The sequence below is a fragment of the Actinoplanes utahensis genome, assembly GCF_016862455.1.
GTDB classification, from domain to species: domain Bacteria; phylum Actinomycetota; class Actinomycetes; order Mycobacteriales; family Micromonosporaceae; genus Actinoplanes; species Actinoplanes utahensis.
On sequence record NZ_BOMZ01000105.1, the window covers coordinates 1 to 103,770 of the forward strand.

General features: G+C 71.8%; 84 protein-coding genes and 1 pseudogene. 44 read left to right on the top strand and 41 right to left on the bottom strand.

The annotated features are described in order from the left end of the window. The 4 genes and pseudogenes from Aut01nite_RS36515 to Aut01nite_RS36535 all read left to right on the top strand — a co-directional run. A pseudogene (locus tag Aut01nite_RS36515) lies at window positions 1-266 on the top strand (hypothetical protein); the annotation flags it as partial. A 43-nt stretch (window positions 267-309) separates the two neighbouring features. Beyond that, the gene (locus Aut01nite_RS36520) at window positions 310-1,353 is read left to right on the top strand and encodes a carbohydrate kinase family protein (protein WP_043529579.1); all 1,044 of its coding nucleotides are present in this window, start codon (window positions 310-312) and stop codon (window positions 1,351-1,353) included. 742 nt (window positions 1,354-2,095) lie between these two features. Beyond that, window positions 2,096-4,114, top strand: a complete 2,019-nt coding sequence (locus tag Aut01nite_RS36530) for a family 4 glycosyl hydrolase (protein WP_268871727.1) — start codon at window positions 2,096-2,098, stop codon at window positions 4,112-4,114. A gap of 44 nt (window positions 4,115-4,158) precedes the next feature. Then, window positions 4,159-4,473: a putative quinol monooxygenase gene (locus tag Aut01nite_RS36535; protein WP_043529577.1), complete on the top strand. Its 315-nt coding sequence runs from the start codon at window positions 4,159-4,161 to the stop codon at window positions 4,471-4,473. Between the two features lie 58 nt (window positions 4,474-4,531). Here Aut01nite_RS36535 and Aut01nite_RS36540 read toward each other — a convergent pair whose 3' ends face one another. Next, on the bottom strand, window positions 4,532-5,710 hold the full coding sequence (locus Aut01nite_RS36540; protein ID WP_043529575.1) for a fatty acid desaturase family protein: 1,179 nt from the start codon (window positions 5,708-5,710) through the stop codon (window positions 4,532-4,534). Between the two features lie 84 nt (window positions 5,711-5,794). Beyond that, entirely contained in the window at window positions 5,795-6,907 is a 1,113-nt protein-coding gene (locus Aut01nite_RS36545; RefSeq protein WP_052164256.1) for a ferredoxin reductase, read from the bottom strand. Window positions 6,908-6,982: 75 nt separating this feature from the next. On the opposite strand from Aut01nite_RS36545, the gene Aut01nite_RS36550 reads away from it, so the two are divergent. From Aut01nite_RS36550 to Aut01nite_RS36590, 8 genes are all read left to right on the top strand, one after another. Further along, the gene (locus tag Aut01nite_RS36550) at window positions 6,983-8,194 is read left to right on the top strand and encodes a PucR family transcriptional regulator (RefSeq protein ID WP_043529570.1); all 1,212 of its coding nucleotides are present in this window, start codon (window positions 6,983-6,985) and stop codon (window positions 8,192-8,194) included. A 104-nt stretch (window positions 8,195-8,298) separates the two neighbouring features. Then, window positions 8,299-8,997, top strand: a complete 699-nt coding sequence (locus Aut01nite_RS36555) for a YqeB family protein (RefSeq protein ID WP_043529568.1) — start codon at window positions 8,299-8,301, stop codon at window positions 8,995-8,997. Further along, window positions 8,994-10,448, top strand: coding sequence for a sensor histidine kinase (locus Aut01nite_RS36560; RefSeq protein ID WP_236642997.1), 1,455 nt, complete (start codon window positions 8,994-8,996; stop codon window positions 10,446-10,448). Before Aut01nite_RS36555 ends, Aut01nite_RS36560 begins: the two co-directional genes overlap by 4 nt. Next, complete coding sequence (locus Aut01nite_RS43985; RefSeq protein ID WP_043529566.1) at window positions 10,424-11,224, top strand: response regulator transcription factor; 801 nt, start codon at window positions 10,424-10,426, stop codon at window positions 11,222-11,224. The genes Aut01nite_RS36560 and Aut01nite_RS43985 overlap by 25 nt, the downstream gene beginning before the upstream one ends. A gap of 136 nt (window positions 11,225-11,360) precedes the next feature. After that, entirely contained in the window at window positions 11,361-12,596 is a 1,236-nt protein-coding gene (locus Aut01nite_RS43990) for a methionine ABC transporter ATP-binding protein (RefSeq protein WP_083999623.1), read from the top strand. Continuing rightward, entirely contained in the window at window positions 12,593-13,249 is a 657-nt protein-coding gene (locus Aut01nite_RS36580) for a methionine ABC transporter permease (protein WP_043529564.1), read from the top strand. The genes Aut01nite_RS43990 and Aut01nite_RS36580 overlap by 4 nt, the downstream gene beginning before the upstream one ends. Window positions 13,250-13,324: 75 nt before the next feature. Continuing rightward, window positions 13,325-14,146: a MetQ/NlpA family ABC transporter substrate-binding protein gene (locus Aut01nite_RS36585; protein ID WP_043529562.1), complete on the top strand. Its 822-nt coding sequence runs from the start codon at window positions 13,325-13,327 to the stop codon at window positions 14,144-14,146. Between the two features lie 83 nt (window positions 14,147-14,229). Further along, window positions 14,230-14,415, top strand: coding sequence for a hypothetical protein (locus Aut01nite_RS36590; protein WP_043529559.1), 186 nt, complete (start codon window positions 14,230-14,232; stop codon window positions 14,413-14,415). A 6-nt stretch (window positions 14,416-14,421) separates the two neighbouring features. On the opposite strand, the gene ald is transcribed toward Aut01nite_RS36590, so the two are convergent. Beyond that, entirely contained in the window at window positions 14,422-15,537 is a 1,116-nt protein-coding gene (ald, locus tag Aut01nite_RS36595; RefSeq protein WP_043529558.1) for an alanine dehydrogenase, read from the bottom strand. 139 nt (window positions 15,538-15,676) lie between these two features. Between ald and Aut01nite_RS36600 the strand changes: the two genes are divergently transcribed. Both Aut01nite_RS36600 and Aut01nite_RS36605 read left to right on the top strand, forming a co-directional pair. Further along, on the top strand, window positions 15,677-16,144 hold the full coding sequence (locus Aut01nite_RS36600; protein WP_201775591.1) for an Lrp/AsnC family transcriptional regulator: 468 nt from the start codon (window positions 15,677-15,679) through the stop codon (window positions 16,142-16,144). A 41-nt stretch (window positions 16,145-16,185) separates the two neighbouring features. Further along, complete coding sequence (locus Aut01nite_RS36605; protein WP_152628951.1) at window positions 16,186-17,688, top strand: TolB-like translocation protein; 1,503 nt, start codon at window positions 16,186-16,188, stop codon at window positions 17,686-17,688. A gap of 639 nt (window positions 17,689-18,327) precedes the next feature. Here the strand turns inward: Aut01nite_RS36605 and Aut01nite_RS36610 are convergent. From Aut01nite_RS36610 to Aut01nite_RS36630, 5 genes are read right to left on the bottom strand one after another with little or no spacing between them, the layout of a single operon-like run. Further along, window positions 18,328-19,122, bottom strand: a complete 795-nt coding sequence (locus Aut01nite_RS36610; RefSeq protein WP_201775590.1) for a hypothetical protein — start codon at window positions 19,120-19,122, stop codon at window positions 18,328-18,330. Next, entirely contained in the window at window positions 19,119-19,955 is an 837-nt protein-coding gene (locus tag Aut01nite_RS36615) for a carbohydrate ABC transporter permease (protein ID WP_173476721.1), read from the bottom strand. Before Aut01nite_RS36615 ends, Aut01nite_RS36610 begins: the two co-directional genes overlap by 4 nt. Further along, window positions 19,955-20,932: a carbohydrate ABC transporter permease gene (locus tag Aut01nite_RS36620; protein ID WP_043529603.1), complete on the bottom strand. Its 978-nt coding sequence runs from the start codon at window positions 20,930-20,932 to the stop codon at window positions 19,955-19,957. Before Aut01nite_RS36620 ends, Aut01nite_RS36615 begins: the two co-directional genes overlap by 1 nt. Window positions 20,933-20,937: 5 nt before the next feature. Next, entirely contained in the window at window positions 20,938-22,242 is a 1,305-nt protein-coding gene (locus Aut01nite_RS36625) for an ABC transporter substrate-binding protein (RefSeq protein WP_052164254.1), read from the bottom strand. A gap of 8 nt (window positions 22,243-22,250) precedes the next feature. Continuing rightward, a complete protein-coding gene (locus tag Aut01nite_RS36630; protein WP_043529546.1) occupies window positions 22,251-23,276 on the bottom strand; it encodes a LacI family DNA-binding transcriptional regulator in 1,026 nt (341 codons plus the stop codon). A 216-nt stretch (window positions 23,277-23,492) separates the two neighbouring features. Between Aut01nite_RS36630 and Aut01nite_RS36635 the strand changes: the two genes are divergently transcribed. The 7 genes from Aut01nite_RS36635 (at window position 23,493) to Aut01nite_RS36665 (ending at window position 32,331) form a co-directional block, all read left to right on the top strand. Continuing rightward, entirely contained in the window at window positions 23,493-24,812 is a 1,320-nt protein-coding gene (locus Aut01nite_RS36635; RefSeq protein WP_043529544.1) for a Gfo/Idh/MocA family protein, read from the top strand. Further along, on the top strand, window positions 24,809-26,230 hold the full coding sequence (gene uxaC, locus Aut01nite_RS36640; protein WP_043529542.1) for a glucuronate isomerase: 1,422 nt from the start codon (window positions 24,809-24,811) through the stop codon (window positions 26,228-26,230). Before Aut01nite_RS36635 ends, uxaC begins: the two co-directional genes overlap by 4 nt. A gap of 64 nt (window positions 26,231-26,294) precedes the next feature. After that, window positions 26,295-27,755 carry a mannitol dehydrogenase family protein gene (locus Aut01nite_RS36645; RefSeq protein WP_043529540.1) on the top strand — a complete coding sequence of 487 codons (1,461 nt, stop codon included), beginning with the start codon at window positions 26,295-26,297 and terminating at the stop codon, window positions 27,753-27,755. Then, entirely contained in the window at window positions 27,752-28,873 is a 1,122-nt protein-coding gene (locus Aut01nite_RS36650; protein ID WP_043529539.1) for a Gfo/Idh/MocA family protein, read from the top strand. The genes Aut01nite_RS36645 and Aut01nite_RS36650 overlap by 4 nt, the downstream gene beginning before the upstream one ends. 99 nt (window positions 28,874-28,972) lie before the next feature. Continuing rightward, the gene (locus Aut01nite_RS36655; protein ID WP_043529536.1) at window positions 28,973-30,292 is read left to right on the top strand and encodes a pectate lyase family protein; all 1,320 of its coding nucleotides are present in this window, start codon (window positions 28,973-28,975) and stop codon (window positions 30,290-30,292) included. An 88-nt stretch (window positions 30,293-30,380) separates the two neighbouring features. After that, the gene (locus Aut01nite_RS36660; RefSeq protein ID WP_043529534.1) at window positions 30,381-30,971 is read left to right on the top strand and encodes a fascin domain-containing protein; all 591 of its coding nucleotides are present in this window, start codon (window positions 30,381-30,383) and stop codon (window positions 30,969-30,971) included. A 124-nt stretch (window positions 30,972-31,095) separates the two neighbouring features. Next, a complete protein-coding gene (locus Aut01nite_RS36665) occupies window positions 31,096-32,331 on the top strand; it encodes a hypothetical protein (RefSeq protein ID WP_052164253.1) in 1,236 nt (411 codons plus the stop codon). Between the two features lie 73 nt (window positions 32,332-32,404). Here the strand turns inward: Aut01nite_RS36665 and Aut01nite_RS36670 are convergent, their stop codons facing one another. Further along, window positions 32,405-33,010 carry a hypothetical protein gene (locus Aut01nite_RS36670; protein ID WP_043529533.1) on the bottom strand — a complete coding sequence of 202 codons (606 nt, stop codon included), beginning with the start codon at window positions 33,008-33,010 and terminating at the stop codon, window positions 32,405-32,407. Window positions 33,011-33,285: 275 nt separating this feature from the next. On the opposite strand from Aut01nite_RS36670, the gene Aut01nite_RS36675 reads away from it, so the two are divergent. Continuing rightward, window positions 33,286-35,514, top strand: a complete 2,229-nt coding sequence (locus Aut01nite_RS36675; RefSeq protein WP_204037879.1) for an MFS transporter — start codon at window positions 33,286-33,288, stop codon at window positions 35,512-35,514. Between the two features lie 269 nt (window positions 35,515-35,783). Here the strand turns inward: Aut01nite_RS36675 and Aut01nite_RS36680 are convergent, their stop codons facing one another. Then, window positions 35,784-36,740, bottom strand: coding sequence for a class I SAM-dependent methyltransferase (locus Aut01nite_RS36680; protein ID WP_204037881.1), 957 nt, complete (start codon window positions 36,738-36,740; stop codon window positions 35,784-35,786). Between the two features lie 47 nt (window positions 36,741-36,787). Between Aut01nite_RS36680 and Aut01nite_RS36685 the strand changes: the two genes are divergently transcribed. Then, window positions 36,788-37,354, top strand: coding sequence for a helix-turn-helix domain-containing protein (locus Aut01nite_RS36685; protein ID WP_043529028.1), 567 nt, complete (start codon window positions 36,788-36,790; stop codon window positions 37,352-37,354). Window positions 37,355-37,593: 239 nt separating this feature from the next. Here the strand turns inward: Aut01nite_RS36685 and Aut01nite_RS36690 are convergent, their stop codons facing one another. The 3 genes from Aut01nite_RS36690 to Aut01nite_RS36700 are packed head-to-tail and all read right to left on the bottom strand — an operon-like array spanning window position 37,594 to window position 40,589. After that, complete coding sequence (locus tag Aut01nite_RS36690) at window positions 37,594-38,613, bottom strand: LacI family DNA-binding transcriptional regulator (RefSeq protein WP_043529027.1); 1,020 nt, start codon at window positions 38,611-38,613, stop codon at window positions 37,594-37,596. A gap of 9 nt (window positions 38,614-38,622) precedes the next feature. After that, complete coding sequence (gene gap, locus Aut01nite_RS36695; RefSeq protein ID WP_043529026.1) at window positions 38,623-39,579, bottom strand: type I glyceraldehyde-3-phosphate dehydrogenase; 957 nt, start codon at window positions 39,577-39,579, stop codon at window positions 38,623-38,625. After that, on the bottom strand, window positions 39,576-40,589 hold the full coding sequence (locus Aut01nite_RS36700; protein WP_043529025.1) for a GlxA family transcriptional regulator: 1,014 nt from the start codon (window positions 40,587-40,589) through the stop codon (window positions 39,576-39,578). The genes gap and Aut01nite_RS36700 overlap by 4 nt, the downstream gene beginning before the upstream one ends. A gap of 78 nt (window positions 40,590-40,667) precedes the next feature. Here Aut01nite_RS36700 and Aut01nite_RS36705 point away from each other — a divergent pair, with 78 nt between their 5' ends. Then, complete coding sequence (locus Aut01nite_RS36705; protein ID WP_043529024.1) at window positions 40,668-41,678, top strand: LacI family DNA-binding transcriptional regulator; 1,011 nt, start codon at window positions 40,668-40,670, stop codon at window positions 41,676-41,678. Between the two features lie 125 nt (window positions 41,679-41,803). On the opposite strand, the gene Aut01nite_RS36710 is transcribed toward Aut01nite_RS36705, so the two are convergent. Beyond that, window positions 41,804-43,204, bottom strand: a complete 1,401-nt coding sequence (locus Aut01nite_RS36710; RefSeq protein WP_043529023.1) for a serine/threonine-protein kinase — start codon at window positions 43,202-43,204, stop codon at window positions 41,804-41,806. Window positions 43,205-43,377: 173 nt separating this feature from the next. On the opposite strand from Aut01nite_RS36710, the gene Aut01nite_RS36715 reads away from it, so the two are divergent. From Aut01nite_RS36715 to Aut01nite_RS36740, 6 genes are all read left to right on the top strand, one after another. After that, window positions 43,378-44,106 (top strand): hypothetical protein, encoded by a 729-nt coding sequence (locus Aut01nite_RS36715; protein WP_043529022.1) that lies wholly within the window; start codon window positions 43,378-43,380, stop codon window positions 44,104-44,106. 141 nt (window positions 44,107-44,247) lie between these two features. Then, window positions 44,248-46,086, top strand: coding sequence for a diguanylate cyclase domain-containing protein (locus Aut01nite_RS43995; RefSeq protein WP_043529021.1), 1,839 nt, complete (start codon window positions 44,248-44,250; stop codon window positions 46,084-46,086). Then, window positions 46,083-48,365, top strand: a complete 2,283-nt coding sequence (locus tag Aut01nite_RS36725; protein WP_043529020.1) for a putative bifunctional diguanylate cyclase/phosphodiesterase — start codon at window positions 46,083-46,085, stop codon at window positions 48,363-48,365. The genes Aut01nite_RS43995 and Aut01nite_RS36725 overlap by 4 nt, the downstream gene beginning before the upstream one ends. A gap of 21 nt (window positions 48,366-48,386) precedes the next feature. Further along, window positions 48,387-48,896 carry a hypothetical protein gene (locus Aut01nite_RS36730; protein ID WP_043529019.1) on the top strand — a complete coding sequence of 170 codons (510 nt, stop codon included), beginning with the start codon at window positions 48,387-48,389 and terminating at the stop codon, window positions 48,894-48,896. Beyond that, the gene (locus tag Aut01nite_RS36735; protein WP_236642943.1) at window positions 48,884-49,753 is read left to right on the top strand and encodes an SCO6745 family protein; all 870 of its coding nucleotides are present in this window, start codon (window positions 48,884-48,886) and stop codon (window positions 49,751-49,753) included. The genes Aut01nite_RS36730 and Aut01nite_RS36735 overlap by 13 nt, the downstream gene beginning before the upstream one ends. 66 nt (window positions 49,754-49,819) lie before the next feature. Further along, window positions 49,820-50,596: a hypothetical protein gene (locus Aut01nite_RS36740; RefSeq protein ID WP_043529018.1), complete on the top strand. Its 777-nt coding sequence runs from the start codon at window positions 49,820-49,822 to the stop codon at window positions 50,594-50,596. Window positions 50,597-50,719: 123 nt separating this feature from the next. Here Aut01nite_RS36740 and Aut01nite_RS36745 read toward each other — a convergent pair whose 3' ends face one another. From Aut01nite_RS36745 to Aut01nite_RS36775, 7 genes are read right to left on the bottom strand one after another with little or no spacing between them, the layout of a single operon-like run. After that, window positions 50,720-51,850 carry an ABC transporter substrate-binding protein gene (locus Aut01nite_RS36745; protein WP_052164193.1) on the bottom strand — a complete coding sequence of 377 codons (1,131 nt, stop codon included), beginning with the start codon at window positions 51,848-51,850 and terminating at the stop codon, window positions 50,720-50,722. 15 nt (window positions 51,851-51,865) lie between these two features. Continuing rightward, complete coding sequence (locus tag Aut01nite_RS36750) at window positions 51,866-52,621, bottom strand: ABC transporter permease (RefSeq protein ID WP_043529017.1); 756 nt, start codon at window positions 52,619-52,621, stop codon at window positions 51,866-51,868. Continuing rightward, window positions 52,618-53,433, bottom strand: coding sequence for an ABC transporter ATP-binding protein (locus Aut01nite_RS36755; RefSeq protein WP_236642941.1), 816 nt, complete (start codon window positions 53,431-53,433; stop codon window positions 52,618-52,620). Before Aut01nite_RS36755 ends, Aut01nite_RS36750 begins: the two co-directional genes overlap by 4 nt. Next, on the bottom strand, window positions 53,430-54,272 hold the full coding sequence (locus Aut01nite_RS36760; RefSeq protein WP_043529016.1) for an ABC transporter permease: 843 nt from the start codon (window positions 54,270-54,272) through the stop codon (window positions 53,430-53,432). Before Aut01nite_RS36760 ends, Aut01nite_RS36755 begins: the two co-directional genes overlap by 4 nt. Continuing rightward, on the bottom strand, window positions 54,269-55,267 hold the full coding sequence (locus Aut01nite_RS36765) for a TIGR03842 family LLM class F420-dependent oxidoreductase (RefSeq protein WP_043529015.1): 999 nt from the start codon (window positions 55,265-55,267) through the stop codon (window positions 54,269-54,271). Before Aut01nite_RS36765 ends, Aut01nite_RS36760 begins: the two co-directional genes overlap by 4 nt. Window positions 55,268-55,279: 12 nt before the next feature. Continuing rightward, on the bottom strand, window positions 55,280-56,683 hold the full coding sequence (gene hydA, locus Aut01nite_RS36770) for a dihydropyrimidinase (protein ID WP_043529014.1): 1,404 nt from the start codon (window positions 56,681-56,683) through the stop codon (window positions 55,280-55,282). Then, on the bottom strand, window positions 56,680-57,522 hold the full coding sequence (locus Aut01nite_RS36775; RefSeq protein WP_043529013.1) for a nitrilase-related carbon-nitrogen hydrolase: 843 nt from the start codon (window positions 57,520-57,522) through the stop codon (window positions 56,680-56,682). Before Aut01nite_RS36775 ends, hydA begins: the two co-directional genes overlap by 4 nt. Before the next feature lie 201 nt (window positions 57,523-57,723). On the opposite strand from Aut01nite_RS36775, the gene Aut01nite_RS36780 reads away from it, so the two are divergent. The 4 genes from Aut01nite_RS36780 to Aut01nite_RS36795 all read left to right on the top strand — a co-directional run bounded on the left by Aut01nite_RS36780 (window position 57,724) and on the right by Aut01nite_RS36795 (window position 62,119). Continuing rightward, on the top strand, window positions 57,724-59,070 hold the full coding sequence (locus Aut01nite_RS36780) for an aminotransferase class I/II-fold pyridoxal phosphate-dependent enzyme (RefSeq protein ID WP_043529011.1): 1,347 nt from the start codon (window positions 57,724-57,726) through the stop codon (window positions 59,068-59,070). Then, complete coding sequence (locus Aut01nite_RS36785; protein ID WP_043529010.1) at window positions 59,067-60,362, top strand: aspartate aminotransferase family protein; 1,296 nt, start codon at window positions 59,067-59,069, stop codon at window positions 60,360-60,362. The genes Aut01nite_RS36780 and Aut01nite_RS36785 overlap by 4 nt, the downstream gene beginning before the upstream one ends. Before the next feature lie 202 nt (window positions 60,363-60,564). Beyond that, complete coding sequence (locus Aut01nite_RS36790; protein WP_043529008.1) at window positions 60,565-61,797, top strand: inorganic phosphate transporter; 1,233 nt, start codon at window positions 60,565-60,567, stop codon at window positions 61,795-61,797. Between the two features lie 13 nt (window positions 61,798-61,810). Continuing rightward, window positions 61,811-62,119: a hypothetical protein gene (locus Aut01nite_RS36795; RefSeq protein WP_043529007.1), complete on the top strand. Its 309-nt coding sequence runs from the start codon at window positions 61,811-61,813 to the stop codon at window positions 62,117-62,119. Window positions 62,120-62,636: 517 nt separating this feature from the next. Here Aut01nite_RS36795 and Aut01nite_RS36800 read toward each other — a convergent pair. The 4 genes from Aut01nite_RS36800 to Aut01nite_RS36815 all read right to left on the bottom strand — a co-directional run bounded on the left by Aut01nite_RS36800 (window position 62,637) and on the right by Aut01nite_RS36815 (window position 72,763). Further along, window positions 62,637-63,734, bottom strand: a complete 1,098-nt coding sequence (locus Aut01nite_RS36800; RefSeq protein ID WP_043529034.1) for a glycerophosphodiester phosphodiesterase — start codon at window positions 63,732-63,734, stop codon at window positions 62,637-62,639. 360 nt (window positions 63,735-64,094) lie between these two features. Next, window positions 64,095-67,022 carry a DUF7824 domain-containing protein gene (locus Aut01nite_RS44525; protein ID WP_204037883.1) on the bottom strand — a complete coding sequence of 976 codons (2,928 nt, stop codon included), beginning with the start codon at window positions 67,020-67,022 and terminating at the stop codon, window positions 64,095-64,097. A gap of 9 nt (window positions 67,023-67,031) precedes the next feature. Next, window positions 67,032-69,770 (bottom strand): DUF6493 family protein, encoded by a 2,739-nt coding sequence (locus tag Aut01nite_RS36810; RefSeq protein WP_043529005.1) that lies wholly within the window; start codon window positions 69,768-69,770, stop codon window positions 67,032-67,034. Between the two features lie 32 nt (window positions 69,771-69,802). Beyond that, the gene (locus tag Aut01nite_RS36815) at window positions 69,803-72,763 is read right to left on the bottom strand and encodes a glycine--tRNA ligase (RefSeq protein WP_043529003.1); all 2,961 of its coding nucleotides are present in this window, start codon (window positions 72,761-72,763) and stop codon (window positions 69,803-69,805) included. A gap of 45 nt (window positions 72,764-72,808) precedes the next feature. Between Aut01nite_RS36815 and Aut01nite_RS36820 the strand changes: the two genes are divergently transcribed. Continuing rightward, complete coding sequence (locus Aut01nite_RS36820) at window positions 72,809-73,951, top strand: acyl-CoA dehydrogenase family protein (RefSeq protein WP_043529001.1); 1,143 nt, start codon at window positions 72,809-72,811, stop codon at window positions 73,949-73,951. Window positions 73,952-73,993: 42 nt separating this feature from the next. Here Aut01nite_RS36820 and Aut01nite_RS36825 read toward each other — a convergent pair whose 3' ends face one another. Together Aut01nite_RS36825 and Aut01nite_RS36830 are read right to left on the bottom strand one after the other, a co-directional pair. Continuing rightward, a complete protein-coding gene (locus Aut01nite_RS36825) occupies window positions 73,994-74,824 on the bottom strand; it encodes a hypothetical protein (protein WP_152628925.1) in 831 nt (276 codons plus the stop codon). A gap of 92 nt (window positions 74,825-74,916) precedes the next feature. Beyond that, window positions 74,917-76,449 carry a sensor domain-containing diguanylate cyclase gene (locus Aut01nite_RS36830; RefSeq protein ID WP_043528997.1) on the bottom strand — a complete coding sequence of 511 codons (1,533 nt, stop codon included), beginning with the start codon at window positions 76,447-76,449 and terminating at the stop codon, window positions 74,917-74,919. An 88-nt stretch (window positions 76,450-76,537) separates the two neighbouring features. Between Aut01nite_RS36830 and Aut01nite_RS36835 the strand changes: the two genes are divergently transcribed. Further along, a complete protein-coding gene (locus tag Aut01nite_RS36835; protein WP_043528995.1) occupies window positions 76,538-77,248 on the top strand; it encodes an HAD family hydrolase in 711 nt (236 codons plus the stop codon). Between the two features lie 649 nt (window positions 77,249-77,897). Then, window positions 77,898-79,664 carry a glycoside hydrolase family 6 protein gene (locus Aut01nite_RS36840; protein WP_043528993.1) on the top strand — a complete coding sequence of 589 codons (1,767 nt, stop codon included), beginning with the start codon at window positions 77,898-77,900 and terminating at the stop codon, window positions 79,662-79,664. Between the two features lie 249 nt (window positions 79,665-79,913). Here Aut01nite_RS36840 and Aut01nite_RS36845 read toward each other — a convergent pair whose 3' ends face one another. Continuing rightward, on the bottom strand, window positions 79,914-80,531 hold the full coding sequence (locus Aut01nite_RS36845) for a DUF3455 domain-containing protein (RefSeq protein WP_052164190.1): 618 nt from the start codon (window positions 80,529-80,531) through the stop codon (window positions 79,914-79,916). A gap of 100 nt (window positions 80,532-80,631) precedes the next feature. After that, window positions 80,632-81,435 carry a hypothetical protein gene (locus Aut01nite_RS36850; RefSeq protein ID WP_204037885.1) on the bottom strand — a complete coding sequence of 268 codons (804 nt, stop codon included), beginning with the start codon at window positions 81,433-81,435 and terminating at the stop codon, window positions 80,632-80,634. A gap of 379 nt (window positions 81,436-81,814) precedes the next feature. Here Aut01nite_RS36850 and Aut01nite_RS36855 point away from each other — a divergent pair, with 379 nt between their 5' ends. Genes Aut01nite_RS36855 through Aut01nite_RS36865 form a run of 3 tightly spaced genes read left to right on the top strand, consistent with a single transcriptional unit; the run spans window position 81,815 to window position 85,730 of the window. Next, a complete protein-coding gene (locus tag Aut01nite_RS36855) occupies window positions 81,815-83,674 on the top strand; it encodes a DNA translocase FtsK (protein ID WP_043528991.1) in 1,860 nt (619 codons plus the stop codon). After that, complete coding sequence (locus tag Aut01nite_RS36860) at window positions 83,671-85,146, top strand: NADH-quinone oxidoreductase subunit NuoF family protein (protein WP_043528989.1); 1,476 nt, start codon at window positions 83,671-83,673, stop codon at window positions 85,144-85,146. Before Aut01nite_RS36855 ends, Aut01nite_RS36860 begins: the two co-directional genes overlap by 4 nt. Further along, window positions 85,143-85,730: a TlpA family protein disulfide reductase gene (locus tag Aut01nite_RS36865; protein WP_043528988.1), complete on the top strand. Its 588-nt coding sequence runs from the start codon at window positions 85,143-85,145 to the stop codon at window positions 85,728-85,730. Before Aut01nite_RS36860 ends, Aut01nite_RS36865 begins: the two co-directional genes overlap by 4 nt. Here the strand turns inward: Aut01nite_RS36865 and Aut01nite_RS36870 are convergent. Then, window positions 85,712-86,401: a hypothetical protein gene (locus Aut01nite_RS36870; protein WP_043528986.1), complete on the bottom strand. Its 690-nt coding sequence runs from the start codon at window positions 86,399-86,401 to the stop codon at window positions 85,712-85,714. The two genes, Aut01nite_RS36865 and Aut01nite_RS36870, sit on opposite strands and share 19 nt — an antisense overlap. A 25-nt stretch (window positions 86,402-86,426) precedes the next feature. Next, window positions 86,427-86,666: a PspC domain-containing protein gene (locus Aut01nite_RS36875; protein WP_043528984.1), complete on the bottom strand. Its 240-nt coding sequence runs from the start codon at window positions 86,664-86,666 to the stop codon at window positions 86,427-86,429. Between the two features lie 179 nt (window positions 86,667-86,845). Between Aut01nite_RS36875 and Aut01nite_RS36880 the strand changes: the two genes are divergently transcribed. Then, window positions 86,846-88,630 (top strand): serine/threonine protein kinase, encoded by a 1,785-nt coding sequence (locus Aut01nite_RS36880; protein ID WP_043528982.1) that lies wholly within the window; start codon window positions 86,846-86,848, stop codon window positions 88,628-88,630. Between the two features lie 33 nt (window positions 88,631-88,663). Here Aut01nite_RS36880 and Aut01nite_RS36885 read toward each other — a convergent pair whose 3' ends face one another. Continuing rightward, window positions 88,664-91,048: a Tex family protein gene (locus tag Aut01nite_RS36885; protein WP_043528981.1), complete on the bottom strand. Its 2,385-nt coding sequence runs from the start codon at window positions 91,046-91,048 to the stop codon at window positions 88,664-88,666. 387 nt (window positions 91,049-91,435) lie between these two features. Here Aut01nite_RS36885 and Aut01nite_RS36890 point away from each other — a divergent pair, with 387 nt between their 5' ends. Then, complete coding sequence (locus tag Aut01nite_RS36890) at window positions 91,436-92,155, top strand: PP2C family protein-serine/threonine phosphatase (protein WP_043528980.1); 720 nt, start codon at window positions 91,436-91,438, stop codon at window positions 92,153-92,155. 53 nt (window positions 92,156-92,208) lie between these two features. On the opposite strand, the gene Aut01nite_RS36895 is transcribed toward Aut01nite_RS36890, so the two are convergent. The 3 genes from Aut01nite_RS36895 to Aut01nite_RS36905 form a co-directional block, all read right to left on the bottom strand. Then, entirely contained in the window at window positions 92,209-92,523 is a 315-nt protein-coding gene (locus tag Aut01nite_RS36895) for a type II toxin-antitoxin system PemK/MazF family toxin (RefSeq protein WP_161790700.1), read from the bottom strand. Next, window positions 92,520-92,690, bottom strand: coding sequence for a hypothetical protein (locus Aut01nite_RS36900; RefSeq protein ID WP_161790699.1), 171 nt, complete (start codon window positions 92,688-92,690; stop codon window positions 92,520-92,522). Before Aut01nite_RS36900 ends, Aut01nite_RS36895 begins: the two co-directional genes overlap by 4 nt. 83 nt (window positions 92,691-92,773) lie before the next feature. Then, on the bottom strand, window positions 92,774-93,139 hold the full coding sequence (locus Aut01nite_RS36905; RefSeq protein WP_043528977.1) for an MmcQ/YjbR family DNA-binding protein: 366 nt from the start codon (window positions 93,137-93,139) through the stop codon (window positions 92,774-92,776). A 41-nt stretch (window positions 93,140-93,180) separates the two neighbouring features. On the opposite strand from Aut01nite_RS36905, the gene Aut01nite_RS36910 reads away from it, so the two are divergent. After that, window positions 93,181-93,717 carry a GNAT family N-acetyltransferase gene (locus tag Aut01nite_RS36910; RefSeq protein ID WP_043528975.1) on the top strand — a complete coding sequence of 179 codons (537 nt, stop codon included), beginning with the start codon at window positions 93,181-93,183 and terminating at the stop codon, window positions 93,715-93,717. Window positions 93,718-93,784: 67 nt separating this feature from the next. Here the strand turns inward: Aut01nite_RS36910 and glgB are convergent, their stop codons facing one another. The 4 genes from glgB to Aut01nite_RS36930 are packed head-to-tail and all read right to left on the bottom strand — an operon-like array spanning window position 93,785 to window position 100,993. Continuing rightward, window positions 93,785-95,935 (bottom strand): 1,4-alpha-glucan branching protein GlgB, encoded by a 2,151-nt coding sequence (gene glgB, locus Aut01nite_RS36915; protein WP_236642935.1) that lies wholly within the window; start codon window positions 95,933-95,935, stop codon window positions 93,785-93,787. Window positions 95,936-95,958: 23 nt separating this feature from the next. Beyond that, the gene (locus tag Aut01nite_RS36920; protein WP_043528974.1) at window positions 95,959-97,263 is read right to left on the bottom strand and encodes a maltokinase N-terminal cap-like domain-containing protein; all 1,305 of its coding nucleotides are present in this window, start codon (window positions 97,261-97,263) and stop codon (window positions 95,959-95,961) included. Continuing rightward, window positions 97,260-99,017 (bottom strand): maltose alpha-D-glucosyltransferase, encoded by a 1,758-nt coding sequence (gene treS / locus Aut01nite_RS36925; RefSeq protein ID WP_043528972.1) that lies wholly within the window; start codon window positions 99,015-99,017, stop codon window positions 97,260-97,262. Before treS ends, Aut01nite_RS36920 begins: the two co-directional genes overlap by 4 nt. Window positions 99,018-99,028: 11 nt before the next feature. Next, the gene (locus Aut01nite_RS36930; RefSeq protein WP_043529030.1) at window positions 99,029-100,993 is read right to left on the bottom strand and encodes an alpha-1,4-glucan--maltose-1-phosphate maltosyltransferase; all 1,965 of its coding nucleotides are present in this window, start codon (window positions 100,991-100,993) and stop codon (window positions 99,029-99,031) included. Between the two features lie 385 nt (window positions 100,994-101,378). Here Aut01nite_RS36930 and Aut01nite_RS36935 point away from each other — a divergent pair, with 385 nt between their 5' ends. Next, the gene (locus Aut01nite_RS36935; RefSeq protein WP_043528970.1) at window positions 101,379-101,960 is read left to right on the top strand and encodes a hypothetical protein; all 582 of its coding nucleotides are present in this window, start codon (window positions 101,379-101,381) and stop codon (window positions 101,958-101,960) included. A 141-nt stretch (window positions 101,961-102,101) separates the two neighbouring features. Here the strand turns inward: Aut01nite_RS36935 and Aut01nite_RS36940 are convergent, their stop codons facing one another. Both Aut01nite_RS36940 and ppgK read right to left on the bottom strand, forming a co-directional pair. After that, window positions 102,102-102,563, bottom strand: coding sequence for a PPOX class F420-dependent oxidoreductase (locus tag Aut01nite_RS36940; protein ID WP_043528969.1), 462 nt, complete (start codon window positions 102,561-102,563; stop codon window positions 102,102-102,104). Window positions 102,564-102,575: 12 nt separating this feature from the next. Beyond that, complete coding sequence (gene ppgK / locus Aut01nite_RS36945; RefSeq protein ID WP_043528967.1) at window positions 102,576-103,379, bottom strand: polyphosphate--glucose phosphotransferase; 804 nt, start codon at window positions 103,377-103,379, stop codon at window positions 102,576-102,578. Window positions 103,380-103,770: the final 391 nt, after the last annotated feature.

Consider the following 103,770-nt stretch of genomic DNA (forward strand, 5'->3'; position numbering starts at 1 on the left):
CTCTTTCGCCCTCTCCGGCTTCCGCTCCTTCGCCGCCTCCGGCCTCCGTTCCGCAGCAGCCGTCCGCCGCGAGCGCCGAGGGGTGGATGCGGCGGATCGAGAAGGTGCGGGAGGACGTCCGCCGTCAGCACGCCCAGCGGATCGGCGAGCTGTCCCAGGCACTGGACGAGGCGTGGCAGCTGATCGACTCGATGCGGCCACCGGGCACCGAGCGGTCCGCGGACACGCTGCGTGCCAGCCATGCCGATCTCCGAAAGGCGCGGTGATCAATGACGACTTCGCCGATGGGAGCAGGGCTAAGATCGGACGATGGCTCGACAGCTCGACCTGTTCGTCCCGGGAGTCGTCTATCTTGACGTGATCTTCACCGGTCTGCGTGAGTTGCCCGGGCCCGGCACCGAGGTGTGGGCGTCCGGCATGGGCTCCTGTCCCGGTGGCGTCGCCAATCTGGCCGTGGCCGCGAGCCGCCTCGGCCTGCACACCGGCCTCGGCACGGCGCTGAGCTCGGACGCCTACGGCGAGTTCTGCCACCGGGTGCTGAGCCGGCAGGAGGGCATCGACCTGTCCTCGTCACGCCGCGTCGACGACTGGCACTCCCCGGTGACCGTCTCCCTGGCGTACGACCGCGACCGCAGCATGATCACCCACGGGCATCCGCTGCCGACCGACGCCGACGGCCTGGTCAACGGCCTGCCCGCGGCCCGCAGCGCCGCGGTCAGCCTGGCGCCCGAGGGGATGGGCTGGGTGCGGCGGGCCCGCGCGGCCGGCACCCTGGTGTTCGCCGACGTCGGCTGGGACGAGACCGACCAGTGGTCCTCCGACGTGCTCGGGGTGCTGTCCGACTGCCACGCCTTCCTGCCGAACTCGGTGGAGGCGATGCGCTACGCCCGGACCGACGATCCCCGGCAGGCCTTGGAGAAACTGTCCGGTCTGGTCCCGGTCGTGGTGGTGACCTGCGGCGCCGACGGCGCCCTGGCCGTCGACGGCACGACCGGCGAGGTCGCGTCGGTGCCCGGCGTCCCGGTGACGGCCCTCGACCCGACCGGCGCCGGCGACGTCTTCACCGCGGCCTTCATCACCGGCACCCTCGGCGGCTGGCCGCTCACCGACCGGGTCGCCTTCGCCACCCTGGTCGGCGCCCTGTCGGTGCAGCACTTCGGAGGATCGCTGTCCGCCCCGGGCTGGGGCGACATCGCCGACTGGTGGCAGGCCGTCCGCCTCGACGAGTCCCGCTCCGACCTGGCCGGGCGTTTCGGCTTCCTCAGCGACGTGATCCCCCCCGGCAGCCGCACCGCCGTCCACCGGGCGACCGCCACCATCGCCCGCCTCTCCGACGCCCAGGCCGAACACTGACCAGCCGTCACTTCGGCTTTCGCCCAGCCCTCGTTCCGGCCCCAGCCCTGCTCTGGCCCAGCGCCGTTTCGGTTCGGGCCCTCGTTCTGGCTGCAGCCTCGCTTTGGCTTGGGCTCTCGTTCCGGTCCCGGTCCCGTTCTGGTTCGGACCCCCGTTCTGGCTGCAGCCCCGCTTTGGCTCCGGCTCTCGTTCCGGCCCCAGCCCTGCTCTGGCCCAGCGCCGTTTCGGTTCGGGCCCTCGTTCTGGCTGCAGCCTCGCTTTGGCTTGGGCTCTCGTTCCGGTCCCGGTCCCGTTCTGGTTCGGACCCCCGTTCTGGCTGCAGCCCCGCTCTGGCTCCGGCCCTCGTTCTGGCTGCAGCCCCCGCTCTGGCCCCGGCTCTCGTTCCGGCCTCAGCCCCGCTCTGGCGGTGCACTTTTCGCAGGCTTCGCCGTCCGGCCCGGCTCCACCCGCGCGGCCCAGCCCGCCCGGTCGAGCCCGGACCGATCTGTTCACGTTCCGATGCCGACAGTGGGGGTGCCACGAATGCCACCGCCGCCAGCGGATACGGAGGTGTTGCCGCCCGGCGGACGAGGGCGAATCGTTCAAGATCGCGATGTGGGGAACGGCGGGCGGGTCGATCCACCGGAGTTTCGGCACCCATGGCGAGGAGGCTGGGTGGGAGGCTCCGGCGCACACTCGCAAGATCGACAGGGAAGCGGCGGCAGATCGCTGGTGGCTGAGGGTGACGAGGTAAGGGGATGGGATGCGACTGACGATTCTGGGTGGCGGCGGGTTCCGGGTTCCGCTGGTGCACCGGGCGCTGCTCGCCGACCGGCGGCGGACCGGCATCACCGAGCTGGTCCTCCATGATGTCGACAAGGACCGGCTGGACGCGATCGGCCGGGTGCTGGACGCCCAGGCCCGGGACGTACCGGACGCTCCCGCCCTCGTCACCACCACCGACCTGGATACGGCGGTGACCGGCGCGGACTTCGTGTTCTGCGCGATCCGGGTGGGCGGCCTGCACGGGCGCGTGGTCGACGAGCGGGTGGCGCTCGCGGCGGGCGTGCTGGGGCAGGAGACGGTCGGGGCGGGGGGTATCGCGTACGGCTTGCGGACCGTCCCCGAAGCCCGCCGCATCGCCGAACGTATCGCCCGGCTCGCCCCGGGCGCCTGGACGATCAACTTCACGAACCCGGCCGGTCTGGTCACCGAAGCGATGGCCGGAGTCCTCGGCGACCGCGTGATCGGCATCTGTGACTCGCCGTCCGGTCTGGTCGACCGGGTGGTGCGGGCTGTCGGCGCCGATCCCGCGTCGGTGCGTGTCGACTACGCCGGTCTCAACCACCTGGGCTGGCTCTACGGCATCCACCCCCTCACCACTGCGACCATCACCCCAACCGCCACCATCGGCCCAACCGCCACCACTGCAACCGCCACCGCCACCACCCCAACCGCCACCATCACCCCCACTTCCAGCCGCATATCCGCGCGCGGTCGCGCTTCCGCCAGCGTTGTTGATCTTGGGCGATTTGCCACCGAATCCGGTGGAGAATCGTCCAAGATCCGCGGTGTAGGTGGTGCAAGCGGTGCAGGTGCTGGCCGTGCCAGCGGTGTTCGCGGTGGCAGCGGGGCGGGTGCCAGCGGTGTCGGCGGTGCCAGCAGTGTCGGCGGTGCCAGCGGTGCGGATGCCAGCAGTGCCAGCGGTGCCAGCGGTGCCAGCGGTGCCAGCAGTGTCGGCGGTGCCAGCGGGGCGGATGCCGGCGGTGCCAGCGGTGGCACCGGGGCGGGTGCCAGCAGAATCGGCGGTGGCAGCGGTGCGGATGCCGGCGATGCCGGTGGCCCCGATGGTGTCGGCGGCGCCGCTGGTGCTGTCGGTGCGACTGATGCTCGCGGCACCGGTGGTACCAGTGGTGGTGTGAGTACTCCCGGTGTGGGTGGTGCTGTCAGCGCGGGTAGTGCGGTTGGTGTTGGTGCCGACCGTGTCGGTGGTGCGGTTGGTGTTGGTGCCGGTGGCGTTACCGGGGGTGCTGGTCGTGCCGGGTGGGGGGAGGCCGGAGGACTGCTCGGCGGGTTGCTGGCGGACGACGAGCGGGTGGAGTCGTTCGAGGAGGGGCGGCTCTTCGGGGCCGGGCTGCTTCGCGAGCTCGGAGCCGTACCCAATGAGTATCTGCACTACTACTACGATCCCGCCGGAACCCTCGCCGCCGTCCGGGACGCCGCGCGGACCCGCGGCGAGTTCCTGCTGGACCAGCAGAGTCACTGCTATGCCGAGATCCGTTCGCCGGCCCGCGATCCGCTCGACGCCTGGCTGGCGGCGTGGCGCGAGCGCGAGGCCACCTACATGGCCGAGAACCGGGAGCTCACGGGCGCCGGCGAGCGGGAGCACGACGAGTCCCGGCCGGCCGGTTACGAGGGTGTCGCGCTGGCGGTGATGCGCGCGCTCGCCCGTGACGAGCCGGCGACCCTGATCCTCAACGTCCGTAATCGGGGCACGATCGCCGTTCTGGACGACGATGCGGTGGTGGAGGTCCCCTGTCTGGTGGACGGCCGCGGCGCGGTCGCGCAGCGTGTCGCGCCGCTTCCGGCGCACGGCACCGGGCTGGTCACGGCGGTCAAGTCCGCCGAGCGGTGGGTGCTCCAAGCGGTCACCACCGGGTCGAGAGCCGCGGCGGTACGGGCGATGGCCGCCCATCCGCTCGTCGGTTCCGAGCCGGTCGCGCGCCGCCTGATCGACGCCTACCGTGCCGAGCTTCCGGGACTCGCCTACCTGCGCGGCTGAGAGTGTCGTACCTGGAGGGGTGTGAAGGAGAGAGGGGGACGGTCGTGAGATTCGGCTACTTCGGTTCCATGAAGGCCGAGCCGGGCCACCGCGACGAGGTGGTGCGGATCCTGCTGGCCGCCGCGGCGGGGGTGCGTGACGCCGGCTGTCATCTCTACGTGGTGGGTGTCGCCGACGACGACGATCAGACGATCTGGGTCACCGAGGTGTGGGACAGCAAGGAGCACCACGACGCCTCTCTGCGGCTGCCGGAGACGAGGGCCGCGATCGGCCGGGCGATGCCGTTGCTGACCGGCGAGTTCACCAGCCGGGAGTTCACCGTCCTGGGCGGTCTGGGCCTCCCGTCGGGGCCGGGCTGACAGCCGAACGCCCGCCGTGTGGGCACACGGCGGGCGGGGTTCGGTGCGGCGGGGTGGCTCAGGCGGCGACCTGGGCGGGCTGGCGCGGCGGGACCGAGTGGTCGATGTCGCGGGCCGGCTTGCGGTTCGGCAGGGCCAGGCGGAAGACCTTGGCCCATGCCGACGCGACCTGCACGACGAGCGGCCCGGTGACGTACTTGAGGTCGTACTTCTCGAAGAGGGCCCGGACCTTCGGCGCGATCTCGGCGTAACGGCTGGCCGGCAGATCGGGGAAGAGGTGGTGCTCGATCTGGTGCGACAGGTTGCCGGTCATGATGTGCATCAGCTTGCTGCCGGAGATGTTGGCGGAGCCGAGCATCTGCCGGAGGTACCACTCGCCGCGGGTCTCACCGGTGATCGACGTACGCTCGAAGGTCTCGACGCCCTTCGGGAAGTGGCCGCACATGATGACCGAGTGGCTCCACAGGTTGCGGACCACGTTGGCCACCGCGTTCGCCGCCATCGTGCCGAACAGCGCGCCGAACGGGTTGCCGAACGCGAGGCCGACCGGCACCGACAGAACCGGGTGCGCGACGTAATCCTTCAGCACCTGGCTGCGGATCTTGCGGCCGACCTGGCGCAGACGGGCCCGGAATTCGGGGTTGTTGCGCCGCTTCTTGGTGGCCAGGTTGCGGCCGAGCTCCAGGTCGTACGCGGCGATGCCGTACTCGAAGAGGCAGGCGTTGATGAAGTTGTAGAGCGGCTGGCCGAGGTGCGCGGGGGCCCACCGCTGCTGCTCGTCGACGCGCATGATGCCGTAACCGAGGTCGTTGTCCCGCCCGACCACGTTGGTGTACTTGTGGTGCAGCTCGTTGTGGGCGTGCTTCCACTGCTCGGCGGGGGAGGCGAAGTCCCACTCCCAGGTGGTGGAGTGGATCTTCGGGTCGCGCATGAAGTCGTACTGGCCGTGCAGGATGTTGTGGCCGATCTCCATGTTCTCCAGGATCTTGGCGATGGAGAGGCCGGCCGTGCCGAGGATCCAGGCGGGCGGGAAGATCGAGAACAGCAGCACGGCGCGGCTGCCGAGCTCGAGGCGCCGCTGGATCTTGATCATCCGGCGGATGTACTTCGCGTCCTTCTCGCCGCGGACCGCGAGGGTCTCGTCGCGGATCGCGTCGAGCTCGCGGCCGATCTGCTCGATGTCCTCGGCGGACAGGTGGGCGATCGGGTTGACTTCCTTGCGCTGCAGCGTCGTCACAGGTATTCCTCGTCTTTCCAGGTTTCCGGCCGGGCTGGCGAGGTTGCGGGCTCGCCAGGAGGGGACCGGGGTGGGGATATGTGGTCAGGCGTCCAGTCGGCACGGCCCGGCGGCGGCCGAGACACAGGTCTGGATCAGGACGTTGTCACCGTCGACCTCGGTCGCGGTGGTGATCGTGCCGTCGCGCATGTCGCGGACGATGCCCTCACGCATCGGCAGCACGCACTTGAAGCAGATGCCCATCCGGCAGCCGGACTTCATCAGCTGGCCGGCGGCCTCACCGGCGTCGAGGATCGACGTGCCGGCCGGCGCCTCGACGACCAGGCCCGACTTGGCGAAGGTGACCGTGCCGCCGTCTCCGGCGACCAGCACGGTGGGCCGGAAACGCTCGACGTGCAGGCGTTCGGCGGCGCCGGCGTCGGCCCAGTGCTGCTGCAGGTCGTCCAGCAGCTCGCCGGGGCCACAGGCCCAGGTCTCCCGCTCGAACAGGTCCGGCACCAGGTCGGCCAGCTTGGCGGGCTTGAGCCGCCCGTCGGCGCGGGTGTGCCGCTCGATCAGCCGGATCCGGCCGTCGGCGGCGAGGGCGCGCAGCTCGGCGCCGAAGACCACGTCGTCGGCGGTTCGCGCCGAGTGCACGACGACCACGTCGGACAGTTCGTGCAGGGCGCTGCGGAGCATGCCCATCACCGGGGTGATGCCGCTGCCCGCGGTCACGAACAGGGTCTTCGCCGGCCGCTGGGCGGGCAGGACGAAATCACCGGTGGGCAGGTCGAGATGGACGATCATGCCCTTGCGGGCCTGGGTCAGCAGGTACGAGCTGACCGCGCCACCCTCGACGGCGTTGACGGTGACGGTGAACCTGCCGTCGGGACGGCCGGCCCGGCTGCTCACCGAGTAGGCGCGCCACAGGCGTACCCCGTCGACGTCGACGCCGAGACGCACGTACTGGCCTGGCTCGTGTGACTGCCAGCCGCGTCCGGGACGCAACTCGAGGGTGACCGCCTTGGCGGTCTCGGGGCGTACCGCTTCGATCCGGGCACGCAGGACGGTCGGGTTGCGCAGGGGTGCGATCACGTCGAGGTAGTCGGCCGGCACCACCGGGGTGGTGAGCAGCTCGACCACACGCCACGCGCCGTCGCGCAATCTCTGTGTAGCAGGCACGTGACCAAGCCTGCCCGCTACCAGACGTAAAATCATGACCAGTAGAAGTGAATCCCGGACGGCTTTATTGTTCGTGACGAACAATGTTGGTCCGTTAAACGTGAGGTTCTCGTGAAACAGCCGCTCCGAGGTGTGAGATCGTACCGCCTACCGGTGGAGGTCGTCGATCCGCTGCGGCACGGTCTGGCGGACGTCTCCTCGCGGACCATCGCGGCGATCATCGAGGAGGTCCCGGCGTACGCGGAACCGTTCGCCGGAGCGCTCGGGCTCAAGATCGCGCGCGCGGTCCGGGCCGCGCTCGGCGCCTTCCTCGACCTCGTCTCCCAGGCGGGCGGCCGGACCGGCCCGGAGACCGGCGCCCATCCCGGCACCCCGATGGGGGCAGCGGTCGAGGCCGCGTACGCGCTCGGCCGCGGCGAGGCCCGCAACGGCCGGAGCCTGGACGCGCTGCTCGCCGCCTACCGGGTCGGCGCCCGGGTGGCGTGGCGGGAGCTGGCCGCGATCAGCGTGGCGGCCGGCCAGCCCTCCGCGACCATCGCCGACTTCGCCGAACTCGTCTTCGCCTACATCGACGAGCTGTCCGCGGCGAGTGTCGCGGGGCACGCCGACGAGCTCGCGGCCTCCGGCCGGATCCGGCAGCGCCGCCTGCAGGAACTGGCGCAGGCACTGGCGGCGGGCGAGCCGGCGCACGTGGTGCACGGTCTGGCGGAGCAGGCCGAGTGGACGCCGCCGACGACCCTGACGGCGCTGCTGCTGCCGGAGCGGGCGGCACGCTGGGTCATCGACCTGCTCGACCGGCGGACGCTTCAGCTCGCCGACGCCGTACCCGATCTGCCCGGGATGTCGGTCCTGCTCGTCCCCGACCCGCAGGGCGGCTCCCGCCCGACCCTCACCCGCCTGCTCACCGGTCACGGTGTGGTCATCGGCCCGGCCCGGCCCTGGGTCGAGGCGAACAGCTCGCTGGATCGGGCGATCCGGGTGCACCGGATCCATCCGCCGGCCGGGGGCGCCGTCGTCGACACCGAGGACCATCTGGCCGAGGTCGTGATCACCGCCGATCCGAGCGCGCTGGAGGATCTGCGGGCCTGGGCGCTCGCCCCGCTCGCCGGGGAGCGGGGCGCGGCCGCCGCCAAACTGGTCGAGACGCTGCGCAGCTGGCTGCTGCACCACGGCCGCCGCGAGGACGTCGCCGCCGAACTGTTCGTGCACCCGCAGACGGTCCGCTATCGGATGGCCCGGCTGCGCGAGCTCTACGGTGACCGTCTCCGCGACCCGCAGTGGGTCCTGGCCCTGACCATCGCCCTGGCCGTCCCCGGATCCTGAGGCATATACCAAAGTCGAGGGTCATCGACCTTGGAGAACTGGCCAGGGGTCCGCACGCGGCATAGCGTCAGCCGTGCATCAGCGGACACCTGGAGGCGAGCACGATGAGCGGCGGGACGACCGAGCGGACACCCACGGTGCTCACGTTCTCCCCAGCCGGCCGGGTGATCGTGCTGCTCGGCCCGGCCGCCCTCGGGATTCTGCTGGCCGTGCTGCTGCCGGTGCTGGCCCGCTGGCTGGTCGACAAGCGCTTCCCCGTCTTCGGCGTGGTGTGGAGACTGGCCTCCTCCGTCGACGCCTGGTGGGAGGTGGCCGTGCAGGCCGTCATCCTCGCTGTCCTGGGCGCGCTGGCCAGTGTCGAGATGGTGCGCCGGAGCGCCCGCGTGACGATCGCCCCCGGCGAGGTCCGCCTGCAGACCGGCGACGACGTGATCACCGTCCCGCGGACCCGGATCGACTTCGTCTTCCTGCACGGCGACCGGCTCGTGATCCTCGACCGGGAGTCACGGCACCTGTTCCACGGCGAGCCGCAGGCCGACGGCGGCCCGCTGGAGCAGACCTTCCGGGAGTACGGCTATCCCTGGCGGGACGGCGACCCCTTCACCGAGCTCTACCAGCCCTGGGTGCCGGGCACCGGCCTGCTGCCGGTGGCCGCCGAGGCGGTCCTGTCCGCCCGCGCCGTCGCCGTCCGTAAGAAAGCCGCCCGCGAGGCCGCCGAGCTCCGCGAGTCCCTGGAGAAACTGGGCTACTCGGTCCGTGACGAGGGCGACCGGCAGTTCTGGCGCCCCCTGGTCAGCTCGTGACCGCGCACCGGCTGCCGCGGGCGGCACCGGACGCCGAGCCGGGCCGGCGCGCGGGTTCCCCGACGGCCGCCGAGCCGGTCGAAGGGCTCTCCTCGGGCGCGGTGGTCGAGCCGGTCGAAGGGCTCTCCGCGGGCGCGGTGGTCGAGCCGGTCGAGGGGCCCTCCTCGGGCGCGGTGGCGTCTCCGGCGGCGGTCGAGCCGGTCGAAGTGCTTCCCGCGGGCGTGAAGGCGTCTCCGGCGGTGGGCACGCCTGCCCCGGTGCGGCGGGCGAGGCGAGGCCTGGGTGCCCGGATCCGGGGCCGCGCCTGGGACGCCACGGCGATCCTGGTGTCCTGGTTCGGTGGGCTGCTCCTGATCGGCGACGCCGCGTCGTTCCGGCACTTCTCCGACGAGGCGATGGCCCTGTTCTTCGCGCTCGGTTGCCTGTTCTCCCTGACGCTGTGGTGGCGGCGCCGCCATCCGACGCGCGTCGCGGTGTTCCTCGCGGTCGCGGCTCTGGCCACCGACGGGGCCGGCATCGCCGCGCTGATCGCGTACTACACGGTCGTCTCCCGCCGGCGCGGCCGGGATGTCGTCGTGGCCACCGTGGTCAACCTCGTGGGCGCGACCGCCTACCTGTTCCTGTTCCCGGATCCGTCCGTGCCGTGGCCCTTCGGTCTCCTGCTGGCAGTCGCGTTCATCGCCTCCACTCTGGCGGCCGGGATGGCCGCCCGCTCGCGGCGGGAGCTGATCGAGTCGTTGCGGGAGCGGGCCGCCCGCGCCGAGGAGGAGGCGCGGCTGCGCGCCGACCGGCTCCGCGCGCTGGAGCGGGAGCGGATCGCCCGGGAGATGCACGACGCGCTCGCCCACCGGATCTCCATGGTCAGCCTGCACGCCGGCGCGCTGCAGATCCGCCCCGATCTCACGCCCGGCGAGGTGGCCCGGGCCGCCACCACGATCCGTGACAGTGCCCATCACGCCCTCGAGGACCTGCGCGAGATCCTCGGCGTGCTGCGGGCCGGCCCGGGTGACGCGCTGCGTCCCCAGCCCGGCCTGGAGCACCTGGGTGAGCTGGTGGCGGAGGCCGAGCGGGCGGGTGTGCGGGTCGATCTCCGCGACCGTCTGGGCGACCGTCCGGTCAGCGGCTCGCTGGGCCGCACCGTCTACCGTCTCGTCCAGGAGGGCCTGACCAACGCCGGGAAGCACGCCGGCGGGGCCCTCGTGACGGTGCTGCTCGACCGGGCTCCCGACGGCGCGTTGCACGTCCTGGTCTCGAATCCGCTGTTGCCGGGGCCCCGCGCCGGCAGCGGGCGGACCGAGGTGCCCGGGGCGGGCAGCGGCCTCGTCGGGCTGGCCGAGCGGGTCGATCTGCTCGACGGGCGGATGCGGCACGGCGTCCGGGGGGACCCGCGGACCGGTCTCACCTTCGATCTGGAAGCCTGGTTGCCATGGCCGACACCGTCCGGGTCCTGATCGCCGACGACGACCCGCTGGTGCGGGTCGGTCTGTCGCTGGTGCTGGGGGCGGCTCCCGAGATCCGGATCGTCGGGGAGGCGGGTGACGGCGCGGAGGCGGTCGAGATGTGCCGCGGCCTGCAGCCGGACGTCGTGCTGATGGATGTGCGGATGCCGCGGATGGACGGGCTCGCCGCGACCGAGGCGCTACGGCGCGACGGCCCGGCGCCGGCGATCATCGTGCTGACCACTTTCGACACCGACGAGAACCTGCTCGGCGCGCTGCGGCTCGGTGCGAACGGCTTCCTGCTCAAGGACATCGCGCCCACCGAGATCCTGAACGCGGTCCGCCGTGCGGCCGCGGGCGAGTCGATCCTGGCGCCGGCCGTGGTGCCACGCCTGATCGACTACGCGGTCGGCCGCGGCGGCGACGGCGGCTCCGGTCGTGACGACGGCAGTGATCTCGGCGGCGGGGCCGCCCGGGTGGGCGGGGTCGGGGAGTCCGGCCGTGGCGCCGGCGCCGGTGGGACGGGCGCCGGTCGCGGTGACGCCGGTCGCGGTGACGGCGGGCGGGCCGCGGAGGCGAGGCGGAACGCGCGGGCGGCACTGGGGCGGCTGTCCGAGCGGGAGCGGGAGGTGGCCGAGGCGGTGGCGACCGGGCGGTCCAATGCCGAGATCAGTGGCGAACTGCACATGAGTGTCCCGACGGTGAAGGCGTATGTCTCGCGGATCCTGGACAAACTCGGGTGCGGCAACCGGGTGCAGATCGCGATTCTCATCCACGAGGCCCGATGAAAGTGACGGGGGTCGTGAGGGTCGTTACACGAGTTGGCTTCCGGGTGTGACACGGGCTAACCTGGGGCTCGCCGCAAAGCCCACTGATTAAGTATGTTTTGCGACGCTCGTCACAACTGCTGACCAGGGTGTTCACGTGATCGAAATAAGCGGTCTACGTAAAACGTACCGCTCGAAGAGGGGTTCCGTCGTCGCTGTCGACGGTGTCGACCTCAGCGTCGGCGAGGGCGAGGTCTTCGGTGTGCTGGGGCGCAGCGGAGCGGGCAAGAGCACCCTTCTCCGGTGCGTCAACATGCTGGAACGCCCGGACGCCGGCACCGTCACGGTCGGCGGGCTCGAGCTGACCGCGCTGGGCGGCAAGCAGCTGCGGATCGCCCGGCACGGCATCGGGATGATCCACCAGCACTTCGCGCTGCTGTCGTCGCGGACCGTCGCGGGAAACGTGGCGTTCGCCCTGGAGGTCATCGGCACCCCGCGGGCCGAGCGCAAGGCCCGCGTCGCCGAGTTGCTCGAGCTGGTGGGGCTGACCGATCGCGCCGAGGCGTACCCCGCTCAGCTCTCCGGTGGGCAGAAGCAGCGGGTCGGGATCGCCCGTGCGCTCGCCGCGCGGCCCCGGGTTCTGCTCTCGGATGAGGCGACCTCGGCGCTCGACCCGGAGACCACCGACTCGATCCTGCGGCTGCTGCTCGACCTCAACCGCCGGCTGGGGCTGACCATCCTGCTGATCACGCACGAGATGACCGTGGTGAAGCGGATCTGCACCTCGGCGGCGGTGATGCGGGACGGGCGGTTCGTCGAGTCCGGCACGATCGCCGATCTGCTCCGCCGGCCCGACTCCGAGCTGGCTCGCGACCTGTTCCCGCTGGACACCGCCACCACGGCGGTCCTCGGCTCCGCGCCGGTGCGTTCCGGACCGGCAGCGCCCCAAGGCGCGACGGCGAACGGCGTGACGGCGAACGCCGCGACGGCGAACGGCGTGACGGCGAACGCCGCGGCCACGACGGGCGCGGCGGCGGTCGGTGCGGCCACGACGGGCGCGGCGACGGTCGGTGCGGCCACGACGGGCCCGGCGACGGTCGGTGCGACGGCGGCTGGTGCGACGGCGGTCGGCGGGACGTCGGCCGGTGCGGGGGTCGCGGTGGCGGACGGTGAGGTCACGATCGTGGACATCACCGTCAGTGGGCCCGCGGCGGACGAGCCGATCATCGCCGAGCTGGCCCGGCGGTTCGACGTGGACGTGCGTATTCTCGGCGGGTCGGTGGAGACCCTCGCCACGACGCGGGCCGGGCGCTGGCGTCTGGCCCTGCCCGGCCGGGCGGACGACAACCGGGCCGCCCTCGAATACCTGCGTGAGCGCGGAGTCACCCGATGACCTGGTCCGAAGTCCTGGAACTGCTGAACCTGGGCGCCCAGGAGACCGGCTGGATGGTCGGCGTCTCGGCGCTGCTCACCGCGGTCGGCGGCCTGCTCGTCGGGGTGCTGCTGGTGCTCACCGCCCGGGGCGGGCTGCTCCCGGCGCCGCCGGTCAACGCGGTCCTCGGCCTGATCGTCAACGTGGGCCGGTCCCTGCCGTTCATCATCCTGCTGGTGGCGGTCATCCCGTTCACCCGGGCGGTGGTCGGCACCACGATCGGCACCGACGCGGCGATCGTCCCGTTGACCATCGGCGCCATCCCGTTCTTCGCCCGGATCGTCGAGTCGGCGTTGCGGGAGGTGCCGGCGGACGTGGTCGCCGCGGCCACCGCGATGGGCGCCACCCGGCGGCAGATCGTCGGCAAGGTGCTGCTCCGTGAGGCGCTGCCGGCTCTGGTGGCCGGTCTGACGATCACGGTGATCGCGCTGGTCGGCTATTCGGCGATGGCCGGTGTGGTCGGCGGCGGCGGTCTCGGCGACCTGGCGATCCGGTACGGCTACCAGCGCTTCGAGACCGAGGTCATGATCGCCACCGTGGTCGCCCTCGTGGTCTTCGTCCAGCTCGTTCAAATGGTGGGTGACCTGCTCGTCCGCAGGCTGTCCCACCGCTGATCCCGGATCCCGGCCTCGGCCGCTCCGGAGTCCGTCCCAATTCCTGCAAAACCCATCGATGTGAAAGGTTCACTCATGCGCCGCCGCTCCCTCGCCGCCGTCCTGGCCGCCGCCACCCTCACCCTGGGCCTGGCCGCCTGCGGCTCGTCCGACGACAGCGCGGCCACGTCGACCGACACCCTCACGGTCGGCGTCAGCCCGGTCCCGCACGGCGAGATCCTCAAATACGTCGCGGAGAACCTGGCCGCCAAAGAGGGCCTGAAGCTCGAGATCAAAGAGTTCAACGACTACATCCAGCCGAACGTGGCCCTGAGCGAGAAGCAGCTCGACGCCAACTACTTCCAGCACATCCCGTACCTGGAGGAGGAAGTCGCGGCTAAGGGCTACAAGTTCACCGCGCTCAAGCCGGTGCACATCGAGCCGCTCGGCGTCTACTCCAAGACCGTCAAGAGCATCGCCGAGGTGCCGTCCGGCGGCGTCGTCGGCATCCCGAACGACCCGTCGAACTCGGGCCGGGCCCTCAACCTGCTCGCCAAGAACGGCCTGCTCACGCTGAAGGACGGCGTCGGCGTCAAGGCGACCGAGAAGGACATCACCGCGAACCCGAAGAACCTCCAGTTCAAGGCCCTCGAGGCGGCCCAGCTGCCGCGCAGCCTGGAGGACACCGCGATCTCGGTGATCAACGGCAACTACGCGATCGAGACCGGCCTCAAGCCGGCCACCGACTCGCTCGCGCTGGAGACCGGCGAGAACAACCCGTACGCGAACCTGGTCGTGGTCCGCGCCGGTGAGGAGACCGACCCGCGGGTGGTCAAGCTGGAGAAGCTGCTGCACTCCGCCGAGGTCAAGAAGTTCATCGAGGACAAGTACCAGGGCTCCGTCCTCGCCGCGTTCTGATCCGTCCGGTACGCCGCCGCACCTGTCCACAGGTGCGGCGGCGTTTCCTTGCCGGGGGACGGCGCCGGGAGGATGATCGGTGCATGGCTGAGGAGAGCGGGCCCAGCGAGGCCGTCATCGCACGTGCGCGCAGCGAGCGCTTCGGCGCCCTGCCGCCGCGGATCCACCCCGGCGACCAGGTCGAGCTCGTCGAGACCCGCCGGCTGGACGCCCGTCCCGCCACCGCTCTCAGCCTGGAGCAGGAGCGCGCCCTGCACACGGCGGCCTGAGCCGGGTCAGGCCAGGACCGCGCTGATCTTCTCGGTGGGCAGCCCGAGGGCCGATCCGACCAGGTCGTTGGTGAGCGCGCCGGCGTGCACGTTGAGGCCGAGCGCGAGGGCCGGGTCGGCGCGCAGCGCCTCGCGCCAGCCCAGGTCGGCGAGGCGCAGGGCGTACGGCAGGGTGGCGTTGGTCAGGGCGTACGTCGAGGTGTTCGGCACCGCGCCGGGCATGTTGGCCACGCAGTAGAAGACCGAGTCGTGAACCCGGTACACCGGGTTCTGGTGGGTGGTCGGCCGAGAGTCCTCGAAGCAGCCGCCCTGGTCGATCGCGATGTCGACCAGCACCGAGCCGGGCTTCATCCGCTTGACCAGCTCGTTGCCGACCAGTTTCGGGGCCTTCGCGCCGGGCACCAGCACCGCGCCGATCACCATGTCGGCGGCGAGGACCGACTGCTCGATCGCGTACGAGCTGGACACCAGCGTCTTCACCCGCCCGCCGAACCGCGCGTCGATCTGCCGCAGCCGCGGGATGCTCAAGTCCAGCACGGTCACGTCAGCGCCGAGGCCGAGGGCGATGGTCGCCGCGTTCACCCCGGACACACCACCACCGATGATCGTGATGTTGGCGGGCGCCACCCCGGGCACCCCGCCCGGCAGCACGCCGCGACCGCCGCTGTTGCTCATCAAGCTGTACGCGCCGACCTGCGGAGCCAGCCGCCCGGCGACCTCGGACATCGGCGCGAGCAACGGCAGGGAACCGTCGGCGAGCTGCACGGTCTCGTACGCGATGGCGGTCGTCCCGCTGTTCAGCAGCGCTTTCGTCCCGTCCGGGTCGGCTGCCAGATGCAGATAGGTGAAGAGGATCTGACCGTCGCGCAGCCGGTGGTACTCCTCGGCGATCGGCTCCTTCACCTTGAGGATCATGTCGGCGGCGTCCCAAACCGCGTCCGCGCCGGGGAGGATGGCCGCGCCGGCCGCCACGTAGTCGTCGTCGGTGATCGCGGAACCCAGTCCGGCGCCGGTCTGCACCGACACCCGGTGCCCGTGCCGGACCGCTTCGACCACGCCGGCCGGGGTGATCGCCACCCGGTACTCGTGGTTCTTGACCTCCGCAGGCACGCCGATGTGCATGGGACTTCCTTCCGCCTTGGGTGCTGCCGTCGCTTCCGTTGGCGATAGAGTGAAACGATGTGCGGCGTACGGCAAGACGGTCGAAGATGATTCTGCCCGTGACGTCCGAGAAGCAGATGCTTCGATGGTGTGGCCCCCGGTGACCGATCTGCCGAAGGATGTTCGGGGTCTCGACCACATCGACCTGGAGTTGCTGAGTCTGCTGCGGGCCGACGGCCGGATGCCCAACAACGCCCTCGCCGAACGCGTCGGCATCGCCCCGTCCACCTGCCTCACCCGGATCCGGCGGCTGCGGGAGATCGGCGCGGTCCGCGGTTTCCACGCCGACGTCGACCCCGCCTGGATCGGCCGCCCGATCCAGGCGATGATCGCCGTCCGGATCCGGCCGGACGCCCGGGAGTCCATCGGCCGGTTCGCCGAGTCGCTGGCCGGCATCCCGGCCGTCCGGGACGTCTACTTCATCTCCGGCTCCTACGACTTCCTGCTGCACGTGGCCTGCGCCGACGTCGACGACCTGCGCGCCGTCATCACCGAACGGCTCAGCGGCACCGGCCTGATCGCCGGCACCGAGACGTACCTGATCTTCGAGCACCGCCGCGGCTCCTGACCGCCGCGGCCTCCCGCCGCGACGATCTCTATGATCTGCCGATGCGTGCGGGACGGGTGGCGGGCTGGGCGACCCTGGTCGCGGTGATGACCGCGGTCGCGACGTGGACGGCACTGCCCCTGCTGGTGCAATGGTTGCCGGTCGACGGTCCGGAGCGGCCGCCCGTCCAGCAGGCCGGGACGCTGCCGGCCAGGGTCGGCGCCCCGGCGATCTGGACCCCCGACCAGGAGCAGTCGCCGATCGGCGCGGCCTCGGTCTACTACACGTCCAACACCTGGTTCGACGACTCCCACCTCGCGGTCGGGCTGGTCGGCCGCGGCACGGACACGTACCGGGTGGGCCGGTTCACCGGCGCCGCCGGGATGACCGGCGCGATCTCGCCGGACGGCGCCCGCCTGGCCGTCGAGGACGGCCTCGTCGACCTGGCCACCGGCCGGCTCACCGGCTATCCCGAGCCCTGGGCCGGCCACTCCGTCCAGCCGCAGGCCTGGTCCCCGGACGGCGCCCGCCTCGCCGTCCTCGTCGGCGACCACGAAACCGAGAGCGACGGCGCCACCGGGACAGGCGACGCCGCCACCGGGACAGGCGACGCCGCCACCGGGACAGGCGACGGCGCCACCGGGACAGGCGACGGCGCCACCGGGACAGGCGACGCCGCCACCGGGGAGGACGACAGCACCGCCGGGGAACAAGACGACGGCGGTACGGGCGCCGACGAGGCGGAGAAGGCCCCGCTGACCCGCGTCCGGCTCGCGCTGCTGGAGCCGGCGAACGGCACGATCCGCGAGATCGCCCGGCTCAGCGACCGGGCCGCGCTGCCGGGCTGGACCGTCGCCTTCTCCCCGGACGGTTCCCGGCTGGCCTTCCCGTCGGAGGATCGGCTGCACGTCCGCACGCTGGCCGGCGGCACCACCATCGACCTTCCCCTTCCGGCCGACGCCCGGATCGCCGGAAAGGGCGCGTGGACCCGTGACGGCCGGAACCTGCTGGTGGTGTCCGGCGCCCGCTGCGACTGCGGCGATCACCCGGTCCGCTGGACGGTCACCACGATCTCCGCCACGGACGGTGCGGTCACCGGGACGGAGATCAGCCGCGAGGGCGTCTACGCGCTGCGGGTGATCGGCTGGTGGCCGTCCGGCACACCGGTCGCCGTCGAGTACACGGCGGTCTCCGGCGCCGATCCGTCGCTCTTCACCGACCCGGCCGGGCGCGACGGCCTGACCAGCCAGATCGACATCGAGGCCGCCCGTCTGATCGACCTCGGAACCGGCCGGACGCTGCTGACCGACGGCTCCACGATCGTTCCCGGCGCCATCGAGTCCCTCGACATCCCTGATCAGGTTCTCGCCGCCGGCGCCGTCCGCCCCGGCGATCCACCGCTCCTCGACCACGGGACGGTTCTGCTCATCCCGGCGTCGATCTTCGCGGTGTCACTGGTCGTCGTCATCGCCGCCACGGTCCTGCGCCTGGCCAGGAGAGAAGACCCTGGTGGTACGCCGCCCGCGGACCCGATCAGCCGGGACTCCTCCGCGCCCACCGGGTGAGAGCCCGCAACAACCGTCGCAGCAGCCGAGGGGCGCCGGTCCACCAGTGATCGAGCCGTCGGGCGGGGGCAGCCCCGGGATCCGGTGCGGCCGGCGCGGCGGTGTGGTGAGGTGACGCGGTGGGGGGCGGTCGCCGTGGCGGCGTTCGCGGGTCGGGCGGCGGGGCGGCGCGGTGAGGTGACGCGGCGTGGTACGGCCGGCGGGGCGGCGCGGGAGGGTGGGGCGGCGTGGTGCGCCCGGACGGGCAGTGCGGGGAGGCGGGGCGACGTGGTGGCGGTGGCGGGCGCCGGGGCGGCCGCGGTGGGCCGGGCCGGCGCAGTCGGGAAGCTGGGGAACGGTGCACTGATCTCTCGGGCGATCGTCGGAGCCGGTCGGCCTCAAGTTGCCGAACCGGCCCCCGACGTTGCCATGATGTGACCGGACTCACTGCGAGACCTGATCCCGGCGGCGGTCACCACGGCCGGAGGCGCCCGCCGCGGTCCATCCCGGGCAGCGGCGGGTCCGGAGACGGCACCGCTCTCGCGCTGCCGCCGGCCGGCGCCGGGCCGCACGATGGCGGCGCGATGGGGCGGTGCCGTGGCTGGCGCCGACCCGCGCGATGGGGCGGTGCCGTGGCTGGCGCCGGCCCGCACGGTGGTGTCAGGCGCCGGGGTGGTGGCCGCCGCGGGTCGCGGCGGGTGCCGTGGGCGGTGCGGCAGGGGCGAGCCGGTCGCTGATCACGTGGGCCGCGAACAGGTGGAAGCCGATGACCAGGGGGATCGTCGCGGGCATCGACAGCGCCAGGAAGAAGGCGAGGACACCGGCCAGCGCCGGGGCCAGTGCCGTCCACGGCCGGGTGATCGCCTGGTCCCCGGCCCAGCGCAGCGCCGCCCGCCACCGGATCCCGGGTTCCCGGCCGACGGCGACCAGGGTCAGCGTGGCCGCCCCGGCCAGCCAGGTCACCACGACCGCCGTGAGCACGAGGACGGGGGTGCCGCCGGGCACCCAGCCGCGGCTCACCGCGATCAGGTCGACCAGCAGCAGCAGTCCGATCAGGACGGCGGGCAGGCCGGGCAGCAGGGACCGGCCGTACTGGCGCAGCAGGGGCCGGAACGAGGGCAGCTTCCCGGTGACGTACCGGTGCCGGACGGCGGTGGAACCGGCGGCGAGCGCTGCCGGCAGGGTCAGCGCCGGCAGCGCCGCGACCGTCACCACGATGCCGATCAGGGCGAGATCGGCGCCGAGGGCGAACTTCTCCCGCCAGTCCGGGCGGTTCTCCGGCGTCTCGTCGGCGGGCCAGTTCATCCCGGCGGCGTCGGGCGCGCTCTTTCCCGTACCGGAGAAGGGTTTCGATCCGTGCGGCGCGGAGGCCGCGAGCGAGCCGGCAACGGGGGCGCCCGGCCCGCTCGCCGCGGAGGCGGCAAGCGGACCGGGAGCGGGTCCGGGGCGGGTCATCCCTTGAGTCCGGACGTGTTGATGCCTTCCACCAGCATGCGCTGGAAGGCCACGAAGAACAGGAAGACCGGCGCCAGCGACAGCACCGACATGGCGAACATCGGGCCGACCGACGACTGGCCGCTGGAGTCGATGAACAGTGTCAGAGCCACCGGGGCGGTGTACTTCTCCAGGTCGGACAGGTAGACCAGCTGCCGGAAGAAGTCGTTCCAGGTCCAGATGAACGAGAAGATCGCCGTGGAGACCAGCGCCGGCCGCGACAGCGGCAGGATGACGTGCCGGAACACGCCGTACGGAGTGCAGCCGTCGATCGTGGCGGCCTCGTCGAGCTCGCGCGGCACCCCTCGCATGAACTGGACCATCAGGAAGACGAAGAACGCCTCGGTGGCCAGCAGTTGCGGGACGATCAGCGGGGCGTACGGCCAGTCGCCGCCGACCCAGCCGAAGGTCTTGAACATCACGAACTGCGGAACGATGAGCACGTGACCGGGCAGCAGCAGCGTTCCGATCATGATGGCGAACCAGAAGCCCCGCAGCTTGAACTTCAGCCGGGCGAAGGCGTACGCGGCCAGCAGGCAGGAGATGCAGTTCGCGACCACGGTGAGGCCGGCGACCATCGCGCTGTTCAGGAAGAACCGGCCGAAGCTGACGTCGAAGTTCGACCAGCCGTCGGCGTAGTTCCCCGGCGTCCACTCGTTCGGCAGGATCGACATGTTGTTCAGCACCTCTTGGGGTGACTTGAACGAGCTGCCGAGCATCCACACCAGCGGGTACAGCACCACCGCCGAGAGCAGGACCAGCGTGAGAGGCCGGGCCAGGCGCTGGAGGGTCATCAGTCTTCTCCGTCCGAGTAGTGCACCCAGAACTTGCCGGTCCGGAAGACGACGGCGGTGACCAGGCCGATCGCGAGCAGGAACACCCAGGCCATCGCCGAGGCGTAGCCCATCTGGTACTCGTTCCAGCCCTTGATGTAGAGGTGCAGCGTGTACATGAGGGTCGAGTCGACCGGGCCGCCGGTGCCGTTGCTGAGCACGAACGCCGAGGTGAAGCCCTGGAACCCGTTGATCGTCTCGAGGACCAGGTTGAAGAAGATCACCGGCGAGAGCATCGGCAGGGTGATGCTGATGAACTTGCGGAACGGGCTCGCGCCGTCGACCGACGCGGCCTCGTAGAGCTCACCGGGCACCTGCTTGAGGCCGGCCAGGAAGATCACCATCGGGGCGCCGAACTGCCAGACCGCCAGCAGGATCAGCGTGCCGAGCGCGAAGTCCGGGTCGTTGACCCACGCCTTGCCCTCGATGCCGAACCAGCTCAGGAACGAGTTGAACGCCCCGTCCCGGTTGAACATGTTGACCCACACGATCGCCAGCGCCACGCTGCCGCCGAGCAGCGACGGCAGGTAGAACAGGCCCCGGAACAGGCCGGACGCCTTGAACGACCGGTTCAGCAGCACCGCCACGCCGAGCGCGGCGGCAAGTTTGAGCGGGGTCGCGATCAGCGCGAAGACCAGGGTCGTCTGCACCGCGTGCCAGAACGACGGGTCCTCGGTGAACATGTAGCGGTAGTTCTCCAGCCCCACCCACTCCATCGACTCCCAGTCCGAGAGCACGTCGTAGTTGGTGAAGCTGAGGTACAGCGACATCAGCATCGGGATGGCCGTGATGGTCAGCAGCCCGAGCAGCCAGGGGGAGAGGAAGACGTAACCGGCGATGCCGTCCGACTTCTGCTTGGCGGGACGGCCCCGCCGCTTGGTAGCGGCGGGGCCGGCCGTCGGCCGAGTCGGGGTCGGCTGGGCCGTCGTTGTTGCCACCGGACTCACCGCTTGATCGCGGCCTGGGCGGCGGTGAAGAACTGCTCGGCGGCCTTCTGCGGGGTGGCGCGCCCGTACTGGGCCTCCTCAGCGGCCTTGATCAGCTCGGAGCGCACGGTGCTGTGACCCTTCGGCGGAACCGTCGGCGCGGGGCCGAAGTTCTTGCCGAGCTCGGTGGTCACCTGGATGCTCTCCTTCATCGCCGCGTTGTCGGTGGTCGCGGCGACCTGGGTGCGGATGTCGAGGTTCGACGGCAGGCCACGGTCGGTGCCGAGGATCTTGCCGGCCTCCGGGTCGTTGGCGAGGAAGTTCAGCACGTCGGCCGCGACGTCCTTGTTCTTGCTGCCGCGGTAGACCGAGAAGTACATCGAGGCACGGGCCCACTGCTTCGAGGCGTCACCCGGGTACGCGATCACACCGAGGTCGTCCTTGGTGTTCTTCTGCAGCTCGGGCAGCTGGTTGGCCCACACCCACGAGGTGAGCGCCTTGTTGGTCACCACCAGCTGCTTGGTGACGTCGGTGGCGTTGCCCTCGTGGATCACGTCCGGGGACGGGGTGGCCTGGGTGTCCCGGGCGCCCTTCCACAGCTCGAACCACTTCTGCACGTCCTCCTGGGTGAAGCCGAGCTCCTTGCCGTTGTAGAACTCCTTGCCGTTCTGCCGCAGCCACACCCAGAACGCCTTGTAGTCGGCGCTCGGGTCCATGGTGCCGGCCAGCTTGGTCTTCACGGCGGCGTCCTTGGCCCAGGCGATGTGCTCCTCCCAGGTCTGGCCGGTCTTGGGCACGGCGACCCCGGCCGCGTCCAGCTTGGCCTTGTTGAAGACCAGGCCCTGGGTGTTCTCGCCCATCGCCAGGCCGGCCAGCTTGCCGTCGACGGTGCCGTACTCGACGAGGCCCTTCTGGAACTTGGACGTGTCGAGCTTGCCGGACTTGGTGTACTCGGACAGGTCGGCCGTGACGTTGCGGGTCGCGTACTCGGCCAGGTAGTTGTCGTCGATCTGGAAGATGTCCGGCGCGTCGTTGCCGGCCGTCAGGGTGGCCAGCTTGTCGAAGTAGCCCTGGTTGGCCTGCCACGTCTTCTTGAACGTGACGTTCGGGTGCTTCGACGTGTAGAGGGCGAGAGCCTGCTCGGTGAGCTGGGCGCGGGCCTCGCCGCCCCACCAGAAGAAGCTCAGCTCGACCTTGCCGTCGCCGGTGGCCTGCCCGCCGTCGTCGGTGCCACAGGCACCGAGGGCGAGGGGAAGCGCCAGCATGGCGGCCACGACGCCGCCGAGCACGCGGCGAAGGGGTTGGGGGTGGGATGCGGTCATGGGGTTCGTCACTCCTTGACGTGTGCGGCAACCTCAGCGTTGAGCGCTCCGGCCGGGACGTACGGCCCCGGGCCGGTGGAGTTGCGAATGATCAGGTCGGTCCGGAGGGTGACCTGCCCGGTCGGTCCGTCGTCGCCCTGCTGCAGCAGCATGTCGACGGCGGCACGGCCGGCGGCCCCGGTCGGGTTGGCCACGGTGGTCAGCCGGGGCCGGACCAGGCCGCTGTACGCGATGTCGTCGATCCCGACGACACTCACCTGCCCGGGGACCTCGACCCCGCGGTCCTGCAACGCCTGGAGCAGGCCGATCGCCATCAGGTCGTTGTAGGCCAGCACCGCGGAGGCGCCGGTCTTGAGCACGGCCTCGGCGGCCGCGGCGCCGGTCTCCTCGACCGGCTGGTTCGGGCCGAGGACGGTGAGGTCCGCGCCGGCCGTGCGGGCGGTCGCCCCGGCGGCCCGGCGGATCTCCCGGTTGGTCCATGAGCCACGTGGCCCGGCCAGATAGACCAGGTGGCGGTGACCCAGATCGAGCAGGTGCTGCACGGCGTCCCGCGCCCCCAGCCCCACGTCCATGACCACCGCGGGCAAGCCGGTGATCAGGCGGTTGATGACGACCAGCGGAACTTCCCTCTTCAGAAGCTCTATCTGGTCGTCGCTCATCCGGGGACTGCACAGGAGGATCCCGTCGACCTGCTTGGCCAGTGCCTGCACCAGGTCGAGCTCGACGATCGGATCCTCGTCGGTGTCGGCGACGAAGACGTGGTAGTCGCGCCGCCGGGCGTGGGTCTCGGCCGCCTTGATCAGAGGCGGGAAGAACGGGTTGGCGATATCGGCCACGATCAGGCCGATGTTGTGGGTGCGTCCGGTGATCAGTGCCCGGGCCGCCCGGTTCGGGCGGTAACCGAGCTGCTCCGCGGTGGCCAGCACCCGGGAGCGGGTCTCGGGGTTGACCAGATGCGGTGCGGAGAACGTGCGCGACACCGTGGAGATGTGCACTCCGGACGCTCTTGCGACGTCCCGGATGGTCACAGCCACGATGCCTCCTCGATGGCGATCCGGTGTGACCCGGATCTCTTGGTGAGAGCCATTAATGCAAACGGTTGCGGTGGTGTCAACGCCTCTCGATGTCGCTCCTGTTGCGTGATCATCACCGAGCATGGGCAAACCTGGACAAATCAGTGCGGTGCATTGACTTTGGTCGCAGTCCACTCCCTAATCTGTTGCAAACGTTTGCCGAATGGAGGCGACGGAATGCCCCCGTCCCCACGCCGCCGGTACGCCCTCGTGGGCGCCGGCGCACGGGCTGGAATGTTTCTCCGGGCGATCACCGGCGACCACGCTGACGTGGCCGAACTAGTCGCCATGGCGGACACCAACCCCGCACGGCCGGCCGCCCACAACAAGCGGCTCGGCACATCCGTCCCGGTCTACGACGCCGCCGACTTCACCGAGATGCTCAAGCGGGAACGTGTCGACGTCGTGCTGGTCGCCACCGTGGACCGCTACCACGACCACTACGTGGTGGCCGCGCTCGAAGCCGGCTGCGACGCCATCACCGAGAAGCCGATGACCGTCGACGCCGCCGGATGCCGCCGCATCCTCGACGCGCAGCGGCGCACCGGCCGCGACGTCCGCGTCACGTTCAACTACCGCTACAACCCGCTGCACGAGGCGGTGAAACGGGTCATCGCGTCCGGTGAGATCGGCGAGATCGGCTCGGTGCACTTCGAGTGGCTGCTCGACGTGCGGCACGGCGCCGACTACTTCCGCCGCTGGCACCGTGACAAGGCGAGCTCCGGCGGGCTGCTGGTGCACAAGGCCGGCCACCACTTCGACCTGGTCAACTGGTGGCTCGACGACAGCCCGGCCCAGGTCTTCGCGGCCGGGCGGCTGTTCTTCTACGGCGATCAGGGACGGCGGCACGGCTACGCCCGCGACTACGAGCGGGCGCACGGCGCCGCCGACGCCGAGGGCGACCCGTTCGCGCTGCGGCTGGCCGACGAGCCGGCCATGAAGGAGCTCTACCTCGACGCCGAGGGACATGACGGCTACCACCGCGACCGCAACGTGTTCGCGCCCGGCGTGACCATCGAGGACGACATGGCGGTGCTGGTCCGCTACGCCGGCGGGGCGTCGATGAGCTACCACCTCACCGCGTACGCCCCGTGGGAGGGCTACCGGATCATGTTCAACGGCAGCCGCGGCCGGCTCGAGCTGGAAGTGGTGGAGAGCGACCACGTCGCCCCGTCGGCCGCCGCCGGCGTGAAGGGCGAGCCGGGTGCCGAGTCCACCGCCGAACAAGGCTTCAAGCGCCTGCTGGTCCGGCCGTTCTGGGCGCCACCGCGGGAGATCGCGGTGGACGGCCTGTCCCGGCACGGCCACGGCGGCGCCGACGTGCGCATGCTCGCCGACCTCATCCGCCCCGGCGCCCCGGCCGACCCGCTCGGCCGGACCGCGAACGCCGTCGACGGCGCCCGTGCCCTGCTGACCGGTCTGGCCGCCAACGAATCCCTGGCCCAGGGCCAGGCCATCCGCGTGCAAGACCTCCTAGATCTTGAGGAGATCAGGTGACCGACGAGAACCATCTCTTTCCCTCCGAGCCGAACCAGCGGCAGATCGCGCGTGAGCTGTACCGGCACGCCAAGGACCTGCCGCTGATCAGCCCGCACGGCCACGTCGACCCGCTGCTGCTCGCCGACGACCAGCCGTTCGGCGACCCGGCCCGGCTGTTCGTGGTCCCCGACCACTACGTCACCCGGATGCTCGCCAGTCAGGGGATCCCGCCGGCGCGCCTCGGGGTGCCCAGTGTGGACGGCTCGGAGGTGGAGACCGACGGCCGGCGGATCTGGCGGCTGCTCGCCGAGAACTGGAGACTGTTCCGCGGCACCCCCTCCCGGCTCTGGACCGAGAAGGTGCTCGCCGACGTCTTCGGCATCGCGAAGACCTTGAGCGGGGGTACGGCCGACGAGATCTACGACGAGCTCTGCGCCCGCCTGGCCGAGCCGGAGTACCGGCCGCGCGCCCTGTTCACCCGGTTCAACATCGAGGTGCTCGCCACCACCGAGAGCCCCCTGGACGAGCTGCAGGCGCACGCCAAGCTGGCCGCCGACGGCTGGGGCGGCCCCGGAGGCCGGGTGATCACCACCTTCCGGCCGGACAACCTGGTCGACCCGGACTGGCCGGGCTGGGCCGAGCGGGTCGCCCAGTTGGGCGAGCTGACCGGTCTCGACGTCGGCACCTACCCCGGGTTCCTGGCCGCGCTGCGCAGCCGCCGCCAGGCGTTCATCGAGGCCGGCGCCACCAGCTCCGACCACGGCCACCTGACCGCCGCGACCCTGGAGCTGTCCGACGCCGACGCGGCGGCGCTCTACCGCAAGGCGCTGGGCGGCGGCGCGGACGCGGCCGACGCGGAGGCGTTCCGGGCGCACATGCTCGTCGAGTTCGCCCGCATGTCGCTCGACGACGGCCTGGTCATGCAGCTGCACCCCGGCTCGGTGCGCAACCACAACAAGGCGCTGTACGAGCGGCACGGGCGCGACACCGGCGGCGACATCCCGTCGGCCACCGACTACGTGCACGCGCTGCGGCCGCTGCTCGACGCGTACGGCACCGACCCGCGCCTGCGGATCGTGCTCTACACCCTGGACGAGACCACGTTCAGCCGCGAGCTCGCCCCGCTCGCCGGCGGCTACCCGTCGCTGTACCTCGGCGCGCCCTGGTGGTTCCTGGACAGCCCGGAGGGTCTGCGCCGGTTCCGGGAGACGGTCACCGAGACGGCCGGCTTCTACAACACGTCCGGGTTCGTCGACGACACCCGCGCGTTCTGCTCCATCCCGGCCCGGCACGACGTGGCCCGCCGGATCGACGCCGGATACCTCGCGAAGCTGGTCTCGCAGGGCACCCTGCCGCTCGACGAGGCCGCCGAGACCATCGCGGATCTGGCGTACCACCTGCCCAAGAAGGTCTTCCGCCTGGACGGGAAGGCATGAGGGAGCGAAGCGAGTTCATGCCTGACCATACTTGCGCTTCTGATTCCCGAGTGGGGGAAATGCCATGACGGTGACCTACCGCCTGGACCGGGGCGCCCTGACCTCGATCGCCGCCGCCAGCCGGCCGGCCGTCGCGCCCGGCTCGGTCCGGCCCGGGATCGTCCACCTCGGACTCGGCGCCTTCCACCGGGCCCACCAGGCCGTCTTCACCGAGTCCGCGGTCGCGGCGTCCGGCGGCGACTGGGGGATCATCGGGGTGGCCCCGCGCTCCCGGGAGATCCTCGACAGACTGCGTGCGCAGGACGGGCTCTACAGCGTCCTCACCGTCGGCGGGGGAGAGGACCGGGCCAAGGCGGTCGGCATCCTGGCCGGGTTCGGCCACGCGGCGGGTGATCCGTACGGGGTGGTCGCCGCGATCGCCGACCCCGGTGTGCGGATCGTGTCGATGACGGTGACCGAGAAGGCGTACCGGCTCGACCCGGCCGGCCGGTTACTGCTCGACGACGTGCTGCGGGCCGAGCTGACCGGGGAGGCGCCGCCGGTGTCCGTGCCGGCTCTGCTCGTGCGGGGTCTGCTGCGGCGGCAGGCCGCCGGCGCCGGGCCACTGACCGTGCTGTGCTGCGACAACCTGCAGGGCAACGGCCCGCGCATCCGCGGCCTGGTCGAGCAGGCCCTCGACGTGGCCGGCGCGCAACTGCCGGACGGGGTGTCGTTCCCGGCCACCATGGTCGACCGGATCGTGCCCGCCACCAGCGCCGACCATCTGCGGCGCACCGCTCTCGCGCTGGGCGCCGACGACGCCGCGCCGGTCGTGGCGGAGCCCTTCACCCAGTGGGTGATGCAGGACGACTTCCCCGGCGGGCGCCCGGACTGGGGCTCGGCGGGCGCGATCTTCACCGACGACGTCACGTCGTGGGAGAAGCTGAAGCTGCGGACCCTCAACTCGGTGCACTCGGCGTGCGCGTATCTCGGGGCGCTGGCGGGCCGCGAGCTGATCGCCGACTCCCTCGAACTGGCCGGGCTGCCCGCGCTGCTGCGCCGGTTCATCGCCGAGGACATCGCCCCGACCGTGCGGCCGCCGCAGGGCGTCACCGTGGAGGGTTACGGCGAGACCGTCCTGGAGCGTTTCGCCAACCGCGAGCTGGGCCACCGCAATCTGCAGGTGGCGATGGACGGCAGCCAGAAGCTTCCGCACCGGCTGCTGGGCACCATCGCCGACCGGCGGCGGGCGGGCGCGTTCCCCGGGTGGGCGGCCTTCGTCCTGGCCGCCTGGATGCGCTTCGCGCGGGGGTACGCCGACTCGGGCGCCGCCCTCACCCTGGACGACCCGATGGCCGACCGGATCCGCGCGGCGCTCGCCGCCGCCCCCGACACCCCGGCCGGCGTGGTCGGCGCGCTGCTCGCCCTGGACCAGATCTTCCCGCCCGCGCTGGCCGGCGACGACGAGCTGAAGCGCGAGCTGATCAAGTGGTACGGCGAACTGGAACGGCACGGCGCGGAGGCCACCGTCCGGAGTCTCGCATGACGACGCGGGTGGCGCTCATCGGTGCCGGAGGCCACGGCCTCTGGCACCGGCGGGTGCTGCAACGGCTCTGGGACGCGGGCGCGATCAACGTCGTCGGCCTCTGCGACCGGCAGCCGGTGGAGCCGCACCCGGACGCCCCCCTCGACGGGGTGCCGTTCTTCACCGATCACGGGGAACTGCTGTCCACCGTGTGGCCGGACGTGGTGGTGGTCTGCACACCCCCGCACACCCACCTGCCGATCGCCCTCGACGTCTTCGCCGCCGGCGCCGACCTGCTCCTGGAGAAGCCGCCGGTGATGTCGACGGCCGAGCACGAACGCCTGTCGTCGGCGGTCGCGTCCACCGGCCGGATCCTGCAGATCGGTTTCCAGGCTCTCGGGTCGGCGGCCCTGGCCGAGCTGTGCGTGGCCGCGCCGGCCGGCGACCTCGGGGTGTCCGGCGCCTGGTGGCGGCCGGACAGCTATTACCGGCGGACGCCGTGGGCGGGCCGGCGCAGCGTCGGCGGGCGGCCGGTGTTCGACGGTGCGCTGGTGAACCCGTTCGCGCACGCCCTCATGCAGGCGCTGGTGGTGGCCGGCTGCGCCGGGGCGGACTTCCGGCCGGAGCTGCTGGAGCTGGAACGGTACCGGTCCCGGGAGATCGAGACCGACGACTCCACGTTCCTGCGGATCACCGGTGCGGGCGGGCGGCGGATCACGGTCGCGGTGACGCTCGCCTCGAAGGTGTTCATCGCCGGGGAGATCAGTGTCGGCGACGCCGTCCTGGAGTACCCGACCGACCGGCTGCGGCTGCCCGGCGAGACCGATTTCACCCACGTGCCGGGCCGGGCGGGTCTGCTGGAGAACCTCCTCGAACACCGGAACGACCCGAAGGTCCCGCTGCTCGCGCCCCTGGACCGGACCGCCGGTTTCACGGCGGTGGCCGAGGCGATCGTGGCGGCGCCGGAGCCCGCGCGGATCCCGGACGGCTACCTGGAACCGCACCCGGACGGCGGCGGCTCCGTCGTGCCCGGTATCGACGAACTGGTCCGCGAGGTCGCCGGCACCGGACGGCTCCCGTCCGAGATCGGCGTCCCGTGGTCCACCCCACCCCAGCGGGTGGAGTTGCGGCGCATATAACGGCCGCACTCCACACGTGGAAGAAGCGGGGCGGGCGGCTTTTCACCGGGCGGCTCGTCCCGTACACGGAAAGGGTTTCGCTACTAACGAAAGGAACTGATGCATACCGTGCGAACCGCTCTCGCAGCGGCCATCGGCCTCGTCCTCACCGCCGGTGTCGCCGCCATTCCCGCCTCCGCGTCCGCGGGCATTCCGTCCGCGGCCCGGGACGTATTGCCGGCCAATGACGGATGGGCTGCCGCGACGACCGGGACCACCGGTGGCGCCGCAGCCGACGACGCGCACGTCTTCGTGGTGCGCAACCGCGCCGAACTGGCCGCCGCACTCGCCGGCGGAACCGATCCGACACCCCGGATCGTGCTGATCCAGGGCACCATCCGGGCCAATGAGGACGACGCCGGGAATCCGCTCTCGTGTGACGACTACGCGGATCCGGCCTATTCTCTGGACGCCTATCTGGCCGCCTACGACCCGGCGGTGTGGGGACGCGCCACCCGGCCGAGCGGGCCTCTCGAGGAGGCGCGGGTACGGTCGGCGCGCAACCAGGCGGCCCGGATCCAGTTCAAGGTCGGCGCGAACACGACGATCTACGGCCTGCCCAACGCCCGGCTGGTCGGGGCGAACCTGCTGGTCCAGAACGTCGACAACGTGATCGTGCGCAACGTGCGCTTCGAGGACGCGGCCGACTGCTTCCCGCTGTGGGATCCGACCGACGGATCGCAGGGCAACTGGAACTCCGCCTACGACCTGGTGACCCTCACCGGCGCCACGCACGTGTGGGCGGATCACAACACCTTCAGTGACGGCGAGAACGTCGACGCGAACCAGCCGCTCTATTTCGGACGGCCGTACCAGGTGCACGACGGGGCGCTCGACATCATCCGGGCGTCCGATTACGTCACCGCCTCCTGGAACGTCTTCTCCGAGCACGACAAGACGATGCTGATCGGTTCGACCAACACGGTCGGCGCGGATGTCGGAAAACTGCGGGTCACCCTGCACCACAACCGTTTCGCCAATGTCGGGCAGCGTGTCCCGCGGGTGCGTTTCGGGCAGGTCGACGTCTACAACAACTACTACTACCAGACCGATGAGGACACCTATTCGTACTCGTGGGGCGCGGGCGTCTACTCGGCCATCTACGCCGAGAACAACTTCCTGCTCCGCAGTGCGGATCTGGCTCTCGAGGACTTCGTCTACGACTGGGGTGGCACGGCGATCACCGAGATCGGCACGCTGACCCGGGTCGGTACCGGGCCGGTGCGGGCGGTCAGCCTGCTCGCCGAGTACAACGCCACCCACGATCCGGATCTGGGCACGGACGCCGGATGGACCCCCGTCCTGCGTGCCGGGCCGGTCACCCCGACGGCGCAGGTGCCGACGGTGGTCGGCAAGGGCGCCGGAGCCGGGCGGATCTGACCGGCGTATGGAGTTCGGCCGCTCTCCGCGGCCGAACTCCACTACGCTCCACTCATTCCCGACATTTCCATAATGCGGAGTGAGCCCCATGAATCATGCCGCCCGCCGTCTCGCGGCGCTGTCCGCAGCCACCCTCCTCCCCCTCGCCGGCCTCGCCGTCCCCGCCTCCGCCGCGGCGATCCGGGTCCCGCCCGGCGCCGGCTCCCCGGCTCTGGAGAAGATGCGCCGCGAGGTCGGCGCCGACGTCCCGTGCTGGCGCAACATCACCATCAGATCCACGGCCAACGGCCGGTACGTCACCACCGAGATCGGCTGGGACGGCGGTGACCACGGATCGTTGCGGGCCCGGTCGACGACCGCGGGCCCGTGGGAGAGGTTCACCGTCTGCCGCGATCCCGAGTCCGGCGTGACCCGGATCCGGGCACAGGCCAACGGTGACTTCGTCTCGGCCGAACTGGACAACGCCGGCGCCAGGTACGGACTGCTGCGTGCCCAGGCCGACAAGGTCGGTGGCTGGGAGCGGTACTACTCCAACAGCCCGCCCGGCGAGCCGTTCTCGTTCTACGCCCGGCACACCAGGCGCTGGGTGTCCGCCGAGGTCACGTTCACCGGCAACCAGTACGGGATCCTGCGTGCGCGGGCCACCAGTGTGGGCGCCGAGGAGACCTTCGTATGGTGAGCTTCCTTTAAAGATCCAGCCCTCGAACCTTAAGTTTCTCTTTATTTCGATCTAGGGTGATCCGGCGCTGGGAGCGTTCCCGTATGGACCGATCGAGAAGGTGGTCCAACAGGAAGGCACGCAGATGAAGCGCTACCGGAGCTACCGGAGCAACGCTGGGGGATCCGACATCCGGCGCTGGCGGGTCGCCGGTGTGGCGGGTGTCGCGGTGGCCCTGGTCGGTGTGGGACTGGGTGTCGCGGCCGCGGCCGACAGCCCCGTGCCCACGGTGAACTGCCCGGCGGTGGCCGGCAAGCTGGGCGCGGTCCCGGCATCGGCGCAGTCGGAGATCGCGCGCAACCTGCAGCTGCTGAACACGCAGATCCAGGAGGCCAACAACCGGATCCGCACCAGCCAGGGCCAAGGTGGCCCGAACTTCATCCAGAACGCGATCCTCGGCCCGCTGAAGGACAAGCGGTTCGCCACGATCAACCGGATGGAGACCGCGATCGGCCGCACCCTCGCCAAGCCGAACCTGAACGCCGAGGGCCTCTCCGGCTGCACCCTGAACGCCAACGGCGGCGGCAACGCCTCGCCGGAGCCGAACCAGGTGCCCGCCGCCTCCGTCTCCGCCGGCGCCGCCGCGGCCGGGAACGTCGGCACGATCGCCTGCCCGGACGTGGTCATCAACGTGGCGGTCCCGGCGCAGGCGAAGGCTGAGATCGACCGGAACCTGGCCCTGTTGCAGACCCAGATCAACGAGGCCGACGCCCGCCTCAAGAGCTCCGTCGGCCAGGGCGGCGCCAACTTCGTGCAGAACGCGATCCTCGGCCCGCTGAAGGACAAGCGCTTCGCGACCATCAACCGGATGGAGACGGCGATCGGCCGTAACGCCGCGAAGCCGAACCTGAACGCCGAGGGCCTGTCGACCTGCTCGGTCGACGCCGCCGGTGGCGGTGGCGCCGCGGCCCAGCCGACCGCGGCTCCGGCCACGCAGGCCCCGGCCGGCAACGGCGACGCCGGCAACAACGGCAACAACCAGGCCGCGGCCAGCCGGAACACCGGCAATGTCGGCATCAACGACGGCACCGCGCAGGTGGACTGCCCGAACGTCGCGATCAACGTGGCGGTCCCGGCGCAGGCGAAGGCCGAGATCGACCGGAACCTGGCTCTGCTGCAGACCCAGATCAACGAGGCCGACGCCCGGATCAAGAGCACGGCGTTCCAGGGTGGCGTGAACTTCATCAACAACGCGATTCTCGGCCCCCTGGCGGACAAGCGTTTCGCGACCATCAACCGGATGGAGACCGCGATCGGGCGCAACGCCGCCAAGCCCGACCTGAACGCCGAGGGCCTGTCCGCCTGCAACCTGAACAAGTGACCTGTCACGTCTGATCAACGCCACAGCCCGGCCGCACCAGCGGCCGGGCTGTCTCGTACCCCCGGCTTCGCGCCTAACGCTCGTCGTCGAAGAGTCTGTCCAAGGTCGGGCGGGCCGCCTCCTGCGCCTCCCAGGCGTCGAGGGCGTCCGACTCGGCGAGGTGCGCCTCCTCCACCAGCACCTCGGCGGCCACCGCGGCGACCCGGGCCTGCTCGCGGACCTGCACCGTCTCGGCGACCGCACGCTCGTACGCCCGGCGCGCATCCCGGACCCGCCCGTCGTCCAGCTGGTCCGCCGGCGGGCCGGCGTGATGCCAGATGCCGTTGAGCTGCTCCACCGACAGCTCACCCCGCCGGTACGCCGCCAAGGCGGCCCGCTGCACCAGCAGATGCGCCTCGTCCGCCGTGGCGACCCGGGCCTCCCAGCGGGCCTCCAGGAACCGGTCCTCCGCCTGATCGCGTGCCCCGGCGGCCTCCTCCGCCCGGCGGCGCGCCTCGTCCGCCTCGGCCGCCGCCCGATCCGCGGCGGCCCGGACCGCCCCCACGTCGGCCAGCAACTCCCGCACCTCGCCCTGCACCACCGGCGCCCGCTCCGGCCGCTGCCGGGCGGCCACCACCGCCACACACGCCAGGACGCCCGCGATCACCGCAGCCGCGACGGCCGCCAGCTCCCAGACCATCGCCCGCCGATCCCCCTCAGCACTCGGCCCCCATCGATCATCCGACCGTAGGATGGATGACCCGCCGCCCGCCACTCGGGCAGGCGCCGGCCGACCGTGAGCGCCGTCTCATCCCGCCGGCGTGCGTCGGGGTGAGGACGGACACCGGAGACGGCGATCGCATCGAGGATTCCGCTAGTCTTCCTCGTCGGTCGCGGGACTTCGTAGGCGTAACCCGGGCGTGGTAGAAAGCCAGCCGGCCGGCATGTGGCCGACCGCGATGAGAGGCGTCCGGAGTGAAGCAGTTCAACGACCTGATAGCGGACTTCTGGCAGGACTACGCCGCCCTGGTCCTGCTGGCAGCCGGCCTGCTCGGTGTGGTGCTGCTGATCGCCTTCGCGGTCTGGGCGAAACGCTCGAAGAAGCCCCTGCGGCCGCTCGCGCTGGCCTTCAGCATGAACCTGGCGCTGCTGCTCAACGCCGAAGGCATGTGGGTCATCGCGATCGACCAGCTCGACCTGCCGGCGATCTTCGCGGTGCTGGTCTTCGCGGTGTTCGAGATCTGCTTCCTGACGGCGACGTCGCTGGCGGCCGAGCAGTACCGGCGCACCTCCGTCTACGCGAGCGACGGCACCATCGTCACGCCCGGCCACCCCGGGGCGATGCTCTACATCGCGGCGCTCATCGCGGGACTGTCCGGTGTCATCGTGGCCAGCAACGCGGCCACCTTCACCGAGAAACTGCTGCGGCTGGCCGTACCCTGCATGATCTTCCTGATGTGGTGGGCGGCGCTCACCGCGGCGGGGCAGCGGGTGCGGCGAGGCCGTTTCGCCTACAGCCCGCGGCGGCTCGCCGAGCGGTGGGGCTGGCTCATCCCCGACGACGACCCCGATCTGGTACGGATGGGGGCCGAGCGCCAGGTCCGCCGGATGGTCGTGAACTACCACCGGGTCAGCGCCGGGCGGTTCCCCAAGGCGTGGTGGCGGTCGCGGCTGCTCAAGGACGCCCGGACCGCGGGGGAACCGGTGGTCGACGAGGTGATCGAACAGCTCGACCGGATCCAGCGGGTGATGGACCTCCTCGTCCCGGGCGCGCCGCGGATCAAGGTGCCGGTGCGGGATGTGACCGGAGTCGCGGGCCGGCCCGCCGAAGCGCTGACGGCGGCGACCACACCCGTGGCCGCGGATCCGGCGGCCGCCGAGCCGCCCGCCCCGGTGAGCCCGGCCGCCCCCGCGGACGTCACTCCGGCGCCGGGCGTTCCCGCGGTGACCGTCGCTCCGGTCTCTGCCACTCCCGCTCCCGCCGACTCCTCCGAGCCCGCCCCGGGCCCCGCCTCCGTCCCGGCCCCCGCCCTCGCCTCGGCTGAGCCGGGCGTCGCCCTCGCCTCTGCTGAGCCGGGCGCCGCCGAACGTCAGGGAAGTACGGTGGGGCAGGCGGTGCAGTTCGTGGAGCCGGTCCAGTTCGTTCAGCCGTCCCCGCCCGCCGTCGCCGGGGAGACCGTGCCGATGTCCGGGACCAACGGGGTGCCGGCGCAGCGGCCCGCGCCCACCGAGGCCGCACCGTCCCTCGCACCCGCCGGCTCCGCACCGTCCCTTCCGGCCACCAGCGCGGCGCCTGCCGTCCCGGCCTCCGGCGCGGCGCCCTCCCTCCCCGCCTCCGGCTCCGCGCTGTCCCTCCCGACGCCGTCCCGCCCGCAGGTCCCGGCTCCCGTGCCGCAAACCCCCGCCCCCGTCCAGGCGGTTCCGGCGGAGGTCCCCGTCGCGGGTCAGGCGGCTGCCGGCCCGGCGCCCGCCGTGCCCGCGTGGGCCTCGACGGTCACCGGGGCGCGACCGGCGGTGAGCATCGCCGGATCGCCGTGGTGGCGGCTCGCCGTCGACCGGCTCAGCAAGATGGTGGCGCAGGAGATCAGCGCCGAGGACCTGCCGGAGATGAACTACCTGCGGACCAACGAACTCGCCCGCAAACTCGCGCCCCGGGTGTCGGAGCTCGGTGAAGGTGTCGTCCGGACGTTCATCAACGAGTACGTCCGGGAACTCGACGGCGAGCACGTCGAGTCGGCGTACCCGTGGCGGGACTTCCTGCCCGCGCCGCTGCCTGCCCCGCCCGGATCGGAAGCGTGGCATGCCGCCCTGGCCGACCTGCGGGCCGCCCTGGAGGACGAACTCGGCGAAGGCCAGCCGATGGACCCCGAGGCGCTGGCCGGACTCCTCGCCCCCAGCGCGCCCCGCCTCGACGACCGGACGATCCGCGAGTTCATCAGCGACTACCTGCTCGCCCTGAACGGGATGAGCGTCACCGGCGGCCAGCCGTGGGCGGAACTGCTGCCCCGCCCACGGCCGGCCCGCCCGGCCAGCGACGAGGAACTGCTGGAGATGCACGGCGCCGAACTGTTCGAGCACCTGCGGACCACCGGGAGACTGACCCGGTACAAGGTGCAGGCCGTCACCGGGATCAAGAGCCGCGTCCAGGCCGACCGTCTCAAGGCGACCATCGAGGAACGCGCCGCCGAAACCGCCACCGCCTGACCCACCGGACACCCGTCGCCCTGGAACCGCCCAGTCCTGTCGATCGGCAGGACTGGGCGGTTCTGTACGTGACAGCCGTGCGGCGAATCCCCGTGCCGTCCCTGCGCGGCGGATCCTGCCCGGCTGGTCGTGAGTGCTGTCTCCGGTGGGTCGAGACAGCCGTGAGAGCCGGCCGGTTCTTTCCGGCTGGTCGTAGGGTGCTGTCCCGGAGCCGGCGAGACAGCCGTGACGGCCAGCCGGAAGGAACGGTGCTGGTGGGCGTGACGGGGTCAGGCCGGCGTGGAGATCCAGACGGAGCGGGTGCTGCGGACCGTCAGGTCGGTGCGGTGGCGGAGCGCGTGCGGGCCGTCGTCGGCGAGCAGGACGTCGAGAGTGGCGAGGTCGTCGGGGGAGATGCGGTCGGCGATACCGGCACGGAACCGGCGCAGCGTGGCCGGCGCGTAACGGATCGCCGCGTCGGGAAGCGGTGCCGGCAGGTCGACGGTCAGGTCACGGGACTCCAGGATCCGGAAGCCGGCGGCGGTCAGACGGGCCGGCCAGTCGGAACCCATGTGCGGAAGATGCTCGGCGCGGGCCTGATCGGCGGCGGCATGACAGCGGGCTTCCAGACCGGGAACGCCGATACCGAGGTCGTCGGGGAGGAAACGGGGCATCGCCTCCATCTCGATCATCGCGAAGAGGCCGCCGGGAGCGAGCGTGGCGCGAATGTCGGCCAGGACCCGGTCCGGGTCGGACAGGTGATGCATCGAGGAGGAGGCCCAGACCAGATCGGCCGGGCCGGTCAGTGGCCAACCGGAGTCGAGGTCGGCCTCGGTGGGGCGGATCCGGTCGGCGAGACCGTGGCGGCGGGCGCTGCCGGCGAGGTGGGCCAGCATCTCCGGGGAGGTGTCGACCGCGGTCACGGTGGCCTCGGGGAAGCGGCGGAGCAGGGCGAACGAGCCACTTCCGGTGCCGGCGCCGAGGTCGACGACGGTACGGACCGGGCGCTCGCCGGCGAACTCGGCGATCCGGCGGGTCAGTTCGGCCACCTGGCCGGCCACGACTTCGGCGTCCAGGTCGAGCATCTCCGCCAGTCCTTCACCCGGCGGAGCCCCGTCGTGCCCGTGCTCGCCGCCGTGCCCATGGCTGCCGTGTCCGTGCTCGCTGCCGCCGGCGCCGGGGCGGGTGCTGCCGGGGGTGAGCTGGTGAACGTTGGGGTGCGGGGCGGGATGGGGGTGCTGTGCCATGGCACGACTGTAGGCCGGGATTGCGGCTGGCGCATACAATCTTGCGTATGAGGCAAGACGCTGAGGTGGATGCGCTGGTTCGGGCGCGGATGCGGGGATTGCGGATCGCCAAAGGGTGGTCCCTCGACGAGCTGGCGGGGCGCTGCCATCTGAGTCCGTCGACGCTCAGCCGGATCGAGACGGGGCATCGGCGGATCGGGCTCGACCAGCTCACGGCCATCGCGCGGGCGCTCGGCGCCAGTCTCGATCAGCTCGTCGAGACCGAGGACGATGCGGTGGTCATCAAGCCGCACCACCATCCGGAGCGGGGGATCACCACCTGGCTGCTCAGCGGTGAGGAGGGTGGCACCGGGCTGACCGTGGCCCGGATCCGGCTCACCCGGCCGGCGTCGCGACGGCCGGAGGATCAGAAGGTGCATCCGGGGCGGGACTGGTTCACCGTCCTGTCCGGCACTGTCGAGTTGCGGCTCGGTGAGCGGGAGATCGTGATCGAGACGGGGGAGGCGGCATCGTTCTCGACCATGGTGCCGCACGTGTTCGGCGCGCGGGGCGGGCCGGCCGAGGTGATCGCGGTCCTCACGCCGGACGGGGAGCGGTTCCACAGCGAGTCGTGACGGTGTGGAAGGGCCGTGTGAGCCGCGGCGAATAGGCGAATCCTGAGGACGGGGAGGTCTGTCCGGGAGCGGTTCCAGGCTAGGTCGTGACGGTGGGGGAAGCGCGCGGGCAGCGAGGGCGGGGTGCGTTCGGTGGGCCGCGGGTCAGCGCCTCTTTCCGCGGGCGTGCATGTGTGGCCGTACCGAGAGATCCGATGTGAGCGGAAGCGGACCGCCTGCCGTAAGGCGAAGGGGGTGGCTCACAGGGCGGGGGGTGCGGTGCAGCTGGCGCGCCAGACCAGGGTGGCGTCGGCGTTCTCGGTGTGCGGCTGGGCGCCGTCGCCGAGGGCCAGGGCCATGGCGCGTTCGCCCATCTCGACCAGCGGGAGTTTGACCGTGGTGAGGCCGGGGGTGACGTCGCGGGCGATCGGCATGTCGTCGAAGCCGGTGACGGAGATGTCGTCGGGGACGCGGATGCCGCGTTCGCGGAGGGTGGCCATGGCGCCGACGGCCATCGAGTCGTTCAGGGTGATCAGGGCGGTCAGGTTGGGCTGGGCGTCCAGCAGCGACGCGGTGGCGGCGGCGCCACCGTCGCGGGTGAAGTCGGAGTAGATGATGCGGGAGGCGGGCAGCGGGATGCCGAGCTCGTCGAAGGCGCGGCGGAAGCCGGTGAGACGGTCGGTGGTGGTGGTGAGGTAGCGGGGGCCGGAGATCACGCCGACCTCGCGGTGACCGAGGCCGAGCACGCGCAGGCCGAGGGCGTGTGCGCCGGCCTCGTTGCCGGGCAGGACCGCGCTGCCGACCAGGCGGTGCCGGCCGATCACGGCGACCCGGCCGCCGGCCTGCTGGTACGCGTTCAGCTCCCCGTTGAGGCGTTCGGTGAACTCGTCGTCGTGGTAACCCGAACCGGCGAGGATGAGGGCGTGCACCTGCTGGGCGCGGAGCAGGCCCACATAGGCGAGCTCGCGTTCCGGCTCCCGGTAGCTGTTGCAGATGACCAGGAGCCGGTCGTGCGCGCCGGCCTGGCGTTGCAGACCGCGGGTGATCTCGGCGAAGTACGGGTCGGAGACGTCGTGCACGATCACGCCGACCGCGGACTTGCGGGGGCGGGCGACGCTCTGCGCGTGCGCGTTCGGCACGTAGTGCAACTCGCGGACGGCGGCCAGGACCCGCTCGCGGAGCTGCTCGTTGACCTTCTTCGCGCTGTCGTTGATGACGCGGGACACCGTGGCCGGGGACACCCCGGCGAGCCGTGCTACATCCGCCAGGGTGACCGCCATGCGCACAGGTTAACGGCCGAGCAGCGTCAATGTGTCGACGACCCGGTTGGCGAACCCCCATTCGTTGTCGTACCAGGCGACCGCCTTGACCAGGCGGCCGTTCGCGGCGGTCAGCAGCGAGTCGAAGATCGAGGATGCCGGATTGCCGGTGATGTCGGAGGAGACCAGCGGATCGGTGGCGAACTCCAGCACCCCGCGCAGCGGGCCGGTGGCGGCCGCCTCGAACGCGCTGTTGATCTCCGCGGCGGTGACCTCCCGGCTGACCAGCGCGTTCAGTTCGACCAGGGAACCGACCGGAACCGGCACCCGCACCGAGTAGCCGGTCAGCCTGCCGTCCAGGCGGGGCAGCACCGCGCCGATCGCGGTGGCCGCCCCGGTGGTGGTCGGCGCGATGTTGAGGGCGGCGGCGCGGGCCCGGCGCGGGTCGCGGTGCGGGCCGTCCTGCAGGTTCTGCTCCTGGGTGTACGCGTGGATCGTGGTCATCGACCCGGCCTCGATGCCGGCCAGATCGTCCAGCACCGACGCGACCGGGGCGAGGGCGTTGGTGGTGCACGACGCGTTGGAGACGACCCGGTGCCGGTCGGGGTCGTAGTCGCCGTGGTTGATCCCGTACGCGATGGTGATGTCCGCGTCCTTGGCCGGGGCGGTGACCAGGACCTTGCGGGCCCGGTGGGCGGCGGCGCCGGTGGTGAACCGGCCGGTCGACTCGACGGCGACGTCGATGTCGTCCCAGGGCAGCCGGGACGGGTCGGGCTCGGCGGTCACCGCGATCTTGTGGCCGTCGACGATCAGGTGGTCCTCGCCGGCCACGACGGTGCCGGGGAAGCGGCCCAGGGTGCTGTCGTAACGCAGCAGGTGAGCGAGGGTCCGGGCGTCGGTGAGGTCGTTGACGGCGACGATCGTGCCGGGGGCGGCCCGCAGGACGCTGCGGCCGATCCGCCCGAAACCGTTGATGGCGATTCTCATGCCCTCGACTCTGCTCGCGGCGCCCGGTCGGGGGCAGGTGGCGCAGCGACAGATCGCGCAAGCTTTCCGCCAAACGCGCGCCGGTAGTCGCTCGGCGTGGTCCCGAGGATCCGCTGGAAGTGCAGCCGCAGGTTGGCGCCGGTGCCCAGCCCGCAGCGGGCGGCGACCTGGTCGACACCGAGATCGGTGGTCTCCAGGACCTGCCGGGCCAGGTCGACGCGGGCGCGCAGGATCCACTGCATCGGGGTGTAGCCGGTGTCCTCGACGAACCGGCGGCCGAAGGTGCGCGTGGACACGCCCGCGTGCCGGGCCATCTCCGGCACGCCGATCGGCTCGCCGAGGTGGTGCAGCGCCCATTCGCGGGTGGCGGCGAAGACGTCGCCGAGGGATTCCGGCAGGCTGCGGGCGATCACCTGGGGCTGGCCGCCGCTGCGGTACGGCGCGGCGACGATGCTCCGGGCCACGTCGTTGGACGCGCGCACCCCGTGGTCGCGGCGGATCAGGTGCAGGCAGAGGTCGATCCCGGCGGCCTGGCCCGCGGAGGTGAGGATCTGCCCCTCGTCGACGAAGAGCACATCCTCCACGACCGATATCTCCGGGTAGGTCCGGGCGAGTAGCTCGGTGCGCGACCAGTGCGTGGTCGCGCGGCGGCCGTCCAGCAACCCGGCCGCGGCCAGGACGAAGGCCGCCGTGCAGATCGACACCGTGCGGGCGCCCCGGCCCGCGGCCTCCCGCAGCGCGTCCAGAGCCCGGGGGTCCGGCGGCGCGGCGGTGGTGGTGGGCGTGGCCCAGGCGGGCACGATCACGGTGTCGGCGTCGGCCAGCACGGAGAGATCGTGCTCGACGACGAAGCCGAGTCCGTCACGCCCGGTCACCGGCCCGGCCTCCAGAGAGCAATGCCTCAACTCGTAGGGCAGGCCGTGCCGCGGGCTGAACAACTGCGCGATGATCCCGACGTCCAGAGGGTTGGCGCCGGGCAGGACCAGGATCGCTATTCGGTGGGGCCGCACCCCTCAACTGTGCATGGTGCCTGGAAACGTGTGAACAGCGCGTGTACCGTGGGTCGGTCGCGGAAAGGACGGTCAGCGATGAGGGAAGACCGGAGCCGCTCGACCGGGCGCCCGACGTTGGAGGAAGTGGCGGCCCGGGCCGGGGTCGGCCGTGGGACGGTGTCCCGGGTCGTCAACGGGTCGGCGCAGGTCAGCCCGAAAGCACGGGAAGCCGTGCAGGAGGCCATCGACGCGCTCGGCTACGTGCCGAACCGGGCGGCGCGCGCGCTCGTCACTCAGCGTACCGATTCGATCGCTCTGGTGATCTTCGAGTCGGGGGAGCGGTTCTTCGCCGAGCCGTTCTTCGGCCGCATCGTGCAGTCCATCTCGTCCGTGCTCGTCGCGCGGAACCTGCAGATGGTCCTGATGATCGCGCAGGCGCCGGAGGAGCGCCGCCAGCTCGAGGGCTACCTCACCCGCCAGCACGTGGACGGGGCGCTGCTGCTGTCGCTGCACGGCGACGACCCGCTGCCGGCGATCCTGGAGGAGCGCGGCGTGCCGACGGTCCGCGCCGACCGGCCCTACCACCCGGAGCCGGTCAGCTTCGTCGACGCCGACAACCGTGGCGGCGCCCGGGCGGCCGTCACCTACCTGCGTGAGCAGGGCCGGCGCTGCATCGCCACGATCACCGGCCCGCTCGACATGGCGGTCGGCACCGCCCGTTACGACGGCTATCGCGACGTGGTCGGCGACGGCCCGGCGGCCCGCGGCGACTTCGGCGAGCTCAGCGGCGCGACCGCGATGGAGTGGCTGCTCCAGCAGTACCCGCAGATCGACGCCGTGTTCTGCGCCTCCGACATGATGGCCGCCGGCGCGCTGCGGGTGCTGCGCCGGGCCGGGCGCCGCGTGCCGGAGGACGTCGCGGTGATCGGCTTCGACGACTCGGTGGTCGCGCGGCACACCGATCCGCCGCTGACCAGCGTCTACCAGCCGGTCGAGCAGATGGGCCAGGAGATGGTCCGGCTGTTGCTGGCCAAGATCGACGGCGACGACTCGACGGCGTGGGAGACGGTGCTGCCCACCCGGCTGATCCTGCGTGGCTCCGCTTAGGACCTCGATGTCGTACGAAGCCACCGAGACGAACCGTGGCCGTCCCCGGCGGGTGGGCCGGGGTTGCGGCCGACGGGCCCGCTGCGGGCTCGCGCGGTCTCCCCGGCTGACGACCAGCCGGTTCGCTACACGCTCGCGCGCAGGTCGGCGAGGCGTTCCTGAAGGACGGCGGCCCGGGCCGCGGAGATGCCCCGCTCGTCGAGCCGCTGGCGGACCTTGCGGCGCAGCTGGTCGATCTGTTCGGTGACGGCGGCGCCGTCCTCCGGATCGATCAGGCGCAGCAGGTTCTTGAAGTCGAGGGCCACGTCGGCGCGGATCTCCCCGTTGGCCTCGCCCTCCTCGACGGCGACCCGGACCCGGCTCACGGCGGCGTCCACGTTCAGCGGAGGTCGTGTCGTCGGCGTCTCCCGCGCGGCGGTCACCTCCACCTCCGGGGAGGCGTCCGGCGGCGCCGGGACGGCGGACGCGGACGCGGTCGAGGCCGAGGTGGTGGTCACGACGATGGGCTGGGCGAACTCGGGCTCGCGGTCCGGCGAGCCGACCGCGTTGACCACCGCCACGACGACGACACCGGTCATCACCAGGACGGCCCCCACCGCCGCCCGGCGGACCGGTGGCGAGGACGCCCGGCGGTAGGACGGCAGCACCTTGGCGTGCCCGGTCGGCGGGCGGCCGGGCAGCGGGATGGTGAGCCGGGCCGGGGCGGACGGGATCAGCCGGGACAGGATCCGGCGGGCCTGCGCGGCGGACGGGCGATGCGCCGGGTCCTCGTCGAGACAGCGCATGATCAGCTCGCGGAGGCGGGCGGGCAGCGTCTCCGGCAGCGGGGTGGGCCCGTGCGCCTGGGCGGCGGCCAGCTCCTCCCAGGTGTTGACGTCGTAGGGCGGCTCGCCGGTCACCATCTCGAACAGCAGCACGCCGAGGCCGTACAGGTCGGTGGCGGGTTCGGCGGGTTTGCCGTCCAGGCGTTCCGGCGCCGCGTAGGCGGGGGTGCCGAAACTCGCGCCGGTCTCGTCGTCGTCCGGCTCGCCGGCGGCCGCGCTGATCCCGAAGTCGAGCAGTTTGACCCCGCCCGGGCAGAGCATCACGTTGCCCGGCTTGATGTCGCGGTGCACCACCCCGGCGGCGTGTGCCGCGGCGAGGGCCTCGGCGACGGCGGTGCCGATCGACACCGCCTCGCCCCACGGGATCGGGCCGCCGCTGTCGTGCAGCCGGGCCGCCACGGTCTCCCCGCCGAGCAGCTCCATCACCACGAACGGGGCGACCGAGCCGTCCGGGCGGACCGCCTCCCGGTAGTCGTGCACGGCGGCGATGCCCGGATGCGACAGTCGCGCCGCGAAGCGGGCCTCCCGCCAGGCCAGGTGCGCGGCCCGGGTGTCACCGGCCGGAAGCTTGACCGCGACCGGCCGGTCCAGCAGCTCGTCGGTGGCCCGCCAGACCTGCGCCATGCCGCCGGTCTCCAACAGGGTGACGAGGCGGTACCGCGAGGCGAGGAGGACGCCCGAGTCCGGCCAAACTTCGTGCATGCCAGGACATTCACCCAGTGCGGCGGGCATGTCAACTCCCGCGAGTGTCGCGGGCGGCGCATCTCACCGTCGATGAGAAATCTGCACGGCAACCGATCGGCAACCGCACAGCGCACCGGGCCGCACCCGGCGGTGCGAAACATGGGTGTCACCCGAGCTGAGGAGTTCTCCCCATGCGCATGCGCCGTACCGCTGTCGCCGTCGCCATCGCCGCGGCCGTCACCGTCTCCACCACCGGCGCCGGTGTCGCCTACGCCGCGCCGTCCGGAGCCTTCGCGAAGGCCGCCGCGGCCAAGAAGCCGGTGGCCCCCGCCAAGAAGCCCACGACCCCCGCCAAGAAGCCGACGACCCCGGCCCCCACGAAGCCGAAACCCGCGCCGGTCAAGAAGGTCAAGGCCAACTTCCAGGCCAGCGGTACGATCACCGCCGCCGCCGCTGGGAAGATCACGGTGGCCGTGAAGAGCGGCACCACGGACGTCCGCGGCAAGACCGTCACGATGACCGTCGCCCCGACCGCCCAGATCGTGGTGAACGGTAAGAAGGTCAAGGCCGCGTCGCTCGGCGCCGGCCTGAAGGTGTCGATCACCGGCACCCGGCTGGACAGCGCCTACACCGCCGCCAAGGTCCAGGCGTCCGGGAAGGTGACCGCCCCGAAGCCGACGTCGCCGGCCCCGGTGACCTCGCCGACCACCAGCCCGTCTCCGTCGGTCTCCACGCCGCCCGCCACGGCCCCGGAGCCGTCCGCGCCGGCCCCGTCCGCGCCGGCCCCGTCCGCGCCGGCCCCGTCGGACTCGGCCGAGCCTTCCACCCCCGCGGAGACGGCCGCGCCGACCGAGCCGGTCACCGAGCCGACCGCCGAGCCGACCGCCGACGCCCCCGAGGAGGACGAAGAGGGCGCGTGAGCCCCCGCGACCACCGGTGACCGGTACGCCCCACCCGCCATGACAAGCCGGGGCGTGCCGGTCACCGGCGTTTTCGCTAAGGACCCGGCGGTCGCGGTCGATTGCAGCCGGGGACGGCCGGAGTAGAACGGGAGAGTCGGCATGCCCTCAGCGGTGCGCGCCCCACTGCGGCAGGACCCCGTCCTGATCCTGCTCGCGGCGGCAGGTCTCCTGGTGCTCGGCGGCTTCCTGCTGGACGTGGGCCCGCCCCGCCGGCAGATCCTGGCCGGCTGGACGATCGCCCCGATCCTCGACCTGCTGCAGTTCTGGCTGTCCCGCCGGGTCTACCGGCTGCCCGGGCTGCCGTTGCACGCCCGCCGGTTCTGGCAGGCGGTGGCCGCGGGCGGGCTGATCTTCTGCGCCGGTGACGTGACACAGCTGGTGAGCGTCGTCCTCGGCCCGGAGACCGACGAGATCGTCTTCCACCCGGCGCAGTCGGTCGCGGTGATGCTCGGCGTCGCGGTGGTGTTCGTGGTCGCGCTGATCCAGCGCCCGGACCGGCGCTGGCCGTCCCGGGACTGGAACCGGCTGCTGCTCGACACCGGGATCGTCAGCAGCTCCGCCGGCGTGGTGGCCTGGTGCCTGATGACCCGGCCCGGCCTGGCCCAGGTGGGTCCGGCCGACTACCTGGTGGCGGTCTTCGGCTGTGCCGTGGTGCTGTGCGGTGTGTTCGTCTCGGTGCGCTGCGGTCTGAGCGGGGAGGCACCGCTGACCCCGGCCTCGGCGGTCGCCCTGGTGGCGTCCACGGTGCTGATCGCGGTGGCGAGCGTGATGCTGCCGGAGTCGGCGAGCACCGGTGTGCAGATGGCGGTGCTGGTCATCCCGTTCTTCGTGGTGCTCGCCGGGCCCCGGATCCAGGAGCTGCACGGCGTCGAGGGGCTGGACGGCCTGCAGTGGTGGGGATGGGCGTCGCGGCGGCGGTACGCCCTCCTGCCGTACGCCGGAACCGTGATCTGCGCCGTCGCCCTGGTGATCGTCCTCGCGGTGCAGGGTCTCGGGGTCTCCGCCTGGGGCGCCCTGGCCGGGCTGCTGGTCAACGTGGCCCTGGTGGTGGCCCGGCAGGTGGTGGCGCTGACCGAGAACAACCGCCTGCTCGGCGAGATCCGCAACCGGGAGCAGCGGCTCACCTCGCTGCTGGAGCACTCCAGCGAGATCATCTCGATCGCTTCGGCGAACGGGGACTTCCAGTACGTCAGCCCGGCGGTGGAACGGATCCTCGGGCACCCGGTGGCGTCCGTGATGGGCCGTTGCGCCCTGGACATCCTGCACCGGCAGGACCGGGCCCGCCTCCAGGACGAGCTGGACCGCCTGTACGGCACGCCCGGCGCGGAACTGACCTACCAGGGCCGGTACCGGCACGCCGACGGATCGTGGCGGTGGCTCGAGGTGGTGTCGGTGAACCTCACCGACAAGCGCGGCATCGGCGGCGTGGTCTGCAACTCCCGCGACGTCACCGAGTCCCGGGAGCTGCACGAACGGCTCAGCTACCAGGCCGGGCACGACGAGCTGACCGGGCTGGCGAACCGGCGCGAGTTCACCGCGGCGATGGCCGCGCGCGCCGGGGACGTCACGGTGCTGCTGATCGACCTCAACGGCTTCAAACAGATCAACGACACGTACGGCCACGCCGCCGGCGACGGGATCCTGCGCCACGTGGCCGGGCTGTTGCGCTCCTGTGCGGGCCCCGGCGACGTCCCGGCCCGGCTGGGCGGCGACGAGTTCGCGGTGCTGGCCGGTGGGGACGCGGCGGCGGGCGAACGGCTCGCCGGCCGGTTGCGGGCCGCGCTGCGGGCCCCGGCCGAGGCCGGCGGCCGGCCGCTGCGGGTGGGCGCCAGCATCGGGGTCGCCACCGGGCCGGCGGCCGAGCCGGATCAGCTGCTCAACGCCGCGGACTTGCGGATGTACGAGGAGAAACAGCAGACCCGGGCGTACACGTCATGAGACGCCACACCGTCGCCACCGCCGCGATCTGCCTGCTCGGCACCCTCTGGTACCTGTGCTGGGTCGCCTTCACGCCCGGCCCGGTCGCCGTCGGCTACCTGTTCATGCCGCTGTCCATGGGGATCGCCGGCCTCGCCGCGCGCTCGCTGCGCCGGGCGGTCCCACCGGCCCCGGCCGGCCGCCGGTTCTGGGTGCTGCTGGAGATCTGCTGCTACCTGTTCGCGGCCGGGTTCACGCTGCTGGCCGTGGCGGCGGTGCGGACCGCCCCGGAGATGCCCGCGATGCCCCCGGCCGGCGCCGCGCTGATCGGCACCGGCGTGCTCGTGGCGATGTGGGGCGTGGCCCAGGTGCCGCTCGGGGTGACGAGCTGGTACGAACGCGGCAAGCAGTGGCTGGACCGGACCATCGCGTTCCTCGGCTGTGTCACCGTGCTGTGGCATTTCGGCATCTCCCCGATGATCTGGGCGTCCGAGCCGTGGACCGCGTCGGCGGTGTCGGTGCTGTTGCTGGCCTGCCTGTTCGCGGCCGGCTCGATCACCAAGGTGGCGTACATCGCGGGCGGGCCGGTGGACCGGACCGCGATGCGGCTGGTCGCCTCGACCGGTCTGGGTGCGGCCGCGGTGGCGCTGCTCGCCGTCCTCGGCGGCTACCACGGCATCCTGCCCGGGCAGGCGGTGTGCATGCCGGTCTGCGGCCTGCTGATCGCGCTCGCCGCCCGCCGGCAGATGCGCGCCGCGGTCGAGGCCCCGCGCGGCGCCGCCAACGTCTGGCTGCCCTATCTGGCGGTGCTGGCCGTCGACGTCCCGGTCGTCGACGTGCTGATCCGCGCACGCTTCTGGGCGCCCGGCGTCCCGGAGGGCCGGTTGATGGTGGCGGCGGCGGTCGTCGTCACGGGCCTCGTCGCGGTCCGGCAGTACGTGGTGTTCCGGGAGAACACCCGGCTGCTGCGGGAGAAGCAGGAGTCGGAGGCGCGGCTGCGGCACGAGGCCACCCACGACCCGCTGACCGGCCTGGCCAACCGGGCCCTGTTCCGCCGGAGTCTGGAGGCCGCCCTGGCGACCGGCCCGGCCACGGTGGTGCTGGCCGACCTGGACGAGTTCAAGACGGTCAACGACTCGCTCGGCCACGACGCCGGGGACGGGCTCCTGGTCGCCTTCGCCGACGTGCTGCGGGCGGCGGCCGGCCCGGGCGCCGAGGTGGCCCGGCTGGCCGGCGACGAGTTCGCGGTGCTGCTGCCCGGCGACACGGCCGGTGAGGCGGTCGCGGAGCGGATCACCGCCGCGACCGCGCTGCCGCTCGGCGAGCAGCGGCTGCTCGTGCAGTTCAGCGCCGGCCTGGCGACCGCGGCGCGGGGCACGCCGGCGAGCCGGTTGCTGCGCGGCGCCGACGCCGCCCTCTACGCCGCCAAGCAGCGCGGGCGGGCCAACTGGGTACGGTACGCCGACGGCATGGAACGGCCCGCGTCGGCGCACGCCCGGCTCGGCGGCGACCTGCGAAGGGCTCTGGACGCCGGCGAGTTCCGGCTCGTCTACCAGCCGATCGTGGACCTCCGCGACGGCCGGATCACCGGCGTGGAGGCGCTGGTCCGCTGGGAGCACCCGGACCGGGGGCTGGTGTCGCCGGCCGAGTTCATCCCGGCCGCGGAACGTACCGGCCTGATCGTGCCGCTGGGCCGCTGGGTGCTGCGCGAGACCTGCCGGCAGGCGGCCGCGTGGATCGCCGCGTTCGGCCCGGACGTGCTGGACAAGGCCGCCCCGAACGTGTCGGTGCGCCAGCTGCACGACCCGGACTTCGCCGCCGACGTGGCCGCCGCCGTCGCGGACTCCGGCCTGCCCGCGAACCGCCTGGTGCTGGAACTGACCGAGTCGGCGGTGCTGCGCGGCCAGCAGGTGTCCCGGGTGCTGCACGAGGTACACGCCATGGGGGTACGGCTGGCGCTCGACGACTTCGGCACCGGCGAGTCGTCGCTGAGCCTGCTGCGCGCGTTCCCGGCGGCGATCGTGAAGCTCGACAAGTCGTTCGTCGACGGCATCGAGCTGGACGAGCCGGGCACCCCGGCGGCCGAGGCCCGGCAGGCGGTGGCCCGCGCGGTGGTGCAGCTCGCCGGCGCTCTCGGCCTGGACACGGTGGCCGAGGGCATCGAGAACCAGGAGCAGGCGGACCGGCTGCGCCGGCTCGGTTACACCGTCGGGCAGGGTTACCACCTGGGCCGGCCGATGCCGGCCGAGCAGCTCACCGAGATCTTCGCGGCCCGGCGCCGGGTGGCCGCCGCGGCGTGAGATCCCGCTATCGTACGGCCCATGGACGCGGCCGACGACGCAACGAGCACTGCCCGGTCGCTGCGCGAGTGGCTGGAGCGGGTCACCTTCGCCGACCTGCCCGAGGGCGAGGCCACCGCGCGGATCACCGACGAGATCGCGAAATGGGCCGACTGGCAGGGCTGGCGTGTCTACCGGCGGGCGCCGAGCGTCTTCCCGCTGCCCCCGCCGCTGCGCGGGAAGTCGGTGCTCGACGTCGCGTGCGCGCGGCCGAGCGGCCCGCCGATCGCGATCGAGGTGGACCGCACCGACCGGCAGCGCACCGTCGACAAGCTGCTCGCCGAGGCCGCCGCCGGACGGGTCGCGATCTGGGTGCGCTGGGGCGCCGGCCCGTTCCCGCCGCCGCCGGTTCCGGTGCATCTGGTGGTCCTGGAGGCTGCCCGGCGGTCCGGCCGATGGCATACGGTGTCGGCGCGGCCCGCGCCACGCCATTCCGGGGCGGTCACCGCCGCAGAGACCGTGCACGCCGAGGAGCTGCCGTGGGAACCGTGACCGAGAGCCCGTACCGACTCGCCTGGCGGGTGACCGAGCCGCTGCACGCGATGGTCTACTTCGTGCCCGAGGCCCCGGAGCGGTACGCCGCGTTCGGCCTGGATCCGATGGACGGCTACTTCGCCTCCCGGGCGGCCGCGTTCGGGCCGGTCGGCCCGGGCCCGGTGATCGCCACCTTCTACAACTTCAGCCCGCGCCGGGTGCGCCGCGCGCTGCCGTCGGCCTGGGCGAAGGCCACTCCGGAGCAGCTCGTCGCGGCCCGCCTGGACGCCGCGGACGCGGCCCTGACCCGCGGCCTGGGCGCCGAGGTGCTCGGCGGCCCCGAGGTGGCGGAGGCGGCCGCGCTGGCCCGCACCGCGGCGCTGGCCGCGAGCGAGCAGCCGCACGGCCGGCCGTTGTTCGCCGCGCACGCCGATCTGCCCTGGCCGGAGCAGCCGCATCTGGTGCTCTTCCACGCGCAGATGCTGCTCCGCGAGTTCCGGGGTGACGGGCACGTGGCGGCGCTCGTCGCGGCCGGGATCGGCGGGCTCGACGCGATCGTGCTGCACGCCGCCAGCGGCGAGATCGAGCCGCGGTTCCTCCAGGCGACCCGCGGCTGGGGCCGGGAGGCGTGGGCCGCCGCCGAGGACGACCTGCGCGGCCGGGGGCTGCTGGGGGAGAGCGGGCTGACCGAGGCCGGGGTCCGGCTGCGGGCCGGGCTGGAGGAGACGACCGACCGGCTGGCCGAGCCGGCGTACCGGGTTCTCGGCGAGGAGGGGTGCCTGCGGCTGGCCGCCCTGACCCGGCCGTTGAGCCGCACGGTGGTGAAGGCGGGCCTGCTGAATCCGGCCACCCTGGTTGAGGCTAATCGGCGGTGAGAGTGCTAACTCATCGTCTCGCCGGAATCGTTTGCCGGAGAGTAGTCAGTACGTCACGCTAGGTGCGTGACACAACATCAGCGGAGACACCCGGCGTCCTGGTGGGCGCAGTTCCAAGAGGCCTCCGAGCGGTTCGACGCCGCTTACCTGACCGAGGGGTTGGGTGACCTGATAAACGCGAAGATCAGCTCGCAGTTGCTGCGCCGGGAGGCGGAGATCGCCACCGATGTGGTGGTCCGGCACCTCAACAAGCCGCAGAGCGAGGAGCTGGCCGATCGTTCGCAGAAGGGAGTGGAGCGGCTGATCGCCACGGTGGAGCGGCTCGCGGAGCGGGCCGGTGAGGCGTTCTCCCTCGCCGAGGTCCATGCGGTCTGCCACCTGCTGGAGGGGCGGTTCGGTGACGCCGCGCACGCGGCCGAGGAGTTCCTCAAGACCCAGCAGATCCTGCGGATCTTCGTCGGCGCGATGCGGATGGAGCGGTTCGACGGTGACGTGGCGGTCCGGATGCTGGCGGCCGGGCATGAGCCGGCGGCGGCCATGCACTCCGGCATGATCATCGGTAAGTACAGCTGGTGGCCCGCCTGGCTCATCAAGATCGTCACGGAGCGGGCGATGGCCGGGCACCTGGACGACGAGATGATCGCCGCCCTCGACCGGTGCGCCTACGCGACGCTCAGTCCCGCCCAGTCCCGCATCGCGCGCCGCCTGCTCGAGGGGGAGGAGGCGCTGGTCGACGCCTCGGCGGGCCGCCTGGAGGCCCTGGGCGAGGCCGACGCCGCCGAGAAACTCCGCAAGGGCGACCTGACCGCCGTCGCCCTCGCCGCCCGTCTCATCCCCGTCTGACCTCCGAGCGCGTGTGGAGCCGGGCCGTCCGGGGCGCCCGAAGCACGCACGCGGGGTGGTGACCGTGCGCGTGTGGAGCCGGGCCGTCCAGCGCGCCCCAGCTCCACACGCGCTCGGAGGCGGTCAGGCGCCGCCCTCGGTGAGGGTCACGGTGGCCGGCTGGAAGGACGAGCCGGTCACGTCGACGCCGGCCGCCTTGGCCTGCTCGATCGCCTGGTTGATGTAGTCGTTGGTGTAGGCCAGACCTTCCGGGGCCTTCGTGAGGACGCTGTCGCCGGTCTGGTTCCTCGTGGTCATCGAGATGTCCACGGTCTGCTTCCAGGCCGCCTCGTCGATCACCCCGATGCCCGCGCCGGTGGCCGGCCAGATCAGCTTGCTGGTCTCGTTCATCTGCCACAGCTGGTGGCTCCTGCCGAGCTTCGAGCCCTTGGCGACGACCAGGTCCCGGCACTTCTCCGCGTTGTCCCGGCAGAACGCCCAGCCCTTGATCGTGGCGGTCAGGAACTTCACGGTCTGCTGCTGGTACGCCGGGTCGCTCAACTTCTCGGTGTTCGCCCAGACCGCGTCCTGCAGCATCGACGAGCCCTCGGTCTTCCAGTCGATGATCGAGAAGTCGCCGGCGGTGTACAGCTTGCCGGTCGCCGGGTTCTTCGCCTCCAGGAGCTGGGCGTACTCGTTGTAGCTCATCGCCTGCGCCGCATCGATCTCCTTCTTCAGCAGCGCCTGCATGTCGAACTGCTGCTGCACCAGGGTGACGTCCTTACCGGGGTCGAGCCCGGCCTTGGTCATCCCGGCGAACAGCTCGAACTCGTTGCCGAAACCCCAGTTGCCGACCTTCTTGCCCCTCAGATCGGCGGCCTCGGTGATGCCGCTGTCCTTCCAGGCGACCTGGTAGGTGCCGGAGCGGGCGAAGATCTGCGCCACGTCGGTGATCCCGGCGCCCTGCTCGCGGGAGGCGAGCGCCTTCGGCACCCAGGCGACCGCGTAGTCGGCCTTGCCCTGGGCCAGGACCGTCTGCGGAACGATGTCGACGCCGCCCTCCAGCAGCTCGACGTCGAGGCCCTGCTCCCGGTAGAACCCCTGGTCGACGGCGGCGATGTAGCCGGCGAACTGGGCCTGGTAGAACCACTGTAACTGCAGCTTGACCGGGGTGAGCGCGCCGCTCGCGCCGGGGGCGGGGGTGCTGGGTGTGTCGGCGGTGCCGCAGGCGCCCAGAGCGAGCACCGACGCGAGAAGGAGGCGGGAGATCTTCACGAGGCGAACCCCTAACTAGCTGATCAGATTTCTTTTCCAGGGCATGGCCAGACGCTCCAGCAGGAGCGTGACCAGGTAGAAGGTCAGGCCGAGCAGGCAGGCGCCGGCCACGAAGGCCCAGGCCCGGGGATAGGCGGTGAACGCGGCGGCGGACGTGATCCGGGCGCCGAGCCCGTCCTGCAGCCCGCCGAAGTACTCGGCGACGACCGCGGCGATCACGGCCAGCGACGACGCCTGCCGCAGGCCGGTGAAGAGGTGGGGGAGCGCGCCCGGCAGCCGTACCTTGCGGGCGAAGGTCCAGCCGGAGGCGGCGTAGGTGCGCATCAGCTCCTGATGGACCGGGCTCACCTCGCGCAGCCCGCGCAGCAGGTTGAGGAAGACCGGGAAGAACACCACGATGCCGGTGACCAGGCGGCGCGGGACGCTGCTGGTCGACTCGAACATGTTGTTGAGAATCGGGGCGAGCGCGATGATCGGCAGCGCGTTGATCACCGCGGCGAACGGGATCGACACGTCGCCGAGCAGCGTCGACCGGCTGGCGGCCAGCGCCGCGCACACCGCCAGGAGAGTGCCGCCGATCAGGCCCACGAGGGCGTTCGCGCCGCTGGCCAGGGCCGCGTCCCCGATGTTGCCGCGCTGCTCGACGATCTGCGCGCCGATCGCCGAGGGGGCCGGGAGGATGAACGGCGCGACCCGCCCGGCCGTCACGAGCACCTCCCACAGGACCAGGGCGAGAAGACCGAAGAGCACCGGCGGGAGTACGCGTCTCATGAGCGCAGCGCCTGTCGTACCTCGGTGATCTTCTCGAAGTAGACCGGAGCCTGCCGCCCGGCCTCGTCCCGGGACGGCAGCTCCACCGCGATCGACGCACGAATCCGGCCCGGCCGGGCCGACATGACCACCACCCGGTCGGAGAGGAACACCGCCTCGGAGATCGAGTGGGTGACGAAGACCGTGCTGGTGCCGGTCTTCGCGCAGATACCGAGCAGCTCGGACTGGAGCCGCTCGCGGGTCATCTCGTCGAGGGCGCCGAACGGCTCGTCCATCAGCAGCAGCGGCGGCTGGACCGCCAGCGCCCGGGCGATCGCGACCCGCTGCTGCATGCCGCCGGAGAGCTGGCCGGGGTAGTGGCCGGCGAAGTCGGCGAGCCCGACCAGCTCCAGCATCTCCTCGGCCCGGGCCCGGCGCTCGGCCCGGCCCACGCCGCGCAGCTCGAGCGGCAACTCGACGTTGCGGCGCACGGTCCGCCATTCGAGGAGACCGGCCTGCTGGAAGGCGATGCCGTACTCCTGCTCGCGGCGCGCCTGCGCGGCCGGGCGGCCCGCGACGGTGACCGTGCCGCTGGTCGGCTCGATCAGGTCGGCGATCAGCCGCAACAGGGTGCTCTTGCCGCACCCGGACGGCCCGATCAGCGACACGAACTCGCCGGATCCGACCGTCAGGTCCACGTCGGACAGTGCCGGCACCTCGTCGGAGCGGCCCTGGTTGAAGATCTTCGTGACGTTGCCGACGACGACCGAGGCCGTGTCCGCAGGCCCGGACGTGGGCACGACGTCCGGATCCGAGTTCGCCGGAGCGCTCACAGCGTCACCACCTCCACGTGGCGCCGGTGCCGCATCAGCGGCAGTTCCAGGAGACTGACGAGGCCGGCGACCAGCAGGCCGAGCAGGGCCGCGCCGAGCATCGCCGTGTAGACCTTGGCGGGGTCCGAGGTGGCCTCCCGCGAGTACTCGATGATCAGACGGCCGATGCCGCCGCGGGTGCCGGTGGAGATCTCTCCGACCACCGCGCCGACCACCGCCGCCGCGCCGGCCAGGCGCAGCGCCGGGAAGAGGTACGGCAGCGCCGCCGGGAAGCGCAGCTTCACCAGCGTGCGCCACCAACCCGCCGCGTAACTGCGCATCAGCTCCACACCGCTGGCGGACGGTGACTGGAGCCCGCGCAGCATGCCCACCGCGACCGGGAAGAAGGCCAGGTAGGCGGCGATCACCGCGACCGTCGCCCACGGGGGCATCAGGGTGCCGCCCCACCCGGCGATCAGTGGGGCGAGAGCGACCAGGGGCACGGTCTGGGAGAGGACGACGTACGGCAGCAGGCCGCGCTCCACGATCCGGAACCGTTGCATCGCCGTGGCCAGGACCAGGCCGATCACGGTTCCGGCGAGGAAACCGGCGGCCGTGATGCCGAGCGTGAACAGGCAGGCGTCCAGCACCACCAGCCACACCGGGCGGCCACCGGTCATCTCCGGGCCGGCCAGCCGCCGCAGGACCGTCCACAGGTGCGGCATGGAGAGGTCGTCGGCGCGCGGGAGCACTCGCACGCCGAACACCACGGTCCCCTCGGGGGCACCGACGGCCTTGTAGCCCTCCCACACGAGCACGGCCGTGGCCAGGCCGGCAACGCCGGCGAGGAGACGCCTCATCCGAACGCCGGGATGATGCTCCGGCCGTACGCCGCAAGGGTCTGCTCTTTGGCGTCGTGCTGGAGATAGACGGCGAACTGGTCGACGCCCAGCTCCTTGAGCTCCTGCAGGCGTTCGACGTGGTTCTCCACCGGGCCGAGGACGCAGAACCGGTCCACGATCTCGTCCGGCACGAACGAGGTGTGGCTGTTGCCGGCCCGCCCGTGCTCGGCGTAGTCGTACCCCTGCCGGGCCTTGATGTAGTCGGTCAGCGCCTGCGGCACCGCGCCGCCCTCACCGCCGTAGCGGGCGACGATGTCGGCGATGTGGTTGCCGACCATCCCGCCGAACCATCGGGTCTGCTCCCGCTGGTGCTCGACGTCGTCGCCGACGTAGGCCGGGGCCGCCACGCAGAACGTGATCGCGTCCGGGTCCCGCCGCTTGTCGGCGGCGGCCTTCCGGACCGCCTTGATCATCCATTCGGCGATGTCCGGGTCGGCGAGCTGCAGGATGTAGCCGTCACCGACCTCCCCGGTGATGGCCAGGGCCTTCGGGCCGTAGGCCGCCACCCAGACCTCGAGCCTGCTGTCGGCGGCCCAGGCCAGCTGGAGCTCGCTCCCGCGGACCGTGACCTTCTCGCCGTTGCCGAGGCCCTTGATCGCGAGGACGCTCTCGCGGAGCCGGCCGAGGGTCTGCGGGGCGAGCCCCAGGACCCGCAGCGCCGAGTCGCCCCGGCCGATGCCGCAGACGGTGCGGTTGCCGTACATCTCGTTGAGGGTCGCGAAGGCCGAGGCGGTGACCGTCCAGTCCCGGGTGCCCGGGTTGGTCACCATCGGGCCGACGATGATCCGTTCGGTGGCGCCGAGGATCGCCGAGTAGACGACGTACGGCTCCTGCCAGAGCACGTGCGAGTCGAAGGTCCAGAAGTGGCTGAAGCCGGCCGCCTCGGCCTTCTTCGCCCACTCGACGATCTCCCGCGCGGGTGGGTCGTTCTGCAAGACGACGCCGATGTCCATTCCCACCCCTCTCTAGATCAGGTAGTCGCTGAGGCCGCGTTTGAGGTACCGGCCGCGGCCGGCCCGCCCGGTGTACTCGCCGCCGGACGCGATGACCTCGCCTCGGGCGATGACCGTGTCGACCCTCCCGTCGATCTCCCAGCCCTCCCAGGCGGAGTGGTCCATGTTCATGTGATGCGTCGCCGCGCTGATCCGGGTGCGCCCGTTCGGGTCGTAGAGGACGATGTCGGCGTCCGAGCCGGGGGCGATGATCCCCTTGCGCGGGTAGAGGCCGAACATCCGCGCCGGGGTCGTCGCGATCGTCTCCACCCAGCGGCCCAGCGACAGCTTCCGGTCGACGACGCCCTGATAGAGCAGGTCCACCCGGTGCTCGACGCTGCCGATCCCGTTCGGGATCCTCGAGAAGTCGCCGAGGCCGAGCTCCTTCTGGTCCTTGAAGCAGAACGGGCAGTGGTCGGTCGACACCACCGACAGGTCGTCGGTGCGCAGGCCCTGCCACAGGTCGGCCCGGTGCGTCTCGTGCTTGCTGCGCAGCGGTGTCGAGCAGACCCACTTGGCGCCCTCGAAACCGGGGGCGCCGAGCTGGTCCTCCAGGGTCAGGTAGAGGTACTGCGGGCAGGTCTCGGCGAAGACGTTCCGCCCGCGGTTCCGGGCCTCCGCGACCTGTTCGAGGGCCTTGGACGCGCTCAGGTGCACGATGTACAGCGGACAGTCGGCGGCGACGCTCGCCAGCCAGATCGCCCGGCTGGTGGCCTCCGCCTCCAGTTCCTGCGGGCGGGTCAGGCCGTGGTGGACCGGGTCCGTCTCGCCGCGTTCCAGGGCCTGCTTGACCAGCACGTCGATGGCCGGGCCGTTCTCCGCGTGCATCATGATCATGGCGCCGTTGTCGCGGGCCTTCTGCATCGCCCGCAGGATCTGCCCGTCGTCGGAGTAGAAGACGCCGGGGTACGCCATGAACAGCTTGAAACTGGAGATGCCCTCGGTGGCCACCAGTTGGTCCATGGCCTTGAGCGACTCGTCGTCGACCCCGCCGAGGATCATGTGGAAGGCGTAGTCGATGTGACAGTTGCCCGCGGCCTTGCCGTGCCAGGCCGCCAGCCCGTCCTGGACCACCTCGCCGGTCCGCTGCACCGCGAAGTCGATGATCGTGGTGGTACCGCCGATCGCCGCCGCCCGGGTGCCGGTGTCGAAGGTGTCGCTGGCGTGGGTGCCGCCGAAGGGCAGTTCCATGTGGGTGTGGGCGTCGACGGCACCCGGGATGACGTACTTCCCGGTGGCGTCGATGGTGTGGTCGATCGCGGGGGCCCGGCCGGGCGCGTAGATCGCGGCGATCGTCTCGCCTTCGATCAGCACGTCCGCCGGGTTCGGCCCGGTCGGGCCGACGACGGTCCCGCCCTTGACGAGGAGCGGGCTCACGGCGCCACCAGCCCGTCGTAGCTGTCCGGGCGGCGGTCGCGGTAGAACTGCCACCGGTCGCGGACCGTGCCGAGCAGGCTCAGATCCAGGTCCCGGATCACCAGCTCGGGGTGGTGGGTGTCCGCCACGTCGCCGACGAACCTCCCTTCCGGGTCGACGAAGTACGTCTGCCCGTAGAAGTCGTTGTCGCCGAGCTCCTCGACGCCGACCCGGTTGATCGCGCCGATGAAGTACTCGTTCGCGACCGCGCCGGCCGGCTGCTCCAGCTGCCACAGATAGGAGGAGAGACCGCGGCTGGTGGCCGACGGGTTGAACACGATCTGGGCGCCGTTCAGGCCGAGCGCGCGCCAGCCCTCGGGGAAATGCCTGTCGTAACAGATGTAGACGCCGACCTTGCCGACCGCGGTGTCGAAAACCGGATAGCCCAGATTTCCGGGACGGAAGTAGAACTTCTCCCAGAACCCCTTCACCTGCGGGATGTGGTTCTTGCGATATTTACCGAGGTATTCGCCGTCGGCGTCGACCACGGCCGCGGTGTTGTAGAGGACGCCGGGCTGCTCCTGCTCGTACATCGGCAGGACCATGACCATTCCGAGTTCGGCGGCGAGCGCCTGGAAACGTTCGGTGGTCGGGCCGGGGATGCTCTCGGCGTACTCGTAGTAGGCGGCGTCCTGAACCTGGCAGAAGTACGGCCCGTAGAAGAGCTCCTGGAAGCAGATCACCTTCGCGCCCTGGGCGGCGGCCTCACGAGCGTAATCCTCGTGCGCCTTGATCATCGATTCCTTGTCGCCCGTCCAAGTGGTCTGGACGAGGGCGGCGCGGACGACTCCGGTCGTCATTGCGGCCCCTCTCTTTTTGATCTCTTCGCACGCTTGATCTTTATCAGGCAGGGTGCGGAACGCCTGTGATCGTGTGTTTACTCCTCGTTAAGGGTCCTGCGCCAGGGCTTGCCGGAAAGCGCCGGATGCCGTAGGACACTAACGACACAGATTGAGGCGAACAATTGCCCGTACGTTACGGAATGTTTCGGAGACGATAATTTGCTCAACCTGATCACCGGGGCGGTTCAGGACAGAAGCGCCAGGGGCATCGCGGCCGCCGTGAGCCGCCTGATCACGTCCGGCCGGCTCCCCGCCGGAGCGCGGCTGCCCACCGTCCGGGTGGTCGCCGGCGGGCTCGGCGTCAGCCCGACCACCGTCAGCGAGGCCTGGCGCAACCTGATCCTGGCCGGGGCCATCCGGACCCGCGGGCGGTCCGGGACCTTCGTGGCCGGACCACTGCCGCCGCGCGAACGGCTCCGGTACGCGCAACTCCGCGGGACACGGGTGAACCTGCCGACCGACCTGTCGACCGGCGTGCCCGACCCGCTGCTGCTGCCCGACCTCAGCGCGGCGTTACGGCGGGCCGGGGACGGGCGGTGGGCCGGCAGCTATCTCGACGCCCCGGTGCTGCCCGACCTGGAGGCGGTGCTGCGGGAGCGGTGGCCGTACCCCGCGGAGAAGCTGACCGTGGTCGACGGCGCGATGGACGCGCTGGACCGGGTGGCCGGCGCCGCGCTGCGCTACGGCGACCACGTGCTCGTGGAGAACCCCGCCTTCCCGCCGCTGCTCGACCTGCTGCAGGCCGTCGGCGCCACCGTCGTCGGGGTGCCGGTGGACTCCGCCGGCATCGTGCCCGAGGAACTGCGGCGCGCCGTCCGGGAGTACCGGGCGGTCGCGCTGTTCCTGCAGCCGCGGGCGCACAACCCGACCGGCGCCGGCATGGACGCCGCCCGGGCCGCGCAACTGGCGGAGATCCTGCTCCCGGTGCCGCACCTGCTCGTCGTCGAGGACGAACACGCCGGGGACATCGCCACCGCGCCGCCGGTCAGCCTCGGCCGCTACCTGCCCGACCGCACCGTGCACGTGGCCGGCTTCTCCAAGAGCCACGGCCCCGACCTGCGGCTCGCGGCGGTCGGCGGGCCCGCGCACGTGCTCGACGCGGTCGCCGACCGGCGGCTGCTCGGGCCGGGCTGGTCCAGCCGGCTGCTGCAGAGCGTGCTGCTCGACCTGCTCACCGATCCGGCGGCGGTCGCCCGGGTCGCCGAGGCCCGGTCGGTGTACGCGGCCCGCCGGTCCACGCTGGTGGCCGCCCTGCGCGAGCGTGGGGTGACCGCCACCGCCGACGACGGGATAAACCTCTGGATGGAGGTGCCCGACCAGCAGAGCGCCCTGGTCGCGCTCGCCGCCCACGGCATCGCCGCCGCGCCCGGAGCGCCGTTCTGCGTGTCCCCGCTCGCCGCCGACCACCTGCGGATCACCGCGGGCCTGGTCGACGGCGGCCACGACGACCTGGCCGACGTGCTCGCGGCGGCCGTCTTCGCCTTTCGGAACGGAGTGGTGAGATGAGTCTTCTGGACCGACACCGGGCGGTGATGCCGACCTGGATGCCCGTCTACTACGGCGACGACGCGCTGGAGATCGTCTCCGGCAGCGGGCGGCGGGTCACCGACGCCACCGGGCGCACCTACCTGGACTTCTTCGGCGGCGTGCTGACCACCATGATCGGGTACGACATCGCCGAGATCAGCGACGCGGTCCGCCGCCAGATCGGCACCGGCGTCGCGCACACCTCGACGCTCTACCTGATCCGGCAGCAGGTCGAGCTGGCCGAGAAGATCGCCCGGCTCTCCGGGATCCCGGACGCGCGGGTGTTCTTCACCAACTCCGGCACCGAGGCCAACGAGACCGCGCTGCTGATGGCGACGAACGTGCGCCGCTCCAACCAGATCCTGGCGATCAAGAACAGCTATCACGGCCGGTCGTTCGGCACGATGGCGATCACCGGGCACCGGACCTGGTCGTCGAGCTCGCTCAGCCCGTTCACGGTCAACTGGCTGGCGTCGGCCGACCGGCTGCGCGGCCGGATGGCCCGGCTCACCGACGCGGACGTGATCGACGCGGCCGTCGACGACCTGCGGGAGGTGCTCGCCACGGTCACCGCCGGGGACGTGGCCGCGCTGATCGCGGAGCCGATCCAGGGGGTGGGCGGGTTCGTGCACGGCCCGGACGGGCTGCTCGGGGCGTACCAGAAGGTCCTCGCCGAGAACGGCATCCTGCTCATCGCCGACGAGGTGCAGACCGGGTGGGGACGGACCGGAGACCACTTCTGGGGGTACGAGGCGCACGGGGTCACGCCGGACCTGGTCACCTTCGCGAAGGGGATCGGGAACGGGTTCGCCCTCGGCGGGGTGGTCGGCCGGGCCCCGGTGATGAACGCGGTGCCGGCGATCAGCTTCTCCACCTTCGGCGGCAACCCGGTCAGCGCGGCGGCCGGGAATGCGGTGCTCGACTACGTGCTCGACCACGACCTGCAGGGGAACGCGCGGACGGTCGGGGCGATCCTGCTGCGGGGGTTGCGGGAGTTGTCGTACGACATCCTCGCCGCCGTCCGTGGCCGGGGCCTGATGATCGGCCTCGAGTTCGTCCGTCCCGGCACCACCGAGCCGGACCCGGCGGTCACCGCGCGCGTCTTCGATCTGTGCCGGGAGGGCGGGCTGCTGGTCGGCAAGGGTGGGTTGCACGGCAACGTGCTGCGGCTCGGCCCGGCCCTGACGCTGACCGTGGAGGAGGCGCGTGAGGGTCTGGCGATCCTCGCCGGAGCCATCGCCGCAGCCGACGCGGAGCTCAGAATCACCTGAATCCGGTATGTCCGTCTTAGGGGTTCTATCACCCCGGTGCGGCTAAGGCAAAGTTCATTCGCCGTACGCTTGAGTAGCACGCCGTAATCATTTGGTTGCGGCGTGTTCTTTTTGGGAAAACGGCCGGTTAACGGAGGCGGAAACTTGTACACGTCCCGTTCGGCCTATGGCAGCGGCCCGGCAACTCGGTCACGATCACCGCGTGACAGAAACATCCGTGATCTTGGCGCTGGTGGTCATCACGGCCCTGGCCTTCGATTTCACCAACGGGTTCCATGACACCGCCAACGCGATGGCGACCTCCATCGCCACCAAGGCGCTACGGCCCAAGACCGCCGTCGCCCTGTCCGGTGTGCTGAACCTGGTCGGCGCCTTCCTCTCGGTGGAAGTCGCGCTGACCGTCACCAACGCCGTCGTCAAGATCCAGGACAAGAGCGGCGCCCCCAAGGCGGAACTCCTCGCCGACGGCGGCAGCGCCCTGTTGCTGATCATCCTGGCCGGCCTGGTCGGTGGCATCGTCTGGAACCTGCTGACCTGGTTGCTCGGCCTGCCGTCCAGTTCCTCCCACGCGCTCTTCGGCGGCCTGGTCGGGGCCACCCTGGCAGGTCTCGGCGTGGCCGGTGTCAACTGGAACGGCGACGGCTCGAAACTCGACGGCGTCGTCGGCAAGGTCCTGCTCCCCGCCGTCATCTCCCCGGTCATCGCCGGCGCGGTGGCCGCCGTCGGCACCTGGGTCATCTTCAAGATCACGACCGGGGTCGCGGCCCGCTTCACCGAGCAGGGCTTCCGCTGGGGCCAGATCGGCAGCGCCTCCCTCGTCTCCCTCGCCCACGGCACCAACGACGCGCAGAAGACCATGGGCGTGATCACCCTCGCGCTGATCGCCAGCGGCCACTGGGGCGACACCGAGAACATCCCGCTCTGGGTCAAGGTCTCCGCCGCCGTCGCCATCGCGCTCGGGACCTACCTCGGCGGCTGGCGCATCATCCGCACCCTCGGCAAGGGCATCACCGACATCAACCCGCCGCAGGGCACCGCCGCGCAGTCCGGCGCCGCCGCCGTCATCCTCGCCTCCAGCCACCTCGGCTTCGCGCTCTCCACCACCCACGTGGCCACCGGCTCGGTGATCGGATCCGGCCTCGGCCGTCCCGGCGCCAAGGTCCGCTGGGCCGTCGCCGGCCGCATGGTCCTGGCCTGGCTGATCACCCTGCCCGCGGCCGGCCTGGTCGGCGCCGCGATGTGGTACATCGGCGACACCGTCGGCGGCACCGCCGGCGCCCTCGTCGTCTTCACCCTGCTGGTCCTCGCCTCCGGGGCGATGTACCTCAAGTCCCGCACCGGCAAGGTCGATCACGAGAACGTCAACGACGACTGGGACGGCGCCGCTCCTGCGGCCGCCGGATCCAGCACCCCCGTCCCCGCCGCGGCTCACTGAAGGACGGCGCAGCATGCACAACCTCGGATTCGCGCTCGACGGGGCGTGGCAGGTCCTGCTCGCCGGCCTCGCCCTCGGCGCCGGCCTGCCGATCCTCTTCGCCCTCGGCATCCGCTCGCTGGCGTGGGGCGCCGGCTCGGTCGCCGTCGACGAGACCGGAGTCACCGCCGGTGCACGCAGGCCGGCCGGCACGGCGCTCGGCTACACCCTCTTCGCCGTCGTGATCATCGGCGTGCTGCTCGGCCTCACGTTCATCGTGGCCAGCGGCTTCGGCTACAAGCTCGACTTCTCGAACGTGGTACCCACCCTCGTCGCGAAGTGACGCCCGTCGCGAAGTGACGCGAAAGGCCCCGGCGCCTCGCCGATCCTGGAACCGCAGGCGATGCCGGGGCCTTCGCCCAACTTCAAGACCCTTCGCTCGTACGCCTACGGCTTCCTCGTACGCCTACGGCTTCCTCGTACGCCCACCGCTTTTTCGTACGCCCACCGCTTCGTTGTACGCCCGCCGCTTCCTCGCACGCCCATCACGCTTGGCGGGCGGTCCTGCCGGGCCACCGTGTAGCCGCCGGGCCAAAGTGCCGTGCTGGGCCAAAGTGCCGTGCTGGGCCGCCGCGTAGCCATCGGGGCTGAAGCGTCCCCGCCGGGCAGGCAGCCGCCCACTCTTCCCGCGCTCTGCCGATCTTGTCGCTGGTGCCCGGGTTCCTCCGCGCTCACGTCAAGCCCTCGGCAGGACGGCTCACCCGCCGGCTCCGTTCGCGATCTTGGACGATTTCCCGCCGTTTCCGGTGGTCTATCGTCCAAGATCGCGGGAGAGAGGACTCGGCGTCCCGTTCGTGGCGTCAGACGAGGGTGCGGGCCAGGACGCCGATGTCGGGGTTGTCGGTGAACAGGCCGTCGATGCCGGTGCGCAGGAACGTCACCTGCTCGTCGATCGACTTGCCGTAGGCCGCCACATCCGTGCCGACCCGCAATTCGGCCGGCAGGAACGAGTTCTCCGCCCGGAAGGTGTACGGGATCACCTTCAGCCCGGCCGCGTGCGCGTCAGCGACCAGGCGGGTCGGCGTGCCCAGGGTGCCGTCCGCCTTCCGCGGGATGATCTGGTTCTTCTCCGGGCCGAGCCCGTCGGCGAACCCGGACAGCTCCTTGAGCCCCGCCGGCGTCAGATAGTCCGCGTACGACCGCGGGTCGTTGAACGGGTTCCCCGACGCGCTGGTCAGGAACACCAGCGGCACCTCCACCCGGTGCTCGCCGGCGAGGGTGCGCAGGTTCGCCGCCTCGAACGACTGGATGAAGACCTTCGCGCCCCGCCTGTCCAGGCCGTTGCGGCGCAGCGTCCGGACCAGCGGTTTCTCCAGCCCCAGGCCGATACGCTGGAAGAAGGTCGGGTGCTTGGTCTCCGGGAAGACCCCCAGCTCCCGGTCCAGTTCCTTGGAGAGCCGCTTGCGCAGATCCAGCACCTCCTGGAAGGTCGGCACCTCGAAGTAGCCGTCGTAGATCGTGTTCTGCTGCCGGATCGCCGGGATCCGCTCGACCGCCCGCAGCGTCTTCAGCTCGGCCAGGGTGAAGTCCTGCGTCCACCAGCCGGTCACGCTCACCCCGTCCAGCACGACGGTCCGCTTCCGGCCCGCGAACTCGGGCCGCGACGCGACGTCGGTGGTCCCGCCGATCTCCGGCTCGTGCCGGCAGACCAGGACGCCGTCCTTCGTGATGACCAGGTCCGGCTCGATGTAGTCGGCGCCCATGCGCGCGGCCAGCTCGTACGACGCGAGGGTGTGCTCCGGCCGGTAACCGGAGGCGCCGCGGTGACCCACCACGAGCGGCCGGCTCCTGCCACCGCCGTGCGCACCGGCCCACGCGGGCGCGGAAACGGCCCCGGCCAGCGCCGGAGCGGCGGCGGCGACCGCCCCGAAGCGCAGCACCTGACGGCGATCTGCCACGTTGTCCTCCACAGGTCCTCGACACCGGCGTTCCTCGCCGGATCTCCGGTCAGAGTCGACGTGATCGATCCGTCGGCCGGGCGACGAACTCATGGCGCGCCCTTGAACGACGGATCAATCTCCCACCCGACCCTTCCGCTATCCCCTGCCCAAGTCCACTGCGGATCGGAGCCACCCAGGGTCCCCACCACTCATCCACCGGTCGGGGTCGTGGCGCGCGTCGGGCATCCGGACGTCCAGGCTGTGAAGTCGTGCCGCTCATCCGACGGTCCGGGACGTGGGGTCGCGTCGTTCATCGGGTGGTTCGGGTTGTGGGGTCGTGCCGCTCATCCGGCGGTCCGGGTTGTGAACTCGGGCCGCTCATCCGGGGGCGAGGGTTGTGTGCAGCCGCTTCGCCTCACGGACAAGGCGTGAACCGCCGCCGCGCGCCACGACCGCCGCCAGCCCCGGGATGTCGTCGCGCGTCCCGGTCGCGCTGGCCACCCGGGTGGCCAGCTCCAGCAGATCCGGCAGGTTCCGCGGCGAGGCCGGCAGCACCCGTGCTGAGGCCGGCCGGCTTGGTGATGCGGTCGGCAGGTTCGGTGCTGCGGCCGGCAGGTTCGGTGGCGACGACTGCAGCAGCGGTGGAAGGGCGGCCCGGAGCGTCTCCCAGACCGCGACGGCGGCGCCCGCCTCGAACGCGTCGTTCAGCGCGGGCACGACCCGGCTGAGTTTCACCGTCCCGTCCGAACAGAGATCGCCCAGTTCGGCCCCGACCCCGCTCGCGAACCCTTGAGCGGTGTCCCCGGTGACCTGCGGCTCCGGAGCGGGCGAGAAGGGTTCGTGCGCGGCGGATCGGGACCGCTTCGCGGCCGCCGGCTCGGTGGTGGCGGCCGACAGCCCGGTGGTGGCCGGCTGTCTGGTGTCGGCCGATTGCCCGGTGGTGGCCGGCTGTCTGGTGTCGGCCGATTGCCCGGTGGCGGCCGGCTGGTCTCCGGTGGCTGGTTTCTCGGGGGTGGGGGCCGGTGGCCAGGCTGTGGCGGCGAGGAGGAGGAAGGCGTCGACGGCGGCGGCACGGTCGTTCTGGTGGCGGGCGCCGAACCCGTACGCCAGAGCGGTCGTCATCGCCGGCCCGATCGGGCCCGCCGCCTCGGCGAGCAGCGGAAGCAGGGAGGCGTCGGAATCGTCCTGGTCGGCGAGGGCGGCGATGCCGGGCAGCGCCCAGGCGGCGGCGATCTCCCGATGATGCGGCACCATCATGGCGAGCACGTCGGGCACTTCGGCGTAAGAGGCCTGATAGTCGGGCCGTGACCGCCTGGTGAGCGACACCAGCGCGTCCTCGAGGACGATCCGGTCGTCGTCGGTGCGGGCGGACTCCAGGTTCGCCACGACCCGGCGGACGACCACGTTGCCGTCGCGGTCTCGGGTGCACTGCTCGAAGCGGGTGCTGACCGGGTCGGGCAGCCCTCCGGACCGCAGCCAGGCCGCGAGCTGCCGGCCCGCCGGCGAGGTGAGGGCCTCGGCGCGGGCCAGCGTGGCGGGATCCGTGGTGCGCCGCACCCGGAGCAGCGCCTGCTGGAAGTCCAGCGGCAACGGCGGGCGCCCGGTCGTTTCCAGTCCGGCGAGCCGGTCGACCAGCACGTGGGCGTCGAGGCTGCCGGTGACGTGGGTGGGTGTGGCGAGCAGCGCCGGCGTCGGCGTCTCGGCCAGGCCGGCGGCGATCTCGGCGACCCGGAGGCTGAGAACCGCGGTCGGTGTGTGCAGGTGCGCCGACAACGGGCCGTGGGTGGCGGCCCGCAGCCGCTCGCTCATGACGAGGTCGGGCTCCTGCCCGGCGGCAGCCCTGATCGCCGCGCCGAGGAACGCCATGCGCCCCCACGAGTTGTGGAAACGGCCGGGGTACCGGTCGAGCACCGGGCCGAGCGTCTCGCCGAGCCCGGACCGCGCCAGGGTGACCAGCCCGTCGAGAACCCGTTCCCAGCGCACCGCGGTCTCGTCGTGCACGAGGGTGGACACCTCTTCGGCGAGCTCACCGGGGCTGCGGATCGGCGGGGGCATCGGCGCGGCCGGTGGGGCCGGGGCCAGCGCCGCCACGACGGGTGGCCCGGCGGCCGGAGCCACACCGAACATCGCCGCGGCCCGCGCGCCTTGAGCACCGGGCATCGCGACGGCCGCCGCCGCGATCCGCGCGTGCTCGGCGGATCCCGCCGCGACGTGCGGCAGATGCCGGCTGATGACGGTCAGTGCCCGCTCCTGAATCTCGATCGCCGGGTGGTGCAGGGCCTCGGTGACCGGCACCAGGATCTCCCCGGCCCGCTCCGGCGTCCGCCGGGCCACCCGGTCCAGCCAGGTGAGCTGAGCCTTGACGACGGTCTTCTCCCGACGCGCCAGGGCCGGCCCGGAAGCCTCCAGCAGGGTCACCAGCTCCAGCAGCCCGGCCTCGTCGACGGCGCGCAGCGATTGCTGGGCGAGCGTGGCCACCGTCGACGGCGCCTCGGACAGCATCCGTGCGTAACCCGGGGTGTGGGCGGCCAGCTCGGTGACCGTGGGCCGCAGCGCGGCGTGCAGCATGACGAACGGCCGGAGATGCACCGGACGATCACCGCGGGCCAGCCGGTCGACGGTCGCCCCGAGGATCCGCTCCCGGTCGAGCCGGCCCTCGGCGACGAGCTCCGCCACCGCGCCGGGGAACCGCGGCGCCGGATCCCACCCGCCGTCGGTCCAGGCGCCCTGGCCGAACTCCGTCCCCAGGCCGTCGATCTCGAACACCGGAGGCAGGAGGAGATCGAGGAACGGCTCCCCGCGCAGCCGGTCGGTGAGCGGGCCGGCCGGATGACTGTGCACAGCGGTCAGCCAGCTCCGCACGACCCCCTCGGTCACCGGCGGATCGGTCTTGCCCTCCGCCAGCAGGGCCGCGACGAACCGCCAGTCGCCGGAGCCGAGGACACCGCCGGCCGGGATGCGGCGGGCGAGCCGCACCCCGAGGTCGCCGACCCAGCTCAGGCCACGGGCCCGGGCGATCTCCAGGAAATGCCCGACGGGGATCTCGTCCCAGTCGCGCATCTCCCGGTGCAGGAGCATCGTGGCGGCCCGGGCCGCGGACGGCGCGCAGGCGATCACCGCGAGCCCGTAGAACTCGGTCGCGACATATCTGTCCCGCCACCACCGGACGCCCTGCTTGATCCGGGCGCCCAGATCGGTGCAGAGCGCCACCCGGGCGCGCTCGTCCATGGCGAGCAGGCCGGCGGTGAGCGCCGCGCCGTCGCTGTCGCGCATGTAGCGATCGAACACCGCCTCATCGATCAACATGCCGACACCCTAGGGCCCGGGTACGACATCTTCGCCGCCGTGGAAAGGCGATCCGGTGGCGGGGCGGGCCGGGGCCGCATCGGTGCGTCCGCCGGCGCGACCGGCCGCCTCCGCGAGGGCGATGTGCAGGCGCCGCGCCTCGCGGACGAAGCGGGACCCGCCGCCCCGGGTGGCGACGGCGGCCAGCCCGGGGATCCGGCCCGGGACGCCACCGGCCGTGCCGATGGCGCCCACCACGCCGGCGGCGAGCTCCAGCAGATCCGCCAGGCCGCGTGGCGCGGTCACCAGGAGCGGGGGCAGCATGGCCGTCAGGACCTCCCACACGGCCGCGGAGGCGCCCGCCGTGTGCGCGTCGCCGAGCGCCGTGACGACCCGGGAGAGCCGCACCGTCCCGTCGCCGCAGAGGTCGCCCAGTTCGGCGCCGAGCGCGGCGGCGAACGGCTCCGACCCGGCGGCGAGCAGCAGGAACGCGTCCACTCCCGCGGCCCGGTCGGCGGTCCGGCGGGCGCCGAGACCGTACGCCACGGCGAGTGCCATGGCCGGTCCGGCCGGACCGGATCCCTCGGCCAGGATCGGTAGCAGCGCCGAGTCGCCGCCGCCGGGTCCGCCCAGCCCGGCCAGGACCGGGAGGAGCCAGGCCGCGGCCGCTTCCCGGTGATGGGGCGTCACCATGGCGAGGATCTCCCCGTCGAAGGGGATGCGCCACGGGTCGTCGTAGGGCCGTGACGGCTGTTCGAGGGTGAACACCGCGGTCGCCAGAGGCGTTCGGGAGCCGGCGCCGTCGCCGGGGCGCAGGTTCGCCACGACGCGGCGGCCGATGTCCCGCCCCTCGTCGGTGGTGGTCTGCTCGTGACGGCTGCTGACCGGCGAGGGCGGACCGCCGTCGCGCAGCCACCGGGCGAGCCGTCGGCCCGCCGCCGAGGCCAGTGCCGAGGCCCGCGCCAGGATCGCCGGATCGTCGGTGGGGGAGACCCGCAGCAGGGCTTGCTCGACGTCGAACGGCCACGGTGCCCACCGCGGGTCCGAGGCCTCCGCGCGGGCGATCCGGGAGACCAGCACGTCCGCTGCGATCGATCCGGTGACGTGTGTCGGGGTGGCGAGCAGGCCCGGCAGGGGTCCGCCGGGCAGGCGCAGCGCCAGTTCGGCGATCCGTGACGTGAGCACCTCGTCGGGCGTGGTGAGGTCCGGGCGCCCACCGGCGCAGGCCTCCATCATGGAGCTCAGATGCCGCTGGATCCCGGGCTGTGGCTGGTGGCCGGCGACTGCCCGGATCGCCTCCCCGAGGAACGAGAGCCGCACCAGGCGCCGGTCGCCGAAGTGCTGTCGATGCCGGTGGAGGACCTGGCGGAGCACCGCCCGCAGCGCACTGGTGTCGCCCTCTGCCGGCAACCGGGCCAGCCCGTCGAGGATGCGCTCCCACCGGACGGCGGTCTCGGCGTGCAGCAGCGCCACGACCTCCTCGCCGAGCTCCCCGGCACTGGCGACGGCCGGCGGCATCTCGGCCACCGGAGAAGCCAAAGAAATAGGAGAAGCCGGAGAAGCCGGTGAAGGAGCAACCGGTGAAACGCGAGCCGGCGCTTCGTCTTCGGGCGGGGGCACGGCCGGCGTGGCGAACATCGCGGCCGCACGTGGCTGCAGGACGTCCGCCAGCGCCGGCGACGCCGCGGCGAGCCCGGCCCGTGCCGCCGTGTCCAGGGCGGGGAGATGCCCGCTGATCAGGGTGAGAGCCTGCTCCTGCACGTCCAGCGCCGGATGCCCGAAGGCCGCCCCGACCGCCGCGGCGACCTTCCCGGCCCGGGCCGGGTCCCGGCGGGCCACCCGCCCGAGCCAGCTCAGTTGAGCTCTGACCAGCGTCTTCTCCGGCCGGGTCAGGACTGCCGCAGCGGCTTCGAGCAGCGTCTCCCGGGGGAGCAGCCCGGCCCTGTCGGCGCTGCGCAGCGCCCGCTGCGCCAGACCGGCGACGACCGGCGGCGCCGCACCGATCAGGCGCACATGACCGGCGGCGTGGGCGGCGATCTCCGCCGGGCTCGGCGCCAGCCGGTCGTGCAGCGTGACGAACGGGCGCAGCCATGCCGGCCGGCCACCACGCACGAGCCGGTCGACCGTCATGGCGAGAAGCGCCGCCCGCTCCAGCCGACCCCCGGCGGCGAGCCCGGCGACGGCGTCGAGAAACTCCGGCCCGGCGTCGGCGAGGTCGGCGGCCATGCCGTCGATCTCGAACACCGCGGGGAGCATCAGGTCGAGATGGGGGACGGCGGCCAGATCGCCGGTGTCGCGGAGCGCTCCGGTGAGCCAGGAGCGGACGATCCCCTCGGTCACCGGCGGCGGGACGTCACCGTCGGCGAGCAGCGAGCTGACCAGCCGCCACTCGCCCGCCCCCAGGCCCTCGGGGCCGACGGTGGCCGCGAGCCGCGCCCCCAGGTCGGCGGTCCAGGTCAGCCGCCGGCTCCGGGCGATCTCCAGGAACCGGCTGGTGGGGATCCAGGTCCAGTCGCGCATGTCACCGTGGCTGAGCAGGGCGGCGGCCTGCTCCGCGTCGGGACTGCACCCGATCACCAGGAGCGCGAGCATGTCGGCGGGACGGCGGGCCGACAGCGTCCCTCTGGCCTGCTCCACCCGGATGCGGGCGGCCACGGCCGGGGCGAAGGCGAGGCGGCCGGCCTCGCTCGCGGAGAGCAGAACGGCGGTGACCGCCTCGCTGTCGCCCTTGCCGATGGGCCCGTCGAGCGCATCCCAGCTCAGTGACATGCCGACACCCTAGAGCCGGGGTACGACGATTCTCAGAGCCGCAGATGCGCCCAGTCCAGCAGCCCCTCCCCGAGATCACGGACGGTGGCGAGCAGTCCGAGCCGTGCCGCCCGCAGCACCGGGTCGTCGGCCATCACGAAGACCTCGTCGAAGAACGTCCCGACCGGTTCGACGAGCGGCCGGGTGGCGGTCACGAAGCTCTCCAGGTCCGGTTCGGACGGAACCGTCACGGCCGTGACGGCGGCGTGCAGGGCCAGCTCGGCGGGCTCCTTGAGGACGGACGGGTCGTAGCCGGCGGGGGTGTCCGCCGGGACGATCCGCCGGGCCCGCTGGATCGCCGCGGCCACCGCCAGGAAGCCCGGATCGGTGACGGCCGTGCCGAGCCGGGCCAGCAGACCGTCGGCGAGGGCGGGCCGGGCGGCGTGCGGCAGCACCGCGCGTACCCGGTCGACCGGATGCCCCTCCTCGGTGAGCACCTGCTCGAGGCGTCTGGTCAGGAACTCCGAGCACGCCGCGAGGACCTCGGGGGAGACCGGCACCGGCTGGGCGGCGGCCGCCAGCTCCAGCCCGTCGGCCAGGGAGAACCCGGCGAGCGCGGGGGTGGCCCGGTGCACCGCGAGCAGTCCGAGCACGGCTCGCCGTACCGCGAAGGGGTCGCTCGACCCGGTCGGCAGCCCGACCGTCGCGGCGAGCCCGGTGACCAGGTCGAGCCGGTCGGCCAGCGACAGCACCGCGCCGGCGGCCGACGACGGCAGCGCGTCACCGGTGTTGCGGGGCAGTTCCGCCTCGTAGACGGCCTGCGCCACCGCCCGGTCCTCGCCGGCGTGCAGCGCGTAGTCGCGCGCCATCACCCCGGCCAGGCTGGTCATCTCCGTGACGAGCTGCGATCCGAGGTCGAATTTCAGCAGCTCGGCGGCCCTGTTTAGAACGGGTGTGCCAATTTTTTGCCGGTCCGCCACGGTCAGAGCCAGGTTGGCGATCCGGTCGGCGCGGTCGGCCATCGACCCGAGTCTGTCGGTGAAGGTGAGGCGATTGAGATGGGATCTCATCTCCGCGAGCGGGGTCTCGAGGTCCGCGCGGTAGAAGAACGCCGCGTCCTCGTAACGGGCCCGCAGCACCGCCTCGTTGCCCGCGCGCACCAGCTCCACGTCGACCGGCCCGTTCGCCACCGTGACGAACATGGGCAGCAGCGCCCCGTCCGCGTCCCGCACCGGCAGGTAACGCTGGTGTTTGCGCATCACCGTGGTCAGCACCGCGTCCGGCAGCGACAGATAGCTCTCGTCGAAGGTGCCGAGCAACGGCAGCGGCTGTTCGACCAGGTCGGTGATCTGGTCGATGAGCGCGGCCTCGCCCGTGACGTCGATCCGCCCGTCCGGGTAGACGAGGTCCTGCGCCCCGATGACGATCAGCTCCCGGCGGTCGGCGTGGTCGGCGACGATCCCGTTGACGCCGAGCGTCTCGAGGAAGGTCTCGGCCGCGTCGATGTCGGCGTGCGGCGGCACGGCGGTGCGCAGCAGCCGGGTGCGGCGGCCGGCGGCGAGCGTCGAGACGGCCACCGGCACGACGTCGTCGCCCCAGAGCGCGGTCAGCCACCGCAGCGGGCGGCTGAAGGCGAGCTTCGGGTCGTTCCACCGCATGTTCTTGGCGGCCCGCAGCCCGGTCACGACCTGCGCGAGCACGGCGGCGAGCACGGTGGGCGCCGCGCGTCCCGCTTCGTGCTTCCGGACGACCACGTGGGGTACGCCGTTCACGTCCTCGATCTCGGCCCGGTCGATCGTGACGCCCTGCCCCCGGAGGAATCCTTCCAGGGCCTTGGTGGGAGCGCCGTCCCCGCCGTACGCCGCCTGCCTCTTGGGGCCCTTGACCGTGCGGACGTGGTCGCTCTCGCGGGCCGCGACGGCCGTGACGACGGCGATGAGCCGGCGCGGCGTGCCGAAGACCCGCACCTCGCCGTGGCTCAGCCGGGTGGCCGCCAGCCCGTCGGTGAGCAGCCGTCTCACCTGTTCGCGGGCGGAGCGCAGCTCACTCGGCGGCAGTTCCTCGGTGCCGATCTCGAAGACCAGGGTGCGCTCGCCGTCGCCGGTCTGCACCGCGGCGGCGGGCCGGGCGGCGTCGGGCGGGGTGATCGTGCCGAGTGGCAGGCCGAGTTCGGTGCGGCGGTCGACCCAGAGCCGGGCGACCTCCCCGGCCAGGCGCCGCATCCGGGCGAACTCGGCGGCCCGGTCGGCGGTGGAGACCGCGCCGCGGGAGTCGAGCACGTTGAAGGCCTGCGAGCACTTCAGGACGTAGGAGTGGGCCGGCACCGGCAGCCCGGCGTCGATCATGCGCTGCGCCTCGGCGGCGTAGATCTCCAGCAGCCGCCGGTTGGCGTCGATGTCGGCGTCGTCGAGGTAATAGCGCGACATCTCGTACTCGGACTGGCCGAAGACCTCGCCGTAACTGACCCCGGGGGAGTACTCGATCTCCTTGAAGTGGGTCTTGTCCTGCAGCGCCATGATGATCCGCTCGATGCCGTACGTGATCTCCACGCTGACCGGATCGAGGTTGAGGCCACCGGCCTGCTGGAAATAGGTGAACTGGGTGATCTCCAGCCCGTCCAGCCAGACCTCCCAGCCCAGACCCCAGGCGCCGAGGGCGGGGGAGGCCCAGTTGTCCTCGACGAACCGGACGTCGTGGGCGGTCACGTCGATGCCGATCGCCGCGAGGCTGCCGAGGTAGAGCTCCTGCGGGTTGCCCGGGTCGGGTTTGAGGATCACCTGGAGCTGGGTGTGGGTCTGCAGCCGGTTGGGGTTCTCGCCGTACCGGGAGTCGTCCGGGCGCACCGACGGCTCGGGGTAGACGACACGCCACGGCTCCGGGCCCAGGACCCGCAGGAACGTGGCCGGGTTCAGGGTTCCCGCGCCGACCTCGGTGTTCATCGGCTGGACGATCAGGCACCCCTGATCCGTCCAGTACGCGGTCAGCCGGGCCAGTGCGTCCTGCATGGTGAGCATGGGACCGAAGTCTAGGTGTGCCCGCACGGGGGTAGGTACGCGAACATGCTCGCCGGAGATCTTTACGCCTTCCAGGACCTACTAACGGATGAAGAGACCGCCACCGTCCAGCGGGTGCGCGAGTTCCTCGAGACCGAGGTCACGCCGATCGCCAACGAATACTGGGCACGGGCCGAGTTCCCGTCCCACCTGATCAAGCGGTTCGCCGGGCTGGGGCTGGCCGGGGTGGAGCGGTCCTCGCTGCTCGACGGCTGGCTGGCGCTGGAGATGGGCCACGCCGACGCCTCGATGGCCACCTTCTACGGGGTGCACGCCGGCCTGGCGATGGGCAGCATCCAGGAGTGCGGCTCGCCGGAGCAGCGGGAGCGGTGGCTGCCGGCGATGGCGTCGTTCGACCGGATCGGGGCGTTCGCGCTGACCGAGCCGGGCGGCGGGTCCGACGTCGCGGCCGGGCTGCGGACCACCGCGCGGCGCGAGGGCGACACCTGGGTGCTCGACGGCCGCAAACGCTGGATCGGCAACGCGACCTTCGCCGACCTGATCGTGGTCTGGGCCCGGGACTCCGCGGACGACCAGGTCAAGGGGTTCGTGGTGCCGAAGGACGCGCCCGGGTTCACCGCCACCAAGATCGAGAACAAGATCGCCCTGCGGATCGTGCAGAACGCCGACATCGAGCTGGCCGGGGTCCGGGTGCCGGAGGCCGACCGGCTGCAGGGGGCGCACTCGTTCAAGGACACCGCCCGGGTGCTGCAGCAGACCCGGGCGGGCGTGGCCTGGCAGGCGGTCGGGGTGATGCTGGCGGCCTATGAGATCGCCCTGCGCTATGCCGGGGAGCGCACCCAGTTCGGCCGGCCGATCGCGAAGTTCCAGCTGGTCCAGGACCTGCTGGTGCGGATGGTCGGCAATGTGACGGCGTCGCTCGGCATGTGTGTTCGGCTCGCCCAGCTGCAGGACGCCGGGGTCTACCAGGACGAGCACTCGGCGCTGGCCAAGGCGTACTGCACGACCAGGATGCGGGAGGTGGTCGGATGGGCGCGCGAACTGCTGGCCGGCAACGGCATCGTCCTGGAGTACGACATCGGCCGGTTCGTGGCGGACGCCGAGGCGCTCTACTCCTACGAGGGCACCCGGGAGATCAACTCTCTGATCGTGGGCCGGGCGATCACCGGGCACGGTGCTTTCGTGTGACGGGCCCACCGGTCGTCCGGGGAGGAGACCGGCGGGCGGGCGTCAGACGTAATCCTTGCTGACGGACCGCTGGGAGGCGGTGAAGGAGATGTCGCAGGCGGTGAGCTGACCGGCCGGGGCGGGCCCGCTGGTCCACTCCAGGTGGAAGTGGCCCTTCGTGACGCCCGGCCTCAGCTCGAACGTGGTGGGCCCCTCGCCGTCGGGGAACTCCCGCCAGGCGGGGTCGCCGGGCGTGACGGTGTTCGCCGGGTCGCTGGTGAAACCGATCCGGCCGCCGGACTTCGGCTGCAGGCAGTCCCGGTTCAGCTTCACCTGGACCGGGCCGGGGCTGATGAACTGCTCCGGGCCGGTGGCCCGGCACGACGGAAGACAGGACAGCCGGGTCGCGGTCCAGGTGTAGAGCATCCGGTCGACCGGCCGGTTGGTGTAGACGGCCAGGAAGTCGGTGCCGCTGGCCAGGATCGGCTGCCGGCTGTTGCGGTACTCGGCGAGGTACTCGCCGGTGGCGGTCGCCTTCACGGTGTGCCGGAAGGCGCCCGAGTCGCCGGCGGCGACCGACCCGAGGTAGACCTTCGGGCCCTGCTGGCCCTTGCGGAACCAGAAGCGCACGGTCCCGGCGTTGCCGGTGCCGCGGCCGACGAGGCCGGCCCGGCCGCTGAGTACGACCGGGGCGCCGACCGTCGTCTCGTCGGGCGCGGCGGCGAAGTCGATGCTCGTCTCCGGAGTCCGCGCCGACGGGGCTGCCGTCCCTGCCGGGGTCCGTGCCGGTTCGGGCGCCGCTCCCGCCGGGGTCGCGCCGGCCAGGGCGGCGACCAGCGCGGTGCCGGTCGCGGCCAGCGCGGCGCCGGTCGCGGGCAAGCGGGTAGAGCCCACCTTGTCCTCCGTGGGGTAGTTTCGTGACTTTTCAGCACGAAAACTACCAGTATGGAGTGGGCGTTCCACCGCTTATGACCGGTTCCGGCGAGTCAGTGATCCGAGCCGGCCAGACGTACCCCGCCGCCCCCGCGCTTGGCGTGGTACATGTGGGCGTCCGCCTCGCGCATCAGCTCGCCGACCTCGGCGCCGTGCTCCGGGAAGAGCGCCACCCCGATGCTCGCGCCGATCCGCACCGTCCGGCCCTCGATGTCGAACGGCTCCCGCAGCCGCTCGCAGATCCGTTCACCCACGCCGATCGCCGCGCCCTCGTCCGGATCGCCGGTGAGCAGCACGGAGAACTCGTCGCCGCCGAGCCGCGCCACCAGATCCGGCCGCCGGACCACTCCCTGCAGGCGCTTGGCCACCAACTGCAGCAGCACGTCGCCCGCGTGGTGCCCGACGGTGTCGTTGACCTGCTTGAACCCGTTCAGGTCGAGCAGCAGCAGCGCCGCGCGGGTGCCGGTCGCCGCGGCGATCTCCACCGCCACGTCGGCCCGGTCCAGCAGCAGCTTGCGGTTGGGCAACCCGGTCAGCGAGTCGTGGAACGCCTGCCGGGTCAGCTCGTTCATGTGCACCTCGGCGGCCTGCCGCATCCGGGCGCTGTCCATGATCAGGGTGCCCTCGAAGGCGAGCTGCTCGGCGAGGATCCGGTCCTGGGCGGTCCAGTCCCGGGTGCCCGCGGAGTCGCCGCACATCACCATGCCGACCGGCCCCTGCGCGCTCATCAGCGGCATCGCGACGAACGACTGCACGCCGATGGTCTGGACGAGCCCGCCGCTGCGTACCTTCGTGGTGGTCACGTCGCCGACCAGCAGCGGCTCGCCCTTGTCGGCGGCGCCCCGCCAGACCGGCGAGTCGGACGCGGCCTTGCCCAGCAGGTTGACGGTGAGCGCCTGGTGGATCTCCTCGGCGAAGCCGACCCCGTGCACGTACCGGATCCGCCCCTCGCCGTCGATCAGGTACATCGCGGCGTGCTCGGTGCGGAACGCCGTCGCACACGAACGGGCCAGCAGCGCGGCCGCGGTCTCCACGTTGCCGGCGGTCATGCCCTGCTCGAACAGCTCCCGGATGGTGGCGCTGCTGTGCGCGACGAACTGTCGCTGCTTCTCCGCCGCCAGCCCCTGCAGGGTGGTCGCGAAGTGCAGGGCCATCGTCGAGATGGTGTCCTGCGTGAGAGCGGCCAGGTCCGGGCCGGTCAGCAGCAGGATGCCGACGGTCTGGCCGCCGATGCGCAGACGGATCGCCATCTGCTCGCCGTTGACCACCGGCTTGCCGCCGGCCGGGGCACGGAACACCTTGCCCGCCACCAGTTGGTCACGCTTGCCGGGCTCGCCGATCCGGGCGCTCACCGTCATCATGCCGGTGACCGAGTCCAGTTCGAAGACGGTGGCCGCGGTCAGGCCGGCGATCTCCCGCAGGTGCGGCGCCGTCAGATCGAGGACGTGCTGCACCGACGGGGTGTCCTTGGTCATGAACGCCACCAGTTCGGCCAGCATCAGCCCCTGCCGGTCCGGCGTCATCAGGTCCCCGCCGGCCTCCTCCAGGAGGAGACCGGCTGTGTGCATCCCACTGCCCACGCTCATGGTCCTAGTGGTCGGCACCGCGGCCCGCCGGTTGAGCCGCGAACGCCGTGCCGCCGGTCGCAAAACGGGTGCGTCTGATAATCACCCGGTGGAGATCAAAGCGCTCATCTTCGACTTCGACGGCCTGTTGATGGACACCGAGACCACGCTGCTGGACAGCTGGCGGCAACTGTGGCGGTGGCACGGCCTGGAACTGGACGAGTCGACGTTCTTCGCCGACCACGGGGGCGACGTCAACGAGGAGCGGTACGCGCAGCTCGCCGCGGCGGCCGGGCCGGGGTTCGACCGGGCGGCCGGTCATGCGCGGCGGATGGCGTACCGAGAGGGATTGCACGAGACGCTGGGCCTGTCCGCCGGCCTCACCGAGTGGCTGGCCGCCGCCCGGGCCGAAGGTCTGCGGCTCGCGGTGGCGAGCAGCTCCCCGCGACCCTGGGTGGCCGGGCATCTGGCCCGGACCGGCGACCTCGCCCGGTTCGAGGTCCTGGCCTGCGGCGACGAGGTCGGCGCGCACAAGCCGGACCCCGCCGTCTACCGGCTGGCCCTGGACCGTCTCGGCCTGCCGGCGGCGGCCGCGGTCGCCTTCGAGGACACGGCGCACGGCGTCTCGGCCGCGGTCGCCGCCGGGTTGCGCTGCGTCGCGATCCCCAACCGGTACGCCGCGAGCGCCCGTTTCACCCACGCCGACCTGGTCCTCCCGGCCGCCACCGCCGCCACCCTGCCCGACGTCCTGACCAGGCTCGCCACCCGTCCCGCCCACGCTTCCCGGTCGCGGCAGGCCTCCGGCCAGGGCCAACCCTGAATGCCCGATCTTGTACGGCCACAGCTCCCCGCCGGCCGAACACCAGCCGAGCCTCCCCGCACCCTCCACCCGCACGTCTTCCTGATCCCGGCGCACGCCGCCAACCCCTGAGGCCCACGTCTCCGCTCCGCACGGCGAACCGGCCGTCGAGGCCGGGCCGCCCCGCCCCTTCCAGCCGACCCCGCGTACTGCCGCAAAGCCACCGGCCCAGTCCCCCGCCCACCCGGCCCCGGCTGGTTCTCACCGCTGTCTCCCGCCGATTGAGGCAGCAGTGAGAATCAGCCGGCCCAGATCTGTTGCTGTGGGCAGTCGAGTGCTGTGCGTCTTCGCTTGGTGGGTGCTGTGGTGCACGTTCCGGATACGCACGTGCCGGTGCCTCCGATCCGCGGCGTGGCGGGCGGTCATGCCCCGGTGGTGAGGGCCGCCGCCGGCTGTGGCACGACGGCCGGCGAGGTCGCGCGGGCGGGGGTGTGGGGAGTGGGCGGGAGGCGTACGGCGTCGTGAACCCGGGGTTGCCCGACTGTTTCGGAATGATTGCGCTGGGAGCGCTCCCATGTCATGCTCTCCACATCGGCCAGTGATCCCCACCGATGTACGGGCCGACCGTTCCCCGGTGCGCTCCCGCACCTCCCCGTCTCGAGGAGTCCTCATGAGACCCATCCCCTCCCGCGCCAGGGCATTGACGGTCGCCACGGCCGTCGGTGTCGTCGCGGCCTCCGGCGCCGTCGCCGTGGCGACCAGCGCCAGCGCGGCGGCCGGCTGTCGCGTCGACTACTCGGCCAACCAGTGGAGCACCGGCTTCACCGGCAACGTCACCGTCACGAACCTGGGCGACCCGATCACCGGCGGCTGGAACCTGACCTGGACCTGGGCGGGCAACCAGCAGGTCACCCAGGGCTGGAGCGCGAACCTCACCCAGTCCGGGGCGAACGTCACCGCCACGAACCCGGGCTGGGCGGCCTCGCTGGGCACCAACGGCACCGCCAACTTCGGCTTCAACGCCAACTACTCGGGCACGAACACCGCGCCCGCCACCTTCACGCTGAACGGCACGGTCTGCAACGGCTCGACCGGCTCGCCGTCGACGTCGCCGTCCACCTCGGTGTCGCCGTCCACGTCGGTGTCCCCGTCGACCTCGACGCCGCCGCCGGACCCGACCGTCAAGGTCGACAACCCGTACGCCGGTGCCAAGGGTTATGTGAACCCGGAGTGGAAGGCCAAGGCCGAGTCGGTCGCCGGCGGCAGCCGGGTCTCGAACAACCCGACCGCGGTCTGGATCGACCGGATCGCCGCCATCAACGGCACCACGGGCAGCAGCTCGAACGGTGCGATGGGCGTCCGGGACCACCTGGACGAGGCTCTGGAGCAGGGCGCCGGCTACATCCAGTTCGTCATCTACAACCTGCCCGGCCGGGACTGCGCGGCGCTCGCCTCCAACGGTGAGCTCGGCCCGAACGACCTGCCGAAGTACAAGGCGGAGTACATCGACCCGATCGCCGCGATCCAGGGCGACGCGAAGTACAAGAGCCTGCGGATCGTCAACGTCGTCGAGATCGACTCGCTGCCGAACCTGGTGACCAACGTCGCCGGTCAGCCCGGCGGCACGGCGATGTGCGACACGATGAAGGCGAACGGCGGCTACGTGCAGGGCATCGGTTACGCCCTGAGCAAGCTCGGCTCGATCGGCAACGTCTACAACTACGTCGACGCCGCCCACCACGGCTGGATCGGCTGGGACTCGAACTTCGGCCCGACCGCCGACATCATGCTGGAGGCCGCGCGGGCGTCCGGCAACGTGAAGAACGTGCACGGCTTCATCACCAACACGGCCAACTACTCGGCCCTGCGTGAGACGTTCGTGCAGCCGACCACCACGGTGAACGGCCAGACCGTCCGGCAGTCGAAGTGGGTGGACTGGAACCAGTACACCGACGAGCTGTCCTTCGCCCAGGCCTTCCGCACCAAGCTGGTCTCGATCGGCTTCGACGCGAACATCGGCATGCTGATCGACACCTCCCGCAACGGCTGGGGCGGCGCGGCCCGGCCGACCGCGGCGAGCACCGACACCAGCAGCGTGGACGCCTTCGTCAACAAGTCCCGCATCGACCGCCGGATCCACGCCGGCAACTGGTGCAACCAGGCCGGCGCCGGCCTCGGCGAGCGTCCCACCGCGGCTCCGGCCGCCGGTATCGACGCCTACGTCTGGGTGAAGCCGCCGGGTGAGTCGGACGGTTCGAGCTCCCTCATCCCGAACGAGGAGGGCAAGGGCTTCGACCGGATGTGCGACCCGACCTACACCGGTAACGCCCGTAACGGCAACAGCCTCTCGGGTGCCCTGCCGAACTCCCCGATCTCCGGGGCCTGGTTCCCCGCGCAGTTCGCGGAGCTGATGGCGAACGCCTACCCGGCGCTCTGATCCACCGGTAAGTAGAAGATCCAAGCAACCGGCCGGCTCCCTCGGGAGCCGGCCGGTTCGCGTCTGACCGAACGGTCATTGCAATACGAGTGCATCGCAACCTACCGTTGCCGCATGCGCAAGCTCGGACGGCGTCACCCTCGACATGCCGCTGTCCTGGACCGCGATCGCCGCGGTCGAGGTGCGCCGCCGGTCCATGCCGCCGGCGGCCAGACCCGGTTCGAGGACGGCCTCGGGGGCGGCGGCCGCTCAGGACCTGGCGGTGTAGAAGCGATAGACCGCGCGGTACGGGACCGCCTTCGTCCCGCTGCCCGTGCACGAGCCGCTCGCGACGCCGCCGACGGTGTCGATCCGCTGGATGTAGGTGACCTTGCCGAACAGCCCGTCACCCCGGGTCGTCTTGGCGGTGATCCGCAGCTGCGGGATGCTGTCCGGACGTTCCGACGGGACCCGCACGATCGTGGTCGGGTTCGGGTCGCCCTCCAGCAGTGAGCCGTCCTGGTCCGACTGCCAGCTCGGGCCGCGGTAGTGGCTGGCGGACACCTTCCGCACCGGTCGCACGGTGACGCCGGTCAGGGAGGCGGCCGGTTCGAGCAGGGCCCAGGCGCCGTCGCGGCACCCGTAAACCTGGACGCCCTTGGCCTTGAGAACCGCGTGGAGCACGTTGCCCGCGGGCGGCGCCAGTTCGGGCGGCACCCGCGGATCGACCCCGCGGAAGGACTCCGGCTGAGCGGCCGGCTGCTCGGCGGTCGCCGTGCCGCTGTCGGTTCCGGCGAACGAGACGCCGGCCGGCACCGCGACGGCGACGAGTGCCAGGGCGCCGAACGCGCCGGCGGCCTTGAGATGACGTGGAAGCGTGCGAGTCACGGGGTCCTCCCCTATGGACGGTGACGCTGCGTCCTCACGCTAACCGCCCGTGGCCCCCGATCGGCTTGTCGTGACGGGAAATCACCCGGAGGAAGTGCTCCTAACGGTAGGAACCAGGCATCGAGTAGAACCCGGTCGGGGTGGTCTGCTCCTCGATCCGCACCTGCCGGGCCCGTGCGCGCAGCCGCAGGAGCAGCAGCACGCCGAGGAAGACGCAGATCCCGCCGACGATCAGACCGGGCCCGAGCAGCGACACGTCGTTGGAGACGAGCGCGGCCTCGGCGTCGGTGTCGGTCTCCTCGGGGATGTCCGCCGCGCCGGCCGGCTCGCTCTCCTCCTTCTCCTCCTCCTCGGCCGGAGGCGACGACTCGTCGGGGGAGGGGGACGGTGTGGGGGAGGACTCCTCGCCGGCCGCGCCCTCCACCCCGGCCGCGGCGCCGGCGGCGGTGAGCAGGGTGTCCTGCTCGTCGAAGGCGCGCACCTCGAACTGCACGTCCCCACCGTCCGGCCCGGCGAACGCGACCTGCCAGCGGCCGGTCACGGTACGCCCCCGGCAGGAGAGCCCCGGGTCGAGCGCGTCGTCGACGATCGTGGTGGTGGTGCCCTCGGTGGTGCTCGTCGTGTCGAACGGCCCATCGTCCTCGACCCGGGTCACCCGCACCTGCTCCGGGTCGACCCGGGAGCGCAGCAGCAGGGCGAAGCGCACCTTGCGGCAGCGGCGGTTCTCCGAGGTGACGACGGCGGTGACGGTCTTCGCGGCGGCTCCCGGAGTGAAGTCGTCCGGCGCGGTGACGCGTACGCTGAAGCCCCTCACGTCGGCCGAGGCCGGCGTCGCGCCGATCGCGGTGTTCAGTACGGCGCCGGCGATGACCGCGCCGGCGAGCGCGGCGATCCGGTGACGCATGACGATCCCCCTTCTCGGGCGTGCCCGAACTCTCCCTGCACTACTTAGTTCGCCCACAGCCCGCGAATGGTTCAGCCGGTGGCCCGCGTCACTCCCCGCCAGATCCTTATTTTTTCCTTAATGCGGCAACCTTTTCGGGATCGTCGCAGCTCAACGGGCGTGCGCGGAAAGTAGTCAGGCGACTACGCAAAAACTTCCGGCGGTGTTCATCCGAACCCCGGCGCGGCACGTAATCCGGGGAGGACACGGACTGGGGCACGCAGGGGAAAGCAGCGCCACGGACCGGGTCCCCGCAGAGCTTGAGCGCGGGGCGTTCCCCACGGACGCCGGCGTCCCACCGCCCACGGGACGTGACCGCACCAAGGAAAACGAGGAGTCCATGGCCCGCTCGAAGAACAACAAGGCATCCGCCGCCCCCCGGGCGGCGGCGGTTGACGTCGGCTCCACCGGCACCCGTCCGGCGTCGAAGATCGAGGTGACACTGCTCACCCTGAGCATCCTGGCCGCCGTCTGGTGTGTCTCGATGATGACCGCTCCGGGTCGCATCGGGTACGCCTACTTTTTCGCCTACCTCGATTTCTACATCGGCGTCGTCAGCCTGGTGTCGCTCTCCATCACCATCATGATCGGCCTGGTCGCCACCGACCGCCTCGTCCTCAGCATCCGCCAGCGGGTGCTGCTGCAGTCCGCGCACCGGACCACCGGCGTGATCGCGGTCGGCTCCCTCGTCGCGCACGTCTGGACCAAGTTCGCGATGGGCTACATCGGCGTGCTGGACATCTTCGTGCCGTTCATGGTGACCGGAACCCCGCTGCGCTGGCTCTACGTCGGCTTCGGCACCATCTCCGGCTGGATCATGATCCTGGTGCTGTGGTCCGGCATCGCCCGCGCCAAGTTCATCGGCCGTGGCAGGCCGTGGATGTGGCGGGGCATCCACTCGATCTCGTACCTGATGTGGCCGATCGCCCTCACCCACGGTCTGTCCGCCGGCCGTCCGGCGGCCACCTGGGTCACCGTCAGCTACCTCCTCTGCGTCCTCGGCGTGCTCGTCGGCCTGGCCGTACGCCTCTCGGTCAGCCTCAACCGCCGCAAGGACTTCGCCTCGCCGGCCGGTGTCGGCGCGGCCAAACCGAGCGAGACCGGCACGCTGGTGCCCACCGCCGTCGCGCCGATCCGCCGTCCGTCGCGTCCCGCCGCGGATCTGCTCGCTCCGGCCGGTGGCGCCCCGCAGCTCCAGCAGACGCAGGCCTGGGCCCCGGCGGCTCGTCCGGTCAGCCCGGCCCCGGAGCCGGCCGTCCGCCCGATCAGCCCGGCGGCCCGTCCGGTCAGCCCGGCCGCCCGCCCGGTCAGCCCGGCCCCCGCCCCGGCCGAGGACGACTACGAGCCGCGCGGCCGGCGTGGAGCCGAGCCGGAGGCGCCCGCCCCGCGGCAGCGCCGTTCGGTCGAGGACGACGAGCGTTACGACACCCAGACCCGGATGTCGCGGCGTGACCTCGACGACGAGCGTTACCGGTACGACGACGAGCCCGCCCCGCGCTCCCGTGGCGGACGTTCGGAGATGTACGACGAGCCGCCGCGGGCCCGTGGCCGCCGGTTCGAGGACGACGAGCCGGCGCCGCGCCGCCGTTACGAGGACGACGAGCCGGCTCCGCGGCGCCACCGCGAGGACCCGGAGGTCACCGGCACCCGGATGCGCCGTGACGACCTGGAGGTCACCGGTGCCCGGATGCGCCGGGACGACCTCGAGACGACCGGCGCCCGGATGCGGCGGGACGACCTCGAGACGACCGGTGCCCGGATGCGCCGGGACGACCTCGAGACGACGGGCGCCCGGATGCGCCGGGACGACCTCGAGACGACCGGTGCCCGGATGCGGCGGTACGAGGACGACGAGCCCCGTGCCCGCGGCCGCCGCCGTGCCGACGACGAGTACGACGAGGGGCCCCGCTCGCGTAGTGCCCGCTACGACGACGTGCCCACCCCGCGTACCGCCCGGTCCGCCCGGTACGAGGAGCCCCGTCACGAGGAGCCGCGGTACGAGCCGGAGCCTCCCCGCCGGCCCAGCCGCAGCGAGTTCGTCGACCTGGCCGACGGTCCCGCCTACCCGGCCGACGACACCCCGACGCTCGTCGACTCGGGTTCGCGCCGCAACCGCCGTTCCGAGCCGCGCCGCAGCCGCGACGACAGCGAGGACGGGTACTTCTCCCAGCTTCGCGGTGACGTGAGGGAAACGAATTGAGCACGGCACAGGTCCCCCCGGTCACGGCGATCGGCACGCCGCGGATCACCGCGGGGTTCGACGAGTACGGTCGTCTCGACCTCCTGGCCCACCAGGAGGTGCACGGCGGGTTCGCGGCGCTCTCCTCGGGGGAGCTGATCGGCCTCGCCGACCGCATCGAGCTGCGTGGGCGTGGTGGCGCGGGCTTCCCGTTCGCCCGCAAGGTCCGTGCGGTGGTCGACTCCTGCCGCCGCCAGGAGCTGCCGCCGGTGATCGTCGTGAACGCCACCGAGGGCGAGCCGCCCTCGTGGAAGGACAAGGCGATCCTGACCCGCGGCCCGCACCTGATCCTGGACGGCGCGGCCCTGGCCGCCGCCGCCCTGGAGGCCGAGGAGATCGTCATCGGCGTCGCCGACGACGGTGTCGGCCAGGAGTCCCTGGCGGCCGCGCTGGCCGAGCGGAAGATGCCCTGCCCGACCCGGATCGTGCTGGTCCCGCACCGGTTCATCTCCGGTGAGGGTGGCGCGCTGGTCCGCGGCATCAACGGCGAGGCGCACATCCCGCCCGGCCGCAAGGTCCGGTCGAGCGACAACGGCGTGATGGGGCTGCCCACCCTGCTGTCCAACGCCGAGACGTACTCGCAGCTGGCGATCGCGGCCCGGCTCGGGCCGTGGGAGTACAACGCGGTCGGCATCCCGGAGGAGCCGGGCACGGTCATGCTCACCGTCGGCGGCTCCGCGTCGGCGCCGGCCGTGGTGGAGGCGCCCACCGGCACCCCGCTGATGGAGGTGCTGGAGATGTGCGGCGCCGACCTCGGGCCGGGCCTGCTGGTCGGCGGCTACCACGGCAAGTGGGTCAGCGCCGAGCAGGCCCAGACCATCACCATCTCCCGTAAGGGCTTCGCGAAGGTCGGCGGCACCCTCGGCGCCGGCATGCTCATCCCGATCGGCTCCAAGACCTGCCCGGTCGGCGAGGTCGCCCAGGTCGTGCAGTACCTGGCCGGCGAGTCGGCCGGTCAGTGCGGCCCGTGCCGGATCGGCCTGCCCGACCTGGCCCGCGCGGTCACCCTGGTGTCGCTCGGCGGCAACGCGGTCGAGCAGGTGCGGCAGGCGGCCGGCATGGTCAAGGGCCGCGGCGCGTGCAGCCACCCGGACGGCAGCTCCCGGTTCGCCCTGTCCGCCCTCGAGGTCTTCCACGAGGACGTTCGGGCGCACGCCAACGGCGAGGGCTGCGGCAAGCAGGTCCGCGGCATCCTGCCGCTGCCGTACACGGCCGAGAAGGGGGCGCGGAAGCTGGCCCTGGACTGGTCGCGGTGCGACGGGCACGGGCTCTGCTCCGCGGTGGCCCCGGAGATCATCCGGCTGGACCACAACGGGTTCCCGGCCTTCCCCCAGACACCCCTGCCGCCGTGGCTCGAGGACGGCGCCCGAAAGGCGGTCAACGTGTGCCCGGCCCTCGCTCTGCGCCTCACCGAGCCGACCGTGGCGAAATGACGGGACAGCGGGCGGTACGCGTATCCGGGCTGGTGTCGGCCCTGGCGGTGACCGCGTTCGCGGCAGCCGCCTGCAGCACCGCGCCGGTCGCGTCCACGCCGCCGGCGGCTCCGCCGTCAGGGGCGCCGGCGTCAGTGGCGCCGGCGGCCGCACCGGCCTCGAAGAAGGCCACCGTGGCCGTCCCGAAGGCGCTCACCTTCACCGGCACCACGTTGACGGGTGAGAGGTTCGACGCCGCGAGGATGGCCGGCAAGCCGGCCATCCTCTGGTTCTGGGCACCCTGGTGCGCGACCTGCGCGAGCGAGGCGCAGTCCCTCGGCGACATCCAGGCGGAGTACGGCGATCGCCTGAACATCCTCGGCATCGCCGGTCTCGGCAGCGCCGCCGAGATGGACGATTTCGTGGCCGACTTCCAGCTCCAGGCGATCCCGCACCTCGACGACGCCCCCGGCAAGCTGTGGAAACGGTTCGGGATCGTGCAGCAGAGCTGGTACGTCATGCTCGACGCCGGCGGCCGGGAGGTCTACAAGGGCTACCTCGACGATCTTCAGCTGACCGAGAGGGTTCAGGCCCTGACGGCGTGATCGGCCAGCTCGGGCAGGGTGGCGAACCGTTCCGCCTCGGCTTGGGCGTCCCGGGGTCGGCCGGTGTCCTGCGAGGAGGGCGCCTCCACATGGCTCGCGCCCTGCACGAACACGCCGCAGTTCGGGTGGACCGTGCGGTAGAGGGTGACGTCCTCGGCCGGGGAGAGCGGCTGTGCGCCCGGTTTGCGGTGTTCGGAAGGTTGGCCCTGCCAGCGCAACAGCCAGACGCCCCGGGCCGGGAGATCCTTTCTCATCGTCCTGACCGCGGCATCCGGCTGGACGTGCCCGTAGTGGAAGAACTCGACGGTGACGGTGGGCAGCTCGGGCCGGAGGGCGCCGCGGAGCACCCGGGCCGGGCGCAGATCGACGAGGATGTCGCCCATTGCGGGTTCCCCGTAGGCCTCGCCCGGCCGGACGCCGACGACATCCGCCTCGACCACGGCTGTCGAGGCCGCGTACGCCGCCGCAAGGGTCCGGGGTTGTTCTTTCAGATCGGCCGCCGGGCCGGGCCGCAGAGCGGTGAAGAACGCGGCGCCGCCGGACGGCGGCCGGGACGCGGGCGGGGACGGCGACGGCCCGTAGTCGACGATCGGTTGCGGCCGGCCGCACGAGGACAGCAGAACGGCGGCCGCCGTGAGGGCGACCGCCGTCCGTGGAGGTTTCCAGGTCATGGCCGCTTGGACGCGGCCGGTCCGATCAGAGTTCCCCGACGGTGGAGTAGGCGGGCTTCTCGGCCGGCATCACCAGCCAGAGAACCGGATAGACCAGGATCTGGCTGCCCGGGATGACGAAGAGGGCCAGGACGAACAGCAGCCGGGCGATCCACGGGTCGAGGCCGAACCGGCGGGCCAGCCCCGCGCAGACGCCGGCGATCATCCGGCCCTGCTGCGGGCGGACCAGGCCCTGGCGAGCGAGAGAGTCGTGCACGGCGTTCATCAGAGGATCCCTGCCTTCACTGGTGGTGAACTGATGACTCCATGGTGTGCTCTCCCGCGGGGGGAAACCATCGGGCATCGCCCGGACAGCGGTCTCGGGGATCTCCATGAGCCCGCCGCCTGTCCGCTCCGGGACACGGGGCTATACAGTGCGATCGGCACGGTTCGGGGGGAACGGAAATGGTCGATGGCGCACTGCCCGGTGAGCGGACGCAACCACTGCGTTCGCGTGATCCGCGTGCCCTCGGCGACTACGCGTTGGTCGGCCGGCTGGGCGAGGGCGGGATGGGCACGGTCTACCTGGCCCGGACCGCCGGTGGCACCCTCGTCGCGCTCAAGATGGTGCGGGCCGACCTGGCCCACGACGACGAGTTCCGGCGGCGGTTCCGCAGCGAGGTGAACCGGGCCCGCCAGGTCCCGCCGTTCTGCACCGCCGAGGTGATCGACGCCGATCCCGACCACGAGCACCCCTACCTGGTCGTCGAATACGTCGACGGGCCCACCCTGGCCGAGGTGGTCGAGCAGCGCGGCCCGCTGACCAGCGCCAACCTGCACGGCGTGGCGATCGGGGTGGCGACCGCGCTGACCGCCATCCACGGCGCCGGGGTGATCCACCGCGACCTCAAGCCGCGCAACGTGCTGCTCGCCCCGGGCAGCCCCAAGGTGATCGACTTCGGGATCGCCCGGGCCCTCGAGGCGACCAGCGCCAACACCCGCACCGACCAGATGGTCGGCACGGTGGCGTACATGGCGCCCGAACGCTTCAGCTCCGACGCGGACACCCCGGTCACCACCGCCGCCGACGTGTTCGCCTGGGGCGGCGTGGTGGCGTACGCGGGTACCGGCCACACCCCGTTCTACGCCGACTCGCCGCCGGCCATGGCCGCCCGTATCCTCACCCAGCCGCCCCGCCTCGACGGCCTCTCCGGGCCGCTGCGCGACCTGGTGGCGCACGCCCTGGAGAAGGACCCGGCCAACCGGCCCAGCTCCCGGGAGCTGCTCGACCTGCTGATCTCCGGCAACGAGCGCCCGGCGGCCACCGCGGCGGCTTTCGCCGACCAGCCGGACCTGCGCGCGGCGGCGGTGGAGGCGCAGGCGGTCACCGGCGTGAGCGGGCCGCCCACCGCCGGCACCACCGCGGTGCCGACCCTGGACATCCCGCCGGGCCTGGTCGGCTACGACGAGAACTCGATCGTCACGGTGCCGATCTCGGCGCCCCCGGCCGCGCCGATGCTCGGCCCGCCCGCCTCCGAGCCGGCCCGCCGCTGGCTGCTGCCGGCCGCGGTCGCCTTCCTGATCCTCGCCGTGGTGGCCGGCGCGATCATGGTCGCGCTGTCGCTGCGGGACCGCAACCGCGGCTCGGACGCCGCGGCGCCGAACCCCGCCCCGGCGGGTCCGCTCGTCGTGGACTCGCTGCGCAAGCAGGACTACTGGGAGCCCTCCGCGCAGGCAGGCGAGGGCGAGTGCCTGTTCGACCCGGCGAAGGGGCTGGTGGCGCGGCGCGGCACCAGCGGCACCTACAAGTGCCGGGGGCTGCGCGACTCGTTCACGCCGGACATCCGGGTCGAGGTGACCGTGCGCCTGATCGAGCCGAACAGCTGCGCGATGATCTACTTCCGCAACAACCCGAACAGCAACAACGACGTCGGCGGGTACGTGGCGCGGGTGTGCGAGAAGGCCGTCTATGTCGGCGTGCACCGGGGCAGCAACGTCAGCACCACGCGGACCATGTCGCTGGCCGACAACCCGATCCAGCTGGACCGTCCCGTCCGGATCGCGGTGACCGCCCGCGGCGAGGTGGCCCAGATGTTCCGGGAGAACGTCCTGGTGGGTGAGGCGCGGCTGACCGACGAGCTGCTCGTCGACGGCGGCAAGGTGGTGCTCGGCGTCTACAACGTGCCCAACGCGCGCGACGACGTCCCGTACGAGGTCGTCTTCAGCGACATCAAGATCTGGCAGTACTGAGGAGGGGGCACGCGGCCCCCTCCCCGAGCTCGGTCAGTCCTTGGTCAGGCCGGCCCGGCGCAGCGCGTCCGCCATGGCGCTGTTGCCGAAGCTGTTCCCGCCGCCCTGACCGCCACGCTGGCCGCCGCCCTGCCGGGGCTGCCGCTGCTGGCCGCCCTGACGCTGCTGACCCCCGCCGCCGCCACCGCCCGGCCGGCCGCCCTGGCCGCCCTGACGGGGGCCGCGGTCCTCGCGCGGCTGCCGGTTCTTGTTCGGCTCGTCGGACAGCCGCATGGTCAGCGAGATCCGCTTGCGGACCGGGTCGACCTCCAGGACGCGGACCTTCACCACGTCGCCGGACTTGACCACCTCACGCGGGTCCTGCACGAACTTGTCGGACAGCGCCGACACGTGCACGAGACCGTCCTGGTGCACGCCGATGTCGACGAACGCGCCGAACGCCGCCACGTTGGTCACCTGGCCCTCCAGGACCATGCCCGGTTTCAGGTCGGCGATCTTCTCGACACCCTCGGCGAAGGTCGCCGTGGTGAACGCCGGCCGCGGGTCGCGGCCCGGCTTCTCCAGCTCCTTCAGGATGTCGGTGATGGTCGGCAGGCCGACCGTGTCGGTCACGAACTTGTCCGGCCGGATCCCCTTGAGCAGCGGGCTGTTGCCGATCAGCGTCTTCACGTCGGCGCCGGCGTCCGCCGCGATGGTGCGGACCAGGGGGTACGACTCCGGGTGCACGCTGGAGAAGTCCAGCGGGTCGACGCCGTCGCGGATCCGGAGGAAGCCGGCGCACTGCTCGAACGCCTTCGGCCCCAGCCGGGCCACCTTCTTGATCTCCTGGCGGCTCTTGAACGGGCCGTTCTGGTCGCGGTGCAGCACGATGTTCTCGGCCAGGCCCGCGGTGATGCCGGAGACCCGGGTGAGCAGCGGGGCGGACGCGGTGTTGATGTCCACACCGACGCCGTTCACACAGTCCTCGACCACCGCGTCCAGCGAGCGGGCCAGCTTCACCTCGGACAGGTCGTGCTGGTACTGGCCGACGCCGATCGACTTGGGGTCGATCTTGACGAGTTCGGCGAGCGGGTCCTGCAGGCGCCGGGCGATGGAGACCGCGCCCCGCAGCGAGACGTCCAGGCCGGGCAGCTCCTGGGAGGCGTACGCCGAAGCGGAGTAGACCGACGCGCCGGCCTCCGACACGACCACCTTGGTCAGCTTGGCGTCCGGGTGCCGTTTGATCAGCTCGGTGGCGAGCTTGTCGGTCTCCCGGGACGCGGTGCCGTTGCCGATCGCGATCAGCTCGACGTCGTGCTTGCTGGCCAGCGCGGCGAGACGGTGGATCGACTCGTCCCACTTGTTCTGCGGCACGTGCGGGTAGATCGTGTCGGTCGCGACCACCTTGCCGGTGGCGTCCACGACGGCGACCTTGACGCCGGTGCGGAAACCGGGGTCCAGGCCCATGGTGGTACGGGTACCGGCGGGCGCCGCGAGCAGCAGGTCCCGCAGGTTCGCGGCGAACACCCGCACCGCCTCCTCCTCGGCCGCCTCCCGCAACCGGACCCGCAGGTCGGCGCCGAGGTGGATGAGGATGCGGGTGCGCCAGGCCCAGCGGACCGTGTCGATCAGCCAGCGGTCACCGGGCCGGCCGTGGTCGCTGATGCCGTTGCGGCCGGCGATCCGGCCCTCGAAGTAGCCCTCGTCCTCCTCCGGGTGCGGCTCCATGGTGAGGTCGAGGACGTCCTCCTTCTCCCCGCGCAGCATCGCCAGGATCCGGTGCGAGGGCAGCTTCGAGTACGGCTCGGCGAAGTCGAAGTAGTCGGAGAACTTGGCGCCGTCGGTCTGCTTGCCGTCGCGCACCTTCGCGACCAGGCGGCCCCGCGTCCACATCTGCTCACGGAGCTCGCCGATCAGGTCGGCGTCCTCGGCGAACCGCTCGATGAGGATCGCCCGGGCGCCGTCCAGGGCCGCCTGCGGATCCGCGACGCCCTTCTCGGCGTCCACGAACGCCGCAGCGGCCGCTTTCGGGTCCACCGAAGGGTCACCCAGCAGACCGTCGGCCAGCGGCTCCAGGCCCGCCTCGCGGGCGATCATCGCCTTGGTCCGCCGCTTCGGCTTGAACGGCAGGTAGATGTCCTCCAGGCGGGCCTTCGTGTCGGCCTCGCGGATCTGCTGCTCGAGCGCGTCGTCGAGCTTGCCCTGGGAGCGGATCGACTCCAGCACCGCGGCGCGCCGGTCCTCCAGCTCCCGGAGATAGCCCAGGCGCTCCTCGAGCGTGCGCAGCTGGGCGTCGTCGAGCGTGCCGGTCACCTCCTTGCGGTATCGGGCGATGAACGGCACCGTCGCCCCGCCGTCGAGCAGCTCGACCGCGGCGGTGACCTGCCCTTCCCGTACCCCGAGCTCCGAGGCGATGCGCTGATGGATAGCTGTCGTCACGCCGACGATTGTCACCGACGCCGTGCCGCCTTGTCGCGCCGCCCCGCAGTGTCACCCGTCGGCGGTCCCCGGTCGTGCGTGCGCCGCCCGGGCCGGCACACCCGGCGTCCCCCGCCCGGGGGACGCCCGGCTCGTGCCTGAACCGGCCGATCCGTCCCGCCTATCCGCTGGTGTCGCGAACGTCACGCCGGGCCCGATCCGGCCCGGCCGGCCCGGCAGGCGGCGGAATCCGGGCCCCGCGGGGCCCCGGGCGAGCCGTGACCTGCGAGATCATCCGCCCGGCGGAGTTCCGGGAGGGTGCGCCGCCACACCGATACAGCACGCCTCAGACGACACTTGCTAGGAGGTACTAGAGACAACCGAATTGGCCTTTGGCACTCTTGTCACATGACGCTTGCTGTCCGGGCGGTCGCCGCCACTGATCAGGGCCTGGTCCGGTCCAATAACGAAGACGCGGTCTTCGTCGGTAATCGACTCTTCGTGGTGGCGGACGGCATGGGCGGGCTGCCCGCCGGCGAGCTGGCGAGCGACATCCTGGTGCAGACGCTCAGCGTCGTCGACACCGCGCCGGACACCGGCGAGCCGCTGCAGGATCTGATCACCGCCCTCGCCACCGCCAACCAGCGGATCGAGGCCGCCGTCGCCGACGACGACGCCCGCGACGGGATGGGCACCACGGTCACCGCGCTGCTGCTCTCCGGCGACCGGCTGGCCGCCCTCAACGTCGGCGACTCCCGCTGTTACCTGCTGCGCGACGGCGAGTTCCAGCAGCTCACCCGGGACGACACCTACGTGCAGGCGCTCGTCGACCAGGGCGTGCTCACGCCCGACGACGCGCGCCGGCACCCGCAGCGGGCGCTCGTCACCCAGGCCGTGCAGGGCGGGCCGTACCGCCCGGCGGGCCGGATGATCCCGGCCCGGCCCGGTGACCGGTTCCTGCTGTGCAGCGACGGCCTCTCCGATTACGTCGAGGACGCGGTGATCGCGAGCACGCTGCGCGAGGTCGCCGACCGCAAGGACTGCGCCGCCGCCCTGGTCAACCGCACCCTGGAGAACGGCGCGCCGGACAACGTGACGGTCATCGTCGCCGACGTCGTCGACGTCTGAGCTTCGGCGGGCTCCGGGCCGGCCCCGGCCCGGAGCCCGCAGAACCGTCCTGCTCAGGGCAGTTCTAGAAAGTCCCGGATGGCTTCCTCCACGGCGTTCATCGTCGCGTGGGAGACGAAGCCGTGAAGATCGCGGAACGATGTCCGGTCGAGAACCTGTACGACACCGTGGATGCGTACCCAGGCTCCGGTGAGGGGATCGCCCGTGCCCAGTGGCACTGCCAGATGGTTCGGATGAGGCGACTCCTGCACGATGGCCAGCGCCCACACCGCGAGCTCGTCGACCCCGTTGTACTCGTCATTGCTGATGACCAGGACACGGTGCTGGGAGCCACCACGGAGAAGGGTCCAGACCTGGCCCCTCTTCACCACTCGGTGCCGCGCAGGGCGATGTCGTTGCTGCTCTCGATCAACAGTCGGTCTGCTTCGACCTGCTCGGGGGAACGCCGTCGCAGGAACTCGCCGTATGCCTGCGCGGCCGCGCGCTGCCGGGCTCGCCGGGTCTCCGGGAGCACCCGGCGGACCGCCTCCGTCACCGCTGCGGAAGCATTGCCGCGGCTCTGGAGATAGGCGGCGACATCATCGGGGACGCTGATGCTGAGCTTGACGGATCGGGCGTTCAGTCCGGTCTGGGCGGGGCGAGCAGGGTCTTCGGGGCCACCGTGCGGAAGGCGTCCTGGCAGAGCTCGGCGATCTCGGACCAGTCGGGGTCGCCGTCCAGGCGGACGCCGAGCCAGCCGCGGTGGCCCACATAGGGTGGCCGGAAGAAACGGGACGGATCCTCGGCGATAAGCTCCGCCTGCGCGCCGGGCGGGGCCGCGCACCACAGGTGCGGGAAGCCGTTGTCGTGGTGGCCGTCCGGCCAGAGCATGACGAACTGCTTCTTCGCCCGGACGAAGAAGGCGGGGGCCCCGTGACTGGGGCGCTCGGTCGTCTCCGGCAGGGCCAGGCAGATCCGGCGGACGCGCTCGGTCGTCGTCTCCATGCCCCGCATTCTGCCCGCAGGGTGTGACATATCCTCGGCGCGTGCTGATCGCGACCGAGCGGCTGATCCTGCGGCGTTTCCGGGCCTCCGACGCGCCGGCCCTGGCCGGGTACCGGTCGGATCCCGCCGTGGCGCGGTACCAGTCGTGGGACGCGCCGTTCCCCCTCGACCGGGCGGAGGTCGCGGTCCGCAACTTCGCCGCCGGTTCGCCCGACCAGGCGGGGCATTTCCAGTACGCGATCGAGCTGACCGGGGAACGGCCGCTGATCGGGGACGTCTACGTGCGGCTGCACGACAACCTGATGCAGGCGGAGATCGGGTTCACGCTCGCCACGGCGTACCAGAGGCGGGGTTTCGGCCGCGAGGCCCTGAGCGCCGTGCTGGACCGGCTGTTCCGCGTGCAGGGCCTGCACAAGGTGACGGGGGAGTGCGACGCCCGGAACACACGGTCGGCGGCGCTGCTGGAGCGGCTCGGTTTCCAGCGGGAGGGCCTGCTGCGGCAGCAGACGTTCCTCAAGGGCGAGTGGACCGACGACCTGCTCTACGGCCTGCTGGCGACGGAGTGGGCCGGCCGCTGAAAGGCGGCGTGGCGGGCCGCGCCGTTCCCGGCCAGGCGGCAGGCCTGACCGGGAACCCGTGCGAGGGTCAGCCCTCGTACTTGAGCCAGACGGCGCCGAGCGGGGGCACCCGCAGCGACGCCGAGGCGTCGAAGCCGTGCCAGGCGATGTGCTCGGCCTCGACGGCGCCCAGGTTGCCGACGCCCGACCCGCCGTACAGCTCGCTGTCGGTGTTGATCACCTCGGCCCAGCGGCCGGCCCGGGGGAGACCGATGCGGTAACCCTCGTGCGGCACGGCGGCGAAGTTGACGATGCACGCCATGGTGTCGCCGTTCGGCGCGAAGCGGACGAACGAGAACGTGTTGTGCTGCGAGTCCTCGCTGGTGATCCACCGGAAACCGGACGCCGAGGTGTCCTGGCTCCAGATCGCCGGCGTCTCCCGGTACACCCGGTTCAGGTCGGTGACCAGCTGCTTCACGCCACGGTGCTGCGGGTCGTCGAGCAGGTGCCAGTGCAGGCCGCCGCTCTCGTTCCACTCCCGCTCGTCGCCCATCTCGGAGCCCATGAACAGCAGCTGCTTGCCGGTGAAGGCCCACATGAAACCGAGCAGCGCCCGGGTGTTGGCGAGCTTCTGCCACAGGTCACCGGGCATCTTGCCGGTCAGTGAGCCCTTGCCGTGCACGACCTCGTCGTGGCTGATCGGCAGGGCGTAGTTCTCGCTCCAGGCGTACACGGTGGCGAAGGTCATCTGGTGGTGGTGCCACTGCCGGTGGATCGGCTCCTTCTCCATGTAGGAGAGGGTGTCGTTCATCCAGCCCATGTTCCACTTGAAGCCGAAGCCGAGGCCGCCCAGGTGGGTGGGACGGGTGACGCCCGGCCACGCGGTCGACTCCTCGGCGATCGTCATGACGCCGGGGTGGTGCTTGTAGACGGTCGCGTTCATCTCCTGGAGGAAACTGATCGCGTCCAGGTTCTCCCGGCCGCCGTACTGGTTCGGCGTCCACTCGCCGTCCTTGCGGGAGTAGTCGAGGTACAGCATCGACGCGACGGCGTCGACCCGCAGGCCGTCGGCGTGGAACTCCTCGCACCAGTACAGCGCGTTGGCGACCAGGAAGTTGCGGACCTCCTTGCGGCCGAAGTCGAAGACGTACGTGCCCCAGTCCGGCTGCTCGCCGCGCCGCCAGTCGCCGTGCTCGTACAGCGGCGTGCCGTCGAAGCGGGCGAGGGCCCACGCGTCCTTCGGGAAGTGCGCGGGCACCCAGTCCAGGATCACGCCGATACCGGCCTGGTGCAGCTTGTCGACCAGGTGCCGGAACTCGTCCGGCGAGCCGAACCGGGAGGTCGGGGCGTAGTAGCCGGTGACCTGGTAACCCCACGAGCCGCCGAACGGGTGCTCCATCACCGGCATCAGCTCGACGTGGGTGAACCCGGTCTCGACGACGTACTCGACCAGCTGGTCGGCGAGCTCGACGTAGCTGAGGCCGGGCCGCCACGAGCCGAGGTGCACCTCGTACACGCTGATCGGCTCCTGGTGCCAGGCCTTGCGCGAGCGCTCCTGCATCCAGTCCTGGTCCTGCCAGTGGTAATCGGACTGGAAGACGACCGACGCGGTGGCCGGCGGCACCTCGGTGTGCTGGGCGAGCGGGTCGGCGTGCTCCCGCCACACCCCGTCCCGCCCGAGGATCTTGAACTTGTACTTGGAGCCGGGGTGGGCGGCCGGGACGTAGATCTCCCAGACGCCGCTGGAGCCGAGCGACCGCATCGGCCACCCGTCGTACGGCCCCCACCCGGCGAAGTCGCCGATGACCTGCACGCCGCGGGCGCCGGGCGCCCACACGGCGAACGCCACGCCGGTGCCGCGCGGCTGCGCGCCGAGCACGGTCCACAGCTTCTCGTGCCGGCCCTCGCCGATCAGGTGCAGGTCCAGCTCGCCCAGGGTGGGCAGGTGGCGGTACGGGTCGTCGAACTCGGTCCCGTCCACGTCGAGCCGGTAGTCGAGCACGGTGCCGGGCAGCTCGGCCGCGAAGATCCCGTCGTCGTGGACCTTCGTGGTCTCGTGACGTTCGCCCTCGTGCAGCACCGTCACCTGGGTGGCGCCCTTGCGCAGGGTCCGGATGACGGTGCGCCCGCCGTGCGGGTGCGCGCCGAGGATGGCGTGCGGGTCGTGGGTGTCCCCGGCGATCACGCCGTCCATGGCCCGCTTGTCGGCGGCGAGACGCGAGGTGGTTTGACCGATCATGGTGTTGTGGTGCCCTCCGGGTGTCATCCGACGAGCCGGGCGATCGACCGCAGGGGGATCCGCAGCCAGCCGGGCCGGTGCCGGGCTTCGTACGCGGCCTCGTAGACCGCCTTGTCCAGCTCGTACGCCGCCAGCAGCGCACCGCGTTCACGTGGGTCGATGCCCGCCACGTGGGTGTATCCGTCGCAGAACGCCGCCCGGTTGCGGTCCACCCACTCCCGGGCACGTGCCGCCAGGTGCTCGTCGTCGTCCTGGTCGACCAGCAGCTGGTAGGCCGCGTACTCGTAGGAGCGCAGCACCCCGGCGACGTCGCGCAGCGGCGAGTCGGGCAGCCGGCGCTCGTCGAGCGGCTGGCCGGGCTCGCCCTCGAAGTCGATCAGCAGCCAGCTCTCCGGGGTCCGCAGCACCTGGCCCAGGTGCAGGTCGCCGTGGATGCGCTGGACCTCGACCTGCTCGCCGGTGAGGCTGGTGAACCGCTCGGTGATCGACGGGACGTACTGCTGGAGCTCGGGCACCGCGTTGGCGGCGGTGCGCAGCCGGGCCAGGACCGCGTCCAGCGGGAACGGCGCCGGGCCGGTGCCGAGTTCGGCGGCCAGGGTGAGGTGCACGGACGCGACCGCCTCACCGAGCCGGTACGACTCGCCCTGGAAGTCCCCGCCCACCTCGTCGGCGTGGAACGACGCGTCGGCGAACAGGTCGCGCGCCGACGCGGTGGCCATCGCCCAGCCCTCGGCCGAGTTGACCGCGTACTGGGTGACCATGCCGAGCGAGCAGTCGTCGGCGGCGGTGAACGAGCCGAGCAGCCGCGCCACGTGCGGGTTGCCGGCCCGGCCGAGCACCCGGTTCAGCTCGATGTCCGGGTTGACACCGCAGGTGACCCGCCGGAACAGCTTGAGGATCGCGTCCTGGTCGAAGATCACGCTGGTGTTGCTCTGTTCCGCGTCGAACACCCGCGGCCAGGCCTCCAGCGGCAGCGTGATCCCGGGTTCCTTCTCGAAGGCGACGTCACCGGCCAGTTCGGACCGGTCGACCAGGCCCAGCAGGAACCGCGCGGCCTCCGGGTCGTAGAGGGCGTCGTAGCCCACCCGGCCGTCCTCGGAGGTGCCGATGGTGGCGACCGCGCTGTACTCCGGCATCGGGCCGCCGCCCCAGCCCACCAGGATCTGATAGCGCTCGGAACTGCCGTCGGTGTACTCCACGTCGACGAGGACCAGTTCCAGATCCTCGCCCAGCGGGGTGGCGGACGCCTGTTTGACCGAGGCCAGGACTCGGCTGCGCCCGGCGTACCAGCGCTGTTTCGGTAACCACTCGGCGAAAGGCAGCGTCATTGCTTCTCCTCCGACCCGCACAACTGGAACCAGTAGAACCCGTGTCCCGGAAGGGTCAAAAGATATGGCAGTTGCCCGATCCGGGGGAAGTTGACGTGCCCGGTCAACTCCACCGGGGTGTATCCGTTCCAGTGCTGCAGATTCAACTCGATCGGTTGCGGGAAGCGTGAGAGGTTGTTGACGCAGAGCACCACGTCGTCGCCGATCTCGCGCAGGTAGGCGAGCACCGACGGGTTCGAGCCGCCCAGCTCCCGGAAGGTGCCGACGGCGAACGCCTCGTGTCTGCGCCGGACGGCCAGCATGGTGCGGGTCCAGTTCAGCAGGCTGGTCGCGCTGTCGCGCTGGGCCTCCACGTTGACGGCCTGGTACCCGTACACCGGGTCCTGGTTGACCGGGAGGTAGAGCCGTCCGGGTGTCGCCGTGGAGAAGCCGGCGTTGCGGTCCGGGGTCCACTGCATCGGGGTGCGCACGCCGTCGCGGTCACCGAGCCAGATGTTGTCGCCCATGCCGATCTCGTCGCCGTAGTAGAGCACCGGCGAGCCGGGCAGCGACAGCAGCAGGGCGGTGAACAGCTCGATCTGGTTGCGGTCGTTCTCCAGCAGCGGGGCGAGCCGCCGGCGGATGCCGACGTTCGCCTTCATCCGCGGGTCCTTGGCGTACTCGGAGTACATGTAGTCGCGCTCTTCGTCGGTGACCATCTCGAGCGTCAGCTCGTCGTGGTTACGCAGGAAGATGCCCCACTGGCAGTTGTCCGGGATGGCCGGTGTCTGCGCCAGGATCTCCGAGATCGGGAACCGGGACTCGCGCCGGACCGCCATGAAGATGCGCGGCATGAGCGGGAAGTGGAACGCCATGTGGCACTCGTCGCCGCCGGACCGGGCGTCACCGAAGTACTCCACCACGTCGGCCGGCCACTGGTTCGCCTCGGCCAGCAGCACCCGGCCGGGGAACTCGTCGTCGATCACCTTGCGGCAGTGCTTGAGGAACGCGTGGGTGGCCGGCAGGTTCTCGCAGTTGGTGCCCTCCTCCTCGAAGAGGTACGGCACCGCGTCCAGCCGGAACCCGTCGATGCCCAGGTCCAGCCAGAACCGCAGCACGTCCAGCATGGCCTCCTGGACGGCCGGGTTCTCGTAGTTGAGGTCCGGCTGATGCGAGAAGAACCGGTGCCAGTAGAACTGCCGCCGGACCGGGTCGAACGTCCAGTTCGACTCCTCGGTGTCGACGAAGATGATCCGCGCGTCCTTGTACTTCTCGCTGGTGTCGTTCCAGACGTAGAAGTCGCCGTACGGCCCCTCGGGGTCGTGTCGGGACGCCTGGAACCAGGGGTGCGAGTCGGACGTGTGGTTCATGACCAGGTCGGTGATCACCCGGATGCCGCGCTTGTGCGCCGCGTCCAGCAGGGCCACGAAGTCCTCGACCGTCCCGAACTCCGGCAGCACCTTGTAGAAGTCGCGGATGTCGTAGCCGCCGTCGCGCAGCGGCGAGTCGTAGAACGGCGGCAGCCAGAGACAGTCGACCCCGAGCCACTGCAGGTAGTCGAGCCGTTCGATCAGGCCGCGCAGGTCACCCCCGCCGTCCGAGCCGGAGTCGTAGAACGCCCGGACCAGTACCTCGTAGAACACCGCCCGCTGGAACCAGGTCCGGTCCGCAGGGAGGGCGCGGGCATGCCCGAAATCCTCGGCGGACGGGTGTTCGACGACCCCGTCCTCGGTGTGGCTGCCCTCAGCCGGGTCGTGCTCGCTCGACAGCTCCATACTGGTTCCCCCTACCCCGCCTTGACGACGAAGATGTGCGCCGGCTCGACGTACGGATCGATCCGGACCGCGTTGTACTGACCCCATTCGTAGGTCGCCCCGGAGATCTGGTCGACGACCGTGAAGCGCTCGTGCCAGTCCATGCCGAGAGCCGGCATGTCCAGGGTGGTGTTGCCCCACTGCACATTGCTGGAGTCGAACGAGCAGATGACCAGGACGGTGTTGCCGGTGTCGGGATCCCGCTTGGAGAAGCAGAGCAGCGCGCCGTTGTCGATCTCGTGGAACCGTAGGTTCCGCAGCCAGTGCAGCGCCGGGTTCTCGTCCCGGATGCGGTTCAGCTTGGTCAGATAGGGCGCCAGCGACCGGCCGGCGCGCTCGGCCGCCGCCCAGTCCCGGGGCTTCAGCTCGAACTTCTCGTTGTCGATGTACTCCTCCGCGCCGGGGCGGGGCACGTGCTCGAACAGCTCGTACCCCGAGTACAGACCCCAGGACGGGGTGAGCAGCGCGGCCAGCGCGGCCCGGATCTTGAACATCGGCGGGCCGCCGTTCTGCAGCGACTCGTGCAGGATGTCCGGCGTGTTCGGCCAGAAGTTCGGCCGCATCCAGTCGATCGAGGTCAGCAGCTGCTGCATGTACTCACGCATCTCGTGGGCGGTGGTCCGCCAGGTGAAATACGTGTACGACTGGGTGAAGCCGATCTTCCCCAGCCCGTTCATCATGGCCGGTCGGGTGAACGCCTCGGCGAGGAACAGCACATCCGGGTCGGTCTCCTTGACCTTCGGGATGAGCCACTGCCAGAAGTTGACGGCCTTGGTGTGCGGGTTGTCGACCCGGAAGATCTTGACCCCGTTGCGCACCCAGTGCATCACCACGCGGTAGACCTCGTCGCGCAGCGTGCGGTAGTCGTTGTCCCAGTTGATCGGGTAGATGTCCTGGTACTTCTTGGGCGGGTTCTCGGCGTACGCGATGGTGCCGTCGGCCTTGGTGGTGAAGAACTGCGGGAACTGCTTGACCCACGGGTGGTCCGGGGCAGCCTGCAGGGCCAGGTCCAGAGCGACCTCCATGCCCAGCTCCTCGGCCCGCTCCCGGAAGGCGATGAAGTCCTCCAGGGTGCCCAGCTGCGGATGGATCGCGTCGTGCCCGCCCTCGTCGGAGCCGATCGCCCAGGGCGAGCCGACGTCCTCCGGCCGGGCCGTCAGCGTGTTGTTGCGGCCCTTCCGGTTGATCTTGCCGATCGGGTGGATCGGCGGCAGGTAGACCACGTTGAAGCCCATCGCGGCGACCGCGGGCAGGCGCTCGGCGGCGGTCCGGAAGGTGCCGTGCCTGATCGGCGTGGCGTCCGGGCCGATCTCGGCGCCCTCGGAGCGCGGGAAGAACTCGTACCACGAGGAGTAGAGGGCACGCTTGCGGTCCACCCAGAGCGCGAACGAGCGGGTCGTGGTGACCAGGTTGCGCACCGGGTTGTGCCAGAGCAGCTCCTCCAGGTCCAGCCCCGGGGTGACCCGGGCGAACAGCGACTTCTGCTCGTCGCGCAGCGCGGCCGCGGCCTCGCGCACCTTCTCCTCGTGCTCGGCCGGCACGATCTTGGTGGCCAGGTCCAGCACGTCGGCGCCCTCGGCCAGATCGTTCGCGAGGTCCTCGGCGCCCTGCCCGGCGCCGATCTTCTTCACCACGGCGTCGCGCCACGTCCGGTACGGATCGTCGAACGCCTCCACGGTGAACGTCCAGCGACCCACCCGGTCCGGGCGGATCGCGGCGTGCCACTGATCGAGGCCGGGCTCACCCGGCGTCATCCGGGTGAAGGGCTGGGTCTCACCGTCGGGGCCGCGCCATACCACGTTCACGCCGAGCGCGTGGTGACCTTCGCGATAGGACACCGCCGAGACGGGAACGAGTTCGCCGACCACCGCTTTCGCGGGGTATCGGCCACCGGAAACGGCCGGTGTCACGTCTTCGATGGGGAAGCGACCGGTCATGATCTCCACCGTAGTCAGAGGGGCGTCGGAGGACTCGGCGACCGGGAAATCCACCGCCGGCGTCTCTATGACTTCTCCGCAGTGGAGTTTTTGAAACGGCCGATCGCCGTTGTCCTCAACCTACCGGAGAGGGGTGACCGCGGCGCATCCAGACGCGGCAGCGCGCCGCCGGAAAACACGACAATTTCACCTGTACGCAACACTCGTTCATCTCTGCGCGGCCGGATCACCGGGAACGCGGGGCCCGGACGATCCGGCGGGCGTACGGGAGTGCGTCGGTTGCCGTGCGTTGCCATCGAGGAACCTTGCTCAAGGCCGGGCCCGGGACACCGAAACAACCCTCGACGCGAGCCGTACGGCAAGCGCCTGAGGGAGGAGAACCCACGTGGCCGGACCGTCCACCGCATTGTCCCCGGTGATCGCCGCCAGCACCCACTGGCTGGCGCGGGCCTACCCCGGTGGGGAGTCCAACACGGTGGCGCACACGCTCGCCGAGCTCCAGGCCCGGCAGGCGATCACGGTCGCCGCGTGGCTGCGGTACCCGACCGAGATCGACGCGGCGCTGGTCGCCATCGCCGGTCCCGGCGGCTCGGCCCTGCTCGACTGGAAGGCCGGCAGCGAGCCCGAGGACGAGTTCGCCGACGGCGAGGGCTGGCGCACCTGGGTCGACGAGGTCGTGGTGAGCTGGGCCGCCTGCCTGCTCGCCGACCCGATGCTGGCCCGCCGCGGCGTCGACTCGGTGATCGCCGCGATGCCGCTGCCCGACCCGCGGCCCCGCCCGCACGCCCGCCGCCCCGGCGGTCTGCCCACCGAGTTCCGCCGGCTGCTCCAGCCGGACGTCCGCGACCGGGAGGCCGCCGCGCTGCTGCGCCACCCCGACCTGCTGGACCCGATCGCCGCGATGCACCGCGACCAGCTGCTCTATCTCCTGGACGCCGAGCAGGACCGCACCCCCCTCGCGGCCTGAATTCGGCACCGCCCTCCCGAGGGTCCCCGCGCACGCGGGTGACGTGGACCCGCCGGAACGGGAGGGTCGAAGGCCGCAGGACCGGCGCCACCCTTGTCCTCCTGGGTGCCGGTCCTGCGGCCTCTTTCGCGTGTCCCGGGGTCAGGCCAGGCGGGCCGGGAAGCCGCCGGTGGCCAGCGGCCCCCACGACTCGATCGTCACGCGGATCAGGCATTTGCCCTGGTCGCGCATGGCCTGCCGGTACTCGTCCCAGTCCGGGTGCTCGCCGGAGATGCAGCGGAAGTACTCCACCAGGGGCTCGACCGCGTCGGGCAGGTCGATGACCTCGGCGACGCCGTCGACCTGCACCCACGGCCCGTTCCACTCGTCGGACAGGACGCACAGGGTGACCCGGGGGTCGCGGCGGATGTTCGCCACCTTGGCCCGCTCGGGGTAGCTGGAGATGACGATGCGGCCCTCCGGGTCGACGCCGCACGTGTTCGGCGAGGACTGGGGACGCCCGTCCCTGCGGGTGGTCATCAGGATCGCCCGGTGCCGCGGCCGCAGGAACTCGATCAGCTCCGCGCGGGCGACCTCGGTGTTCGTCGCGATGGTGCGTGCCATGCCGGAACCCTCTCAGCCCTGCGCGGCCGGTGCGGCCGCATCCACCGCGATGGCCCCCGGATCCTGCGGGCCGGGGCCGCCGGCCGCCTGATGCGCGGCGATCGCGGCGCCGATGATGCCGGCGTTGTTGAGCAGCGTCGCCGGGACGATCGGGGTGCGGATGTCCAGCAGCGGGAAGAACTTCTCCGACTTCTTGCTGACGCCGCCGCCGACGATGAACAGCCGGGGCGCCAGCAGCATCTCGACATGACGCAGGTAACGCTCGACCCGGACGGCCCACTGCTCCCAGCTCAGGTCCTCGGTCTCGCGGATGCGGTCGGAGGCGAGCAGCTCGGCGTCGGCGCCGTCGATCTCCAGGTGACCGAACTCCGTGTTCGGGATCAGGGTGCCGTCGAGGAACAGGGCGCTGCCGATGCCGGTGCCGAAGGTCAGCATCATGATCAGCCCGGACTGGTCGTGCCCGGCCCCGAACGCCACCTCGGCCACCCCGGCCGCGTCGGCGTCGTTGAGCACCGTCACCGGCTTGCCGAGGCGGTCGCTGAAGAGCTGTGCGGCGGGCGCGTCGAGCCACGACTTGTCCACGTTCGCCGCGCTGCGGGTCACGCCGTCGACGACCACGCCCGGGAACGTCACGCCGATGCTGTCGAAGTCACCGAACCGGGCCGCCACCTCGGCGACCGCCTCCACCACGCGGTCCACGTCCGCCGGCCGTGGGGTCGGCACGCGGAACCGCTCGCCGAGCAGCTCGCCGCGGGCCACGTCGACCGGCGCGCCCTTCACTCCCGAGCCGCCGATGTCGATGCCGAGGATGGTCATCCGTCTTCCGTTCTGCCGGTGCCTGCGCTGTTCCGCGCCCTGCTGTCTACCACGTGGGTACGACGGTGAAACGCGCGCTTCCCGGCGGTGGACCGCACCGCACCATAGGATGAATTCGGCGGGTGACTTACCGGTTCACGCACAGTCACTCATACTTTCGGATGGTCGGGGATAAGCTTCTCGGCTAGCGTTGCACTTCAGAACGGTCGCCGCGTGCGGGCACGGCTCTCTGCCCGTCTGATGGAGGACCACCAGCATGACCCTGTTGCAGACCAGACAACATCCCGGTCACACGGTGCCCGGGACCAGCGCGTCGGAGTTGCTGGCCGCGATGGCCGCCGCTTGCGACGACCGCCGCCGGGCCCGGTTGCGGGACCGGGCGATCGAGGCG

Coding starts and splice junctions, on each gene's coding strand:
- Aut01nite_RS36520 (WP_043529579.1), top strand. CDS start 310: ATGGCTCGACAGCTCGACCTGTTCGTCCCGGGAGTCGTCTATCTTGAC.
- Aut01nite_RS36530 (WP_268871727.1), top strand. CDS start 2,096: ATGCGACTGACGATTCTGGGTGGCGGCGGGTTCCGGGTTCCGCTGGTG.
- Aut01nite_RS36545 (WP_052164256.1), bottom strand. CDS start 6,907: ATGATTTTACGTCTGGTAGCGGGCAGGCTTGGTCACGTGCCTGCTACA.
- Aut01nite_RS36555 (WP_043529568.1), top strand. CDS start 8,299: ATGAGCGGCGGGACGACCGAGCGGACACCCACGGTGCTCACGTTCTCC.
- Aut01nite_RS43985 (WP_043529566.1), top strand. CDS start 10,424: ATGGCCGACACCGTCCGGGTCCTGATCGCCGACGACGACCCGCTGGTG.
- Aut01nite_RS36580 (WP_043529564.1), top strand. CDS start 12,593: ATGACCTGGTCCGAAGTCCTGGAACTGCTGAACCTGGGCGCCCAGGAG.
- Aut01nite_RS36585 (WP_043529562.1), top strand. CDS start 13,325: ATGCGCCGCCGCTCCCTCGCCGCCGTCCTGGCCGCCGCCACCCTCACC.
- Aut01nite_RS36590 (WP_043529559.1), top strand. CDS start 14,230: ATGGCTGAGGAGAGCGGGCCCAGCGAGGCCGTCATCGCACGTGCGCGC.
- ald (WP_043529558.1), bottom strand. CDS start 15,537: ATGCACATCGGCGTGCCTGCGGAGGTCAAGAACCACGAGTACCGGGTG.
- Aut01nite_RS36605 (WP_152628951.1), top strand. CDS start 16,186: ATGCGTGCGGGACGGGTGGCGGGCTGGGCGACCCTGGTCGCGGTGATG.
- Aut01nite_RS36610 (WP_201775590.1), bottom strand. CDS start 19,122: ATGACCCGCCCCGGACCCGCTCCCGGTCCGCTTGCCGCCTCCGCGGCG.
- Aut01nite_RS36615 (WP_173476721.1), bottom strand. CDS start 19,955: ATGACCCTCCAGCGCCTGGCCCGGCCTCTCACGCTGGTCCTGCTCTCG.
- Aut01nite_RS36625 (WP_052164254.1), bottom strand. CDS start 22,242: ATGACCGCATCCCACCCCCAACCCCTTCGCCGCGTGCTCGGCGGCGTC.
- Aut01nite_RS36635 (WP_043529544.1), top strand. CDS start 23,493: ATGCCCCCGTCCCCACGCCGCCGGTACGCCCTCGTGGGCGCCGGCGCA.
- Aut01nite_RS36645 (WP_043529540.1), top strand. CDS start 26,295: ATGACGGTGACCTACCGCCTGGACCGGGGCGCCCTGACCTCGATCGCC.
- Aut01nite_RS36650 (WP_043529539.1), top strand. CDS start 27,752: ATGACGACGCGGGTGGCGCTCATCGGTGCCGGAGGCCACGGCCTCTGG.
- Aut01nite_RS36655 (WP_043529536.1), top strand. CDS start 28,973: ATGCATACCGTGCGAACCGCTCTCGCAGCGGCCATCGGCCTCGTCCTC.
- Aut01nite_RS36660 (WP_043529534.1), top strand. CDS start 30,381: ATGAATCATGCCGCCCGCCGTCTCGCGGCGCTGTCCGCAGCCACCCTC.
- Aut01nite_RS36665 (WP_052164253.1), top strand. CDS start 31,096: ATGAAGCGCTACCGGAGCTACCGGAGCAACGCTGGGGGATCCGACATC.
- Aut01nite_RS36670 (WP_043529533.1), bottom strand. CDS start 33,010: ATGGTCTGGGAGCTGGCGGCCGTCGCGGCTGCGGTGATCGCGGGCGTC.
- Aut01nite_RS36680 (WP_204037881.1), bottom strand. CDS start 36,740: ATGGCACAGCACCCCCATCCCGCCCCGCACCCCAACGTTCACCAGCTC.
- Aut01nite_RS36685 (WP_043529028.1), top strand. CDS start 36,788: ATGAGGCAAGACGCTGAGGTGGATGCGCTGGTTCGGGCGCGGATGCGG.
- Aut01nite_RS36690 (WP_043529027.1), bottom strand. CDS start 38,613: ATGGCGGTCACCCTGGCGGATGTAGCACGGCTCGCCGGGGTGTCCCCG.
- gap (WP_043529026.1), bottom strand. CDS start 39,579: ATGAGAATCGCCATCAACGGTTTCGGGCGGATCGGCCGCAGCGTCCTG.
- Aut01nite_RS36705 (WP_043529024.1), top strand. CDS start 40,668: ATGAGGGAAGACCGGAGCCGCTCGACCGGGCGCCCGACGTTGGAGGAA.
- Aut01nite_RS36710 (WP_043529023.1), bottom strand. CDS start 43,204: ATGCACGAAGTTTGGCCGGACTCGGGCGTCCTCCTCGCCTCGCGGTAC.
- Aut01nite_RS36715 (WP_043529022.1), top strand. CDS start 43,378: ATGCGCATGCGCCGTACCGCTGTCGCCGTCGCCATCGCCGCGGCCGTC.
- Aut01nite_RS43995 (WP_043529021.1), top strand. CDS start 44,248: ATGCCCTCAGCGGTGCGCGCCCCACTGCGGCAGGACCCCGTCCTGATC.
- Aut01nite_RS36725 (WP_043529020.1), top strand. CDS start 46,083: ATGAGACGCCACACCGTCGCCACCGCCGCGATCTGCCTGCTCGGCACC.
- Aut01nite_RS36730 (WP_043529019.1), top strand. CDS start 48,387: ATGGACGCGGCCGACGACGCAACGAGCACTGCCCGGTCGCTGCGCGAG.
- Aut01nite_RS36750 (WP_043529017.1), bottom strand. CDS start 52,621: ATGAGACGCGTACTCCCGCCGGTGCTCTTCGGTCTTCTCGCCCTGGTC.
- Aut01nite_RS36760 (WP_043529016.1), bottom strand. CDS start 54,272: ATGAGGCGTCTCCTCGCCGGCGTTGCCGGCCTGGCCACGGCCGTGCTC.
- Aut01nite_RS36765 (WP_043529015.1), bottom strand. CDS start 55,267: ATGGACATCGGCGTCGTCTTGCAGAACGACCCACCCGCGCGGGAGATC.
- Aut01nite_RS36775 (WP_043529013.1), bottom strand. CDS start 57,522: ATGACGACCGGAGTCGTCCGCGCCGCCCTCGTCCAGACCACTTGGACG.
- Aut01nite_RS36785 (WP_043529010.1), top strand. CDS start 59,067: ATGAGTCTTCTGGACCGACACCGGGCGGTGATGCCGACCTGGATGCCC.
- Aut01nite_RS36795 (WP_043529007.1), top strand. CDS start 61,811: ATGCACAACCTCGGATTCGCGCTCGACGGGGCGTGGCAGGTCCTGCTC.
- Aut01nite_RS44525 (WP_204037883.1), bottom strand. CDS start 67,022: ATGTTGATCGATGAGGCGGTGTTCGATCGCTACATGCGCGACAGCGAC.
- Aut01nite_RS36810 (WP_043529005.1), bottom strand. CDS start 69,770: ATGTCACTGAGCTGGGATGCGCTCGACGGGCCCATCGGCAAGGGCGAC.
- Aut01nite_RS36815 (WP_043529003.1), bottom strand. CDS start 72,763: ATGCTCACCATGCAGGACGCACTGGCCCGGCTGACCGCGTACTGGACG.
- Aut01nite_RS36820 (WP_043529001.1), top strand. CDS start 72,809: ATGCTCGCCGGAGATCTTTACGCCTTCCAGGACCTACTAACGGATGAA.
- Aut01nite_RS36830 (WP_043528997.1), bottom strand. CDS start 76,449: ATGAGCGTGGGCAGTGGGATGCACACAGCCGGTCTCCTCCTGGAGGAG.
- Aut01nite_RS36840 (WP_043528993.1), top strand. CDS start 77,898: ATGAGACCCATCCCCTCCCGCGCCAGGGCATTGACGGTCGCCACGGCC.
- Aut01nite_RS36850 (WP_204037885.1), bottom strand. CDS start 81,435: ATGCGTCACCGGATCGCCGCGCTCGCCGGCGCGGTCATCGCCGGCGCC.
- Aut01nite_RS36855 (WP_043528991.1), top strand. CDS start 81,815: ATGGCCCGCTCGAAGAACAACAAGGCATCCGCCGCCCCCCGGGCGGCG.
- Aut01nite_RS36865 (WP_043528988.1), top strand. CDS start 85,143: ATGACGGGACAGCGGGCGGTACGCGTATCCGGGCTGGTGTCGGCCCTG.
- Aut01nite_RS36870 (WP_043528986.1), bottom strand. CDS start 86,401: ATGACCTGGAAACCTCCACGGACGGCGGTCGCCCTCACGGCGGCCGCC.
- Aut01nite_RS36875 (WP_043528984.1), bottom strand. CDS start 86,666: ATGAACGCCGTGCACGACTCTCTCGCTCGCCAGGGCCTGGTCCGCCCG.
- Aut01nite_RS36880 (WP_043528982.1), top strand. CDS start 86,846: ATGGTCGATGGCGCACTGCCCGGTGAGCGGACGCAACCACTGCGTTCG.
- Aut01nite_RS36890 (WP_043528980.1), top strand. CDS start 91,436: ATGACGCTTGCTGTCCGGGCGGTCGCCGCCACTGATCAGGGCCTGGTC.
- Aut01nite_RS36905 (WP_043528977.1), bottom strand. CDS start 93,139: ATGGAGACGACGACCGAGCGCGTCCGCCGGATCTGCCTGGCCCTGCCG.
- glgB (WP_236642935.1), bottom strand. CDS start 95,935: ATGATCGGTCAAACCACCTCGCGTCTCGCCGCCGACAAGCGGGCCATG.
- Aut01nite_RS36920 (WP_043528974.1), bottom strand. CDS start 97,263: ATGACGCTGCCTTTCGCCGAGTGGTTACCGAAACAGCGCTGGTACGCC.
- treS (WP_043528972.1), bottom strand. CDS start 99,017: ATGGAGCTGTCGAGCGAGCACGACCCGGCTGAGGGCAGCCACACCGAG.
- Aut01nite_RS36930 (WP_043529030.1), bottom strand. CDS start 100,993: ATGACCGGTCGCTTCCCCATCGAAGACGTGACACCGGCCGTTTCCGGT.
- Aut01nite_RS36940 (WP_043528969.1), bottom strand. CDS start 102,563: ATGGCACGCACCATCGCGACGAACACCGAGGTCGCCCGCGCGGAGCTG.
- ppgK (WP_043528967.1), bottom strand. CDS start 103,379: ATGACCATCCTCGGCATCGACATCGGCGGCTCGGGAGTGAAGGGCGCG.